Annotated in this window: 103 protein-coding genes, 1 tRNA gene, 1 pseudogene and 1 riboswitch (1 of these 106 running past the window's edge); of the genes and pseudogenes, 59 read left to right on the top strand and 46 right to left on the bottom strand. The window is 65.8% G+C overall.

What is annotated here, in order from left to right; genetic code table 11:
• Positions 1-2187 carry the 5' portion of a DUF1631 family protein gene (locus ACMUOY_RS05970; protein WP_413891786.1) on the bottom strand. The gene continues 105 nt to the left of window position 1, outside the view, so the window shows 2187 of its 2292 coding nt (coding positions 1-2187); its start codon is at positions 2185-2187; the stop codon falls past the left edge of the window.
• A 42-nt stretch (positions 2188-2229) separates the two neighbouring features.
• Positions 2230-3790, bottom strand: a pseudogene (ettA, locus tag ACMUOY_RS05965) (energy-dependent translational throttle protein EttA).
• A gap of 240 nt (positions 3791-4030) precedes the next feature.
• Here ettA and ACMUOY_RS05960 point away from each other — a divergent pair.
• Positions 4031-5752 (top strand): DEAD/DEAH box helicase, encoded by a 1722-nt coding sequence (locus ACMUOY_RS05960; protein WP_413891785.1) that lies wholly within the window; start codon positions 4031-4033, stop codon positions 5750-5752.
• The gene (locus tag ACMUOY_RS05955) at positions 5694-6323 is read left to right on the top strand and encodes a nucleoside-diphosphate sugar epimerase (protein ID WP_413891784.1); all 630 of its coding nucleotides are present in this window, start codon (positions 5694-5696) and stop codon (positions 6321-6323) included. Before ACMUOY_RS05960 ends, ACMUOY_RS05955 begins: the two co-directional genes overlap by 59 nt.
• Before the next feature lie 10 nt (positions 6324-6333).
• Here the strand turns inward: ACMUOY_RS05955 and ACMUOY_RS05950 are convergent, their stop codons facing one another.
• A complete protein-coding gene (locus tag ACMUOY_RS05950; protein WP_413891783.1) occupies positions 6334-6717 on the bottom strand; it encodes a hypothetical protein in 384 nt (127 codons plus the stop codon).
• Between the two features lie 194 nt (positions 6718-6911).
• Between ACMUOY_RS05950 and ACMUOY_RS05945 the strand changes: the two genes are divergently transcribed.
• The 4 genes from ACMUOY_RS05945 to ACMUOY_RS05930 are packed head-to-tail and all read left to right on the top strand — an operon-like array spanning position 6912 to position 10571.
• A complete protein-coding gene (locus tag ACMUOY_RS05945) occupies positions 6912-7835 on the top strand; it encodes a hypothetical protein (RefSeq protein ID WP_413891782.1) in 924 nt (307 codons plus the stop codon).
• Positions 7836-7892: 57 nt separating this feature from the next.
• Complete coding sequence (locus ACMUOY_RS05940) at positions 7893-8468, top strand: sigma-70 family RNA polymerase sigma factor (RefSeq protein ID WP_413891781.1); 576 nt, start codon at positions 7893-7895, stop codon at positions 8466-8468.
• Positions 8465-9748 carry an ankyrin repeat domain-containing protein gene (locus ACMUOY_RS05935; RefSeq protein WP_413891780.1) on the top strand — a complete coding sequence of 428 codons (1284 nt, stop codon included), beginning with the start codon at positions 8465-8467 and terminating at the stop codon, positions 9746-9748. The genes ACMUOY_RS05940 and ACMUOY_RS05935 overlap by 4 nt, the downstream gene beginning before the upstream one ends.
• A gap of 37 nt (positions 9749-9785) precedes the next feature.
• A complete protein-coding gene (locus ACMUOY_RS05930; protein ID WP_413891779.1) occupies positions 9786-10571 on the top strand; it encodes an SDR family NAD(P)-dependent oxidoreductase in 786 nt (261 codons plus the stop codon).
• Positions 10572-10586: 15 nt separating this feature from the next.
• Here the strand turns inward: ACMUOY_RS05930 and ACMUOY_RS05925 are convergent, their stop codons facing one another.
• From ACMUOY_RS05925 to ACMUOY_RS05905, 5 genes are all read right to left on the bottom strand, one after another.
• Positions 10587-11897: a hypothetical protein gene (locus tag ACMUOY_RS05925; RefSeq protein WP_413891778.1), complete on the bottom strand. Its 1311-nt coding sequence runs from the start codon at positions 11895-11897 to the stop codon at positions 10587-10589.
• A 104-nt stretch (positions 11898-12001) separates the two neighbouring features.
• A complete protein-coding gene (locus tag ACMUOY_RS05920) occupies positions 12002-12745 on the bottom strand; it encodes a tyrosine-protein phosphatase (RefSeq protein ID WP_413891777.1) in 744 nt (247 codons plus the stop codon).
• A 166-nt stretch (positions 12746-12911) separates the two neighbouring features.
• A complete protein-coding gene (locus ACMUOY_RS05915; protein ID WP_413891776.1) occupies positions 12912-14255 on the bottom strand; it encodes a sensor histidine kinase in 1344 nt (447 codons plus the stop codon).
• The gene (locus ACMUOY_RS05910; protein WP_413891775.1) at positions 14252-14953 is read right to left on the bottom strand and encodes a response regulator transcription factor; all 702 of its coding nucleotides are present in this window, start codon (positions 14951-14953) and stop codon (positions 14252-14254) included. Before ACMUOY_RS05910 ends, ACMUOY_RS05915 begins: the two co-directional genes overlap by 4 nt.
• Before the next feature lie 56 nt (positions 14954-15009).
• Positions 15010-15477 (bottom strand): Spy/CpxP family protein refolding chaperone, encoded by a 468-nt coding sequence (locus tag ACMUOY_RS05905; RefSeq protein WP_413891774.1) that lies wholly within the window; start codon positions 15475-15477, stop codon positions 15010-15012.
• Between the two features lie 161 nt (positions 15478-15638).
• On the opposite strand from ACMUOY_RS05905, the gene ACMUOY_RS05900 reads away from it, so the two are divergent.
• Both ACMUOY_RS05900 and ACMUOY_RS05895 read left to right on the top strand, forming a co-directional pair.
• On the top strand, positions 15639-16634 hold the full coding sequence (locus ACMUOY_RS05900; protein ID WP_413891773.1) for an alpha/beta hydrolase family protein: 996 nt from the start codon (positions 15639-15641) through the stop codon (positions 16632-16634).
• Between the two features lie 92 nt (positions 16635-16726).
• Positions 16727-17764, top strand: coding sequence for an alcohol dehydrogenase catalytic domain-containing protein (locus tag ACMUOY_RS05895; RefSeq protein WP_413891772.1), 1038 nt, complete (start codon positions 16727-16729; stop codon positions 17762-17764).
• A gap of 38 nt (positions 17765-17802) precedes the next feature.
• Here the strand turns inward: ACMUOY_RS05895 and ACMUOY_RS05890 are convergent, their stop codons facing one another.
• Entirely contained in the window at positions 17803-18735 is a 933-nt protein-coding gene (locus tag ACMUOY_RS05890) for a LysR family transcriptional regulator (RefSeq protein ID WP_413891771.1), read from the bottom strand.
• Between the two features lie 85 nt (positions 18736-18820).
• On the opposite strand from ACMUOY_RS05890, the gene uraD reads away from it, so the two are divergent.
• Genes uraD through ACMUOY_RS05875 form a run of 3 tightly spaced genes read left to right on the top strand, consistent with a single transcriptional unit; the run spans position 18821 to position 20783 of the window.
• Positions 18821-19417 carry a 2-oxo-4-hydroxy-4-carboxy-5-ureidoimidazoline decarboxylase gene (gene uraD / locus ACMUOY_RS05885; RefSeq protein ID WP_413891770.1) on the top strand — a complete coding sequence of 199 codons (597 nt, stop codon included), beginning with the start codon at positions 18821-18823 and terminating at the stop codon, positions 19415-19417.
• Positions 19414-20394, top strand: a complete 981-nt coding sequence (locus ACMUOY_RS05880; RefSeq protein ID WP_413891769.1) for a Bug family tripartite tricarboxylate transporter substrate binding protein — start codon at positions 19414-19416, stop codon at positions 20392-20394. The genes uraD and ACMUOY_RS05880 overlap by 4 nt, the downstream gene beginning before the upstream one ends.
• A gap of 20 nt (positions 20395-20414) precedes the next feature.
• A complete protein-coding gene (locus tag ACMUOY_RS05875; protein ID WP_413891768.1) occupies positions 20415-20783 on the top strand; it encodes a hydroxyisourate hydrolase in 369 nt (122 codons plus the stop codon).
• A gap of 3 nt (positions 20784-20786) precedes the next feature.
• Here the strand turns inward: ACMUOY_RS05875 and ACMUOY_RS05870 are convergent, their stop codons facing one another.
• Entirely contained in the window at positions 20787-21662 is an 876-nt protein-coding gene (locus ACMUOY_RS05870; RefSeq protein WP_413891767.1) for a LysR family transcriptional regulator, read from the bottom strand.
• A gap of 120 nt (positions 21663-21782) precedes the next feature.
• Here ACMUOY_RS05870 and ACMUOY_RS05865 point away from each other — a divergent pair, with 120 nt between their 5' ends.
• The gene (locus tag ACMUOY_RS05865) at positions 21783-22763 is read left to right on the top strand and encodes a TauD/TfdA family dioxygenase (protein ID WP_413891766.1); all 981 of its coding nucleotides are present in this window, start codon (positions 21783-21785) and stop codon (positions 22761-22763) included.
• A gap of 91 nt (positions 22764-22854) precedes the next feature.
• Here the strand turns inward: ACMUOY_RS05865 and ACMUOY_RS05860 are convergent, their stop codons facing one another.
• From ACMUOY_RS05860 to ACMUOY_RS05815, 10 genes are all read right to left on the bottom strand, one after another.
• Entirely contained in the window at positions 22855-23865 is a 1011-nt protein-coding gene (locus ACMUOY_RS05860; protein ID WP_413891765.1) for an aldo/keto reductase, read from the bottom strand.
• Positions 23866-23890: 25 nt separating this feature from the next.
• Positions 23891-24538: a DUF599 domain-containing protein gene (locus ACMUOY_RS05855; RefSeq protein WP_413891764.1), complete on the bottom strand. Its 648-nt coding sequence runs from the start codon at positions 24536-24538 to the stop codon at positions 23891-23893.
• A 38-nt stretch (positions 24539-24576) separates the two neighbouring features.
• Entirely contained in the window at positions 24577-25530 is a 954-nt protein-coding gene (locus tag ACMUOY_RS05850) for a Gfo/Idh/MocA family oxidoreductase (protein WP_413891763.1), read from the bottom strand.
• Between the two features lie 37 nt (positions 25531-25567).
• Positions 25568-26452 carry a class III extradiol dioxygenase subunit beta gene (locus ACMUOY_RS05845; protein WP_413891762.1) on the bottom strand — a complete coding sequence of 295 codons (885 nt, stop codon included), beginning with the start codon at positions 26450-26452 and terminating at the stop codon, positions 25568-25570.
• Between the two features lie 2 nt (positions 26453-26454).
• Complete coding sequence (ligA, locus tag ACMUOY_RS05840; protein WP_413891761.1) at positions 26455-26898, bottom strand: protocatechuate 4,5-dioxygenase subunit alpha; 444 nt, start codon at positions 26896-26898, stop codon at positions 26455-26457.
• A 2-nt stretch (positions 26899-26900) separates the two neighbouring features.
• Positions 26901-27839 (bottom strand): amidohydrolase family protein, encoded by a 939-nt coding sequence (locus ACMUOY_RS05835; protein WP_413891760.1) that lies wholly within the window; start codon positions 27837-27839, stop codon positions 26901-26903.
• Positions 27840-27863: 24 nt separating this feature from the next.
• Entirely contained in the window at positions 27864-28856 is a 993-nt protein-coding gene (locus ACMUOY_RS05830; RefSeq protein WP_413891759.1) for a Bug family tripartite tricarboxylate transporter substrate binding protein, read from the bottom strand.
• 36 nt (positions 28857-28892) lie between these two features.
• Positions 28893-29696 (bottom strand): transporter substrate-binding domain-containing protein, encoded by an 804-nt coding sequence (locus ACMUOY_RS05825; RefSeq protein ID WP_413891758.1) that lies wholly within the window; start codon positions 29694-29696, stop codon positions 28893-28895.
• Between the two features lie 34 nt (positions 29697-29730).
• The gene (gene ligK, locus ACMUOY_RS05820) at positions 29731-30414 is read right to left on the bottom strand and encodes a 4-carboxy-4-hydroxy-2-oxoadipate aldolase/oxaloacetate decarboxylase (protein WP_413891757.1); all 684 of its coding nucleotides are present in this window, start codon (positions 30412-30414) and stop codon (positions 29731-29733) included.
• 315 nt (positions 30415-30729) lie between these two features.
• Positions 30730-31758, bottom strand: a complete 1029-nt coding sequence (locus tag ACMUOY_RS05815) for an amidohydrolase family protein (protein ID WP_413891817.1) — start codon at positions 31756-31758, stop codon at positions 30730-30732.
• A gap of 145 nt (positions 31759-31903) precedes the next feature.
• On the opposite strand from ACMUOY_RS05815, the gene ACMUOY_RS05810 reads away from it, so the two are divergent.
• Together ACMUOY_RS05810 and ACMUOY_RS05805 are read left to right on the top strand one after the other, a co-directional pair.
• Positions 31904-32815, top strand: a complete 912-nt coding sequence (locus tag ACMUOY_RS05810) for a LysR substrate-binding domain-containing protein (protein WP_413891756.1) — start codon at positions 31904-31906, stop codon at positions 32813-32815.
• A 213-nt stretch (positions 32816-33028) separates the two neighbouring features.
• Positions 33029-33169 carry a hypothetical protein gene (locus ACMUOY_RS05805; RefSeq protein WP_413891755.1) on the top strand — a complete coding sequence of 47 codons (141 nt, stop codon included), beginning with the start codon at positions 33029-33031 and terminating at the stop codon, positions 33167-33169.
• A gap of 80 nt (positions 33170-33249) precedes the next feature.
• Here ACMUOY_RS05805 and ACMUOY_RS05800 read toward each other — a convergent pair whose 3' ends face one another.
• Positions 33250-34281, bottom strand: a complete 1032-nt coding sequence (locus ACMUOY_RS05800) for an IS30 family transposase (protein ID WP_413891754.1) — start codon at positions 34279-34281, stop codon at positions 33250-33252.
• A 367-nt stretch (positions 34282-34648) separates the two neighbouring features.
• On the bottom strand, positions 34649-35557 hold the full coding sequence (locus ACMUOY_RS05795; protein WP_413891753.1) for a LysR family transcriptional regulator: 909 nt from the start codon (positions 35555-35557) through the stop codon (positions 34649-34651).
• A gap of 115 nt (positions 35558-35672) precedes the next feature.
• On the opposite strand from ACMUOY_RS05795, the gene ACMUOY_RS05790 reads away from it, so the two are divergent.
• The 4 genes from ACMUOY_RS05790 (at position 35673) to ACMUOY_RS05775 (ending at position 40595) form a co-directional block, all read left to right on the top strand.
• The gene (locus ACMUOY_RS05790; RefSeq protein WP_413891752.1) at positions 35673-37532 is read left to right on the top strand and encodes an arylsulfatase; all 1860 of its coding nucleotides are present in this window, start codon (positions 35673-35675) and stop codon (positions 37530-37532) included.
• 124 nt (positions 37533-37656) lie between these two features.
• Complete coding sequence (locus tag ACMUOY_RS05785; protein WP_413891751.1) at positions 37657-38475, top strand: transporter; 819 nt, start codon at positions 37657-37659, stop codon at positions 38473-38475.
• Between the two features lie 57 nt (positions 38476-38532).
• Entirely contained in the window at positions 38533-39870 is a 1338-nt protein-coding gene (locus ACMUOY_RS05780) for a tetratricopeptide repeat protein (protein ID WP_413891750.1), read from the top strand.
• Positions 39867-40595 (top strand): alpha/beta fold hydrolase, encoded by a 729-nt coding sequence (locus ACMUOY_RS05775; protein ID WP_413891749.1) that lies wholly within the window; start codon positions 39867-39869, stop codon positions 40593-40595. The genes ACMUOY_RS05780 and ACMUOY_RS05775 overlap by 4 nt, the downstream gene beginning before the upstream one ends.
• A 131-nt stretch (positions 40596-40726) precedes the next feature.
• Here the strand turns inward: ACMUOY_RS05775 and ACMUOY_RS05770 are convergent, their stop codons facing one another.
• The 12 genes from ACMUOY_RS05770 to ACMUOY_RS05715 form a co-directional block, all read right to left on the bottom strand.
• A complete protein-coding gene (locus ACMUOY_RS05770; RefSeq protein WP_413891748.1) occupies positions 40727-43273 on the bottom strand; it encodes a carbohydrate-binding family V/XII in 2547 nt (848 codons plus the stop codon).
• Positions 43274-43364: 91 nt separating this feature from the next.
• Positions 43365-44330, bottom strand: coding sequence for an AEC family transporter (locus tag ACMUOY_RS05765; RefSeq protein ID WP_413891747.1), 966 nt, complete (start codon positions 44328-44330; stop codon positions 43365-43367).
• Positions 44331-44396: 66 nt separating this feature from the next.
• Positions 44397-45296 carry a DUF1932 domain-containing protein gene (locus ACMUOY_RS05760; protein WP_413891746.1) on the bottom strand — a complete coding sequence of 300 codons (900 nt, stop codon included), beginning with the start codon at positions 45294-45296 and terminating at the stop codon, positions 44397-44399.
• A gap of 26 nt (positions 45297-45322) precedes the next feature.
• Positions 45323-46303, bottom strand: coding sequence for a Bug family tripartite tricarboxylate transporter substrate binding protein (locus ACMUOY_RS05755; RefSeq protein ID WP_413891745.1), 981 nt, complete (start codon positions 46301-46303; stop codon positions 45323-45325).
• 16 nt (positions 46304-46319) lie between these two features.
• Complete coding sequence (locus ACMUOY_RS05750) at positions 46320-47288, bottom strand: PDR/VanB family oxidoreductase (RefSeq protein ID WP_413891744.1); 969 nt, start codon at positions 47286-47288, stop codon at positions 46320-46322.
• A gap of 9 nt (positions 47289-47297) precedes the next feature.
• Complete coding sequence (locus tag ACMUOY_RS05745; protein ID WP_413891743.1) at positions 47298-48347, bottom strand: Rieske 2Fe-2S domain-containing protein; 1050 nt, start codon at positions 48345-48347, stop codon at positions 47298-47300.
• Between the two features lie 14 nt (positions 48348-48361).
• A complete protein-coding gene (locus ACMUOY_RS05740; RefSeq protein WP_413891742.1) occupies positions 48362-49096 on the bottom strand; it encodes an ABC transporter ATP-binding protein in 735 nt (244 codons plus the stop codon).
• Positions 49089-49853 carry an ABC transporter ATP-binding protein gene (locus ACMUOY_RS05735; protein ID WP_413891741.1) on the bottom strand — a complete coding sequence of 255 codons (765 nt, stop codon included), beginning with the start codon at positions 49851-49853 and terminating at the stop codon, positions 49089-49091. The genes ACMUOY_RS05740 and ACMUOY_RS05735 overlap by 8 nt, the downstream gene beginning before the upstream one ends.
• Positions 49850-50821, bottom strand: coding sequence for a branched-chain amino acid ABC transporter permease (locus tag ACMUOY_RS05730; RefSeq protein WP_413891740.1), 972 nt, complete (start codon positions 50819-50821; stop codon positions 49850-49852). Before ACMUOY_RS05730 ends, ACMUOY_RS05735 begins: the two co-directional genes overlap by 4 nt.
• The gene (locus tag ACMUOY_RS05725; RefSeq protein ID WP_413891739.1) at positions 50822-51688 is read right to left on the bottom strand and encodes a branched-chain amino acid ABC transporter permease; all 867 of its coding nucleotides are present in this window, start codon (positions 51686-51688) and stop codon (positions 50822-50824) included. It abuts the gene before it with no gap.
• A gap of 30 nt (positions 51689-51718) precedes the next feature.
• Entirely contained in the window at positions 51719-52888 is a 1170-nt protein-coding gene (locus ACMUOY_RS05720; RefSeq protein ID WP_413891738.1) for an ABC transporter substrate-binding protein, read from the bottom strand.
• A 168-nt stretch (positions 52889-53056) separates the two neighbouring features.
• On the bottom strand, positions 53057-53818 hold the full coding sequence (locus ACMUOY_RS05715) for a GntR family transcriptional regulator (protein ID WP_413891737.1): 762 nt from the start codon (positions 53816-53818) through the stop codon (positions 53057-53059).
• 145 nt (positions 53819-53963) lie between these two features.
• On the opposite strand from ACMUOY_RS05715, the gene ACMUOY_RS05710 reads away from it, so the two are divergent.
• Positions 53964-55082 (top strand): 5-methyltetrahydropteroyltriglutamate--homocysteine S-methyltransferase, encoded by a 1119-nt coding sequence (locus ACMUOY_RS05710; protein WP_413891736.1) that lies wholly within the window; start codon positions 53964-53966, stop codon positions 55080-55082.
• Positions 55083-55124: 42 nt separating this feature from the next.
• Here the strand turns inward: ACMUOY_RS05710 and ACMUOY_RS05705 are convergent, their stop codons facing one another.
• Entirely contained in the window at positions 55125-59123 is a 3999-nt protein-coding gene (locus tag ACMUOY_RS05705; RefSeq protein ID WP_413891735.1) for a DUF748 domain-containing protein, read from the bottom strand.
• Positions 59124-59828: 705 nt separating this feature from the next.
• On the opposite strand from ACMUOY_RS05705, the gene ACMUOY_RS05700 reads away from it, so the two are divergent.
• From ACMUOY_RS05700 to tolA, 19 genes are all read left to right on the top strand, one after another.
• Entirely contained in the window at positions 59829-60647 is an 819-nt protein-coding gene (locus ACMUOY_RS05700; protein ID WP_413891734.1) for a transglycosylase SLT domain-containing protein, read from the top strand.
• 39 nt (positions 60648-60686) lie between these two features.
• A riboswitch (ZMP/ZTP riboswitch) is annotated at positions 60687-60855 on the top strand.
• Between the two features lie 37 nt (positions 60856-60892).
• Positions 60893-62137 carry a serine hydroxymethyltransferase gene (gene glyA, locus ACMUOY_RS05695; RefSeq protein ID WP_413891733.1) on the top strand — a complete coding sequence of 415 codons (1245 nt, stop codon included), beginning with the start codon at positions 60893-60895 and terminating at the stop codon, positions 62135-62137.
• Between the two features lie 99 nt (positions 62138-62236).
• Entirely contained in the window at positions 62237-62686 is a 450-nt protein-coding gene (gene nrdR / locus ACMUOY_RS05690) for a transcriptional regulator NrdR (protein WP_413891732.1), read from the top strand.
• Between the two features lie 74 nt (positions 62687-62760).
• Positions 62761-63342, top strand: a complete 582-nt coding sequence (locus ACMUOY_RS05685; RefSeq protein WP_413891731.1) for a GspH/FimT family pseudopilin — start codon at positions 62761-62763, stop codon at positions 63340-63342.
• Positions 63343-63352: 10 nt separating this feature from the next.
• Positions 63353-63904 (top strand): type IV pilus modification protein PilV, encoded by a 552-nt coding sequence (pilV, locus tag ACMUOY_RS05680; RefSeq protein ID WP_413891730.1) that lies wholly within the window; start codon positions 63353-63355, stop codon positions 63902-63904.
• The gene (locus ACMUOY_RS05675; protein ID WP_413891729.1) at positions 63901-64986 is read left to right on the top strand and encodes a PilW family protein; all 1086 of its coding nucleotides are present in this window, start codon (positions 63901-63903) and stop codon (positions 64984-64986) included. The genes pilV and ACMUOY_RS05675 overlap by 4 nt, the downstream gene beginning before the upstream one ends.
• A 2-nt stretch (positions 64987-64988) precedes the next feature.
• Positions 64989-65603, top strand: a complete 615-nt coding sequence (locus ACMUOY_RS05670) for a PilX N-terminal domain-containing pilus assembly protein (protein WP_413891728.1) — start codon at positions 64989-64991, stop codon at positions 65601-65603.
• Positions 65604-65616: 13 nt separating this feature from the next.
• Positions 65617-69159: a pilus assembly protein gene (locus ACMUOY_RS05665; protein WP_413891727.1), complete on the top strand. Its 3543-nt coding sequence runs from the start codon at positions 65617-65619 to the stop codon at positions 69157-69159.
• A gap of 96 nt (positions 69160-69255) precedes the next feature.
• Entirely contained in the window at positions 69256-69687 is a 432-nt protein-coding gene (locus ACMUOY_RS05660; protein ID WP_413891726.1) for a type IV pilin protein, read from the top strand.
• Entirely contained in the window at positions 69675-70799 is a 1125-nt protein-coding gene (gene ribD, locus ACMUOY_RS05655; protein ID WP_413891725.1) for a bifunctional diaminohydroxyphosphoribosylaminopyrimidine deaminase/5-amino-6-(5-phosphoribosylamino)uracil reductase RibD, read from the top strand. Before ACMUOY_RS05660 ends, ribD begins: the two co-directional genes overlap by 13 nt.
• A 57-nt stretch (positions 70800-70856) precedes the next feature.
• A complete protein-coding gene (locus ACMUOY_RS05650; protein ID WP_413891724.1) occupies positions 70857-71501 on the top strand; it encodes a riboflavin synthase in 645 nt (214 codons plus the stop codon).
• Complete coding sequence (gene ribBA, locus ACMUOY_RS05645) at positions 71498-72616, top strand: bifunctional 3,4-dihydroxy-2-butanone-4-phosphate synthase/GTP cyclohydrolase II (protein WP_413891723.1); 1119 nt, start codon at positions 71498-71500, stop codon at positions 72614-72616. Before ACMUOY_RS05650 ends, ribBA begins: the two co-directional genes overlap by 4 nt.
• Before the next feature lie 3 nt (positions 72617-72619).
• A complete protein-coding gene (gene ribH / locus ACMUOY_RS05640) occupies positions 72620-73084 on the top strand; it encodes a 6,7-dimethyl-8-ribityllumazine synthase (RefSeq protein ID WP_413891722.1) in 465 nt (154 codons plus the stop codon).
• Entirely contained in the window at positions 73081-73611 is a 531-nt protein-coding gene (gene nusB, locus ACMUOY_RS05635; RefSeq protein ID WP_413891721.1) for a transcription antitermination protein NusB, read from the top strand. Before ribH ends, nusB begins: the two co-directional genes overlap by 4 nt.
• On the top strand, positions 73608-74792 hold the full coding sequence (locus tag ACMUOY_RS05630) for a pyridoxal phosphate-dependent aminotransferase (protein ID WP_413891720.1): 1185 nt from the start codon (positions 73608-73610) through the stop codon (positions 74790-74792). Before nusB ends, ACMUOY_RS05630 begins: the two co-directional genes overlap by 4 nt.
• Before the next feature lie 5 nt (positions 74793-74797).
• Positions 74798-75214 carry a tol-pal system-associated acyl-CoA thioesterase gene (ybgC, locus tag ACMUOY_RS05625; protein ID WP_413891719.1) on the top strand — a complete coding sequence of 139 codons (417 nt, stop codon included), beginning with the start codon at positions 74798-74800 and terminating at the stop codon, positions 75212-75214.
• The gene (gene tolQ / locus ACMUOY_RS05620) at positions 75211-75903 is read left to right on the top strand and encodes a protein TolQ (RefSeq protein WP_413891718.1); all 693 of its coding nucleotides are present in this window, start codon (positions 75211-75213) and stop codon (positions 75901-75903) included. The genes ybgC and tolQ overlap by 4 nt, the downstream gene beginning before the upstream one ends.
• A 139-nt stretch (positions 75904-76042) precedes the next feature.
• Positions 76043-76462, top strand: a complete 420-nt coding sequence (locus ACMUOY_RS05615) for an ExbD/TolR family protein (RefSeq protein WP_413891717.1) — start codon at positions 76043-76045, stop codon at positions 76460-76462.
• Between the two features lie 24 nt (positions 76463-76486).
• Entirely contained in the window at positions 76487-77419 is a 933-nt protein-coding gene (tolA, locus tag ACMUOY_RS05610) for a cell envelope integrity protein TolA (protein ID WP_413891716.1), read from the top strand.
• Positions 77420-77495: 76 nt separating this feature from the next.
• Here tolA and dnaE read toward each other — a convergent pair whose 3' ends face one another.
• The 4 genes from dnaE to ACMUOY_RS05590 all read right to left on the bottom strand — a co-directional run bounded on the left by dnaE (position 77496) and on the right by ACMUOY_RS05590 (position 83052).
• Complete coding sequence (gene dnaE, locus ACMUOY_RS05605; protein ID WP_413891715.1) at positions 77496-80972, bottom strand: DNA polymerase III subunit alpha; 3477 nt, start codon at positions 80970-80972, stop codon at positions 77496-77498.
• 28 nt (positions 80973-81000) lie between these two features.
• Positions 81001-81696, bottom strand: coding sequence for a DUF599 domain-containing protein (locus ACMUOY_RS05600; RefSeq protein WP_413891714.1), 696 nt, complete (start codon positions 81694-81696; stop codon positions 81001-81003).
• 193 nt (positions 81697-81889) lie between these two features.
• On the bottom strand, positions 81890-82300 hold the full coding sequence (locus ACMUOY_RS05595; protein ID WP_413891713.1) for a DoxX family protein: 411 nt from the start codon (positions 82298-82300) through the stop codon (positions 81890-81892).
• A 50-nt stretch (positions 82301-82350) separates the two neighbouring features.
• Positions 82351-83052 (bottom strand): pirin family protein, encoded by a 702-nt coding sequence (locus tag ACMUOY_RS05590; RefSeq protein WP_413891712.1) that lies wholly within the window; start codon positions 83050-83052, stop codon positions 82351-82353.
• A 103-nt stretch (positions 83053-83155) separates the two neighbouring features.
• Here ACMUOY_RS05590 and ACMUOY_RS05585 point away from each other — a divergent pair, with 103 nt between their 5' ends.
• The 6 genes from ACMUOY_RS05585 to ACMUOY_RS05560 all read left to right on the top strand — a co-directional run bounded on the left by ACMUOY_RS05585 (position 83156) and on the right by ACMUOY_RS05560 (position 89291).
• A complete protein-coding gene (locus tag ACMUOY_RS05585) occupies positions 83156-84088 on the top strand; it encodes a LysR family transcriptional regulator (protein WP_413891711.1) in 933 nt (310 codons plus the stop codon).
• Between the two features lie 56 nt (positions 84089-84144).
• Entirely contained in the window at positions 84145-85197 is a 1053-nt protein-coding gene (locus ACMUOY_RS05580) for an NAD(P)/FAD-dependent oxidoreductase (RefSeq protein ID WP_413891710.1), read from the top strand.
• A 95-nt stretch (positions 85198-85292) separates the two neighbouring features.
• A complete protein-coding gene (gluQRS, locus tag ACMUOY_RS05575; protein ID WP_413891709.1) occupies positions 85293-86366 on the top strand; it encodes a tRNA glutamyl-Q(34) synthetase GluQRS in 1074 nt (357 codons plus the stop codon).
• The gene (trmB, locus tag ACMUOY_RS05570) at positions 86363-87094 is read left to right on the top strand and encodes a tRNA (guanine(46)-N(7))-methyltransferase TrmB (RefSeq protein ID WP_413891708.1); all 732 of its coding nucleotides are present in this window, start codon (positions 86363-86365) and stop codon (positions 87092-87094) included. Before gluQRS ends, trmB begins: the two co-directional genes overlap by 4 nt.
• Before the next feature lie 161 nt (positions 87095-87255).
• Positions 87256-88389, top strand: coding sequence for an ABC transporter substrate-binding protein (locus tag ACMUOY_RS05565; RefSeq protein ID WP_413891707.1), 1134 nt, complete (start codon positions 87256-87258; stop codon positions 88387-88389).
• Positions 88390-88526: 137 nt separating this feature from the next.
• Positions 88527-89291, top strand: a complete 765-nt coding sequence (locus ACMUOY_RS05560) for a pseudouridine synthase (protein WP_413891706.1) — start codon at positions 88527-88529, stop codon at positions 89289-89291.
• Between the two features lie 68 nt (positions 89292-89359).
• On the opposite strand, the gene ACMUOY_RS05555 is transcribed toward ACMUOY_RS05560, so the two are convergent.
• A complete protein-coding gene (locus tag ACMUOY_RS05555; RefSeq protein ID WP_413891705.1) occupies positions 89360-90259 on the bottom strand; it encodes a dienelactone hydrolase family protein in 900 nt (299 codons plus the stop codon).
• Positions 90260-90388: 129 nt separating this feature from the next.
• Positions 90389-93016 (bottom strand): alanine--tRNA ligase, encoded by a 2628-nt coding sequence (alaS, locus tag ACMUOY_RS05550; RefSeq protein ID WP_413891704.1) that lies wholly within the window; start codon positions 93014-93016, stop codon positions 90389-90391.
• 200 nt (positions 93017-93216) lie between these two features.
• Here alaS and ACMUOY_RS05545 point away from each other — a divergent pair, with 200 nt between their 5' ends.
• The 9 genes from ACMUOY_RS05545 (at position 93217) to ACMUOY_RS05505 (ending at position 100643) form a co-directional block, all read left to right on the top strand.
• Positions 93217-94695, top strand: coding sequence for an NAD-dependent succinate-semialdehyde dehydrogenase (locus ACMUOY_RS05545; RefSeq protein WP_413891703.1), 1479 nt, complete (start codon positions 93217-93219; stop codon positions 94693-94695).
• Positions 94696-94707: 12 nt separating this feature from the next.
• Positions 94708-94781: transfer RNA gene (locus ACMUOY_RS05540), tRNA-Gly, on the top strand.
• Positions 94782-94964: 183 nt separating this feature from the next.
• On the top strand, positions 94965-95345 hold the full coding sequence (locus ACMUOY_RS05535; RefSeq protein WP_413891702.1) for a chorismate mutase: 381 nt from the start codon (positions 94965-94967) through the stop codon (positions 95343-95345).
• A complete protein-coding gene (locus ACMUOY_RS05530; protein WP_413891701.1) occupies positions 95342-96337 on the top strand; it encodes a Bug family tripartite tricarboxylate transporter substrate binding protein in 996 nt (331 codons plus the stop codon). Before ACMUOY_RS05535 ends, ACMUOY_RS05530 begins: the two co-directional genes overlap by 4 nt.
• Positions 96338-96340: 3 nt before the next feature.
• Positions 96341-96571 (top strand): hypothetical protein, encoded by a 231-nt coding sequence (locus ACMUOY_RS05525; protein WP_413891700.1) that lies wholly within the window; start codon positions 96341-96343, stop codon positions 96569-96571.
• A 436-nt stretch (positions 96572-97007) separates the two neighbouring features.
• On the top strand, positions 97008-97583 hold the full coding sequence (locus ACMUOY_RS05520; protein ID WP_413891699.1) for a phasin family protein: 576 nt from the start codon (positions 97008-97010) through the stop codon (positions 97581-97583).
• A gap of 135 nt (positions 97584-97718) precedes the next feature.
• Positions 97719-99056, top strand: a complete 1338-nt coding sequence (locus ACMUOY_RS05515; RefSeq protein ID WP_413891698.1) for a patatin-like phospholipase family protein — start codon at positions 97719-97721, stop codon at positions 99054-99056.
• A gap of 130 nt (positions 99057-99186) precedes the next feature.
• Entirely contained in the window at positions 99187-99849 is a 663-nt protein-coding gene (locus tag ACMUOY_RS05510) for a TetR/AcrR family transcriptional regulator (RefSeq protein WP_413891697.1), read from the top strand.
• A 20-nt stretch (positions 99850-99869) separates the two neighbouring features.
• Positions 99870-100643 carry a hypothetical protein gene (locus ACMUOY_RS05505; RefSeq protein ID WP_413891696.1) on the top strand — a complete coding sequence of 258 codons (774 nt, stop codon included), beginning with the start codon at positions 99870-99872 and terminating at the stop codon, positions 100641-100643.
• A 61-nt stretch (positions 100644-100704) separates the two neighbouring features.
• On the opposite strand, the gene ACMUOY_RS05500 is transcribed toward ACMUOY_RS05505, so the two are convergent.
• Entirely contained in the window at positions 100705-101499 is a 795-nt protein-coding gene (locus ACMUOY_RS05500; protein ID WP_413891695.1) for a type III pantothenate kinase, read from the bottom strand.
• Positions 101500-101586: 87 nt separating this feature from the next.
• Here ACMUOY_RS05500 and lysM point away from each other — a divergent pair, with 87 nt between their 5' ends.
• The gene (gene lysM, locus ACMUOY_RS05495) at positions 101587-102093 is read left to right on the top strand and encodes a LysM and BON domain-containing protein (protein WP_413891694.1); all 507 of its coding nucleotides are present in this window, start codon (positions 101587-101589) and stop codon (positions 102091-102093) included.
• Between the two features lie 25 nt (positions 102094-102118).
• Positions 102119-103564, top strand: coding sequence for an amidase (locus tag ACMUOY_RS05490; protein WP_413891693.1), 1446 nt, complete (start codon positions 102119-102121; stop codon positions 103562-103564).
• On the opposite strand, the gene ACMUOY_RS05485 is transcribed toward ACMUOY_RS05490, so the two are convergent.
• Entirely contained in the window at positions 103534-104202 is a 669-nt protein-coding gene (locus ACMUOY_RS05485; protein WP_413891692.1) for a helix-turn-helix transcriptional regulator, read from the bottom strand. The two genes, ACMUOY_RS05490 and ACMUOY_RS05485, sit on opposite strands and share 31 nt — an antisense overlap.
• Positions 104203-104356: 154 nt before the next feature.
• On the opposite strand from ACMUOY_RS05485, the gene ACMUOY_RS05480 reads away from it, so the two are divergent.
• Both ACMUOY_RS05480 and ACMUOY_RS05475 read left to right on the top strand, forming a co-directional pair.
• A complete protein-coding gene (locus tag ACMUOY_RS05480) occupies positions 104357-105616 on the top strand; it encodes a sensor histidine kinase (protein WP_413891691.1) in 1260 nt (419 codons plus the stop codon).
• A complete protein-coding gene (locus ACMUOY_RS05475; protein ID WP_413891690.1) occupies positions 105613-106620 on the top strand; it encodes a response regulator in 1008 nt (335 codons plus the stop codon). Before ACMUOY_RS05480 ends, ACMUOY_RS05475 begins: the two co-directional genes overlap by 4 nt.
• On the opposite strand, the gene cqsA is transcribed toward ACMUOY_RS05475, so the two are convergent.
• The 3 genes from cqsA to ACMUOY_RS05460 form a co-directional block, all read right to left on the bottom strand.
• Positions 106611-107876 (bottom strand): alpha-hydroxyketone-type quorum-sensing autoinducer synthase, encoded by a 1266-nt coding sequence (gene cqsA, locus ACMUOY_RS05470; RefSeq protein ID WP_413891689.1) that lies wholly within the window; start codon positions 107874-107876, stop codon positions 106611-106613. The two genes, ACMUOY_RS05475 and cqsA, sit on opposite strands and share 10 nt — an antisense overlap.
• A gap of 148 nt (positions 107877-108024) precedes the next feature.
• Positions 108025-109149, bottom strand: coding sequence for an MBL fold metallo-hydrolase (locus ACMUOY_RS05465; protein ID WP_413891688.1), 1125 nt, complete (start codon positions 109147-109149; stop codon positions 108025-108027).
• A 14-nt stretch (positions 109150-109163) separates the two neighbouring features.
• On the bottom strand, positions 109164-109409 hold the full coding sequence (locus tag ACMUOY_RS05460; protein ID WP_413891687.1) for a metal-sensing transcriptional repressor: 246 nt from the start codon (positions 109407-109409) through the stop codon (positions 109164-109166).
• A gap of 168 nt (positions 109410-109577) precedes the next feature.
• On the opposite strand from ACMUOY_RS05460, the gene ACMUOY_RS05455 reads away from it, so the two are divergent.
• Both ACMUOY_RS05455 and icmF read left to right on the top strand, forming a co-directional pair.
• Positions 109578-110423 (top strand): PPK2 family polyphosphate kinase, encoded by an 846-nt coding sequence (locus tag ACMUOY_RS05455; protein ID WP_413891686.1) that lies wholly within the window; start codon positions 109578-109580, stop codon positions 110421-110423.
• 43 nt (positions 110424-110466) lie between these two features.
• Positions 110467-113584, top strand: a 3118-nt coding sequence (gene icmF, locus ACMUOY_RS05450) for a fused isobutyryl-CoA mutase/GTPase IcmF (RefSeq protein WP_413891685.1), incomplete at its 3' end; no start/stop codon positions are given.

Raw genomic sequence — 113584 nt, 5'->3', positions numbered from 1 at the left:
CACGATACGGATCATCCCGGTGGCAAGCAGGCGAGCCATCGAACGCCGGGACATCGAGTGTGCGCGCCCCCGCGTCGACGTGAACATGAACAGCGTGCGATGCGGGCTGCTCCAGGTCAGTTTGAGACGCGTCCACTCGCCGTCCAGCATCAATTCAACCCACGCCCCTTCGCTGATGGACTCGCTGGCCGATTGCGCCTCCTGCCGATCCGCGTCGGACACCTCCAGCGTGGCCGGATCCAGCGGCATGACGGCCTCGGCCTCAAGGTAGCCGGCATCGGCCGTTTCGGCCTCTCCGAGCCAAGGCGCCTCGGATGGCATGGTCTCGTCCAGAGCGGCATCCTGAACATCCTGCACGCCGGGCCCACCAGCATCCCCGTGGGCACCTTCCCCCGGAGCGTGAGCGGCCAGTTCCTGCTTCTCGCGCGCGGCTCGGGCCTCCTGCAGCACGGTTTCATGGCAGGCGATCAGCTCGTCAAAAAACTGAGAGATGCGCCGGGGCGGAAAGGCGATCAGCTGCAAGCCGGAGCGCAGCGTGGCCAGCATCGCCGGGATCATCTCGACCAGACGGACCGGATTGCGCCTTGCCTGCCAGGGCTGCACGCTCCAGATCAGTTCGTCAACCACAGCCAGATACCCCTGCGGATCCGTGCTGCCGCGCGTGCAGTTCAGCTGTGACTCCGCGACGACCTGCGCCCAAGGCCCCACCAGAAAACTGCGCACCAGAAGGGGTACGGGCTGTTCCTTCATGCGACCCAGCCATTGGTCGACCAGGCGCTGCGCGAGCAGGTTGCGTTGTTCGACATGCAGCAATGCACGAGCCGTTTCCTCGCGCAGAGCCAGTTGCGCCTTGTCGTCCTGCTGCCAGACGGACAAGAGCTTTTCCATCTCCAGAGCGAAGGCCACCGCCCGGAGTTCCGTCGACGCATTGATCGTCTGCACGGCACCATTGATCGACTCAACAAAGCGGGCATAACCCGGTTCATCTTCCGTTGTGTAAGCCAGACTGCGGTCGGTCACGCGATCGAGAAACTGGCGCGCCGGGTGGCGGTGGTCGCTGAAGAATCGCACATCGGATCTGGCGAGTTCCAGCAGTGAGCCCGACAGGCCCTGCAAGGCCGAGCGGACCTGGCCCAGCAGACGCTCGTCCTGGGTCAGGTTGTCCAGCATCATCCGGGTCACTTCCTCGCCGATCTGCTGTCCAAGTTGTCGGCCGTCCATCGGGCCGCGAAGGCTCAAGTCCACGTGCTGAGCAGCGGCATTGCCCGAAGAAGCACTCTGCTGCTTTTTGCGCAACTCCAGTCGCTGGATCATCGCCTCGACCTGCTTCATATCCTGCAGCGCGGTCAGCGAAGCCGGGATCGTGTGAAGGAAGTCGCCGCCGGGGCGACCGCTGAGGCTGGCCACGTCACCCATGTCCGCTGAAAGCAGCCGCCTCAGGCGTTCCAAAGTGATCACAGCCCGCGTGGTTTCGTTGCTCTTTTCGGTATTGCGAGTCGCCGCCGCGCCGGCCAAGGTCGGCGGCGTCGTGCCTGCGGGCTCGACCCCATGCGACAGGAGCCACTCTGTAATCTCCCGGTAGACCTGCCGCAAACCCACCCCAAGCCGGCCCGCCGCCGACGCCAGGATTTCACTGCGGATCTCGGCAATCGAGATATGTGCCGCCATGGTGTCTCGCAGCGCCTTGGCGAAAAGCTCCGGACGCAGTGGATTGATGTTGGGTTGAACGTTGATCCAGCCCATGACCGTGCTCATGAGCGCGTTCAGGCGAGGCAGCGCCTCGCCGGCGGTGAAGTCCAGCTCTTGCTGGACCCGGGCCAATTCGATGCTCTGATCCAGCTGGTGGACATCCAGCAGCTGGATGTCCTCGAACCGGACCAGAGGCCGGCTGCCGGGGTCGGACACCCCGCCGTAGGACAGGATGCGCACCTGGCCCGAGAAGGCGTTTCGCAGTGAATCGCGCTGGTCCAGCAGTTGCTGGATGACTGGCTTCAGTTCCGGCCGAAACCCGCCCCGGCCCGCCGATTTGTGCGGGTCCAGACCCGCTGCAAGGCGCAGCCCGTCCAGCACCTGGTCCATCAGGCTGGGCACCTGGGACAGCACAAGCTCCAGGCACGCAGACACCGTCACCCGGCGGTTGCCGTGGGTGTCTGCAATCCCGATCCTCCGTTTGACTCCGGGTTTCATGGCCGCAAGTATTGCAGGAAATCCGGTGCTTGCGAAAGGTTTTTACTTCAGTGCCTTGAAGCGCATGCGCTTGGGCTTGGCGCCTTCCTCGCCCAGGCGCCGTTTCTTGTCGGCCTCGTACTCCTGGTAGTTGCCATTGAAGAACACCCACTGGCTGTCGCCTTCGGCGGCCAGGATGTGCGTCGCAATGCGGTCCAGGAACCAGCGGTCATGGCTGATCACCATGATCGAGCCGGCAAATTCGAGCAGCGCATCTTCCAGCGCGCGCAGGGTTTCCACATCCAGATCGTTGGAAGGCTCATCCAGCAGCAACACGTTGCCGCCGGCGATCAGCGTTTTCGCCAGGTGCAGGCGGCCGCGCTCGCCGCCGGACAGTGTGCCGACCTTCTTCTGCTGGTCGCCGCCGTTGAAGTTGAAGCGGCCACAGTAGGCGCGGCTGGCCATCTGGAACTTGCCCACGGTCAGGATGTCGAGCCCGCCGGAGACGTCTTCCCAGACGGTCTTCTCATTCGACAGATCGTCGCGATGCTGGTCCACAAAGGCCATCTTGACGGTGGAGCCGATGATGACCTCGCCGCTGTCCGGTTTCTCCTTGCCGGCAATCAGCTTGAACAGTGTCGACTTGCCGGCCCCGTTGGGGCCGATGATGCCGACGATGGCGCCCGCCGGGACGGTGAAGGACAGGTTGTCGATCAGCACCCGGTCGCCGAACGACTTGGTCACATTGTGGAACTCGAACACCTGGTTGCCCAGGCGCTCGGCGACGGGAATGAATATTTCCTGGGTCTCGTTGCGCTTCTGGTAGTCATAGTCGCTGAGCTCTTCGAAACGCGCCAGACGCGCCTTGCTCTTGGCCTGGCGGCCCTTGGGGTTCTGTCGCACCCACTCGAGCTCCTTCTTCATCGCCTTGGTCCGCGCATCCTCGCTGCGGTTTTCCTGCTCCAGGCGCGCCTCTTTCTGCTCCAGCCAGGTGCTGTAGTTGCCCTTGTAGGGAATGCCGGAGCCCCGGTCGAGTTCGAGAATCCACTCGGCGGCGTTGTCCAGGAAGTAACGGTCGTGGGTGATGGCCACCACGGTGCCGGAAAAGCGGGCAAGAAACTGCTCCAGCCAGTCCACCGATTCGGCGTCCAGGTGGTTGGTCGGGCGGCAGGCGCAGCGCATCGGCGGCAATTTCCAGCTGGTGTTCGGAGGCGTCTCCCGCGGTGGCAATGATGGCCTCCAGCTTGGCCTGTTCGGCCGCCAGCGCTTCGAAATCGGCATCTTCCTCGGCGTAAGCCGCGTAGACCTCGTCCAGGCGCTGCTGCGCCGCCTTGACCTCTCCCATGCCACTTTCAACGGCCTCCCGCACGGTCTGGTCCGGATCCATCTTGGGCTCCTGCGGCAGGTATCCGATCTTCAGGCCCGGCATGGGGATGGCTTCGCCCTCGATCTCCTTGTCCAATCCGGCCATGATCTTGAGCAGCGTGGACTTGCCTGATCCGTTGAGACCGAGCACGCCGATCTTGGCGCCGGGGAAGAAGCTGAGGGAGATGTCCTTGAGGATCTGTCGCTTCGGCGGCACGATCTTGCCGACGCGATTCATGGTGAAAACGTATTGAGCCATAGTACGGGGAACCCTTGGGAAAGACGGCGCATGCAGCGCAAAAGCGTGGATTATCCGCGCATGCGACAATACGGCTTGTTGCAGGACCCAGTTGCCTGCAACGTCAGCATGCTGCTGGGGACGAAGAAAGCTCCTTTCGGGCTCCCGACCTTGTATTTCATCTGCCTTTGACTGGCCCGGCCGTGAACCTTCACGACGGAACAGGCCGATGCTCCATGCGCCCAGGACGGGCGCCTCCACATGAACTTTGACGATCTGAAACTGGCTCCGGCCATTCTGAAAGCCGTGCACGAGCAAGGCTACGAAATCCCCACCCCCATCCAGGCCCAGGCCATTCCGGCGGTGCTCGAAGGGCACGACCTGCTGGCCGGCGCGCAGACCGGCACCGGCAAGACCGCTGCCTTCGTGCTGCCCATGCTCGACATCCTCGGGCGCGGCGAAGCCGGCAAGAACAAGTTCGGCGGCACGGCCATTCGCGCGCTAGTACTGACCCCCACCCGCGAACTCGCCGCCCAGGTCGAGGAATCGGTGCAGGACTACGGCAAGCACGTCGCCCTGACGTCCACCGTGGTGTTCGGCGGCGTCGGCATGAACCCGCAGATCAGCAAGCTCAAACGCGGCGTCGACATTCTGGTGGCCACGCCCGGGCGACTGCTCGACCTGCAGCAACAGGGCTTTCTGGATCTTTCCAGCGTGCAGATCCTGGTGCTCGACGAGGCCGACCGCATGCTCGACATGGGCTTCATCCATGACGTGAAGAAGGTCCTGTCCCTGGTGCCGCGCGACAAGCAGAGCCTGCTGTTCTCCGCCACCTTCAGCGACGAGATCCGCGAACTCGCCTCGGGCCTGCTGAAGAACCCGCAAAGCATCCAGGTCACGCCGCGCAACACCACGGTGCAGCGCATCACCCAGATCATCCATCCGGTGGGCCGCGGCAAGAAGAAGGCGCTGCTGGCGCACATCATCCAGAAGCACAACTGGAGCCAGGTGCTGGTGTTCACCCGCACCAAGTTCGGCGCCAACAACGTGGCCGAGTTCCTGACCAAGAACGGCATCCAGGCCATGGCCCTGCACGGCAACAAGAGCCAGTCCGCGCGCACCCAGGCCCTGGCCGGCTTCAAGAGCGGCGACATCCGCGCGCTCGTGGCCACCGACATCGCGGCCCGCGGCATCGACATCGAAGACCTGCCGCATGTGGTGAACTATGAGATCCCCAACGTCAGCGAAGACTATGTGCACCGTATCGGCCGCACCGGCCGCGCCGGCGCCGACGGCCAGGCCGTCAGCCTGGTCTGCCTGGACGAGGAAGGCTTCATGATGGACATCGAACGCTTTACCAAGCAGCAGATCGCCGTCGAGCACGTCGAAGGCTTCGGGCCGGAGCCGGGTGAAAAGGCCGAACCCATTGCCATGGGCCGCCAGACCATCTGGGGCGGCGCGGGCAAGCCGCCCAGCCGCGACGTGATGCAGGCCGCGGCCAAGGCGGCGCGCACCGAAATGATGCAGCGCATGCGCGAAGGCAAGGCGGCGCCTGGTGGCCGCGGCGGCAATCCGTCGGGTGGCGGTCGATCCGGCGAGCGCCAAGGTGGCACGCCCAAGCCCGCCCACGCCCCGCATGGCCAGCGCCACGGCGGCGTGAACGCCGGTCGCGGCAACCCGGCCCAAGGCCAGCGCCCGCCGGCCGAGCGCCGCGAACGTGCGGATTTCGGCGATGAAATCCCCCGCAACGTGGACCCGCTGCGCACCAACCTGCACAATTTGCGCCATGACACGCGCAGACCCCGCCAGGACGCCTCCGGCCAACCCGACCCGATGCGAACCAGCATCGACAGCATGGCCGACCGCGGACGCGGCGGGCGCAACGGCGGCGGCCGCGGCTTCGGCGGCGGGCAGAACCGCTCTGGTGGCGGGGGCTTCGGGTCTCGTGGGTCGGGAAATCCTCCGCGCTCTTCTGGCCGATAAAGCCTATTCGGCGGTTCACTGCGTGGGCCGCCGGGCCCTGGCCCAGCGCCACCCCAAGCTTCACTCCCACGTCGTCGACTTTGCAGCCCTGCCCCGGCTGCCCAAGGTCGACGACGTTTTCATTGCGCTGGGCACCACGATCAAGGTGGCAGGCAGCCAGCAAGCCTTTCGCGCCATCGATTTTGACGCTGTGGTGGCCGTAGCCAGCGCCGCGCGGTCATCTGGCGCTACGCATCTGGGAGTGGTCAGCGCCATGGGGGCCAGCGCCCGCTCGGCCGTGTTCTACAACCGGGTCAAGGGCGAGATGGAACAGGCCGTGTCCGCCCTGGGCTACGACTCGGTCGTGATTGCCCGCCCGTCAATGCTGGCGGGCGACCGCGAGTCCCTGGATCAGCCGATCCGCTCCGGGGAGCGCATCGGCTTGGCTGTCATGGCCCTGTTTCGGCCCGTCACCCCCGCCAACCTGCGCGCGATTGCCGCCGCCGACGTGGCCACGGGCCTGATCCGCGCCGTCAAGGCGGCGGACCCTGGCACGCGCATCCTGCTGTCGGGGCAACTTCAGCAGGCCTGAGCCGCGGCCCTCAGCCCCGCACGAACAGCGTCACCAGCGGCTCCGGCCCGACCTGACGGCTCCAGTGGCCATGCACCGCCGGATCGAAGGTGGCGCCCTCGGGCAGCGTGTCGGCCGAATAGAAATGATCCCCCGGGCCGAACACCCGCGAGCTGCCGTCCTGCAGCCCGATCTCCATCTGCCCACGCAGCACGATCAGCCATTGCGGACTGCCGGTGCAATGAAAGCTGCTGCGAAAACCCACCGGGCTCTGTCGAAGCTGGTAGCCACCGGAGGCCATCAGCGGGGACAGCGCGGCCTGCGGCGTGCCCTCGCTCAGCGCCAGAGTTTCTTCGCGAAATTTCGCGCGGCCGTCGGCATCGGTGAACAACACGGTCTTGGTGAATATGGTCATGGCAGTTGGAGGGTTGGGGGCGGAACAAGGTCCCCGCGTGGATCGTCGGGCACTGGTTCTTGCCCCTGACGCCGGTTTTACCAGATCGTCAGCGCAACGATTTACAACCCGTTACCGATTTCGCTCGGCGAATTGACCCCATCCGCACCCACCGTTCGTTTCAGTCAGCACCTCAACCTTCAGAAGGAGCTTTCATGAAACCCCTCGCCTACCGCACCGCCCACCTGGCCTTGTCCGCTCTGGCTGCGCTGGCCTTTCTTGGCACCCCCCCCGCGCATGCCGTCGGTCGGCTGACCGACATCAACGTCATCGACCGCGACAGCGGCGCGACCCTGCCTGTCTACCGCCACCGGGGCGACTACTGGGTCGCCGGACGCCCCGGCGGGCGCTACGCCGTCTCCGTGCGCAACGCCAGCGGCGAGCGCGTGCTCGGCGTGATCTCGGTGGACGGCGTCAACGTCGTATCGGGGGAAACCGCCTCGTGGGAGCAGACCGGCTATGTGCTCTCGCCCTGGCAATCCTTCGACATCTCTGGTTGGCGCAAGAGCGACGCCGAAGTTGCGGCCTTCCACTTCGCCGCCTCGCAGGCCTCCTACGCAGCGCGCACCGGCCGCCCTGACCATGTCGGGGTGATCGGGGTCGCCGTGTTCCGGGAGAAGCTGCCCCCACCGCCGCCGGTCTCGGTGCCGTACCCGCCGGGCAGGGCGCTGCCCGATGCCAACGAATCGGCTGCGGCCCAGGAGCGGTCGACGCTGGCCGGATCGGCGGCCGCGGCCACGGCCAAAGCGGCCCCGGCGCCTGGCCCTGCTGCCGCCGAATCCCGGGCCGAAAGTCCGCAAGGCGCCGGCGCGCGCAGCCGTGACGAGGCCGTCGCCCGCGCGGCTCCGGCCGCGCGCCTGGGCACGGGCCATGGCGAGCGCGAGAGCTCGCGCGTCGCCCACACCACGTTCGAGCGCCGCAGCCACCGACCCGACGAGCTGATCCGCATCCGGTACGACAGCGTCGAAAACCTCGTTGCCCTGGGCGTGATCCCCGGCGCGGCGCCCCAGCGGCAAGCCAACCCCTTCCCGGACGCGCCCCTGTCGCGCTACGTGCCCGACCCGCCCGTCTACCGTTGAGGATCTTCTCGTGTGCACCCGCCCGCCCCGGCGGGCGCCGCCGGGATAATCCCGACGATGGACACGGAGGTCGCGCCCACCGACGAGATGCTCATGCAAGCCTTTGCAGCCGGTGACGCGCGCGCCTTCGAGACCCTCTACGACCGTAACCTGCCGGCGGTGTGGCGCTACGTGCTGCGCAGCGTGCACGACGCGGCGTTGGCCGACGAACTGGTGCAGGACGTGTGGTTCAGCATCGTGCGCCAGGCCCCTCACTACCAGCCCCGCGCGCGCTTTCGCACCTGGCTGTTCACACTGGCGCACCACCGCATGGTCGATCACTTCCGCACCCACCACCCCCACGCCAGCCTGGATGCCGCGACCGAGGACGGCGCCAGCCTGGCCGACACGCTGGCCGCGGACTCCGGCTTCGGCCCGCTGCGCCAGCTGCAATCACGCGAGCAGGCGCAGGCCCTGCTGGATGTGCTGGCGGCCCTGCCCGCCGTGCAGCGCGATGCCTTCCTGCTACAGGCCGAGGGCGCCCTGACCGTCGCCGACATCGCCGCCACCACTGGTGTGCCCGTCGAAACCGCCAAGAGCCGGCTGCGCTACGCCCGCGCCACGCTGCGCCAGACCCTGGAGGGCTTGCTGTGAACCGCCCCGACACCCCCCTGCCGCGCCACGAGGCCACCGATGAGCTGGTCCGGCGCTATCACGAAGCCAGCGCGCAGGACCCGGCCCGCCCGTCGCCCGCGCTGCGAGAGACCGTGCTGGCACAGGCACGCGCAGCCGCCGCGCGAAGCGCCTCGAGCACAGGCGACGCAGAATCGTCGCCCGACAAAACTCCTGAATGGATAGCAAACAATAACCCATTGACGCCGGGATCTGACCAAAAAAGCTCGAAAAGTCCGAAGCAGGCAACGAACAACGGCCGCCACGCCGCCAACGACAGCTCCTGGCGCCTGCGCGCCGTCGCCAGCGTGGCCGTGTTGGGCCTGGCGACCTTGTTGTTCCTGCAGTTCGAACGCGGCACGCCGGACGAGCGCGAACTCACTTCGGGCGGACCTGCGCTTGCGCCACCGGCCTTGCCCTCGCGACCGGGCAAGGCCGAGTCCGCCGATACCGCATCCGCACCGGCGCCCTTGCCTGAACCCGCGCCCACGTCTGTCCTTCGCAACACCCCGACGCCGATGGGCCCAGGTGCCGCAGAGCCGCAGCGCGCGCCCGCCGTGCAGGCCCGGCCCGCTGCCCCCTCCTCGCCCGGAAAAAGCGCTGTCCCGGCAACCCTGACCGGCGAAAGCGGCAACGTGGTGGCTGGGGTTTCCAAAGACGCCGGCTCGCTTGCCGACCGCGCCCCCCCCGCAACCGAGGGCACGGGCCCGACGAACCGCGCCCTGAAAGCCGCGCCGCCCGCGACGGCCCCCATCGCCGAACCGGCACCGGCCGCCGCTCCAGTTCCTGCAACGCCACCCGCCGCGTCGTTGGGAGCTGCTGCGCCGGCGCCTTCAACGGCCCCCGCCAGGGCACTGGATGCCAGCCCGGCTGAATCGCGCGCGCGCCTGGCGCCGATGCCGGCGGCCGCACAAGAGCGCGCCGTGACAACCAGCACCGCCGGTCCGGCGACAAGCCTCTCGCCCGCCAGCCAGCGGCTGCTGACCGCAGCGCTGTCCGGATCGCTGGAAGCCGCGCGCCAGGCCCTGAAGGAGGGCGCGGCGTTGAATGCGACCGACCCTGCGGGCCAGACCGCTCTGATGCTCGCCGCCCGCCGCGGCGACGAAGCCGTGGTCCGCCTGCTGCTGGCCGCCGGCGCCGACCGCGCGAAAACCGACGCCGCCGGCCGCACCGCCGCCGACCTGGCGCGTCAGCAGGGGCATGCGACCCTGGCGACGCTGCTGATTGCGCCAGAATCGGCGCTGCCGGCGCCCGTGCGCTGAACCGATACCCGCTTCACTTCATCCAGGACACTTCACCATGACCCCACCCGATTCCAGCAAGGTCCACTTCGGCCACGACGGCCGCGTCGTCATCATCACCGGCGGCGCCCAGGGCATCGGCGAGGCCTGCGCCCGCCGCTTCGCGCGCGAAGGCGCCCGCGTGGTGCTGGCCGATCTGGCCGACGCGCCGGGCCAGGCCCTGGCGGGCGAACTCGGCGGGATCTACGTGCATTGCGACGTCGGCCACAAGCCCGACGTGGACGCGCTGATCGCGCGCACCCTGGCCGCGCACGGCCGCATCGATGTGCTGGTGAACAACGCCGGCATCTTCAAGGCGGCGGATTTTCTGGACGTGACCGAGGCCGATTTCGATGCGGTGATCCGCGTCAACGTCAAGGGCTCGTTCCTCGTGGGCCAGGCCGTGGCGCGCGAGATGGTCAAGACCGGCGGCGGGAGCATCGTCAACATGAGCTCGGTCAACGGCACGCTGGCCATTCCCACCATCGCCAGCTACAACGTCAGCAAGGGCGGGATCAACCAGCTCACCCGCGTGATGGCGCTGGCGCTGGCCGACAAGGGCGTGCGCGTGAACGCCGTGGCGCCCGGCACCATCTCCACCGAGCTGGCCGCCAAGGCCGTGCTGACCAGCGACGAGGCCAAGGCAAAGATCATGATGCGCACGCCCATGAAGCGTCTGGGCGAGCCGACGGAGATCGCCGACACGGTGGCCTATCTGGCCAGCGATGCGGCCAGCTACATCACCGGCGAGATCGTTGTAGTCGATGGCGGGCGCATGACCCTGAACTACACCGTTCCGGTGTAAACGCCTGAGCCCGGCTCAGGGCATGGGCCCCAGCGGCGGCGCAGCGACGGTCTGCGGCTGCGGCCACCGGGCCAGCGGGCGCAAGGCATTGGCCAGCGCGTGGCCCCACTGCACGGCCGCCAGGTCGCCGGCCAGACGATGCGTCGGCACCAGCCAGGTGGACGTGACCACCCAGTCCAGCCCGTGGCGGGCGTATTGCACTTCGTAGGCGGCCGCCGGCAATGTTGCCCCGGCAGCCTCGGCTGCCTGCAGCACCGGCTGCAGGTCCGCGACGGCGCGCATCATGGCCGGCGTGAGCACGCGCAGGCGCAGGCACTCGGGCTGGTCGAAGGGGCTGTTGAAACGCTCCACGTAGACGCCGTCGCGCGAGGCGCACGGGTCGTCAACGTTCCAGTACGAGATGCCGAAGGCCTGCTTCTTGTTGGCGGTGAATGCCACCGCCGCCGCCAGCCGCCCCGCACCGGTCACCTCGAAGGCGCCCAGGGTCGTCAGCTCAACCCGATCGATCTTGACCGGCGCAACGCGAATGTGCCCGCCCAACACCGTGCGGCTGGACGCAGCCGTGCCAAACCAGCGACCCTGCGGCAGCACCAGCATCCGGTTGCCGATGGCCAGCGCCTGTTCTGCCAGCGCAGGCGGCAGGCGCTCAGGGAGGGCTTGCGCCGAAAGGCCAGCCGCAGTGTCCGGCGCGGGGGAGGCCGACCCCGGAACGATGTATCGAGCCAGCAGGGCATCGGCCATCTCGGCGTTGCGCGGCCGCAGCGCGGCCTCGGCAGCGCGGGCGCCGTCCAGGTCACCCTGCAAGGCGCGGATCACGCCGAGGTTGTAGATGGGCTCCCAGCCCTGGGGCGCCAACGGGGACAGTCGGACCATCGTGGCCGCTGCGGCATTCAAGTCCCACACGGCCATCTCGCACAGGCCCAGCGACAGCCCCGCGGCAAACGTCGGCTCCGGCTGCAACGGCGCCTGCGCCAGCCTGCCGTCAAAGGCCTGACGCAGGTCCGGCAGGGCTGCGGCGCAGCCCATCTGGCGCTGCAGCGCACGTCCGCGCAACTCCAGCCAGTAGAGGTCGCCCGGCTTCGCGCCGAGGTGTTGCGTGGCCATCGCGACGACGGAAGCCCAGTCCCCCCGGGCCTCCAGCTCCTGAACCCTCTTTTCATCGGACTTGGAGAGTTCCATGCCCAGCGGAATCAGCAGCATCACCAGCGGCCCCACCAGAATGGACGCCGGGATCGGCACGAAAAATGGCGCCTGCGCGCGCGCCTGCATGGGCAAGCCCAACGCCAGCGCCAGCGCGAGAGCTTTCAGGGTTCGGGGGTGTTGCATGATGCCTCCGCGTGGGGCGGGATGGCGCCCCGCTGCTGCCATCGTGAACCGAAGGTCTCCAGGTTTCATTGAGGCAGGTCAAGGCCCGAAAGGGCCCCGGCGCCTCAGCGCTGCAGATACAGCGTGCCGAGCTGGCGCAGGGCGACAGGGCTCAGGCCCAGTTCGCGCTGCAGGTAGGCGTCGACGCCGCCGTGGTCGGTATCCACGGCGTGCAGGGCGGCGTCGAGAAACTCGGCCTGCACCCGCCACAGCACCTGCATCACCTCGGGCGGAATGCCGTAGGCCGGGGCACTGTCCATGCGCAGCAGCTCGTTGGTCAGCAGGTAGTCCTGCATCACCACCGGGCGCGGCACGCCCAGCGCCAGCAGGATCAGCGCGGCGGCAAAGCCGGTGCGGTCCTTGCCGGCGGTGCAGTGGAACACCAGCGGCGCATCGCTGGCCAGCAGATGCTCGAACAAGGCGGCAAACGCGGCGGCGTTGTCGTTGACGAAGGCGCGGTAGGTCTCCTGCATCAACACCACCGTCTGCTGCGGCGTGAGCGCGCGCCCGGCCACCAGCAGGTCCTTCATGCGCTGCACCACGGTGGGCTCGATCGGCAGCGCATGCAGCGTCACACCAGGTATCTCGTACGCACCGGCAGCGCGCTCGTGCACGCCGCGAAAGTCGAAGGCCCGTGCCAGGCCCAGCCGGGCCAGCTCGGCCTGGTCATCGGGCGTCAGCGCGGCGAGATGGTCGGAACGGAACAGCGTGCGCCAGCGCACCGGCCGGCCGTCGTGGCCGATGTAACCGCCGAGGTCGCGGAAATTGCTGGCGCCGGCCAGGCTCAAAGAGCGGGAGGGAGTTGACATGGTATGTCCGGGCGATAAGAAACGATTCAAGAAGGCTGATCAGGTCCGATTGTGAACAAAATCGGCTTCATCCCAGCGCCGAAAGGTCATCTTTTGCTCCTGATTTTGAATCATTCGCACACTACCGCCGCGACCAGCCATCCAACGGGCAATCGCCGGAGAATACTCAGCCGCCCGGCAGCGTCACCACGACTTCCAGCCCAGGCAGCGCATTGCGCACGGTGAACGTGCCGCCATGCGCCTGCGCCACCAGCTTGCACAGGTACAGCCCCAAGCCCACGCCACCGGTGGCGCGCTCGCGGGCGGCATCGGGCCGGTAGAAGGGCTGGGCCAGATGGGGCAACTGGTCGTCAGGCACGCCGGGGCCGTGGTCACGCACCGTGATGCGCAGGCCACTGCCTTCGGCGCGCAGGTCAATTTCGGGCGGGTGCGGCGCGTCCACGCTGTGGCGCAACGCGTTGTCGAGCAGGTTGCGCAGCAGCAGGCGCATGCGGGTGCGGTCCAGCGCCAGCGTGGGCAGGTCGCTGGCCGCCCTCAGCTGCACGGCAGGGGCACCTTCCAGGCTGGCGACGACCTCGCCGGCCAGGGCGGCCAGGTCCACCGGCTCGCGGTGCAGCGCGGCGTGCGGGCTGGCCAGGCGCTCGCTCTCCAGCAGGTCGGTGATCAGGTCGCGCATGTCGCCCAGGTCGCGCAGCAGGGCGTCGCGCGCGGGCAGCACATCGGGGGTTTCGGGCAGCAGCTCGGTGTTCAGGCGGGCGCGGGTCAGCGGGCTGCGCAGTTCGTGGCTGATGGCCAGCAGCAAGGCGCGCTTGGCGTCGAGCATCTGGCGGATGTCGCCACCCATGGTGTTGATGGTGGCAGCCAGCTCGCCCAATTCATCGGGCCGGGCCGGGTGGCGCACGGGGATCGGTTGCGCAAAGTCGCCCGCGCCGAAGCGCAAGGCGCCTGCACGGATGTCGTCCAGCGGGCGCAGCAGGCGGCGCACGCGCAGGTAGGCCAGCCCGGTGAGCAACAGCAGCACGGCCAGCGTGGCCCAGCCGATCACGCGGGGCTGGTCTTGCCAGACCTGCACGTTGAGCGAGAAGTGGATGCGGTGGCCGTCGGCGGTGGTGCGCTCCAGCAGGCGGGGCTCTTCGCCCTTCCAGCGGTTGGCGTCGTTCCAGCGACGCTCCTGCTCCGGCGTGCTGGGGTGGCTGCGCCAGTTGACCTGCGGGCCGCTGATGCGCACGGCCACCGGCAGTCGCTGCACCAGGGCCTGGGCGCGCTCGATGCGGGGCGGGCTGCCGATCTCTGCGGCCAGCCGGTCCACGTAATCCACCACCAGCGGGCGGGCCGCGTCGCGCCAGCCGATGCTGAAGGCCTTTTGCATGCCGAACAGGAAGGTTGCGGCCATGGCCAGCGCCAGCAGCAGGAACAGCGCGACCAGGCGCACGCGCAGCGAATGCGCCAGTGCATGCCTTGCACGGCGGTGCCAACGGGCTTGGGTAAGCGTCTGCGCGGGGCTGCTCATGGCGTCTTGGGTTCAGCGACGGGTTGAGCGCGGCCTAACGCCAGCGAGTAGCCGGCGTTGCGCAAGGTCTTGATGGCGTCCAGCGGCTCCAGCTTCTTGCGGAGGCGGCTGACCACAATGTCCACCGCGCGGGTGAACAGCTCGGCCTCGTGGCCGCGCAGGTGGTTCAGGATGTCGTCGCGGCTGAAGACCTTGCCGGGCTCGCGCGCCAGCAGGTGCAGCAGGTCGAACTCGGTGCCGGTCAGCTCCAGCGGCTGGCCCAGGCGCATCACGCTGCGGGTGGCGGGGTCCACGGTGAGGCCGTCGAACTCCAGCCGGGCGGCAGCGGGTGCCGTGGCGGTGCGCCGGCGCAGCACGGTCTGCACGCGGGCGACGAGCTCGCGCGGCTCGAAGGGCTTGGGCACGTAGTCGTCGGCGCCCAGCTCCAGGCCCACCACGCGGTCCATCACCTCGCCGCGGGCGGTGAGCATGATGAGCGGGATGTCGCTGCTGCGGCGGATGGTGCGGCACAGCTCGAAGCCGTCCATCTCGGGCAGCATGACGTCGAGGATGGCGGCGTCGAACCCGCCCTGTGCCAGCCGGGCCAGACCCGCGCTGGGGCGCAGAGCCTGCTCCAGCGTCAGGTCGAAGCGCTGGAAGTAGGCTGCCAGCGGGGGGCCGAGCTGGGCGTCGTCGTCGATCAGCAGGATGCGGGGCATGGCGCGATTCTGTCATTCATGCACGTCGGTCTCGCGCTCTGCACCCGCTGCGCCAATCAGCCCCGGTTGTACCAGCGGCCACGCTTGTCCATGAACTCGCGCACCTTCTGCTGCTGGGCGGGGTTCAGGCTGTCGTAGAAGTCGGCCAGTGCGGCAATGACTTCGGGGCTCTTGCCAGTGACGGCGGCGGTTTTTTCGGTGACCAGGGCCTGGGCGCGGGTCTTGTCGAACTTGTCGCCGGCCACCAGCGCCTTGAGGTCGGCGCGCGGGTCCTTGCTGGCGCCCATCATCGCGAGGCGCTGCTCGTGCAGCTTGTCACCCAGCACGGTGAGCTTCTGCTTCTGCGCGGCGTCGAGGTCGAGCTTGCTGCTCACGCGATCGACCATCTTGCTGCGGAACTCGGCGGCCTGCTCGGGCGTCGCGTTGGCGCCGTAGCCATGGCGATGGCCGCAGGCCGTGAGGCCGCCGACGAGGAGGGAGACGCCAAACAGGCCGAACAGGGTGCGTTTGATCCAGGGTTTCATTTCAGGGTTTCCTTCTTCAAAGAAGTTGTTGAACAGGATTTGAATGGTGCCGGGCATGGCGCGCGGCGTCCTCTCGGCGCGGTATCGGTTTGTTTCGGTTTATGTCAGGGCGGGCCTGCCAGACACATTGGGTTCACAGGGGCCTGCCCATAATCCGCGCCATGAACACCCGCCGCCAATGCCTTGCCGCCCTGCTGGGTGGCGCGCTGCCAGGGCTGGGCCTGCCCGCGCTGGCCCAGACGCCGCCATCAAGCGGCCCGGTGCTGGACGAAACCTGGACCGACGCCGAGCGCCAGCGCGACGTGCCGGTGCGGCTGCGCTGGCCGGACGCGGCCCGTTTCGCCGGACCCTGGCCGGTGGTGATCTTCTCGCACGGACTGGGCGGCACGCGCGAAGGCGGCTCGGTGTGGGGCGAGGCCTGGGCAGCGGCCGGTTTCGTGGTGGTGCACTTGCAGCACCCTGGCAGCGATCTGGCGGCCGTGCGCAGCGTCACGAACACCTTCACCGACCAGCGCACGCTGCGTTCTCTGGCCGGGCCGCAGCAACTGCTGGCGCGCCTGCGCGATGTGGGCTTTGCGCTGGACGAGATCGGGCGGCGCCACGCAGCCGGACAAGGACAGTGGGGCCAGGTGTGGCCGACGCAGGCGGGCATGGCGGGCCATTCGTTTGGTGCACATACGACGATGGGCATGGCGGGGCAGCGCTACCCGGGATTCGAAGGGATCACCGAGCCGCGACTCGCCGCGTTCATCGCGTTCTCGCCCACCGCACCGGTAATGGGCGATGCGCATCGCGCCTTCGAGCGGCTGGACCGCCCGCTGCTGTCGATCACCGGCACGCGCGATGACGACGTGGTGGGCGTGGGCGCCACGCCCGAGCGGCGCATGGCCGTCTTTGCCGCGCTGCCGCCGGGAAACAAGGCGCACCTGGTGTTGCAGGACGCGGACCACATGACCTTCGCCGGCCAGACCGGGCGGGCCGCCGAGATCGTGCCGCGCGAGGCGATCACGCGGGACCTGCAGGCGGCGCACCACGGGAGGGTGGCCGCCATCAGCGCCGACTGGTGGCGTGCCACTTTGCAGGACGATGCCGCCGCGTGGGCACGTCTGGCCCAGCCGGCGGGATTGGCGAAAGACGACGTCTGGCAGCGCAAATAGCGCGTCCGGCGTGTGGCGCTGGCGACAGGCTGACCCAAGGGCGGCTCCTAGAATCGGGCAGCCACCCACCTCTTCCCTGAATTGGAGATCCCATGCAAGCCGCCGTCCTTCATGAATTCGGCCCGACCCTCAGCGTGGAAGAGGTGCCGCGCCCGGTGCCCGGCCCCGACGACGTGCTGATCGAGGTCGAGGTCTGCGGCGTCTGCCACTCGGACCTGCACGTGGCCGAGGGCGACCAGCCCGCGCTCAAGGGGGCCACCAAGGCGAACCTGATCCCCGGCCACGAGGTGGTCGGCCGCGTGGTGGAGCGCGGCGCCAACGTCACCCACCTGGCCGTGGGCGACCGGGTCGGCGTGGCCTGGAACTTCAGCACTTGCGGCACCTGCGAAGCCTGCCGCGAGGGCATGGAAAACCTGTGTCGCAAGGCCGTCATCACCGGCGTGATGGTGGACGGCGGCTATGCCGACTACATGGTCGCGCGCGCCAGCCATGCGCTGCCGATTCCCGGAAACCTCAGCTCCGAAGAAGCCGCACCCCTGTTCTGCGCCGGGCTGACGGTGTACCGCGCGCTCAAGCGCTCCGGTGTGACTGCCGGGCAGAAAGTGGCCATTTTTGGTGTCGGCGGCCTGGGCCATCTGGCCGTGCAGATCGCGCGCGCCTGGGGCGCCGAGGTGATCGCGCTGGATCTGGACCCGGCCAAGCTGGCGCTGGCGAAAGACCTGGGCGCCGTGCAAACCCTGAACGCGGGCAGCGCCGACGACATCAAGGCGCTGCGCAAGGCCGGCGGTGTGCACGTCGCGGTGGTCACGTCCGCCGCGAAAGCCGCCTACGACACCGCCCTGAAGTGCCTGCGTCCCGACGGCGTGCTGTCGGTGGTGGGCCTGCCCAGCGAGCCACTGAGCTTCCCCGCGCTGAACCTGGTGGGCATCGAGGCGCGCATCATCGCCTCGTCCGTGGGCACGCGCGACGACATGCGCGCCGTGCTTCAGATGGCCGCCGAAGGCCAGCTGCGCTGCATCACCGAAACCCGGCCGCTGGCCGAAGTGAATGCCGTGTTCGAGCGCATGCGGCGCGGCCAGATCAGCGGGCGGGTCGTGCTGCGCTGCTGCGGCGGACAGCACGCGCACTGAGGGCCAGGCGCACGGCAGCCTCGGTCCGCGGGGCCGCTTCAGCGCCCCGCCCGTCGCACGCTGGCCAAATAGGCCTCGACATGCCCGGCCAGCAGGTCGGCCACGATGCGCCCGATGCGCGGGATGGAGCGGCTCGCGCTGATGGCCACGCCGATGGTCTGGGGCTGGGCGTTCTTGTCGCTCAGCAGGATGAAGCGCACGCTGCCCTCCAGGATTTCCGGGCCGGCGTCCAGCTCGGAGGTTAGCGCGACATGGCTGCCGCTCTTGACCAGGCTCTTGACGAGTTGCAATGAATTGGTCACCAGCGGCGGGCGCGCTTCCTGCAGCAGCCAGCTGTGACGGCGCTCCAGGTAACGGCGGATCGCCAGCGCGTGGCTTTGCACCGCCAGCGGCCAGGCGGCGACCTCCTTGAACGTGACCTGCCTGGAGGCCGCCAGCGCATGGCCGGTGGCTGCCACGCAGCCCAGCGGCAGGTCGGCCGTCCAGACCAGGTGCAGTTCGCGCTGCGGCTTGAGGTTGAAGGCGATGGCCAGGTCCACGGCTCCCTCGGTCAGGCAGCGCACGGCCTCGTCGGTGCTGACGACGTCCACTTCCAGAACGATGCCGGGGTGCTCCTGCGCCACACGGTGGATGAAGCCAGGCAGAAAGCCGTTCACGTGGCTGTCCATGGCCGCAAGCCGGAGCTGGCCCTGGCTCACGCCCTGCAACTGCTTGACGTCGGACAGCGTGCGGTTGAGGTCGGTCTTCCAGCGCTGCGACAGCGCCAGCAGCAGCTCCCCGGCTGCCGTGAGCCGCATGCCGCGCGGCAGCCGCTCGAACAGCGGCACGCCCATGTCTTCCTCCAGCATGAGGATCTGGCGGTCGATGGCCGAGGCCGAGATCGACACCTCGCGGGCGGCCGCCTGCACCGACCCGAGCTGGGCCACAGCCGCCAGATAGCGCAGGGCCTTGGGATGCAGGGGGGAGTTCAAGGTGGCCATGCGTTGCCAGAAACAGGATGGAACATGCTTAATTATGCGATGGACAGCAATGCAAGCTGCTTGCACACTGCCTCCCATGACGACCGCCATCAGCCCGAATCCACTGCCGATTGCTGTGCTCCAGGCGCTGGACCACGCAGGCTTTGTGGTCCGCCTGGGCGGCGTCGTGGAGCATTCGCCCTGGGTGGTGGAGCGTGCCTGGGTGCAGGCGCCATTCACGTCGTTTTCGGCGTTGTTCGAAACGCTGTGCCAGTGCATCCACGACGCCACACGACCAGAGAAGATCGCCCTGCTTTGCGCGCACCCCGAACTGGCCGGCCGCGAAGCCGTGGCCGGCACCATGACGCCCGATTCGAGCGCCGAGCAGGCGCGCCTTGGACTGATGGCCCTGAGCCCCCAGACCATGGCACGCCTTGCCGCGCTCAACCGCGCCTACCAGGCCCGCTTTGACTTTCCCTTCATCGTGGCGCTGCGCCTGCACGACTCGCTGGCCTCCGTGCTGCAAGCCGGCGAAGAGCGCCTGCGCCATGACCCCGACACCGAATGGCCGATCGCGCTGAACCAGGTCTGCGAAGTGATGCGCGGCCGGCTGGCACGCGCCGTGCATGACGACGACTGCCCCCCTGCAACCCCGCCCTCCCCCGTTTCAACTGCCTCAAGGACCCTGCCATGACCTCTCGACGCCACCTTCTCCTGGCCACCGCCGCCGCCACGCTGCTGCCGCTGGCCGTCACCAGCGCCCATGCGCAAGCCTGGCCGCAGAAGCCCATCAAGATCATCGTGACCTTTGCGCCGGGAGGTTCGTCGGACATCGTGGCGCGGCTGCTGCAGCCCGGCCTGGCAGAAAAGCTGGGGCAACCGGTGATCGTGGACAACAAGCCCGGCGCCGGCAGCACCATCGGCGCCAATGAAGTGGCCAAGGCGCCCGCCGACGGCTACACGCTGCTGCTGTCGAACACCGCACCGATCAGCATCTCGCCCTTCATGCTCGACAAGTCGCCCTACGATCCGATCAAGAGCTTCACCCACATCGCCTACATCGGCTCCGTCCCCAACGTGTTCGTGGTGAACCCGTCGGTGCCCGCCAAGACGATGACGGAGCTGGTGGCCTGGATCAAGGCGCAGACCAAGCCGGTCAACTACGGCTCGGGCGGCGTGGGCTCCATCGGCCACATCGTCGGGGAGATGTTCAAGCAGCAATACGGGCTGAACATGGAACACGTGCCTTACAAGGGCTCTGGACCCATGCACAGCGACCTGCTGGGCGGCACCCTGCAGTTCGCGGTGGACACGCTGACGCAGAACGTGCCGTTCATCAAGGATGGCAAGCTCGTGGGCATCGCGGTGACCTCGCGCCAGCGCATGGCCATGGCCCCGAACGTGCCCACCGTAATCGAGGCCGGCTTTCCGAAGCTCGTGGCCGAGAATTTCCTGGGCATCTCCGCACCGGCTGGCGTGCCGAAGGACGTCGTGGAGAAAGTGCACAAGGCGGTCAACGAGGTCGTGGTCCGGCCCGACATTTCCAAGCGCCTGGACGACATGGGCATCGCGCCCCACAAGATGACGCAGGCCGAGTTCGCCGACTTTGTGGCCAAGCAGGTGGCCGAGTGGGGCCCCGCGGTGAAGGCTTCCGGCGCCAAATTGAACTGAGCCGGCGCGAGGCACCCACGATGAGCGGAGGTCTATCGATCCATTGCGTCGACGTGGCCTCGGGCCGTGTCGCGGCCGGGCTGCAGGTGATCGTGCGGCGGCTCGGCGCCGATGGCGAGCCGCTCAATGATGTGCTCGCGGAAGGCGTCGTCGGCGCCAACGGCCTGCTGGCGCACCCGGCGCTGATGAGCGAAGCCATCACCCCGGGGGGCTACGAGGCCAGCTTTCGGGTGGGGGATTTCTACCGGGCGCAGGGTGCTCCGGTGCCCTCACCGGCGTTTCTGGAGGTCGTGCCTTACCGCTTCCACATTGCCGAAGCCAGCCAGCATTACCACCTGCCGTTCAAATTCACGGCCTGGGGCTTTTCGCTGTTTCGCGGCGGGGCGTGAACCTCACCACCGCGCCAGAAACTGGGCCACCTGCCTGAGGGGCGAGTCGTGCCGCCAGATCGCCGTCAGCTCCGTTCGAGGTGCGCGTGCCAACGGCGCGAAGTGCAGGTCGTCGGCGCGCAGGCGACGCAGGTGCTCGGGGAACACGCACAGACCTTCACCGGCCGCGCACAGCCCCAGCGCCACACTGATCTGGTTCGCATTGACATAGGCAAAGTCGCGCCGCCCCTTGGGATCCAGGAAGGCGCGGTACCAGCGGTGCAGCCGTGGCGACCGGGACTCGTCAGGAAGGATCAGGACCTCACCGGCCAGATCACCGAGCGCCAGGGTCGCTCGCACGGCCAACGGGTGCTGTTTCTCCATCGCCACCCACTGCGCATTGCGTGACACCACGCGGCTGGCCAGTTCGTCGTCCGGCATCGGGAAATAGGTAAAGCCCATGTCCACCGTGCCATCCAGCACCTGCTGCGCCAGCGCGGTCTCGGTCATCTCCACCAGCCTGAACTGCAGGTTCGGCAGTTCCAGGCGTGCGGCCCGCACCCGTGCGGGCAGCGCATCGTAGAGCGCCCCTGACACGCAGCCCACGGTGAACGTGCCGCCTTCCTCGGTGCGCAGGTTCAGCCGCCGGCCCACCCAGTCCGCCTCGGCCACGATGCGCCGCGCGCTGCGCAGGAACTCGGCCCCTTGCTCGGTGAGGGCAACACTGTGGGTGTTCCGAGCCAGCAGCCGGGTTCCGACCTCCGCCTCGAGGCCCTGGATCATGCGGGTCAGGCGCGGTGCGGACACGTGCAGGCGGGTGGCCGCCCGAGCGAAGTTCAATTCCCCCGCGAGGCAGACGAAGGCGCGCAGCACCAGCAGGTCGAAATTCATTGCAGCCATGGTGATGCAATTATTGCAATAGCAAGATCAATTTAGCAATTCCGCCGTGGCAATTAAGTTGCTTCAATCGGGTCCCTGAGCACCCGGACCGAACCCACGTCCACTCACGAGAAAACGACCATGAGCATCATCCTGAAGCAGCCGATCACCGGGCCTGCCGCCTGGAGCGGCCCCGATCTTGAAAGCGAGACAAGCTGGTTGCGACCGCTCACCCCCGACATCATCGACGGGCTGGACAGCGCGCTGGCGGCGCTCAAGGCCAAGGGCTTGCGCTTTCCCGACTTCACCCGCGAGGACTTCCCCATCGGCCCGCTGGGCCGCCTGCTGCCCGCGCTGGCCGATGAACTGGAAAACGGCCGGGGCTTCGCAGTGCTGCGCGGCCTGCCCGTGCACCGGTACACCGACGACGAGTTGAAAGCCGTCTATTACGGCATCGGCCTGCACCTGGGCACGCCGGTGCGGCAGAACCCGCGCGGCGACCTGCTGGGCGAAGTCAGGGCCGTGGGCGACCCGACGGACAAGCGAACCCGGGTGTACGAGACCAACCTGTACCTGCCCTATCACTCCGACCCGTCGGACGTGGTGGGCCTGCTGTGCGTGCGCCGGGCGAAACAGGGTGGCCTCAGCAGCCTGGTGAGCGTGGCCCGCATCTACAACGAGATCCTGGCGCACCACCCCGAGTACCTGGGCCTGTACTACCGGATGTTCTACTTCGAGCACCTGTGCGAGCCCCAGCCGAGCCTGTCGCCGATCTTCAGCTACCACGAGGGCAAGCTCAGCTGCCGCTACCTGCGCCAGTACCTGGAGCTCGGTTGCGAGATCAAGGGCGTGCCCTTGTCACTCGTGGAGATCGAGGCGCTCGACCTGTTCGACCGGATCATGCACGACCCGGGCATCCGCCTGGCCATGATGCTGGAGCCGGGGGATCTGCAGTTCGCGAACAACTACGCGGTGCTGCACTCGCGCAACGGCTTCGAGGACCACGAGGAGGAGCCGCTGCGTCGGCGCATGCTGCGCCTGTGGCTCAAGATGCCCAACGCACGCACGCTGGCCCCCGAGTTCCCGGGCCGCAACGGATTCCCCGCGCCGCAGGCCACGTAAGCCAGCCCCGCTGCCGCCTCTGAACCTCGCTGACCGCGGCGGGCGGTGGAATCTGCGCTATGAGCCGGATTCAAACCCCAGGGCCCAGGATTCAGGCCCTCTCAAACACCTCGGTGTCCACCTCCCGGTTGGCCTGATCGCTGTAGCGGTCGCCGGACACGGTGTTCTGATTGATCAGCGCGTCCAGTCGAGCAAGTACCTCGGGCGACAGGCGAACGTTCGCCGCGCCCAGGTCGTCCAGCAGGTGCTCGACGTTGGTCGTGCCGGGGATCGGCAGAATGTCGTCGCCCTGGTGCAGCAGCCAGGCGATGGCCAGTTGCGAGGGCGTGCAGCCGACCTCGGACGCAATGGCGTTGAACGGTGGCAGTAGCGCCTGGTTTCGGGCGTAGTTGGCCGGCGTGAAACGTGGCATGGTGCGGCGGATGTCCTTGGCGTCAAAGGCGTTCACGTCGAGCGGCCCGCACAGGAAACCGCGCGCCACCGGACTGAAGGCGACGAAACTCACGCCCAGCTCGCGGCAGGCCTGCAGCACCGCGATTTCGGGGTTGCGCGTCCACAGCGAGTACTCGGTCTGCAGCGCGGCAATCGGGTGCACCTCGTGCGCGCGGCGCAGCGTGGCGGCGGACACTTCCGACAGGCCGATCGCGCGGATCTTGCCCGCGCGCACCAGGTCCGCCAGCGCGCCCACGCTGTCTTCGATCGGCACTTGCTTGTCCCAACGATGCAGGTAATACAGGTCGATCACATCGGTGCGCAGGCGCTTCAGGGCCGCCTCGCAGGTGGTCTTGAGCGTGTCCGGGCGCCCGTCGATCACCCGCACCAGCTTGCCGTCGCCCGCCACGTCCACGCCCTGCATGCCGCATTTGCTGGCCAGCGTGAACTTGGCGCGGTGTGGGCCCAGCACCTTGCCCACCATCGTTTCGCTCGCACCGAAACCGTACAGTGCCGCGGTGTCGAAGTGCGAAACGCCAGCATCCAGCGCGGCCAGCAGCAGCCGCTCGGCCTGGGCCTCGGACACGGGTGCGCCATAGGCGTGGCAGATGTTCATGCAGCCCAGGCCGATGGCACTGACGGTAAAGGGGCCGAGCTGTCTTGATGGCATGGTGCGCTCCGGTTGGGTCTGCCGCTCACTCGACATCGAGCAGGGCCGGCTGATCAAAAAAATGCAGCGCCACCAGCAACAAGACCGTCACCACGGGCATGGCAGCAGGGTGGACGATGCCCGCAACCAGCGGCGCCGCCATGAGGAACAGGCGCAGACCCCAGCTGTACAAAAGGCCCGCCCGGTGAACGTGGGTGACAGCCGCCGGCGTGAACGTCACGCGCTCCGGGCTCGACACCGGCATCGACATGATGAAGCTTGCATGCCCATAGTGGCGCATTGCCATGGCAGAACAGACGTAAGAGGCAAACAGGGTCATGACCAGCATCGCCTGCAAGACCGCGTGGAGCTGTTCATCCAGCGCGCCCAACGTGAACTTTCCGGCCAACGAACCGCCGGCCAGGGTGACCGAACCCATCACGGCCAATGCAGCCGTCGAAGCTGAAATGGTGGCCGACATCAGGGTGTTGCGCAGCGCCTGAACAGCGACCACCTCGAACCCTGGTTGCGATGACATGGCTGTGACCCATTTCATGCGCAATCGCACATTGGCGTAACGGGCGGTTCGCTCGGGGTGGTGTCTTCCGATCCAGTACAGCCTGCCTTCATAGGCCACCAGCAGCAACAGACTGAAAGCCGCGAGGGACCAGGCGAGCAATGAATTCATCAGCATGGGCCGATGATAAGCGGCACTCTCCATCCCTTCCGGGTTCAGGCTGCCTCGAGCTGCTGCTCCAGATCGTGCAGCACGCGGTAGCAGTCCAGCACCTGGTGCACGCTGCTGTTGGGCTCTCGGCCTTCGCGGATGGCGGCGAAGAATTCGCGGTCCTGCAGCTCGATGCCGTTCATGGACACGTCCACCTGGGAGACGTCAATCTTCTCGTCCTTGCCGTTGAACAGATCGTCGTAGCGCGCGATGTAGGTGGCGGTGTCGCCGATGTAGCGGAAGAACGTTCCCAGCGGGCCGTCGTTGTTGAAGCTCAGGCTCAAGGTGCAGATCGCACCGTTGGCGGCCTTGAGCTGGATGCTCATGTCCATGGCGATGCCCAGCACGGGGTGGATCGGGCCCTGGATGGCGTTGGCCTTCACGATGGGGCTGCCACATTGGTAGGCGAACAGGTCCACGGTGTGGGCGGCGTGGTGCCACAGCAGGTGGTCGGTCCAGCTGCGCGGCTGGCCCAGCGCATTCATGTTGGTTCGGCGGAAGAAGTAGGTCTGCACATCCATCTGCTGGATATTGAACTCACCCGCCTTGATCTTCTTGTGCACGTACTGGTGGCTGGGGTTGAAGCGGCGGGTGTGGCCCACCATGGCCACCTTGCCGGTCTGCTTCTGCAGCGCGGCCACGGCCTGGCCGTCTTTGTACATATCACACAGCGGGATTTCCACCTGCACGTGCTTGCCCGCTTCGAGGCAGGCAATGGACTGGCTGGCGTGCATCTGCGTGGGCGTGCACAGGATCACGGCGTCCAGATCTGGAATAGCCAGGCTGTCGGCCAGGTCAGTGGTGACGTGGGGAATGCCGTATTTCGCGGCGACTTCAAGGGTCTTGTCCAGTTCGCGGCTGATCAGCGAGATCACTTCGACATCGGGAATGTTCTTGATGCCGTCCAGGTGCTTGATGCCGAAGGCGCCGGCACCGGCGAGAGCGACTTTGATGGTCATGGAGAGTTCCTTAAGCGTTTTGGCGAAATTCAGCGACTCAAGCCGCCGAATTTTCGAGAATCAGGTGACCCACGGCGGTGTTCGACGCGGGCACATGGTAGAAGCGGTGGCGCACCTTGGGCGCCGGGCCCTGCACCTTGCCATCGACCACGTCGGACATGGCGCCGCGGGCGATCAGCCACATCACGAGTTCGATGCCTTCACTGCCAGCTTCGCGCACGTAGTCGATGTGCGGCGTGGCGGCACAGGCCACCGGGTCGGCAATCATCTGGTCGAGCCAGGCGTTGTCCCACTCGCGGTTGATCAGGCCTGCGCGCGCGCCCTGGAGCTGGTGGCTCATGCCACCGGTGCCCCAGATGTGCACGTTGAGGTTGTCGTCATAGCTCTCCACCGCCTTGCGGATGGCCTGGCCGAGCATGAAGCAGCGACGGCCGGACGGCACCGGGTACTGCACCACATTGACCGCGAACGGAATCACCGGGCAGGGCCAGGCGTCCTTCTTGGGGTCCAGCTCGCCACACATCAGCGACAGCGGCACGGTGAGGCCGTGGTCCACATCCATCTTGTTGACGATGGTGAGGTCGAAATCCTGCTGGATGACCGACTGGGCGATGTGCGAAGCAAGCTCCGGATGGCCGATGACGGTGGGCACCGGCCGCGGACCCCAGCCCTCGTCGGCGGGCTGGTACGCGGCCGCCGTGCCGATGGCGAAGGTGGGAATCATCTCCAGGCTGAAGGCGGTGGCGTGGTCGTTGTAGACCAGGAACACGACGTCGGGCTTGTTGTCCTTCATCCACTGCTTGGAGAATTCGTAGCCCTTGAAGACCGGCTGCCAGTAGGCTTCCTGGGTCTTGCCCAGGTCCAGGGCCGCGCCGATGGCGGGCACGTGCGAGGTGTAGACGGATGCGGTGATGCGGGCCATGGTCAGGCTCCCTTCTTCTGGCCCGCCGCCCCTTGCGGCTGGCGATGGGGTTGTGCGTCGCCGTCCTCGCCGAGGTAGCGGTTGCCTTCGACGCTGCGGCCGCCGGCCACCATCATGGCGCGGTACTCGTCCTCGGTCATGCCCGTCATGGAGCCCGCCATCTGCTGGAAGCTCTTGCCGTCGGTGGCGCCGATCTTGGCCAGGAAGTAGATGTTGCCGCCGGTGCGCATGCACCAGTTGAGGTCGCGCGCGAGCACGGCCTGCTTCTGCTCGTCGGTCATCGGCCACTCATCCAGATAGGCGCGCTCGTCGGCCTTGAAGCGCTCGCGGTTCGCGGCCTTCATCAGGCTCATGCAGAACTGGTTGAGCCAGTAGCCTTTGCGGCTCTGCTCGGCGTCGAAGATGATCGTCCCAGGGACGTCCTGGTAAGGTTTATCAAGTGCCATGGTCAGCCTTTCACTTCTTCGGGCCAGTAGAGACGCATCGGGTTGTCCACCAGCAGCTTGCGTTGCAGCTCGGCCGTGGGCGCAATGTGCGGAATGAAGTCCACCAGCAGGCCATCGTCGGGCATGTGGTCCTTCAGGTTGGGATGCGGCCAGTCGGTGCCCCAGAGCACGCGGTCGGGGAACTGCTCGACGATGCGTTTCGCGAACGGGATCACGTCGGTGTAGGCATTCTGCTGGCCGTCCAGCGCCTTGGGGCCGGTGACCGACAGGCGCTCGGGACAGCTCACCTTGCTCCAGACGTTGGTGTGCTCGCGCATGAACTTCTCGAACAACGCGAACTGCGGACCGTCCACGGGCAATGAGACATCCGGTCGGCCCATGTGGTCCACCACCACGGTGGCGGGCAGCGCGGTGAAGAAGTCCCACAGCTCAGGCAGGTCGACCGCCTCGAAATAGATCACCACGTGCCAGCCGAGCTTGGCGATGCGAGCGGCGATCTCCATCAGCTCGTCCTTGGGCGTGAAGTCGACCAGGCGCTTGACGAAGTTGAAACGCACGCCGCGCACGCCAGCGGCGTGCAGTTGCTGCAGTTCCTCGTCGGTGACCGAGCGCTTCACCGTGGCCACGCCACGCGCCTTGCCACCGCTGGAGCGACAGGCATCGACCATGGCGCGGTTGTCGGCGCCGTGGCAGGTAGCCTGCACGATGACGTTGCGCGCGAAACCCAGGTGGTCGCGCAGCGCGAACAGCTGCGCCTTGCTGGCGTCGCAGGGCGTGTACTTGCGCTCGGGCGCGTAGGGAAACTCGGCACCCGGGCCGAAGACGTGGCAGTGGGCGTCCACGCTGCCAGCGGGCAGTTTGAAGGTGGGTCTGGAGGGACCGGTGTACCAGTCGAGCCAGCCGGTTGTCTTGGTGAAATCACCGCTTACAGGTTTGGACATGGGTCAGTTAAAAGTTGAAGGGATTCAATCGGGCTTGATATTGGCCTCACGCACCAATTTCTCGTAGCGCACGCGCTCGGCGCGGATCAGCGCGGCGAACTGCTCAGTGGTGCCAGGCAGCACCTCGCCGCCGGCATTGGCCAGGCGCGCACGCACCTCGGGGTTTTGCAGGGCTTTTTCGACCTCGGCATGCAGGCGCTCCACCACCGCCTTGGGTGTGGCCGCAGGCGCAATGAAGCCGTACCACACCGAAGCCTCAAAGCCTGGAAAACCGGACTCCGCAATGGTCGGCACGTCCGGGTAGATGGACGAGCGGTTGGGACTCAGCACCGCGATCACGCGCAGCTTGCCGGACTTGACGTGCGGCAGCACTTCCAGCGCGTTCACCGCCACCAGCGGAATCTGTCCGCCGATCGCGTCGGTGATCGCCTGGCTGCCGCCCTTGTAGGGAATGTGTTGCAGGTCAACGCCGGCCGCGCGCGTGAAGAACTCCATGGCCATGTGCGGGGTGGCACCATTGCCCGGCGACCCGTACGCGATGGTGTTCGGCTTGCCCTTGGCGGCCTGGATCAACTGGGCCACGCTGGTGTAAGGCGACGCGGCATTCGCCGCGATGACCACCGGCACGCGCCCGACCAGCGCCACCGGGGCCACGTCTTTTTCGGGGTCGAACGGCGCCGGCTTGTACAAGGCCGGGTTGGCCGCGATGGAGTTGGCCGTCAGCATCAGCGTGTAGCCATCGGGCGGCGCGTCGATCAGCGCCTTCATCGCAATGTTGGTGCCAGCGCCGGGCTTGTTTTCCACCACGATTGGCTGCCCCAGGCTGGCCTGCATCACCTGGCCGACGCTGCGGGCAATCAGGTCGACCGCGCCGCCGGCCGTGAAGCCGACCAGCACCTTGACGGGCTTGGCCGGGTAAACCTGTGACAAGGCCTGAAGGGGAAGGACGGCCGCAAGGGTCGCCATCACACAGGCAAGGCCGAGCCGGCGGCTGGACAGGAAATGGACGTTCTTCATGCTGATGTCTCCTGAGGGGTTGGGACGCGCGGGAACTCAATCGGGGCGGGCCGTGCCACGCAGGCCGGCCCGGGTGATGATGGCTTGCAGCTGACCGCTGGCCTGCACGCCCTGCGCGAACTGGCCGACGAAGGGCAACGCGGTCTCACGTCCTTTCGGAATGGCGATGGCCAGGTTCTCCAGACCCCACCGGCCGTCGAGCACGCGGAAACCGGGCAGATCGTCGGCCATTTCGAACAGGATGCCCTTGTTGGTCGCAAAGGCGTCCAGCTTGCGCTGCCTGAGCAACTCCTGGCCCAGCTTGATCGAGGCGACGGGCACCACGACAGCCTGCTTGAAGGTTCGCGTCAGCACGCCTTGGGAACTGCTGCCCTCGGTGACGCCCACGCGGTGTGCGGCCCGGTCCACGTCGGCCACGGTGGCGATCACCGATCCGGGCGGCACCAGATTGCCGAGCTCCAGTTGGATCAGGGGCGATGTGAACGCCATGTCTTTGGCGCGAGCCTCGGTGGCATTGGTAAAGGTGAAATCCACCGCGCCCACCTTCAGCGCGTCGAGCACCAGCGCCAGCCGGCCGAACTCGACCACCTGCACCGGCACACCGAGCCGACTGCCCAACGCCTGGCCCAGCTCCATCGCCACGCCGGCTCTCTCACCCGTCTTCGGATTGACCACCAGCGAGGTGGGGCTGCCCGGGTACACCCCCACGCGCAGGGTGCCGGTGGGTGCCAGGACCCGGGCGACCGCGGGGTCCACCGCGGGCGCCGTCGCCGCGCAACCGGCGACCAGCAGCGGCAAGCCGATGGCCGCTGCAATCAGGACTCTGCGAAGAAGGTTCATGGTCGGCTCGCTGATGGGCTCGCGGCAGCGGAGTTCAGTCGATGTACTTCAGTCCCGCGGCCGCCAGCGGCTCGCGCATCTTGTACATGTCCAGGCCCAGCACGCCCGAGGCCAGCTTGGCGCGCTTTTCGCCTTCGAAGCTCTCGCGCTTGATCGCGGCCTCCAGCGTCTGCACCGCACGCGCGGCGGGCACGCAGACCACGCCGTCGTCGTCGGCCACGATCACGTCGCCGGGCGTGACCAGCATGCCGGCGCACACGATGGGGATGTTCACCGACCCCAGTGTCGCTTTGATCGTGCCCTTGCTGCTGATCGCCTTGCTCCAGACCGGGAAGTTCATTTCCTTCAGCGTCTTCACGTCGCGCACACCCGCGTCAATGATGAGGGCGCGGGCGCCGCGCGCCTGGAAGCTGGTGGCCAGCAGGTCGCCGAAGTAGCCGTCGGTGCATTCGGCAGTGACGGCGGCGACCACGACGTCGCCGGGCCGGATCTGCTCGGCCGCGACATGCATCATCCAGTTGTCACCCGGCTGCAGCAGCACCGTGACCGCCGTGCCGGAGACCTGCACGCCGGTCTGGATGGGGCGCATGTAGGGCTTGAGCAGGCCGACACGGCCCATGGCTTCGTGCACCGTGGCCGAGCCCAGCGCGGCCAGGCCGTCTGCGGCTGCGCGGTCTGCACGCTGGATGTTTCTGTAGACAACGCCTAGTTCGTACATGTTCACGTCTCCAAAATTTCGTTACCTGAATCCGCGACAAAGCCGGGCCGAATCCCTCCGCTCATGTCCCCCGCCCGCGAGCGGGCTCCTCCTTGACTTCGCTGCGGGACTCACCCCGACTCTGCCGCTCGCCAACGCGGAGATCTCCCTCATTTCAGTTCGACCCGCCCGCCCCAGGATCGGGGTGGCCGGGCGTTTTGCGAAGGTCAAGGAGGAGCCCGCCATGCGGGCGGGGGACACGCAGCAAAACGCCCGGCCACCCTGATCCCACCCTCGATCCAATGTTCGATCCCACCCCCCACCTGAAGCCCCCAATCACCGCCCCTTGGCCTTCAACCGCGCATCCAGCCGAGAAAACACGCGGCGCGTGTTGGCTTCATAGATCTGGTGCTTGTCCTCGGCGCTGAGGAGGGTCGAGGCCTCGATGTAGCGCTTGGTGTCGTCGTAGTAGTGGCCCGTGGTCGGGTCGATGCCGCGCACTGCGCCGATCATCTCGCTGGCGAACAGCACGTTCTTCACGGGAATCACCGTGTTCAGCAGGTCGATACCCGGCTGGTGGTAGACGCAGGTGTCGAAGAAGATGTTGTTCAGCACATGCTCGGTGAGCAGCGGTTTCTTCATCTCCTGCGCCAGGCCACGGAAGCGACCCCAGTGGTAAGGCACGGCACCGCCGCCATGCGGGATCAGGAACTTCAGCGTCGGGAAATCCTTGAACAGATCGCCCTGCACGCACTGCATGAAGGCGGTGGTGTCGGCGTTCAGGTAGTGCGCGCCCGTGGTGTGAAAGCAGGCGTTGCACGAGGTGCTGACGTGAATCATCGCCGGCAGGTCGTATTCGACCATCTTCTCGTAGATCGGGTACCAGTGGCGGTCGGTCAGTGGCGGGCTGTTCCAGTGGCCACCCGACGGATCCGGGTTCAGGTTGATGCCGACCGCGCCGTATTCCTTGACGCACTTCTCCAGCTCGGGGATGCAGGAGGCCGGATCCACGCCCGGGCTTTGCGGCAACATGGCCACGGGCACGAAGTGGTCCGGGAACAGCTGGCTCACGCGGAAGCACAGCTCGTTGCAGATCGCCGCCCAGGTGCTGGAGACGTTGAAGTCGCCGATGTGGTGCGCCATGAAGCTGGCGCGCGGCGAAAACAGCGTGAGGTCGCTGCCACGCTCCTTCATCAGGCGCAGCTGGTTGGTCTCGATCGATTCGCGCAGTTCGTCGTCACTGATCTTCAGGTCAGCGGCTCTGGGCATCAGGGCCGGGTCCTGAATGCCGGCGATCTGCTGGTTGCGCCAGGTTTCCAGCGCCTTGGGCGCGGTGGTGTAGTGGCCGTGGCAATCGATGATCAACGAGGTTTTCATGGGCGTTCTGCAGGCTGAGGCTGATGAAGGGCGATTGTGGCCAGTCCACCCCGGCACATCCAGCCAAGGCCACCTCTACCAGCTAGAGCAAACGAGCATATCAATCCCCATGCTATGCGAATAAACTGCAGGCATGGACCTCAAGCAGCTTGAATACTTCGTGCGTGTGGCCGAACTGGGCAGCTTCACCCGGGCCTCGATTGCACTGGACATCGCACAGCCCGCGCTCAGCCGCCAGGTGCGGCTGCTCGAAGTCGAACTGCGCCAGAACCTGCTGGTGCGCAACGGCCGCGGCGCAGCGCCCACCGAGGCCGGCAAGCTGCTGCTGGAGCATGCCCGCGGCATCCTGCATCAGGTGGAACGGGCCCGGGAAGAGCTGGGCCGGGTGCGCGGCGCGCTCGCCGGGCGCGTCGCCATCGGCCTGCCGCCCAGCCTGGCGCGGGTGCTGACCGTGCCGCTGACGCGCGCCTTCCGCCAGCAGATGCCCGACGCGCAACTGTCGATCAGCGAAGGCCTCTCGGTGACCATGCAGGAATGGCTGGTCAACGGCCGGCTCGACATTGCCGTGCTGTACAACGCCCAGCCCGCCACCGGCATCGAGGCCACGCCCCTGGTCGACGAGGACCTGATGCTGGTGCAACCCCGCCCACCCGGCCTGCCCGAAGACCCGCCGCCGCCGCCCATCACGCTCCAAGAGGTGGCCCGGCTGCCGCTGGTCATCCCCAGCCGGCCGAACGCCATCCGCATGCACGTGGAAGCGGAGATGGCCGCCATCGGCTGCCGCCCGACGATTGCGCTGGAGATCGACGGCGTCGCCGCCATCCTGGACCTGGTGGCCGACGGCGCCGGCCACGCCATCCTGTCGCGCAACGCGGTGGCCAGCTCGGTCAAGCCTTCGGCCTTTGCCGTGCGCGCCATCGGCCAGCCGCCGCTGCGCACCCGGCTGTCGCTGGCCACCAGTTCGGCGCGACCGGCCACGCTGACCCAGCAGGCCACGATGGAGCTGGTGCGCGCCACGACGCAGGCGCGACTTTCGATGGCCTAGGGCGCCAGGAGCCACTTGGCCTTCGAGGCTTTGCTCAACGCCGCCACGCCTCCGCGCCGCCATCCTGGCGTGCAATGGGGGATTGCAGCAGTTACCGCCGCCCTGGTCTTTCCAGACCCCCGCCGAAGAAGCTGTCGGCTGCGCCCTGGATCAACCGCGGCCCGACCACCACGCGGCGGCCCTCGCGGGCCCACCTGGACGGAGCTGACCGTAATGGCCAACCTCTCCCCCTACCCGAGCGGCAAGATACTCCGCGAACCGGGGCGGCAAGGACTTCTCAAGCTGGGCGACCGCAGCGTGACGCTGCTGCTACCGGCGGCGCTGCTCACCGGCTTGGGCGCCCCGGTTTTCTGAGTCCGGAAAGTCCTTTTTTTGTAGCACCCAAGGACCTATCCACCCTGGGCGGTCTCTAATCCAAGTGCAACATTAGGAGCTTACTGGATGGCGATGGGGTCGTTGGCGAGTTTGTCCAGGTAAGCGCGGTAGACCTCGATGGGGGAGGCCCATCCGAGGGTCTTGCGAGGCCGGTTGTTGATCTCGTCGGCAATGGCATCAAGCTGCTGCTGGCTATAGCCGGACAGATCCGTGCCCTTGGGCAAGTACTGGCGCACCAGGCCATTGGTGTTTTCGTTGGTGCCGCGCTGCCAGGGGCTGTGCGGATCGCAGAAGTACACGGCAATGCCCGTGCGCTCGCTGAGTTGGCGGTGGTGAGCCATCTCCTTGCCGCGGTCATAGGTCAGCGTCTGGCGCATAGGCTGTGCGATGCTCAGCAGCTTGTCGCTGAAGGCCTGCAGCACATGCGCGGCCGTAGCTGGCTGCGGATGGGGCAGCTTGACCAGCATCAGCAGCCGGCTGCTGCGCTCCACCAGCGAGCCCACGGCGCTGAGGTTGGCCGCACCCTTGATCAGGTCGCCCTCCCAGTGACCGGGAAACTGACGCTCGTTGACCTGGGGTGGTCGTACATGGATGCTCAGCAGGTCGGCAATCTCGCCTCGGCGGTCCGTCCCCCGTGAGCGTGGCCAGCGTTTGGCTCGCGCCATGCGCAGGCAGGCAATGAGCTCGCGGCGCAGCTCCCCCTTGGGCTGGGCATAGATGCAGGTGTAGATGGTTTCGTGGGACACGCGCTGGCTCTGGTCTTTGCCGTGTACTGTAGACAGGTGGCCGGCAATCTGCTGGGGTGACCAGCGCCTGCGCAGCAGCCCGCACACCGTCTTGAACAAGCCAGACTCAGGTGCCAGCTTGGGCGCTGGGCGACTGTACCGGCGCCTGCGCTGGTAGCGCTGATGGGCAAACTTGCAGTTGTAGGGGGCTGCCGGCGCGTTGCGCCGGCTCTCCCGACTGATCGTGGAGGGTGAGCGTCCCAGCGCGCGGGCAATGGAGCGCACGCTCATGCCCTGCTGCAGTCCCAACGCGATGGTGCTGCGCTCTTCATAGCTCAGGTGTTCGTATTTTCGATGTTCCTTCATGCAATACCTCCGGTTCGTAGATGGGGTGTTGCACTTGGGATTTGAGAGGGCCCTGGGATACGACCAATTTTTCTTGAAACTCTCCCGGAAGGCCCTGTTTCCAGCACCGCGAGCGGAATGCCCGCCACGCTGCGGAAGGCGCTGTGGCCATGCCCGGCACACCCGAGGCCTTCGGCCAGCTCATGGCAGGCGAAATCACGCGCTGGAAGCCGGTAATCACCTCCGGGCGGGTGAAGGCGGACTGAAACCGGGTTCAAGAGCCAAATTCTGAACGTTTTTGGCGCCATCCCAGCGTGGAATGGTCACTGGATGCTACTGATTTTGAAGTGATCGGCACCAACGCCTGCCGCCTCGGTCGGCCCCCGCTTCAGGCGCTGGCGCCACCCTCGCCGCCCAGCCGCTTCGCCAGCTCGATCGCCCGCTGCGCCGACGGCGACAAGGTGCGCCCCCCGAGCCAGATCGCATGCACATCGGCCATGGGCAGCTGGGGCGTGGTTGTCGGTAGCCGGCACAAGGCCTGGGTGTGGGCGTCCCCGACCACGCAGGGCAGCAGGGCCAGCACATCGGTGCGCGTCGCCAGGTGCACCAGCGTGCCGAGGTCGTCACACTCCACCACCAGCGGGAAATCGGCGCAGTCCCTGAACCCATAGAGCACCGCCACCCCTTCCAGCAAGGCCGGCGAAATGGTGATGGTCGCCACGCCAAAACGGCGCATTGCGACGGCGTCAACCTGGGCGGCATCCGCCAGCGGATGGTCACCACGCGCATACAACGCGGCGACCTGCTTGCCCAGCGGGACCCGCTCGTAGCGGGCCTGGGGCGGCACGAGGCGCGGGTCGCCGAGGCAGAAATCAATCTGTTGCGCATCCAGCTGGGCCAGCAGCGTCGGCAGGTTGCCCAGGTGCACCCGCGTCACCAGCCCGGGGTTCTGCTGGCGCAACTGGCACAGCAGCTCGGGCACGATCACCGCCGCCGGGATCGGCGCGGCACCGAAAACGATCTCACCGGCATCGCCGAGCCGGACCAGCTCGATATCGCGCTGCAGGTTGCGCGCGTCCAGCACCAAGGTGCGGGCCCGGCGCAACACCACCTCGCCGGCCGGTGTCAGGCTGGCGCCCTTCGCCCCCCGGTCAAACAGCTTGAGGCCCATGCGCTGCTCCAGTGCCTGGATGCTTCGACTGAAGGCCGCCTGGCTGAGGTGCACACGTTCCGCAGCGACGGCGAAGCGGCCCTCTTCGGCCAGCGCAATGAAGTGGGTCAACCGCCGGATGTCCATGTCCTGCTCCCGATCAAATGCTTAAAACGCAATGAATGACATTGCATTTTGCGATGGACGCATCGCTCTGGACATTTCACACTCGCCCGATTCCCAAGAAAAGCGAGACAAACCCATGACACCGCCACCCATCCCACTCAACCGCTGGTGCACCGCACGGCGCCTGGCCACTCTGCTGACCCTGGCTTTCACGGCCAGCATGGCCCTCGCCGCACAGGCGCCTGCGGTGGCCCCCACCGCGGCGGCCAAGGGAAAGCAACGCCCGAACATCGTGTTCATCCTGCTCGACGACGCCGGCTTCAGCGACTTCGGCGCCTACGGCAGCGAGATCAGCACCCCCAACATCGACCGGATCGCCACGTCCGGCGTGCGCTTCACCAATTTCCACACCGCATCCACCTGTGAATCGTCCCGCGCCATGCTGCACAGCGGGGTGGACCACCACCGTGCCGGCGCCGGCACGCTGACGGCGGTCATGGCCGACAACCAGAAAGGCCGACCCGGCTACGAGGGTTTTCTGAGCGACAGCGCCCACAGCCTCGGGCGGCTGATGAAAGACGGTGGCTATGCCACCTACTTCACGGGCAAATGGAACCTGGGCCTCGGCCTGGAGCGTTCGCCCGGCGCGCGCGGCTGGGACCGCTCCCTCTCCCTCGAACAGACCGGCGCCGACAATTACGAGGCCCGCGTCTACGCCCCGCTGAACCTGGAGGCCGTCTGGTGGGAAGACGGCCAGCGCGCCCAGTTGCCGAAGGACTTCTTCTCGAACCGCCACTACGTCGACAAGATGATCCGCTTCATCGAGGACGGCAAACCCGGCGGCAAACCCTTCTTCGGCATCGTCGCCTTCCAGGCGGTGCATTCGCCGCTGCAGGCGCCGGACGTGGACATCGGCAAGTACAGGGCCCGCTATGAAGCGGGCTGGGCCGTGATCCGCTCGCAGCGCTACCAGCGCCAGGTGGAGATGGGCCTGATGCCCGCAGGCCTGAAACTGCCCAAAGCCATGCTGGGACGGGACTGGGCCAGCTTGAGCGAGCCCGAGCAGCGCCTCTACGCAAAGAAGATGGCCGTGTTTGCCGGCATGCTCGACAACGCCGACCAGCACATCGGGCGGCTGCGCGACTACCTCCAGCGCAGCGGCCAGCTCGACAACACGGTGTTCATTGTGATGTCCGACAACGGCGCCGATGCCTATGAGCTGAACAAGCTCAACCTGCCATTCCGGCTCTGGTACCAGGCCAACTTTGCGCTGGGCATCGACGACCTGGGCCGCCCCGGCAGCTACGTGCACTACGGCCAGGACTGGGCCGAGGTGTCGAACACGCCGTTCCCCCTGTTCAAGGGCACCTCGGGCGAGGGCGGCATGCGGGTGCCCTTCATCGTGAGCTTCCCCGGTCGCATTCCCGGCGGCGGCGTCGCACGAGAGTTCGCGTACGTGACCGACTTCCTGCCCACGGTGCTGGATATCGCCGGCATCCCCCTGCCGGGCGACGAGTACCAGGGCAAAAGGCTGCACCGCCCCACTGGCCGCAGCATGCTGCCCATGCTCGAGGGCAAGGAAGCGGTGGTGCATCCACCCACCGACACCATCGGCTTTGAGGGCACCGGTGCCGAAGCCCTGTACAAGGGCGACTACAAGATCGCGCGCAACGCCACGTTCGGCGATGGCCATTGGCACCTGTACAACCTGCGACTGGACCCTCTGGAATCGACCGACTTGGTCGCCCGCCAGCCGGAAATATTCAAGGCGCTTCGGGCCGAATACGACGTTTACCTGAAAAACAACGGGGTTGTGCTGCCGCATGAAGGCTATGACCCGTTGCGTCAGCTGCTGAAGAACAACTGGCCGGTGCTGGTGCGCCAGATGGCGGCCGTGCTGGCTGGCGCGGTGGCGCTTGTAGGCGCGCTGCTGATTGGCGCGATCTACGGCATCCGGTTCTGGCGCCGACGGACTCGCCTGCACCGGCCAGCCTGATCGCAGCCCCCCGGCACGCACACTTTGTTCTCTTGCGCCCGGTGGGTATTGGTCTTTCGCCGGGGCCTGAAATTCGTCGATAATTCCTCGACAGACCTTCGCCATCCACAGAGAGGAAGCCCGCATGAACCATCCGATCAAGTTTTTCTCCCTGACTGCGGTGGCGGTTGCTGCCGCCCTGCTGACCGCCACCGCCGCCCACGCCGAGATGAGCGCCGAGGAACTGGCCAAGCTGGCCCAGAACCCGGTGGGCAACCTGATCAGCCTGCCGTTCCAGAACAACACCAACCTGAACTACGGGCCCGAGAAGGGCACGCAGAACGTCCTGAACATCCAGCCGGTGATCCCGGTGGAAGTCAATTCGGAGTGGAACGTCATCACCCGCACCATCGTGCCGATCATCTCGCAGCCGGCGATGTTCCCCGGCGACGGCCGCACCAACGGCATCGGTGACGTGGTGTTCACGGCCTTCCTCTCGCCGGCCGTGCCCAAGGGCCTGATCTGGGGCGTCGGCCCCGTGGTGCAACTGCCCACAGACAGCAACGGCCTGGGCAACAAGAACTGGGGCCTGGGCGCCTCCTTTGTGGTCCTGAAGCTGGAAAAAGGCGACCCCTGGGTCTATGGCGCGCTGGTCAACAACGTCTGGTCGCTCACCAGCGACCAGCGAGGGGGCGGCTACAACAACGGCCTGATCCAGCCCTTCGTCAACTACAACTTTCCCAGCGGCCTGTACCTGACCAGCTCGCCCATCGTCACGGTGAACTGGAATGCCGCCAGCGGCCAGCAATGGACCGTGCCCATCGGCGGCGGCGTGGGCAAGATCTTCCATTTTGGCAAGCTGCCGGTGAACGCCATGATCGCGGCCTACTACAACGTCGTCAAACCCGACTACGGACCCAACTGGCAGGTCCGCGCGCAAGTGCAGCTCATGTTCCCGAAGTAAGACCGGGGCGGCCACGCCGCGGGTTAGGATGTTGCTTCACCCACCGGACACCCGACCATGCATGCCTCCCGCCACGACCTTCTTGGTAACCCCGTCACGCTGGCCGATGCCGCCAGCCTCGGCCCGCTGAACGATTTCGTCGAAGGCTTCATCGCCTGCGAGGCGCGCGTGGTCAATGTCTTGCAGGTGGCCGACACCGACCCCAGCCCGCTGGTGCAGGCCTGCTGCGCCGCGCTGCACATGTTTGCCGAATCGGGCGATGCGCAGGGTAACGCCCAGCCTTTCATCGAGGCCGCGCGCCGCTCCACGATGAAGATCACGCCACGCGAGCAGCGATTCGTCGAAGCCGTGGCGGCCTGGGTCCACGGCGACCTGCCGCGCGCGATCGCGCTGCACGAGGAGCAGGCGCGCGAGCACCCGCGCGACCTGGCCTCGCTCAAGCTCGGGCAGTACCACCTGTTCAACCTCGGCCACTCGCCCGGCATGCTGCGCATCGTCCAGCCGGCCCTGCACGCAGCCGCCGAGGTGCCCTACCTGCACGGGATGGCAGCTTTCGCCTGGGAGCAAAACCACCTGCTGGAGCAGGCGGAAGCGGCAGCGCGCCGTGCGCTGGCGATCCGGCCCAAGGAGCCCTGGGCCCAGCATGCGCTGGCGCACGTGATGATCACGCAGGGGCGTATCACCGAGGGACGCGACTTCATGGCCGCGGTGAGCGGGCAATGGACGGACCTGAACTCGTTCATGGTCACGCACAACTGGTGGCACCTGGCGCTGTTCGAGCTGGAACTGGACCACGCCGCCGCCGTGCTGGACCTCTACGACCGCCAGGTCTGGGGCGTGGTCAAGGCCTACTCGCAGGACCAGATCGGCGCGGTGTCGCTGCTGGCGCGCCTGGAGATCGCCGGTGTGGACGTGGGCGATCGCTGGCAGGACGTGGCGGACCACCTGGAGCAGCGCGGGGACGACCATGTGCAGCCCTTCCTGGACTTGCAATACCTCTATGGCCTGGGCCGCGCCGGCCGTGCCACTGCCGGCCCGCGCTTGGCCCGTCTGGAAGCCTTTGCAGCCCGGGCGCCCGACTGGTCACGCACAGCGTGGCAGCAGGTCGCGGTGCCCGCGGCGCGCGGGCTGCTGGCGCATGCAAGCGGCGACTGGCAGGGCGCGGTCGCCGGCCTGGGCCAGGCGCTGCCGCAGTTGCAGACGATTGGCGGCAGCCATGCGCAGCGTGACCTGTTCGAGCAACTGCACCTGGATGCGTTGATGCGCGCCGGCCGCTGGAGCAGCGCCCAGCACCTGATGCAGCCACGCGCCAACGCCTGCCCGCAGTCGCTGCGGCTGAAGCGCCAGCTGCGGCCGGTGTACGCGGCGCTGGGCCTGCCGGAGGTTTCGCCATGAGCGCATCCACGGAGCGAGGGAGCCACAGACCCACCGTCGTCCTGATCCCCGGCCTGGCGGCGGATGCCCGCATGTGGGGCCACCAGCTGGCTGGGCTGGGCCCGCTCGCGCCCACGGCCGTGGCCACTGCGCACCAGCCCTGCGGCACCATCACCGCGATGGCGCAGGCGGTGCTGGAGCAGTTCGACGGCGAGCTGGTGCTGTGCGGCGCCTCCATGGGCGGTATGGTCGCGATGGAGGCCACACGGCTCGCGCCCTCGCGGGTGAGCGGCCTCGCCTTGCTGGGCACGGTGGCGCATCCCGAGACGCCCGAGATGCACCAGCTGCGCAGCGATGCGATCGTGCTGTTCGAGCAGGGTCGCTCGGAAGAAATCATCCGCGCCAACGTGCCGCTGGCCTTCCACCCCGACCACGCCACTGATCCGGTGCTGACGGGCCAGTACCTGACGATGGTGCTGGAGGCTGGCCCCGAGACGCTGATCCGCCACAACCGTGCCGTGATGGCCCGCCCGGACGCCCGCGCGCACCTGGGGCAAATCCCCTGCCCGACTCTGGTGCTGTGCGGCGAGGCTGACCAGCTGACCCCGCCGGAGCATTCGCGGGCAATTGCTGCCGCCATCCCGGGCGCGCGGCTGGCGCTGGTGCCGGGGGCCGGGCACATGCTGACGATGGAACAGCCCCAGCGCGTCAACTGCCTGCTGCGGGAGTGGATGGCGGCCTTGTAGGCCCGCCCAGCCGCCCCGGAGGCCGCGCCGTGCATCCCGGGCGCGTCTTCCACCCGGTTTTCAAGCTTTATTGGGCTGATCCCAGCGTGGAATGGTCCTGTCCTGCTATGAAAACAGGATGAACCCAGGTCTCAGCGACGGAATCCGCCACCGCCCCGGAACCCGCCTCCACCGAAGCCTCCGCCACCGAAACGGCCGCCAAAGCCACCGCCCCCACCGAAGCGGTCGCCGCCGAAGCCGCCACCGCCTCCAAAACCACCACCCCCGCGGTCCCCTCCGAACAGGCCACCGCCACCGAACAGACCGCCGGAGCGTGCAGCCGAGTCGCCCGCACTGCGCGCCTGCGACTCGCGGTCCGCCCAGGAGGTGTCGCCGGATGCCGAGCCCCATCCGCCGGACGAATGCTGCTGCCAGCCGCCGCTGCCATCGTTGCGCATGACGTTGCCATTGCTGTCGGCGAACATGTTGTTGCTCGACGGGCGGCCGTTGGTCCAGGTGTTGGTCTCACCAGTGCGGGCGTTGTAGGTGGTGGTGGACGAGGCATGGGCTGCGCCCTGCGGGCCGGCGGTGGTGGCTGAGGTGCGGTCGATCGAGCTGCCGCCGGCACCGGTGTACGAGGCGCTGGAGCCATACGATCGCTGGCCGGTGTAGGTGTTGTAGTTGCCAGCCCGCGCCACGTTGCCGGAGCCGCCGTCCGGGCCGTTGACCGTGCGGTCGTAGCCGCGCGTGGCATTGCCGGTCCAGGCGTTGTACTGGCGGCCGGCGGCATAGCTGCCGGTGGTGCCGGTGCGCGCATTGGCATACACCCCGCTGGCCGTGCTGCCGGCCACGCCGCCGCCGGCGTACCAGGAGCGGGTGCCCGAGTAGGCGGTATTGCCCCAATGGCCGTAGACGTTGGCGCTGGCCGAGGCACAGCAACCGTAGCCGCCCCAGTAGCCCGGGTGGTAATAGGCGCCGCCCCAGTACGCGCCGCCCCAGCCCCAGAACGCCGCCGTGGCCAGCCCCGCCGCAAAGCCGAAGGTGAAGCCCACGTAGGGGTTGTAGACCGGTGCGGCCGCCAGGCCGTAGGTGTAGGGCGCGGGATACCAGACCGAGCCGATCCACGGGTTGTAGGTGTAGCCGGTGCCGTAGACGATGGTGCCGTCGCTCGACACCACCGTGCCCATATAGCCTGGCGTGTAGCCGGTGTAGACATACTGGGGCGTGGCCTCGTAGATGCGCACATAGGTCACGTAGTAGATCGGCGACGAGGGCGGGATGGTGTAGATCGCATCCGGCACCGATGCGGCCACCGTCCAGGGCCCGGTGATGCCCGGCGCGGTGAACCAGACGCCGGCCTGCACCGCGTACATCTGGCCTCCGGGCACCTGGATCAGCGGGGCCGAAGCATTGGTCACGTAGGACAGCGCCGTGCCCGGCACGGGCGCCCATTGCGGCGCCCCGTCAAGCGCGGGCGTGAACGTCGGCCCGTTGACCCGCTTGACCGTGGCCGTCTGCGGGATGGAGTTCTCGATCACCGCCTCCTGGGCCTGCGGCGTGCCGGCCACGGTCGGCAGGACCACGGCGGCGCGCGAGCTGGGCGGAATGCGGGCAAAGTCGGCCGGCAGCGCATTGGCGGCCACATAGGTCCAGGGGCCGCCCAGTCCCGGCGCGGTGAACCAGCGCCCGGCCATCAGCACGTAGTAGCCGCTGTTGGCCGTGTTGACGAAGACATCCGAGGTGGTGTTGGCTGCCCAGAGCAGTTGCGTGCCGTTGATGGGCACGAAGTCCGGCTGGCCGTTGAAGATGATCAGTTCGCTGGGCACCTGGCTGATCATGATGGAAGGCACGCCGTTGGCCAGCGAAGGCCTGGGCTTGGCGTCCGGACTGCCCTTGAGCATGTCCACCGCGCCCGTCTTGGCCACGCTTTGCGCCGTCGCCGCCAGGCCGGCCGGCAGTGTACTGGTCTGCAACCACGGCCCCTGCAGCGAAGCGGCGCTCAGCCAACCGTCATAGACAGGCAGGTAGAGCGCATTGCCAGGCCCGCCTTGCAGGATCAGCGCCTTGGTGTTGATGATGCGCTGGAAGCCGCTGTTGCCGACCGGCTTGAACACCGGGGTGCCATCGATCGGCACCAGGATCGCGGGGGAATTGCTCACCAGCACCTGCGGCGGGCTGTTCTGCACCGCCACCGTCCGCGGCTGGATGCCATTGAGCGCCAGCGACGCCTTCAGCCGGTCCAGCGAGATGGTGCGCACCGTGCTGGCCACCGAGGCCTGCAGATCGGCCGAGAGGGACGCGCCCTTGTCAGGCAAGGTGGGGAACAGGCTGCTGTTGATCTGCAGGTTCTCGAACACCACGCTGCGGTTGATCCGGTCCACCTGGGTGCGCGCGGTGGCAAACATTACGCCGAAGGTCTCCTGCTTGCCGCCCTTGGGCATGAAAGCCAGCGCCGAGCGGAACGTGATCTGGTTGCCCTGCCACTGGCTGACCTGCGGCTGGTACATCAGCACCGTGCCGCTGGCCAGGTTCACCTGGCGCGGCCAGGGATCTGCCGGCAGGGGTGTGGCGTCAGACGGCGCCGGCGTCGCGGCCGTGGCCGGATTGGGGGCGGGGTTCTGGGTCTGCGATTGTGCAGTAATGGCAGCCAGTGCTGCAGCCAGGACCGCCAGTTGGAAGGGATGGCGCAAAGGAGTCATGACGAGGTTCCCTGATGAAGCGAAAAATGACGCAAAGATTCTTGCACAGTCACCTGCGCGCGAAAACCGCCTGGATCAAGCAAGTCGCACCCTACCCGCCCCAGCCCGGCACCTGCTGAAACACCCAGAGCAGCGCGCTGATCGTGAAGAAGGAAGCCGCCGTCGTGCCCAGCAGGGCGGCCGCGGCCAGGCCGTCGTGGCCATGCTTCTGCGCCAGGATGGGGTAGATCCCGAACATCGGGCTGGCGGCCGTCAGCACCACGCCGATGCGCAGCTTCGGGTCCATCGGTACCATGCCGAGAGCCTCGCACAGCAGCAGCGCGCCCAGCATCGCCGCCGGGTGCACCAGCAATTTGCCGATGGCGATCTGCGCCACGGGCCGGCGCAACCCCGCGATGTGCAGGCCCGCCAGCGAGCCACCGATCACGAACAGCGACAGTGCCGCGCTGGCCTGCGCGAACATCGTCACGGTGCGCGCCAGCGGCGAGGGCATCTGCCACTGCAGCGCCGACACCACAAAGCCCGCCAGCAGGCCCAGCACCATGGGGTTGCGCGCCAGGTTCAGCAGCGACTGGCGCAGCACGGTGTGCCAGCGTCCGCCACTGCCCGTGCTGCTTTCGGCCAGCGCCAGCAGCAGAGGGATCAGCAACAGGTTCTCCACGATCATGTTCAGGCCCAGCATCACGCCGGCCACCGGCCCGATCACCAGCAGCGCGATCGGAAACCCCACAAAGCCGCTGTTCGGGCACGACATGCCCATGGCCCAGAAGACGCTGGTGGTCCGGTCCTGGCGCGCACCCCGGCGCGCCCACAGCAGGCCCAGCCCCATCGCCGCCAGCGAACCCAGCGCATAGACCAGCAGGTAGCGCCCGTTCAGGATGTCGGCCAGCTTGCGCTGCGCCAGCGCGTTGAACAGCAGCGCTGGCAGCGCCAGGTTGATGACGAACTGGCCCAGCACGCGCATGTCGGCGCGGGCGAACAGGCCGCGGCGGGTGAGGATGTAGCCCAGCGCGATGGTGAGGTAGATGGGGCCGGTGATGGCCAGGATGTCGAGCATGTCGTCTAGAAGGTGACCGGCCAGCGCGGCGCCGGATGCGGACCGGGAATCAGGGGGTGAAGCTTCTCACGGTTTGCCCGCCGCCAGCAACGCGTCGGCATAGGCCTGCCAGGGTGCACCCTTCGGCACGCCGGCCAACACACCCGCCTTGGCCTGGTCTGCCACCCACTGCTGCTTCTCTGCGATGGCGGCGGCCATGAAGGGCTCGAAACCGGCCTCGCGCACCGTGTGCGCCGACTCGCGCATTTCTTCCGCGCGACGCTGGCCGTGCTGCGCCACGCGGCTGAAAAAATAGGCGCCCTGCGCGCTCCAGTCGATGCCGGGGAAGGTCTCCTGCAGCGTGGGCAGCACATGGTCTTCCACGCCATAAGCCCGCGCGGTGCTGTAACTTTCGATGACCAGAGCTTCCAGTCCCTTGATCATCACGCTGCGGCACATCTTGATGGCGCTGGCCACGCCAATCCGGTCGCTGACGACTTTCGCATCCATGCCCCAGTCGGTCAGCGCCCGCGCGAGCGCGTTTGCGCGGACACCGCCCAGCAGCATCGGCACCTTGATACCGTAAGGCGGCACCGAGGTCATGACGCCGGCCTCCACGTAGTGGCCGCCGGCGGCTTCGATCAAGGTGGCAGCCTGCTGCTTGGTGCCCGGTGAGGCCGAGTTCAGGTCCAGGAAGATCGTGCCGGGGCGGATGAAGGCCGCCGCCTCCTGCGCCACCGCCAGCGTGGCGGACGCGGTGACGGCCGAGAGAATCAGTTCGCTGTCTACGCACAGGGCCTGCATGCACGAATGCGCATCGATCCCGGCCTGCGCGGCGTGCGCCCGCTCCGTCGCCTGCGTCGCGGCCTGGGCGAACTTGAGATCCCAGGCGCCAACGCCGGTGACGCCCGGCTGTTTCAGCAGTCCGGCGCAGAAAATCTTGCCGACTTCGCCATAGCCGATCAGGCCAATGCGTTCGAGTTTCATGGCGTTTTCCTGTCGAGAGTGCATCGCTACTGGCGCGGTATCTTCGCACGCACGATCACCTCACCCCAGCGCCGGATATCGTTGTTCAACAGGGCTGCCGCCTGCTCCGGCGTGCCGGGGTGCGGGTCGAGGTTCAGCTCCTCGAGGCGCTTGCTGACGGCCGGATCGTTCAATGCGGCAACCACCTCCCTGTTCAGCCGTGCGACCACGTCCTTCGGCGTGCCCGCCGGAACGGCCAGGCCGTTCCAGGAGGCGGCCGCGAAGCCGCTCACCCCGGCCTCCTTCGCCGTCGGCACCTCAGGCAGCACGCGCGAGCGTTTGTCGCCGGTGATGGCCAGCGGCACCAGTGCCTTGGCGCGGATCTGCGCCAGCAAGGGGCCCAGGATGTCGAGCCCGGCGTCGATCTGCCCGCCGCGCAGGGCGTTGATCACCGCGGGGGTGCCGTTGAACGGCACGATCTGCACATCGATGCCGGCTGCCGCCTTGAACAGTTCGGCAGCGAGGTGTTGTGTGGTGCCGATGTTGGGCGTGCCGATGGTGAGCTTGCCAGGGTTGGCCTTGGCAAACGCCACCCATTCGCCCAGCGTTCTGAAGCGGCCGCCGTCGGGGCCGACAATGACGAGGTCAAAGGTCGCCAGCGGCGCAACGGGGATGAAGTCGCGCACCGTGTCGAAGGGCAGCGCCTTGAACAGCGCCGCGCTCACGGCCGTGCCGCTGGAGATCAGCAGCAGGGTGTGGCCATCCGGGACGGCCTTCGCCACCGTCTCGCCGGCCACCACGCCGCCGGCGCCGGGCCGGTTCTCGATCACCACAGGCTGGCCCAGCGTCTCGCTGAGTTTCTGGCCCACCGTGCGCGCGGTCAGGTCCGCGGCACCGCCCGGGGCATTGGGCACCACCAGGCGGATCGGCTTCGATGGAAATGCAGACTGGGCCGCTGCCGCCTGCGACAGGGCAAACCCCGCCACCACGGACAGAGTGTTCAGGAGAACGCGACGTCGGGACGACATGCGGGGTGCCCTGGCGTCAGAGATCGAGCACCAGCCTGGGTGTCTTCGATCGCGAACAGCAGGGCAGGAACTGGTCATTCGCGGCCTGCTCATCCGGGGTCAGGTAGAGGTCGCGGTGATCCGGCACACCTTCGATCACTCGGGTCAGGCAGGTGCCACAGACGCCCTGCTCGCAGGAAAACGGCACGTCGACGCCGGCTTCGGCCAGGGCCGATATCACTGTCTGGCCAGCGGGCACGCGCACGATCCTGCCGGAGCTCGCGAGTTGCACATCGAAGGCCACATCGGCACCGGATGCCGCCACCTCGCCGGCGAAGTACTCCGTGTGCAATCGGGCTTCGGGCCAGCTGCTGGCCCGCGCGGCTTTCAGCACCGCGTCCATGAAGCCTTTCGGCCCGCACACGTACAGGTGCACCCCGCTGGCAGGCGCGGCAAGCAGCGCCTCGATGTCGAGCTTCTGCCCGGCGTTGCCATCGTCAAAGTGGAAGTGCACCCGGGACGCGAAGGCGGCGTCGGCGATGCGCTGGCGGAACGCCGTGCGCTCCGGCGCGCGTGTGCAGTAGTGCATCTCGAACTCGGCACCGGTATTGGCGAGACGCTCGGCCATGCACAGGATCGGCGTTACGCCGATGCCCCCGGCCAGCAACAGGTGGCGACGCGCGTCATGGGCGAGCGGAAAGTGGTTCTTCGGGAGGCTGATCTGCAGCAACTGACCCTCCACGACCTCCTCGTGCATCGCCCGGGAGCCGCCACGCGACGCCGGATCGCGCAACACGGCGATCAGATAACGGTGGCTCTCCGTCGGGTCATTGCAAAGGGAGTAGGGACGCGTGAGCCCGCCTGGAAGATGCACATCCACGTGCGAGCCCGCCGAGAACGCGGGCAAGGGGCTTGCGTCGGCAGAGACCAGTTCGAAGGTGCAGATATCCAGCGCTTCGACGCGCTTGCGCGCCACGCGGACCGACAGCGTTGATGCGTTGCTCATGGGCCGCCCTCACGCCGCCGGCTCGGCGCTGGCCGAGCGCTCCGCCGCCACCAGGCGATCGAGGATCTTGCGCGACTGCACACCGCCGGTATCGATGTTGAGCATCAGCAGGGCACGCTGCGGGTACGCCAGCAGGTTCTTCTGCTGCAGCTCCAGTATCTGCAGGTCTTCGCTGAAGATCTTTCCCTGCCCATCGCGAATGCTGGCCGTCAGCGCCTTGTCGGTGGGATTGAACTTGCGCGCCATGCCCCAGAAATAATGGATCGAGGTCTCGGTCTCCGGCGTGATGAAGTCCACCACGACGCTGTAGGCCTTCTTGTCGTTCGGCGCGTCGTAGCCGCCGTGACCCTGAAGCGCCACGCCGACCTCGATCATCACCTGGCTGGGCGGCGTGAAACGGCAGATCTGCCATCGATCCACGGGCCCATCGTCCGGCAGGCTGTTGGCACGCAGGCCCATCTTCCAGAACGGCGGCGGCAGGATCCCGCTCATGAAACGGCTGGTGGTCACGGTGTTGCCGTCCACCGTGGTCTTGCACGGGGTTTCGTCGATTTCCTTCTGGCCGATGCTGGTGGCATGGACGTAGGTTTCATGCGTCAGGTCCATCAGGTTGTCGATCATCAGCCGGTAATCGCACTGGATGTGGAACAGGCCGCCGCCAAAAGCCCAGGCGGGGTTGTCGTACCACTCCATGTGCGGGATGTCGTCGGCGTTCGCCAGGGTCGTGTCACCGGGCCAGACCCAGATGAACCCATAGCGTTCCTCGACCGGGAAGCTCTTGATCGGGGGAAAGCCGCGCACGCGTTGGCCGGGCATGGAGACCGTCTTGCCGTCGCAGCCCATGGCCAGACCGTGGTAGCCGCAGACCAGTTTGCCCTCCTGCACATACCCGAGGGAGAGCGGCGCGCCCCGGTGCGGACAGAAATCCTCGACGGCGGCCACCTTGTTGGCTTCGCCGCGGTAGAAGGCGATGCGCTCGCCGCAGATGGTGCGGCCCAGCGGCTTCTCGTCGATCTCGTTGGGGGTACAGCCGACGTACCAGGCATTCTTCGGAAACATGATCGTCCTTTGGTTCAAGCGTGGGCCCCGGAAACGCCGAGCAGGCGGTCAAGCAATTCAGGTTGTTCGAGCAAGGGTGCCGCCGCGCCGCGGTGCACCACATTGCCGTGATCGAGCACCACCGCGCGGTGGCTGATGGCCAGGATGGCCTGCGGGTGTTGCTCCACGACGATGGCCGAGAGGCCTTCATCGCGCGTGATGCGTGCAATGGCGCGCAGCAGTTCCTCGACGATGATGGGCGCCAGGCCTTCGAGCGGCTCGTCCAGCAGCAACAGCCGCGGGTTGAGCACGAGCGCTCGGCCGACAGCCAGCATCTGCTGCTCGCCCCCGGACAGCTGGGTGCCCAGGTTGGTCTTGCGCTCGGCCAGGCGCGGGAACATTTCATAGACGCGCTCGGGTGTCCAGGGGTGCGACGCATGGCCCGCGCGGATGGGCCGCGCGACGGCGGCCAGGTTCTCGTGCACCGTCAGCGACTTGAAGATGTTGCGCTCCTGCGGCACCCAGCCGATGCCCGCAGCCGCGCGCTCGTGCGACGCCAGCCGGTTCAGCATGATGCCGCCGAGCAGGATGGTGCCGCCGTGCTGGTGCGTGGCGCCCGCCAGGGTGTCCATCAGGGTGGTCTTGCCCGTGCCATTGCGGCCCAGCAGCGCCAGGGTCTCGCCCTCGGCCAGCGAAAAGCTCACGTCCTGCAGCACCACGGCCTCGCCATAGCCCGCGCTCAGGCTCTCAACCTGCAGCAGATCAGACATGGCTCGCCGCCTCTCCGTGGCCGAGATACACCGCCTTGACCTGGGGGTCGTCGGCGATCTGGTCCGGCGTGCCCTCGGTCAGCACCGCGCCGTTCACCAGCACCGTGATGCGCCGGGCAAAGTCGAACACCAGGTCCATGTCGTGCTCGATCAGCAGCACCGACACATCCTGCGGCAAGGCCGCAACGGTGTGCAGCAGCTCCTCCCGCTCGCCGGCGGGAACACCGGCCACGGGCTCGTCGAGCAGCAGCACGCGCGGCTCACAGGCCAGGGCGATGCCGATCTCCAGCAGCCGGCGCTTGCCGTAGGCCAGGTGCTCGGTTCGCTGGTGCATCACGTCCGTGAGATGAAACTGCTCCAGCAGCTGTGCACATCGTTCGGCCACGGCCCGATCGTGCCCCAGGGCCTGCCACCAGCGAGCGCCGGCTCCGCGGTGCTGGGACACCACCATGGCCAGCGTCTCCAAGGGTGTCATGGCATTGAAAAGCTGGTTGATCTGAAACGTGCGCACCAGGCCCCGGCGCACGCGCTGATGGGGCGCCAACCGCGTGATCTCCTGCCCCTCCAGCGTGATCCGGCCCTCGGTGGGATCCAGCACGCCGGTCATCAGGTTGATCAGGGTGGTCTTGCCGGCGCCATTGGGGCCGATCAGCGCATGGCGCGCGCCGCGCGTGACATTCAGACTGACATGGTCGGTGGCCGTGATGCCGCCGAAGCGCTTGACCAGGCCTTGTGTCTTCAGGACGATGTCGTTCACGACTGCCCCTTGTCGCGCCCGAACCAGGTCCAGGGCCGCAGCAGCCGCTCGCGGCCCACCATGACCAGCACCACCAGGAACAGGCCAATCCAGAAGGTCCAGTACTGGGGAGTGATGCCCGAGATCACGTCGTGCATCAGCTTGAACACCACGGCCCCCGCGATGCCCCCATACAGCCAGCCCACGCCGCCAATCACGAGGATCAGCATCAGATCCGCCGACCGCTCCAGGGCGAACACGTCGAGCGAGGCAAAGCCGGTGGTCTGCGCCAGCAAGGCACCGGCCGCACCGGCCACGCCGGCAGCGACGGTGTAGGCCACCGCCAGCCGCGCGGACACCGGAATGCCGATGGCCATCGCGCGCAGCCGGTTGTCGCGCACGGCCATCAGTGTGGCGCCAAATGGCGAATGCACCAGGCGCCGCGCCAGTAGGAAGAGCACCAGCAGCACGGTGAGCGAGTACCAGGCCGCCGTCTGGCCCATCAGGTCGAATTCAAAGCGGCCCAGCAGGGGTCCCATGGTCACCCCCTGCAAGCCGTCAGAACCACCGGTCAGCCAGTCCACCTTGTTGGCCAGTTCCAGCAACAGAAGGGCCATGCCCAGCGTGACCATGAGACGGGTCAGATCCGTCCCGCGCATGATGGTGAATGAACAGACCGCGCCCAGCGCCGTCGCTGCCATGATGCCGACCGCCAGGCCCACAAGGGGATCGGGCATCACATGCTTCGCAAACAGCGCCGCCGAATAGGCTCCGAAACCGAGAAAAGCCGCGTGGCCCAGCGAGACGATGCCGGTGTAGCCCAGGATGAGGTCCAGGGACAGTGCGAACAGTGCGACGATCGCAATCTCGTTGATGATGAGCGCGTGCTGGGCCACGACAAAGGGCGAGGCAAAGGCCATGAGCCAGACCACCGGCTCCCACGCTTTCCAGCGCGAAGCCTCCAGCAGGGACGTGCGAACGGAATTCATCTATTTGCCTCCCTGTCGCACAAACAGGCCCTGCGGGCGCCAGATGAGGATGGCGATCATCAGCGCATAGACGATGAACGCGCCCAGCTTGGGAATGAAGTACTTGCCCGCCACATCGGCAATGCCCAGCAGCAAGGCTGCCAGCAAGGGCCCGGTGATGGACGAGGTGCCGCCCACGGCAACGACGATCAGGAAATACACCATGAACTTCAGCGGAAAGGTCGGATCAAGCCCCAGCACCTCCGCACCCAGGGCGCCGCCCAGACCGGCCAGCCCCGAGCCCACCGCGAAGGTGGCCGCGAACACCACATTGACGTTGATGCCCAGGCCCGCCGCCACCCGCGGGTCGTCCACGCTGGCGCGCAGGCGGCTGCCGAAGCGGGTTCTCGACAGGATGAACTGAAGGCCGATCGTGAGGGCCGCACACACGGCAATGATGAACAGGCGGTAGTGCCCCATGCCGAGGGCCCCGTCGAAGAGTTCGGTGCGCCCGCGCAGCCACTCGGGCAGTTGCATGATCTGCTGCTGCGATCCCATGAAGTAATCCGCGGTCGCCACGGCCATGAAAGCCAGTCCGATCGAGAACAGCACCTGGTCCAGGTGCGGTTTGCGGTACATCGTGCGGTACAGCGTGCGCTCCAGCACCATGCCCAGCAGCGCGGCACCGCCGAAGGCAAGGGGCAGACACGCCATGAACGGCACGCCATGGCGCTGCATGAGCACCACGGTGATGTAACCACCCACCATGGCAAAGGCGCCGTGCGCGAGATTGATGAAATTCATCAACCCCATCGTCACGGACAGGCCCACCGCCAGTATGAACAGCAGCATGCCGTAGGCAATGCCGTCAAAAAGAATCGTCAACATCAGAGGAGATCCGGCACGCCGGGACCCGGACTATTTCGTCTTGCCAGGATCCTTTACATCCTTGATCGTGGCGAACTCCTGGTTGAAGAGCTGACCGCCCACCTTCTCCACCTTGCGGATGTAAATGTTGTGCACCACGTCACGGGTCTGCGCATCGATGAACATCGGCCCGCGTGGGCTCTCAAAAATCTGGCCCTTCATCGCTTCCAGCAGGGCGTCACCCGAGCCACCCTTGGTCGCCTTGGCGGCCTCATAGATCACGCGCATGCCGTCGTAGCCGCCCACCGCCATGAAGTTGGGGCGCAAGCCGTTGTTCGCCTTCTCGAACGCCTCGACGAACTTCTTGTTCAGCGGCGAGTTGTGCGACGCCGAATAGTGATGCGACGTCACCACCCCCAGCGCCACGTCGCCCATGCTGTTGAGAATGTCATCGTCGGTCACGTCGCCGGTGCCAATGAGCTTGATGCCGGCCTTGTCCATGCCGCGCTCCGCGAACTGCTTCATCAGTGCGGCGCCGGCGCCCGAAGGCACGAAGACAAACATGGCGTCAGGCTTGAGGTCACGCACCTTCTGCAGGAAGGGCGCAAAGTCCGGATTGCGCATCGGCACCCGCAGCGTCTCGATCACCTGGCCCCCGTTGAACAGGAAGCGATCCTTGAAGTATTTCTCGGCGTCGATGCCGGGGCCGTAGTCGGACACCAGCGTCACGACCTTCTTGATGCCATTCTTGGGCGCCCAGTCGGCAATGCCCACCGCGGCCTGCGGCAGCGTGAAGCTGGTGCGCACGATATAGGGCGACGCCTGCGTGATGCTGGACGTGGCTGCCGCCATCACCACCAGCGGGGTCTTGGACTGGGTGGCGATCGGCGCGGTGGCCAGCGCCAGGGGCGTGAGGCCAAAACCGGCCAGCACATTGACCTTGTCGTTGACCACCAGTTCCTGGGCGATGCGCTTGGTCACGTCCGGCGCGCTGGTGTCGTCCTTGACGATCAGTTCCACCTTCTTGCCGGCAACGGTGTCGCCGTTCTGCGCCATGTACAGGCGCGCGGCCGCCTCGATCTGCTTGCCCGTGGAGGCAAACGGGCCCGTCATCGGCAAGATCAGGCCGATCTTGAACTTGTTGTCCTGGGCGCTTGCCAGCGTGGCCGCCAGCGACAGGGCCGCAAGGGCGGTCGACCTGAGAAAAATCCTCTTTTGCATGTCGTGTCTCCTGAAGGAATCAATAATCAAACCGTCCGCCCGGCCAGTGGCGAACACTCACCAGCCCCGAGGTGCAACTGTCACCGCATTGCACAGCCATCGCAAGACGAGCCGCCGACTCCCAGATATACCAATCCTGCATAGCTGACGGCTCAATCAACAAAAAGGTCAATTGCGCCGACGGATCAGGCGCACTCCGGGCATGGTGTCCAGCCCCGGCATGCGCACGGCTTCGCGCAGGTTGCGTTGGGCAATGCGGGAGTGTTCGCGCATGATGGCCTCGGCACGGGCACCTTCGCGACGTTCGATCGCATCGAGCACCTGCCAATGCTGGTCCTGGGCCACGACGAGCATGTCGCGCGCCTGCGGCGAATTGGCCTGTACGACCACGAAAGCCGAGGGCGACGCAAACGGCAGGCTGGCCAGGCGCTCCATCTCGCGCGTCAACACGGCGCTGCCGGACAACTCGCCAAGAAGCGCGTGAAAGCGCTCGTTCAGGACCACGTAGCTGGAAAAGGCGTGGTCGTCCAACGCGGCTGCTCGAAGCAGCTCGTCGATCTGGCGAAGACATTCGCTGCCCTCGCCCAGCACCACCGGTGCCGCTCCGCGTTCCGCCGCAACGCGCGCCAGCAGCCCCTCCACGGTGCCCCGCAGCTCGATCGCATCGGACACTTCCCGCTCGGAAAAGGTACGCACCGCGTACCCCCCGTTGGGCAACGCCTCCAGCAGCCCTTCCTGCTCCAGCCGCATGAGCGCGGCCCGGATCGGCGTGCGCGAGACACCAAGCTTTTCAACGAGGGTCAGCTCGGCAATCCGCGCACCGCCTGGCAGTTCGCCGGCGAGGATCATCTCGCGCAGCCGCAACTGTGACTTGACAGACTGCGAGCCGCCTTCTTCTGCCAGGTCAATCACGGGAGCGCCGGTATTCATGAATACGCAGTGTATACATAAATTGACTCAATCAAGGTATTTTATCCAATCATCAGGGTAAATACCGACTTTGTGTATACATTGAATGCCAGGCCATATGCCTTACCATCCGTCTTCGCAAGACCCAACGATCAGGAGACACCCCATGACCATCCCCCATCTTCCCGCCCGCTACGACCACGTCGGCAGCTTCCTGCGTCCCCAATACCTGCTCGAGGCGCGCGAGAAAAAGGCCACGGGCCAGATCACGGCCGAGCAGCTGCGCTCGGTGGAAGACAAGGCCATCACCGAGATCGTGAAGTTTCAGGAAGACGTGGGGCTGAAGAGCATCACGGACGGCGAATTCCGGCGCACCTACTTCCACATTGACTTCCTTGAGCAACTCGGCGGCGTGAAGACCGACATCCCGGTCACCGTGCGCAAGCCCGACGGCACCGAGGAGCTGGCCCCACCGGTGATCCGTGTCATTGACAAGGTGCGCCATGCCAAGGACATCCAGCTGGCGGATTTCCAGTACCTCAAGAGCCAGGTCTCGGCGGGACGCACCCCCAAGGTGTCGATTCCGTCCCCCACCATGCTGCACTTCCGCGGCGGACGCGCCGGCATCAGCAAGGAGGCCTACCCCGAGCTCGATCCGGCCTTCTACGACGACGTGGCGCGCGCCTATGGCGACGAGCTGCGCAGCCTGGCCGCCGCGGGCTGCACCTACGTGCAGATGGACGACACCAACCTGGCCTATCTGTGCGACGAAAAGATGCGCGAAGCGGCCCGCCAGCGCGGGGACGACCCCAACGAACTGCCGCACCGCTACGCCCAGTTCGTCAACAAGGTGGTGGCGCAGAAGCCGGCCGGCATGACCCTGGCCATGCACCTGTGCCGCGGCAACTTCAAGAGCACGCACGCGGCTGCGGGCAACTACGAACCCGTGGCCGAGGCGCTGCTCAAGGAAATGGACATCGACGCCTACTTTCTGGAGTACGACGACGACCGCAGCGGCGACTTCCGCCCCTTGCGCTTCCTGCCCAAAGGCAAGATGGTCGTATTGGGCCTGGTGACCACGAAGTTCGGCACGCTGGAGAGCAAGGACGACCTCAAGCGCCGCATCGCCGAGGCCGCCCAGTACGCGCCGCTGGACCAGCTGGGCCTGTCACCGCAATGCGGCTTCAGCAGCACCGTGCACGGCAACAACATCGCGGTCGAAGCCCAGCGCGCCAAGCTGCGGCTGGTGATCGAAACGGCGCAGGAAGTCTGGGGCGACGCCTGAGCATGGCACGCGGGCCGCACGGCGCGGCCCGAGAAGTCCCCGCTATTTGATCGTCAGCGCCAGTTCGGCGCGTGGCGTCCAGGCAGCCTCCGTCGGGCCGGAGGCGGAGGCTGCGGCACCCGCAGTCGAGGGCGCTTTGTCAGCCGTGGTTTTGGGCGCACCCAGGAACAGCCGCTCCAGCGGCAGCTGGCGCGTAGCCAGGTAGTCCCGCACCGCCACGCCGCGCTGCAGGGCCAGTTCGCGCATGGACTCTTCCGTGACGGGGATGTCCGCCAGCAGCAGCGCCTCCATCTCCGGCACCGGAATGTCCTTGGCCAGGCCCACCAGGTTGCGCGGTTTGGTGATGTCGGCGCGCCGGTAGACGGCCTTCAGCAGTTCCGGGTACTGGGCCGGGCTCACCGTCACCGTCGCGGTGCCGCCTCCCTGGGCGCGCCGCTGCTCGGCCACCACCAGGGCTTGCAGGCGCTCACGCTTGTAGCCCTCACGTTCGACATCGAGGCGGGCCATGCCGGTCACGGTCATGATCAGCACCGGTCGATCGGCCAGCACCTTGGCCACCCGGTCCAGGCCGGCGGTGGCCTGCGCGCTGAGCGCGGCGCTGCCGGGCGCGAAGGGCACCGTGCCCAGCTCCTCGCCACCGCTGCCCCCGAAGGCGCTGGCCAGCAAGGTGAACGGCGCGGTGATGGCTTTGGTGATCAGGTTGACGATGACCTTCAGGATCACCGAGCCCAGGCTGAACTGCGGGTCGTTCAGCGAGCCCGAGATCGGCAGGTTGATGTCGATCACGCCATTGCGGTCAGCCAGCAGCGCCACCGCCAGCTTGACCGGCAGACTGGCCGTCGAGCCTTCCACCTTCTCGCCGAAGGACAGCTGGTTGAGCACGATGTTGTTGCTGGCCGTCAGCTGCCCGTCGGGTTGCACCCGGTAGCTCACATCCATGCTGAGCTTGCCGCGCTCGATGCCATGGCCGGTGTACTTGACCGAGTACGGCGTCAGCGGCGCCAGCTCCAGATCGCGCACCTTGCCCTGGATGTCCAGCGCCAGCGGCTTGGCCAGCGGGTTGAGCTTTCCCAGGATGTCAAGCGAGGCAGTAGCCCCGACGCGTCCGCGCAAGTCCAGGTCCGCCAGCTGGGGGGATCCGGTGGGCGACACGCTGGAAAAAGCGCTGAGCTTGCCATTGAGCTCGCTCAGATCGGCCGAGTAATTGGGCTTGATGAAGCGGTCGGAGAAGTACACCCGTCCGTTCACCAGGTTGATCGGGCCGACATTGATGACCGGCGCCGGGCCTGCGGGCGCGGCAGCGGCCTGCGGGGGGCTTGTCGCACCAGATTTTGACTCATTTTGGCCAGATCCCATCGTCGATGGGTCTTTGTTTGCTATCTTTTTAGGATCATTTTCAGGGCCGGAGGCCGCCGCCTGCGCCGGCGTTGGGGGCGCCGTGGCGCCGCCCTGGGCCTTGACCAGGTCCTGCAGGTTGAGGCGGCCTTCCTCATTGAGGATCACCCGCGCGTAGAAGTCGCTGAGCACCGTCTCCCGCACGTCAACCCGGGCCGGTGAACCCGGCGCCAGCGTGACGTCCAGGCCGCGCAGGTTCAACGCCTTCCAGGCCAGCAGTTCCTCGTCGCCGGTCGTACCGGCGCGCGTGGGAGTGCCAGACCCGGTTGGGGCACCAGGGCGGGCACCCGCTGCGGCCGTGCCGGCCACACTGTTGGCACGCAAGGACTCGACGGCCGAGTCCCCACTGAGGCGCAGTTGGGGGCCGGCCTCCAGCGCGGCAAACTGCACCGATCCCTTGAAGCTGGCGTCGGCGCGCAGCAGTTCGATATTGAGCAGGTCGCCGAAATAGGGTTCGAGGGCATGCACCGGCAGGTTCACCACGTCCACCGCACCTTGCGCGCGCATCGGGTTCAGGCCGACGGTGCCGCGGTAGCTCAGACGCCCCGGCTCGGTGCGGCCCGCGCCGACGCGCGCCACCACCTCCAGCGACGCCGGTTTCTTGCCGTCCAGCGCGAAGTTCTTCAGTGCCACCCGCAATCCCGAGACCTCGAACGCAGCCGGCCGCGCGTGGGCCGCGTCGTTCCAGCCCAGCGTGCCGCCCTGGAGAAGGAAATCGTTGACGGCCACTTTCCAAGGATTGGTCGCCGGTGTCGCCCCGACCGATGAGGCGCTGAAGGGGCTTGAAGCCACCGCCACCGGCGCCGCAGCTGCGGCCTGGGCCTGGCCCTGGGGCGCGTTCGCTGTCGGCGCGCCGCCCTTCAGCCACAGCTCGACCATCCAGCGCCCACCGCTGTCGCGTTCGATCTTCGCCTTCGGGTTGGTCACGACCAGCTTGCCCAGCACGACGCTCTGCGCCACCGGGTCGATCTGCGCATCCTGCAGCTCAATCGCCTGGACGGAAGCCAGCGCCGCCTTGCCCTGGTTCAGCGCCAGCTTGTCCAGGTTCAGCCTGTCCACCCTGAGTTTCAGTTCATAGCGGCTGCCCTTTTCCTTCTGGATGGCGGGCAGGTTGGCTCCCAGCGTCCAGTTCACGCCGACGGCGGCGTTCAAGGTGCCCGCCAGCGTGGGCTCCAGAAACTGGGCCACATAGGGTGCGGCCAGCGACAGCGGCAAGGCGCTGACGGTGGCCGTCATGCTGGCCGCGGTGTCGAGTGCAGATCCGCTGAACGTCAGGCCCGCTGCCGTTGTCGTGCCAGCGCCCGGTGACGTCGAGCCCGGGCCTTTGCCCGCCTCGATTGCCGCGCTGCCCCGAAAGGGAATCGCCTGCACGCCGGGCACCCCGAACGGCAGGGCGATGCCCGTGGCATCCAGGCTCAGGTCGCGCAGGCCCAGCCGGGCCGACGGGCCCTTGCCCACCGCGGTCGTGTCGTCGATCCAGTCCACCTGGCCGCCGCGAACCGCCACCGAGGCCACATCGACCTTCCAGGCATCCGAAGGCGAAGACGAGGCTTCCTTTTCCTTCTTTTCCAGCGCCAGACGGTCTTTATCCGCTATCTTTTTTGGTGATTGTTTCGCCTCCCCGGCGGGTGGCGCGCTCAAGTCCAGGTTCAAGCGGCCGTCGCGCGCCCGGTGTACGGTCAGCAGCGGCTGGTTCAGCTCGACAGACGAAAGCTTCACCGCGCGCGCCAGCGGGCGCACGTCCGCCAGGCCCAACTGGAGACGATCGAAGGCCAGCAAGTCTTCATCCTTGCCATCCGCCAGCTTCACCCGGCTGATCTGGACCGCGCCGCTCAGGCGCACCGCCGGTGCCGGGTTCTGCTCGAACGCCAGCTTGACGTCCATGTCCAGCACGGCCGACTTCAGGTGCACGGGCAGGCTGGGAGGGAGGTAGCCCAGATAGGGGCTCAGGTCCAGTGCCTGCAGCTTCAGGCTGGCGTCGGTCTTGCGGGTCTGCGCGAAGGGCGTGGTCCGCGCGGAGGAATCGAACGCACTGCCGTTGAGCCTGAAGGCCAGCAACGGATCGGTGAAGACCTCGCGCCGGGAGCCCAGATTGCTCAGGAAAGGCACACCCAGCCGCAGGTCGCGCACGGTGTGCGTCTTGCCCACCGCGTTGTCGATGAAATCGAACGAGCCGCCGTTCAGCGCCAGGTTGTACAGCGCGAACTGTGCCGGCTCGCCGGGCGGCTGGTCCGGTGGCGGCGTGAGCTTCGTGATGATGTCGTCAACGTCATAGCGGCCACCCCCCAGGTGGGTGAGCCGGGCCACGGGCTCGTCCACGGTGATCGCGTCCACCACCGGCGCCATCCGCACCAGGGACTGCAGTTCACCATCCATATATATACGCTTGATGCGCACCTGGTCCGCCTTGCCGTCGGCCGTGGCAACGGCCAGGTCGGACAGGGTGAGCTCCATCGTCCAAGGCTTGAAGTCCACCGCCCCCAACGTCACCGTGCGCCCGACCTTCTCGCTGGCGATCTTCTGGGCCTGGTGCCTGAGCAGCGGCGGCACCGCCAGCCAGCCGAGCGCCCAGAGCGTCAGCACCCCGGCAACGGCCCACCCGGCGCGGCGCGCCCATTTGTGACTCTTGATTGTCTGCAGGTTCATGGGCGGATTTCCGTGCCGGCGTCAAAAACGCAATGGTGCCACGGTTGCCAGCGCCTGGGCTTGGGCCTGCATCAAACCGCAAGCTGAAAATGAGAAAGCCCGGGCGGCCGGCGCAGGGCCGACCGCCCGGGCTTGACGGCGGACGAACGTCCCTGCCGTCGGCTTTGGCAACGGGAAGCGGGATGTTCCACGTTGCGCAGGAGGCAAGGGATTGCCTCCGGAGATCGCCGGGGTTGCCACCGAGTCTGCGAATCGCAGTCAAGCGGTTTCCATCGGCGGGAATGCTCGATTTCACTCAAGCAGGTTCAGTGTAATCCCGCGGGGCGGTCGCCATCCAATACAGCTTGCCAATGATGTTCAGGCCAACGATTGCTTGTTGCAACTCGCTGCGCACATTCTTCCGTTTGGCCACCACCTTCGGCCGGAATCCGAGAAAAAAGCGCCACTTTTTATACCAAAATTAATCTAACACATCTATTTTTAAGTCTTGACCTGATATTAATACGCCACCTAGAATCCGCCTGTCCCCCAAAACCTAGGGACAACCCGAACCCGCTGCCGTCCCATCGGCCAGGTCAGTTCCGCTCAAAACCGTCTCCCCGAGACCCTGCTGAATTGATTGCGTACCAATCCAAACGAGTAGCCTGCCGTGTGATGCTGCCTGTAGCAGAGCCCGTCAGAGCCAAAGCGTAGAAAGGAAGTGCTATGACAGCGTTAAGAAGTGCCGCCCAAGGCTTGCGAACTTTTGCAAGTGACATCGCCGAAGGCTTTTTTGAAATCACGCACAACAGCTTCGCCCTTGTCGGCCTGGCCGTCGTGTTTGCCGTGGTGACCCTGACCGCCCGGCCCGACCTGCGTCAGGCTGGCGAGGAGCAGCTCGTCAGCTGGCTCCAGGCCCGCAAGGCCGCCGTGCTCGGCATGGAGCCCGAACTTGAAGCGGTGGATCGCGCCACCGCAACCAACCCCAAGGATCTGCCCCGGGAACAGGCTGCCGTGGCCTACTGGCTCAGCAAAAAGTACCGGGTGGCACCGGAGCCCTTGAGTGCGCTGGTGGTCGAGGCCTATGAAGTAGGCCAGCGTGCCAGACTCGACCCGACCCTGATCCTGGCCATCATGGCTGTCGAGTCCAGCTTCAACCCGTTCGCCCAGAGCGCCGTCGGCGCCCAAGGGCTGATGCAGGTCATGACCCATATCCACTCGGACAAGTACGAGAACTTCGGCGGCAAGCTGGCTGCTTTCGATCCGGTGACCAACCTTCGGGTTGGCGTGAAGGTGCTGCAGGAATGCATTGCCCGTGCCGGTTCGGTCGAAGGGGGCCTGAAGCTGTACGTCGGCGCCGGCAACAACGAGGGTGACGGCGGCTACGCTGGCAAGGTGATGGGCGAGCATGCCCGCCTGGCGCAGGTCGCCAAAGGCCGTGCCGTGCCGACCAGCCCACCCGCCAACGCTTCGATCGTCCCCACCGTTGGATCGATGAAGCAGCCTTCCGGCGAGGAAAAAGTGGCCGCCTACGTCGGCCTGTGATCCGTGCCCGGGGCCGGCGCGTCCGGCTCGGCTACACTTGACCCCGTGCGCAACTGGCGATAGGCGCGGCGTCCCCTGCGGATGAGCCGTGCCGACGTGGACCCCCGTCTGGCCCTGCCAGAGGACAACCACTGGGAAGCGCACCGCCCGCAACAGCTCTTTCAGGGCTGCTTGGCCGGGTGATCAGCCGTTCGCCTGGGCAGCCCTTGTCACCGCACAAGGTTCACCCGTCTTGAAGGACTGCCATGTACGACCGCAACATTCTGATTGAACAAACCGACCCCGAGCTTTTCAATGCCATCCAGCTTGAGAACGCGCGTCAGGAACACCACATCGAGCTGATCGCCAGCGAAAACTACGCCTCGCCCGCCGTCATGGCCGCGCAGGGCACGCAGCTGACCAACAAATACGCCGAGGGCTACCCCGGCAAGCGCTATTACGGCGGCTGCGAGTACGTGGACATCGCCGAGCAACTCGCCATCGACCGCGTCAAACAGATCTTCGGTGCCGATTGCGCCAACGTGCAGCCCCACTGCGGAGCCTCGGCCAACGAGGCGGTCTTCCTGGCCTTCCTGAAGCCCGGCGACACCATCATGGGCATGAGCCTGGCCGAAGGCGGCCATCTGACCCACGGCATGCCCCTGAACATGAGCGGCAAGTGGTTCAACGTCGTCAGCTATGGGCTGGACGCCCAGGAGGCCATCGACTACGAGGCGATGGAGCGCAAGGCGCATGAGACCAAGCCCAAGCTCATCATCGCCGGCGCCTCGGCCTACAGCCTGCGGATCGATTTCGAGCGCTTTGCCAAGGTGGCCAAGGATGTTGGCGCCATCTTCATGGTGGACATGGCGCACTACGCCGGCCTGATCGCCGCCGGCGTCTACCCGAACCCCGTCCCGCATGCCGACGTGGTGACCTCCACCACCCACAAGAGCCTGCGCGGCCCCCGCGGCGGCATCATCCTGATGAAGGCCCAGCATGAAAAGGCCATCAACAGCGCCATCTTCCCCGGCCTGCAGGGTGGCCCTCTGATGCATGTGATCGCCGCCAAGGCGGTGGCCTTCAAGGAAGCGCTGGAACCGTCCTTCAAGGCGTACCAGCAGCAAGTTGTGAAGAACGCCCAGGTGGTGGCCGAGACGTTGACCCAGCGCGGGCTGCGCATCGTCAGCGGCCGCACCGAAAGCCATGTCATGCTGGTCGACCTGCGGGCCAAAGGCATCACGGGCAAGGAAGCCGAGGCCGTGCTGGGCAGCGCGCACATGACCATCAACAAGAACGCGATTCCCAACGACCCGGAAAAGCCCATGGTCACCAGCGGCGTGCGCATCGGCACCCCGGCCATGACCACCCGCGGCTTCAAGGACGAGGAAGCCCGCCTGACGGCCAACCTGATCGCCGACGTGCTCGACAACCCGCGCGATGCGGCCAATATCGAGGCGGTGCGCGCCAAGGTGAACGCGCTCACCAGCCGCTTCCCGGTCTACCGCTGAGCCCAGAACGATGCGCAGGAACTCACATATTCATAGCTGCCTGCGACCGCTCTGCGCTGGGATGATGGCAAAAAGGCCAGAAAATCGGGGTCAAACGCCATGAAATGCCCGTTTTGTGGCCACCTCGAGACCCAGGTCGTCGAGACCCGGATTGCCGAAGATGGGGATTTCATCCGCCGTCGCCGGCAGTGTGGCGCCTGCGAAAAGCGCTTCACGACCTATGAGCGGCCCGATGTCAGCTTCCCGGCCATCGCCAAGAAGGATGGCCGGCGCATCGACTACGAGCGCGCCAAGCTGCTGGCGTCCTTCAACCTGGCCCTGCGCAAACGCCCGGTCAGCACGGACCAGATCGACAGCGCCATCGAGCGCATCGAGGAAAAGCTGTTGAATCTGGGCCTGCGCGAAGTCCCTTCCAGCCGCATCGGCGAACTGGTCATGCGCGAGCTCAAGAAGCTCGACAAGGTGGCCTACATCCGCTTCGCCAGCGTCTACCGCAGTTTTGAAGACATCGACGACTTCAAGACGCTGGTGGACGAGGTCCGGCGCTGACCGCTGAAACCAACAGTGCTGCCGTTCGTCGGAAACGGCCTGGGGCGCGCTGCCAGCTCGTGCATACTTCAACGATGAGAAGCAGTAGGGGTGTAACCGCTATTGAACTGGCAACGGTGATTGCCATTCTTGCCATCCTGTCGGCGCTGGCCGGCCCCTCCTTTGTCAACCTCATCCGCTCGAACAATGTGTCAAGCGTGGTCAATACCTTTATGTCCGACATGCGCTTTGCGCGCAGCGAAGCGATCCGTCGTGGCGGCGCTGTGATCATGTGCCGGAGCAACGTACCTGAGGCCGCCTCGCCAACTTGCGGAACAGGTTCTGGTCCGAATGGCAATGGATGGGTCAGCGGGTGGCTGGTCTTTGAAGACCGAGATAACAGCAATTCATATAACAGCGGTGACCAGTTGCTGCGGATTCAGCCAGCGATTACTACCGTGGATAGCTTTCTTGAAAGCGGCGGCAGTTCGTCAACCAAGTTCGAGTTCACAGCAAACGGGCGGATGAAGAATCTGAGTTCAGCAACCCAGCTGCAGGTCGGGAGCAATTTCTCCATGACGAATGCCCAACAAAGAACTCTGTGCGTCAGTCCGTCCGGGCGTGTCCGCGTCGTGGGGGATGGCACCACGAGTTGTTCAACGGCAACAGACCGCTAATCGCAAGCCTATGTCGTCCGTAAACTACTTCAGACGAAATCGCGGATCCACGCTGATTGAAGCGCTCGTCGCCATCCTTATCCTGTCCTTTGGCCTGCTTGCACTCGGGGGGTTCCTGACCTATGCGGTCCAGCTGCCCAAGCTCTCGGGCAACCGCTCGGTGGCCGTCGTGGCAGCCAATGACCTGGTCGAACGCATGCGTGCAAACTCGTCCGGCTCGCTGAGTTACGTGACGAGCACGTTCTCTGCCACCTCTACGGTGCCCAGCAGCATGCCATCGGGTAGCACCTGCAGCTTCCCCAATTGCACAGCCACCTCGCTGGCAACCATGGACGTCGCCACGGTGGACTTCCAGGTTAAACGGCAGCTGCCCAACGGCGGCATCACCGTTACCATTCCGAACAACGCCGCCCCCACAATCGGCAACGTCTGGGTCATCTGGCAGGAGCCTGGGAATCTGGGCACTTTCAGTACGGGCGGAAGCGACAACTGCCCCTCTGCAGTGGCCAGCCTCGGCCTTTCGCCGGCTCCGCGCTGCGTCTACGCCCCGTTCCGCTTATGACAATAGGCCGCCTCTCCGGCCGGCAGGCTGGTTTCTCCCTGGTCGAACTGATGGTTTCTTTGGCCATCGGCCTCGTCATCAGCATTGCGGTGATCACGGCCTACCTTTCGGCAGCCGGGGCGGCCCGTGTAGCCGAAGCTACCGGGCGCATGAACGAGGATGCCCAAGCTGCCCTCACCATCATGACCCAGCAATTGCGCATGGCAGGGGTCAACCCAGCGCAACCCAACCGCAACACCACGACCTTGCACAACCTCCTGAGCAACCCCTACATCATCCGGGGCTGCGACACCACGTTTTCGAACGTTACCTCAGCCACGACCACCGCTGCGCTAACCTGCCCCAACGGCGCCAGTCCTTCGTCGATCTCGATCGGCTACGAGGCCGACCGCTACAACACGGTGCCGACCAATGCAGGCGTCCCGACGGACTGCCTTGGAAACGGGCTGACCGGCGTGTCGCGAACGGTCACCACCTCGCTCAACGTTGTGACCACTACGACTGTGTATGAGGCAGAAAACCGCTTCTTCATCGGCACATCGACCTACATCACGAGTCCAAGCCTGTATTGCAAAGGCAATGCCGCCTCGACGAACCCGCAGCCCCTCGTCGAGAACATTGAGAACATGCGGATCACGTACGGCGTCTCCAACCCCGGGCAGCCCCGTAGTTTCGGCGACAACAGTCCGGGCGTGGCGGCCAAGTTCGTGCTCGGCTACATGACGGCCGCCGAGTTGATCGGCAGCACGGCCGCGCTCAACGGGAGCCTGACCTTCAGTCAGCCATCCATGTGGACGCCGACATGGACTGTCGCGTTCCCGACCACCAGCACTTTTTCCCTGAGCGACCTGGTTTCGGGCACCGGTTTCGCCTTCCAGAACGGAGTATCGACGGGCGCCATGATCTGGAAGGCTTGGGACGCCGTGCAGGCGGTACGGGTCTGTGTGCTCGTGCGTAGCGAGAACGCGGCAGTATTCGATAGCCCGGCGCAATATCTCGATTGTTCGGGCAACCTGGTCACACCAACTGATCGGCGGATGCGACGAGCGTACACCACAACAGTACTCCTGCGAAACCAATAGTCATGATCGTCAATCGCCAATCCTTCAAGACACTGCCTGTGCGTTCGCGCCAGGCAGGCGTGGTGCTGATGGTGGCCATGATCATGCTGATCATCATCTCGCTGCTTGCCGCCATTACCGTGCGCAACGCGACGTCCAGCGAAGGCATCAACGCCAACCTGCGCCAGACTCAACTGGCGACCCAGGCCGCAGAAACGGCCTTGCGCTATTGCGAAGATGCCGCCATCAACCTGGTCAACGAAGGCACCGGCACCTTTGCCTTCACCTCGCCTTCTGGCTCGGCGATCTCAGCCCTGGCGCTTGCCAACGTCGCGGCTTCACCGGCCTTGGGCGCCACGTCCACGGCTGTGGTCACGACGAACTGGGACACCACCACCGACAACGGCCAGCTGATCCTGCCGATTTCAACCGTCAACCTGTCCGGTGTCACCACGACGTTCGCACGTCCTCCGGAATGCATGATCCAGCGCGCCATGCCCGACGTGGCCCAGTCCTATCTCAGCGTTCTCACCATCACGTCGCGGGGCTTCGGTCCTGAAGTCCCTGCCGCCGACAACTCGCGCACCCGCCCCATCGGCAGCGAAGTCTGGTTGCAGTCCACCCTGGAACTTCAATAGAGGAGTCAGCGCCATGTTCGGGCCTATCCACCTGTACAAACTCTTTCGAAAGGGCCTGTTGGCCCTGCTGGTCGCCGCCGCGACGCTGGTTGCGCATGCCCAGATCGCCCAGACCCCGCTGCTGACCCAGAGCGGTCGAGTGGAACCGAACCTGATGTTGATTTTTGATGACTCAGGCTCGATGGACAACACCTACATCTACCAGTATGGTGCGGTCGACGGGAGTGGCAACGGCTTGCTGGGGCCGTCGGGCGGCACGAGCATCGCCCAGTATTCGCCGGACGTGAACCGCCTGTACTACGACCCACGGATCAAATACAAGCGGCGCATCAATGCCGATGGCACCTACAAAGTGGCAGGCACCCTGCCGACTTCATCGTTCCCGGTGTATTTCTACCGCAATTCTTCTGGCAACAACGTACCTTGGCCGGGCGGCAGCGACGGCGCCACCGCGTCAAGCTACTTTGGCACCAGCACCAATCCGGCCTACACCCCTGCCACCGGTCTGCTGGCCGTCGGAGCCACCGCGGGGCTGTCCTACCCCAACAGGGTGTCGACGACGGGCGTCTACTCATTCCCCAAGTTCGCGGCGCGCGACGATTGCTCCGGCGCTGCCTGCACCCTGACCGAGGAACGCCAGAACTACGCCAACTGGAAGCTTTACCACTCCAACCGCAGTGACCTCGCGAAGACCGGTTTGGGCCTGGCCTTCCAGCCGCAGGGCGCCACGTTCCGGATCGGCTGGGCCAAGATGAACGCCGATCTCGATGACAACAGCCAGGTCGGCTCCGGCGTGGGTTTGTTCACCGATGCCCGCAAGAGTGCCTTTTTCACCTGGCTCTACGGGGTCGGCGCCAGCGGCAGCACGCCCGGGCGAAAAGCCCTGGACCGTGTGGGCCAGTATTACCAGCGCGCAGACAACTCAGGCCCGTGGTCCACCAATCCGACCACCGCCACCACTGCCATCACGTCGGCCGCCGCCGCCGACTCGACCCACGTCTCCTGCCGCCGTTCGTACGCCCTGCACATGACGGACGGCTACTACAACGACAGTTTCACGCTCACCAGCGTGGACAGCGCCGACAGTTCGACCATCACGGGCACGTACACGGTGGGCGGGACTGTGGCCAACCGGAGCTACAAATACACCGGCACAGTGGCCGACATGAACACCCGCATGTACCGCAGCACCACGGCAAACACCATGGCCGATATCGCGATGAAGTACTGGGTGACCGACCTTCGCACCGATCTGCAGAACCGGGTCACACCGGTGCCCGCGACGTCGATTTCCGAGGGCAACCCCTCGTTCTGGCAAAACATGGGCACCTATGCCATTGGCCTCGGCATCTACGGAACGTTGGCGCAAACCACGACGACGATTGCTCAGCTCAAGTCCGGAACGACCACCTGGCCCGCCCCGACCACCAACAACCCCAGCGCCGTGGACGACATGTGGCATGCCGCCATCAACGGGCGCGGCCAGATGGTGAGCGCCAAGAATGCCGACGATCTGACCGAAGCCATTGAAGACATGCTGGAGGAGATCAACCGGGTCACGTCCACCCAGTCCGGCGTGGCTGCGTCAACCCTCAGCCTGAACACTGGCACGCGCAAATACACGCCCAACTACACCACCGGGGCCTGGATCGGTAACGTGGTGGCCTCCAATCTGGATCCTGCATCGGGCGCAGAGACCAGCGTCGCCTGGCAGGTGGTCGGCTCTGTCACGGTGGGAACGACCACCACCAACTACAACGGCATACCTGCGCATGGGTCGCGCAAGATCATCGCCTGGAATGGCACCAGCTATGGCGAGTTCAACGCGTCCAACAGCTACGTCATGGCCGGGTCTCCCACGGGTGTCTACGGCGCAAGCACCAACCTGATCAACTACCTGCGCGGCGACCAGTCCAATGAAAATCCTGCGGGTGCGCGTTACCGGCCACGCGAAGCCCTGCTCGGCGACATCGTGAACTCGACGCCTGTGTACATCGGCGGCGCCGCCACCGCAACGATTGCCATCGACGCCGGTGTTCTGGACATGGACTATGAAAAACTGCCCACCGGTACCGACGGCCGTACAACCTACCGGACTTACATCAACACCAAGGCGGCGCGCACCGAAGGCGTTCTGTTCGTGGGCGCCAACGATGGCATGTTGCACGGATTCCGTGACACCACCGGCGCTGAGGTGTTTGCCTTTGTCCCCAAGGCGGTCATGCCCAACATGCATCAGCTGGCCCAGAGAACCTATGCCCACCGGTACTTCGTCGACGGACCGAACGTCGAGGCTGACGCGTGCCTGGGCTCATTCCCCTGCACCTGGACCAATCTGCTGATCGGTACGGCAGGTGCTGGCGCCAAGACGGTCTTTGCGTTAGATGTGACCACACCGATGGCCATGACCACAACCAGCGCAAAATGGGAAATCGACCCCTCCACCAGTGGCTTTGCCACCCTCGGGCATGTGCTGAGTGACGTGCAGACCGGATACACCAAGAGCGGCCAGTGGGTCGCCGTCTTCGGCAATGGCTATGAAAGCGCCGGCGGGCAGGCGGTTCTTTACATCGTCAACCTGAACACGGGCGCCCTGATCAAGAGCATCGTGGTGGACAATACCGGCAGCAATGGCCTGGGCGGGGTGCGTCTGGTGCGCGACGCCAACAAGGTGATCGTCGGCGCCTACGCCGGCGACCTCAAGGGCAAGATGTGGAAGTTTGATCTTTCCAGCAACTCGGCTTCCAGCTGGAGTGTTGGTCTGTCGAGTTCGCCGCTGTGGACCGGGCCAGCCACTCAGCCCATCACCCAGGCACCCGCCCTGGTGACCCATCCCCTCGGCGGATATGTGGTGGCGTTCGGAACCGGCAAACTCTACCAGACCACCGATGTGAGCACGACCACCACGCAGGCCATGTATGGCATATGGGACAGCGTGCCTTTCGGTACCACGACCACCCCCTCTGGCGTGGCGCTGAACAGCACGTCCACCTTGGTGTTGCAGACCATTTCGAACGTTATCACGGCCACGCAAGTCATCACCGCGTCCAACCTCTCGACATCCACGATCACCGTCAACTACTATTCCGTATCCCGCAACCCGGTCGACTGGACGACCAAGCGGGGCTGGTACATCCAATGGCCCAACAGCGGACAGCGTGTCATCTATCCACCGGAAACCCTGCTAGGGAGGATTGTCGCGGTGGACACCATGACGCCGATATCGGCGGTTGCGGATGACCCCTGCCTGCAGACCAACCGGGGCAGGGCATGGAACTACGTGATCGAAGCCTTGACAGGGCGAGGGCCGTCCACCAATGTGTTTGACACCAATGGGAACCAGGCGGTCGAACTGACCGACCTTGCCGTCAGCGGTTACGAGAACACTGCCGACGGGCGAACCCGGTATCTCCGGAACACCACCCGGTCGACAGGACTGAACACGGTCTTCACGCCACTCAGCACACAGCAATTACCAGAAACATGGATTTCCTGCTCCACGCTGGGAACCTGTGCCTTTGTCAATCGCACATGGCGACAGTTGTATCTGCGCTGAAGTAAGAAATAGCATTCCTTTCAGGGAAAACCAAGGACATTCATGGACGCCAGAAGATCCCCCGCCCGCATAGCGGGGTTCACACTTGTCGAGCTAATGATCGTTGTCGCCGTTGTCGGCGTCTTGACAGCAATTGCGCTGCCTTCGTATACGTCTTATGTTGCCCGCGCCCGGCGGGCCGATGCGCGGGCCCAACTGCTTCAGGTCGCGCAGTTCATGCAACGGTTCTATGCGGCCAATGACCGTTTTGACCAGGATCGCGCGGGCACCAGCGTCCTTTCGGTCATGCCAACCAATCTGAAAAAGTCACCGGCCGACAGCACCACCGCGATGTACCAGCTCAACAGCGCCATCACGTCGGCAGGAAGCTATACCATCACCGTCACCGTGTCAGCCTACACCCTGACCATGGCCCCTATTTCCGGCACCGGCATGGCCAATGATGGTTGCGGCGCGTTCCGGGTGAACTCGCTGGGTGTACGAACCATCACGGGTACCGGCAAGACGCGAGACGAATGCTGGAAGTGAGTCACTGCCGCCCTATTGAGACGGCGTTGCAACTCGCAGAGAAGGGTATTTTCCTTACAGCCCCCAACCCGCGGGTCGGCTGTGTCCTGACCACAGCGGAAGGACGGGTCATCGGCGAGGGTCACACCCAGCAGGCTGGAGGCCCCCATGCGGAGATCATGGCGCTGCGCGACGCGCAGGCGCGTCGTGAATCCATCCAGGGTACAACGGCCTGGGTCACGCTGGAGCCCTGCTCCCACCATGGGCGCACCGGTCCCTGTTGCGACGCCTTGATCGCCGCGGGCGTCAGCAAGGTCGTAGCATCCATTGCCGATCCCAATCCGCTCGTGTCCGGCCAGGGTTTTGAGCGCCTGCGGGCCGCCGGCATCGAGGTCGAGGTCGGCCCTGGCGCACACGAATCGCGGGAACTCAACATCGGTTTTTTCAGCCGCATGGTGCGGCAGGTCCCCTGGGTGCGGATGAAGCTGGCTGCCTCACTCGATGGAAGGACCGCGCTGGACAACGGCGTCAGCCAGTGGATCACTTCGGAGCCTGCGCGCGCCGACGGCCACGCCTGGCGGGCCCGCGCCTGCGCCGTGCTGACCGGCATCGGAACCGTGCTGGATGATGACCCGCGCCTGGACGTGCGCCTGATGGACACGTCCCGCCAGCCGCACCTGGCCGTGGTGGACAGCCGGCTCGAAACACCGCACGACGCCCGCCTGTTCGAGGCGCAGCGCCGTGTCTTCATCTATGCGGCCATCGACCACCCCGAGCGCCGCGCCGCGCTGCAAGCGCGGGGCGCCACCGTGATCCTGTTGCCAGCGGTCCTGGCGGGCACACCCGGCAAAGTGGACCTGGCGGCCATGCTGCGCGATCTGGCGCGCCGTGAAGTCAACGAATTGCATGTTGAAGCGGGGTCCCGACTGAACGGTGCTTTTCTTGCCCAAGGCCTGGTGGACGAGTGCGTCGTCTACCTTGCGCCCAAGTTCATCGGAAAGGGCCAAGGCATGGCCAGTTTCGGGCCACTCACGGACCTGGCACAAGCCGTCCCGCTGTCCTTTTCCTCTGCAGAAATGATGGGACCTGACCTCCGCGTCATCGCGCGTATCGCCGGGCGGGACCGGTTCTAGCCGGGTTTTTCACTGCGCCGGTCTTCGATCCGGTCCAATCCCTGCGAAAATGTCCCCATGTTCACCGGAATCATCACCGGCGTGGGGCGCATCGCCGCCGTCCACGACCTGGGAAGCTCTTTAGACCACGGCAAGCGCCTCACCATCGAGGCGCCCGGCGGATACCTCGACGACGTGGCCCTCGGTGACAGCATCGCACTCAATGGCGCCTGCATGACGGTCACGACCCTGGTGCCCGAGCAGCACCGCTTCACCATCGACATTTCAGCCGAATCACTGGACAAGACGGCCGGCCTGGCCCGACCGGGCCCGGTCAACCTGGAGAAAGCGCTGCGCGCGAGCGACCGTCTGGGCGGGCACATCGTGTCCGGTCATGTCGACGGCGTCGGCCGCGTCACCCGTTTCGAGCAGGTCGGCGAAAGCTGGCATCTGGCTGTGCTGGCCCCGACATCGCTCGCGAAGTACCTTGCCTACAAGGGCTCGATCACGGTCAACGGCGTCAGCCTCACCGTCAACCGTGTCCAGGACGGGCCGCAAGGCTGCGAAATCAGCATCAACCTGATCCCCCATACGGTCGAGAATACCGCGCTGGGCGCACTGCATGTCGATGCGCCCGTCAATCTGGAGATCGACCTGATCGCCCGCTATGTGGAACGCATGCTGGGCCCCGAACTGTCCGTCACCCGCAAGGAAACTGCATGAGCCAACCGTCCCCCGTCGCCATCTCCCCGGTGGAAGACATCATTGCCGAGATGCGCGCCGGGCGCATGGTCATCCTGGTCGACGAAGAAGATCGCGAGAACGAAGGCGACCTGGTGCTGGCGGCTGACCATGTCACGCCCGAGGCCATCAACTTCATGGCGCGTTTCGGCCGCGGACTGATCTGCCTGACGCTGACGCGCGAGCGCTGCGAACACCTGCGCCTGCCACCGATGGCTGCGCGCAACGGCACCTTCTACAGCACCGCGTTCACCGTATCCATCGAAGCCGCCGAAGGCGTCACCACCGGCATTTCCGCCGCAGACCGCGCCCGCACGGTCCAGGCCGCCGTCGCACGCAATGCCCAACCCGCGGACCTGGTGCAGCCCGGCCATGTCTTTCCGCTGCAGGCCGTGGATGGCGGCGTGCTGATTCGCGCAGGCCACACCGAAGCGGGATGCGACCTGGCCGCCATGGCCGGCTGCTCCCCGAGCGCCGTGATCTGCGAGATCATGAAGGACGACGGCACCATGGCCCGACTGCCCGATCTTCAGCTTTTCGCCGCCGAGCACGGCCTGAAGATCGGCACCATCGCCGACCTGATCCACCACCGCAGCCGCAACGAATCGCTGGTGGAAAAGATCGGTGAACGCCCGCTGCAGACCGCTTACGGCGCGTTCACCGCGCATGCATTTCGCGACAAGACCAGCCAGTCGGTGCATCTTGCGCTGGTCAAGGGACGCTGGGATGCGGGCGACACCGTGCCGGTGCGCGTGCACGAGCCGCTCTCCGTGCTCGACGCGCTGGAGATCAGGCGCTCCATGCATTCCTGGGGCCTGGACACCAGCCTGCACTACCTCGACAGCCAGGGCAAAGGCGTGGCCGTTCTGCTCAACTGCGGCGAGAGCCCGGAGCGCCTTCTTGAACAGTTTGAAGGGACGGCTCGCGCCGCCCAGGCCCCCGAGCGCGGCCGCATGGACCTGCGGACCTACGGCATTGGGGCGCAGATCCTGCGCGAATGCGGGGTGCACAAGATGCGCCTCATGGGCAACCCCCGGCGCATGCCCAGCATGACCGGCTATGGCCTCGAAATCACCGGTTACATCCCGAAGGAATAAGACATGTTTGGTGCAGAAAAAGGAAAAGCCGACCGCATGGACGGCACGAAGCTGAAGATCGGCATCGTGCAGGCCCGCTTCAATGAAAGCATCACCGACGCCCTGGCCCAGTCCTGCCTGGCCGAACTGGAGGCGCTGGGGGTCAGCAGCAAGCACATCGACCATGTGCGCGTGCCGGGTGCGCTGGAGGTGCCGGTGGCCTTGCAGGCCCTGGCCGAAAAGGATGAATACGACGCACTGATTGCGCTGGGCTGCATCATTCGCGGCGAGACCTACCACTTCGAACTGGTCGCGAACGAATCTGGCGCGGGTGTCAGCCGCATTGCGCTGGACTACCAGTTGCCGGTGGCCAACGCCATCCTCACAACGGAAAACCTGGAGCAGGCCGTCGCGCGCCAGACCGACAAGGGCCGCGACGCGGCCCGCGTGGCGGTGGAGATGGCCAATTTGCTGGACCAGCTGCCATGAGCGATGCCCCCAGCAGCGCCGCGAAACGGCCCCCGCGCCAGACGGGCACGACCGGCGCCGGCGTGCGCAAGTCCGCCTCCAAGTCGGTTCGCAGCCGCTCGCGCGAGTTCGCCCTTCAGGGGCTCTACCAGCACTTGGTGGGCGGCAACGCGGCCAGCGACATCGACCTCTTCACCCGCGATCTGGCGGGCTTTCACAAGGCCGATGCAGCCCACTACGACGCCTTGTTGCATGGCTGCATCGAACAGGCGACGGACCTGGACGCCCTGATCCTGCCCTTGCTGGATCGCAAGATGGCCGAGATCTCGCCCATCGAGCACGGCATCATGTGGATTGGCGCGTACGAATTCCTGCATTGCCCCGACGTGCCCTGGCGGGTGACCCTCAACGAATGCATCGAACTGGCCAAGGAGTTTGGCGGCACTGACGGGCACAAGTATGTCAACGCGGTGCTCAATGGCCTGGCCCCGAAACTGCGCGCTGCCGAGGTCGAGGCCGACCGGCTGGCCGGCAAAGCCCGCCCATGAAGATATCGAGCCGCGCCGGACGCATCGAACCGTTCTACGTGATGGAGGTCGCCAAGGCGGCCTCGGCCATGGCGCGCGAGTTGGCCCATACCGACGCGCCGATGATCTTCCTGAACATCGGCGAGCCCGATTTCACCGCGCCACCGCGGGTACAGGAGGCTGCCGTCAGGTCGATTCACGATGGCGCAACCCAGTACACCCAGGCCACCGGACTGTTGACGCTGCGCGAGCGCATCAGCGGCTGGTATGCCACGCGCTTTGGCGTGGACATTCCTGCCAGTCGCATCGTGGTGACAGCCGGGGCCTCTGCCGCACTGCAGTTGGCTTGCCTGGCCCTGATCGACGCTGGCGATGAAATCCTCATGCCCGATCCGAGCTACCCCTGCAACCGCCATTTCGTCAGCGCCGCCGAGGGCGCCGCGGTCCTGATTCCCACCACCGCTGCCGAGCGCTTCCAGCTCAGCGCCGACAAGGTGGCGGCGGCCTGGGGCCCGAAGACCCGTGGCGTGCTGCTGGCCTCGCCGTCGAACCCGACCGGCACCTCGATCCATCCGGCCGAGCTGCGCCGCATCCACGAAGTGGTGCAACTCCACGGCGGCATCACGCTGATCGACGAGATCTATCTCGGTTTGAGTTATGACGACACCTTCGGGCACAGCGCGCTGGCGATCGACGACCAGGTCATCAGCATCAACAGCTTCTCCAAGTACTTCAACATGACCGGCTGGCGACTGGGCTGGATGGTGGTGCCCGAGACGCTGGTGCCCGTCGTTGAACGGTTGGCGCAGAACCTGTTCATTTGCCCCAGTACCGTGGCACAGCACGCCGCGCTGGCCTGCTTCGAGCCCGAGAGCATCGCCGAGTACGAACGCAGGCGGGCCGAGTTCAAGGCGCGGCGCGACTTCTTCATTCCGGCACTCAACGGCATGGGATTGAACGTGCCGGTGATGCCGGATGGCGCGTTCTACGCCTGGGCCGACTGCAGCCAGGCCTGCCGGACGCTGGGCGTGCAGGACAGCTGGGCATTCGCCTTCGAATTGATGAAGCGCGCCCACGTGGCCGTGACGCCCGGGCGCGACTTCGGCACGGCCGAGACGGCGCACCTCGTGCGCTTTTCCACCGCCAGTTCCATGGCCCAACTGCAGACCGCCGTGCAACGCCTGCGGGCTCTGCTGGCCTGATAGCGATGGCCTTCGCCTTGCCCATACGCATCTACTGGGAAGACACCGACGCCGGCGGCATCGTGTTTTACGCCAACTACCTGAAGTTCTTCGAGCGCGCCCGCACCGAATGGCTGCGCTCGCTGGGCATCGGCCAGCAAGCCCTGAGGGAGGCTACCGGGGGCATCTTCGTGGTCAGCGAAACCACGGTGAAATACCATCGACCGGCCCGTCTCGACGACGAGCTGATCGTCACCGCCCGGCTGCAGGAGGCGGGCCGCGCCTCCATCACCATCGCGCAGGAGGCGCTTTCGAAATCTGAACCGCTGGCTGATGGCAGCGCCCGCCTGCTGTGCGAAGGCATGATCCGCATAGGCTGGGTCGACGCTGCCACACTCAAGCCGGCCCGTATCCCGCCCCACGTCCTGGAAGCCATGAAATGAATACCAATCTCTCCATCCTGCACCTGGTGCTCAACGCGAGTTTCGTGGTGCAGCTCGTCATGCTGCTGCTGGTGGCCGTTTCGGTGGCCAGCTGGGCGGCGATCTTTCGCAAGCTGTTTGCCCTCAAACGCGTGAAGGCGCTCAACGAGACCTTCGAGCGCGAGTTCTGGTCGGGCACGAGCCTGAACGATCTCTACGCTTCGGCGGCGCAGAACGCCAAGACCGCCGGACCCATGGAGCGCATCTTCGCCAGCGGCATGCGGGAGTACCAGAAGCTGCGCGAGCGCCACATCCAGGATACCGGCACCCTGCTGGACGGCGCGCGCCGGGCCATGCGCGCCAGCTACCAGCGCGAACTCGACGTGGTGGAATCCAACCTGTCGTTCCTGGCTTCGGTGGGTTCGGTTTCTCCCTACGTGGGCCTGTTCGGTACGGTCTGGGGCATCATGCATGCCTTCACCGGCCTGGCCAGCCTGCAGCAGGTGACGCTGGCCACCGTGGCACCTGGTATCGCCGAGGCCCTGGTGGCCACCGCCATCGGCCTGTTTGCGGCCATCCCTGCGGTGGTGGCCTACAACCGCTTCGCGCACGACATCGACCGCGTGGCCAACAAGCTGGAGACCTTCATCGAGGAGTTCTCCAACATCCTGCAGCGCAACCTGGGCGCCCAGTCGGCGTCGGGCCGCTGACATGGCCCCCACGCTTGCCACTGCGTGTGCTGCGCTGCCCCCCGAAGGGGCTGGCCTTGCTTGGGGCGGCCCGGCGCCGCGGCCGGTAGCCTCAGCCTCCAGAATTGTTCATCCCGATTGCAGTGAAGGAGCCTGAGTCATGCCTTCCGTAGTGTCCCGAGGGAAAGGGCGCCGCACCATCAACGAAATCAACATGGTGCCGTTCATCGACGTCATGCTGGTGCTGCTGATCATCTTCATGGTCACGGCGCCGCTGATCGCACCGAGCATGATCGACCTGCCGAGTGTGGGCAAGGCGGCCAAGCAGCCCGACCAGATCGTGCAGATCGTCATCGGCAAGGACGAGTCGCTTGAACTCAAGACCGGCGACAAGGCCCGCAAGCTCACGCAGCGCGAAGTGGCCGCTGCCGTCAAGGCCCTGCAGAGCGGCCAGACCAACACCGCTGTGGTCATCAGCGCCGACCGCAGTGTGAAATACGAAACCGTGGTCAAGGTCATGGACACTCTGCAGCGCGCCGGCATCCAGCGCGTGGGCCTGTCCGTGCAACTGGCGCCGTGAGGCCCTGAACCCACAACATCCGCCATGCACGCCGCCAGCGCCGATTGGACCGAGTTCGCCCCGCCCCAGCCACCCGCGCAGTTGCGCGCGCTGGTGTTGGCGGTGCTGGCCCACGTGCTGCTGCTCGGTGCGCTGGGCTGGGGCGTGACCTGGCGGCACCAGGCCGACCGGACCCTGACCGTCGAGGCCGAGTTGTGGTCCGCCGTCCCGCAACAGGCCGCCCCCCGGCTTCAGGAGCCGCCGCCCCCGACCCCGCAGCCCCAGCCGGCGCCCCGCCCCGCGCCGCCCCCGCCCCCACCGCCCCCTGACGCCGTACAGCGCGACGCCGAGATTGCATTGGCCCGCCAGAAGAAGGAAGCCGAGGCGCTGGCCGCCCGGCAGAAGCTCGAACAGGAGCAGAAGCGGCGGCAGAAGCTGGAGGCGGAGAAAAAAGACACGCTGCAACGCGAGCAGGAGAAAAAACGCCTGGCCCAGGAAAAGGCGGAGCAGGAGCGCCAGAAAAAAGCCGCCGAGGAGCGCAAAGCGCGGGATCAGAAACTCGCCCAGGAGGCCAAGAACAAGGAAGAAATGGCACGCAGCAAGAAAGAGGAGGAGGCGCGCCGAAAGGAGAACATTGAGCGGGTGAAAGCCTTGGCCGGCGCGACCGGCAGCGAGACCGCCACCGGCAATGCGCAGCGTTCCGCGGGCCCTTCCGCCAGCTACGCCGGCAAGGTGGCCGCCAAGGTCAAGCCCAACATCGTCTTCCCCGACGAGATTGCCGGCAACCCCATGGCCGACGTCGAGGTGCGGGCTGCGCCCGATGGCACCATCCAGGGCGCCAGGCTCCTCAAGTCCAGTGGCGTCAAGGCCTGGGACGAAGCGGTGCTCAAGGCCATCGCCAAAACCGAGAAACTGCCCCAGGATGCCGACGGCCGGGTGCCGTCGATGCTCATCATCGGCTTTCGGCCGAAAGACTGATCCGACTTCAATGCTATTATTTCAATAGCTAATAGTATCCATTTCGCGCCGGGACCAGACCGAAAAAGCTTGAAAATCAGTCGTAAACGATGACGGCCTGCCCTTGTGCGGCCTGCGCCGACCAGCTGGCCAGCGCGGCATCGCTGGGAAAGAAGCGGGCCTCGTCGCCGAGCTGAAGTTCCGCCCGCGCGCGCACCGTGGCGTGCTGGCGCTCCACGCTCAGGCGCACCGGCAGTCCGCGCAGCAGTTCACCCTGTTCGGTCATTTCGCGGCGCGCCGGGAACTCCTTCACCAGTCGGGAAATATCGGGTGCAGCGCCATTCACCGCCACCCGCAGGTACTTGCCGAAGCGGCAGCGGGCCGCGGGCAGGTCCCAGACCTGATTGACCGTCAGTTGAAGGCCGCCCGAAAAACGATCCGGCTGCAGCTTGCCCATGACAATGATGAGTTCGTCGTCCTTGAAGAGGCTGCGGTTCGCGTTGATCAGTGCCTCGTCGGCCCGGGCGTCGATGACGCCGGACTTGTCGTCGATCTTGAACAGCGCCAGCTTGCCGCGCTGGCCGTTGATGACACGAAAATCCGTCACGATGCCGGCCAGCAGCTGGGGCTCGCGCGAGTCCTTCAGCTCCTCCAGCGGGCGGCGCACGAACTGCCGCACCTCGCGCGCCACCTCGTCGAACAGGTGGCCCGACAGGTAGAAGCCGATCGCGGTCTTCTCCAGCGTCAGCCGCTCCTTGACGCCCCAAGGGGTGGCGTCGACCAGCTCCGGTTCCTGCGTGCTGGAGCCGTGGTCATCGTCACCGCCCAGGTCGAACAACCCGCCCTGATGCACGTTGGCCGCCGCCGCATTGGCGAAGTCGAAGGCGCGGTCGATGCTGGCCACCAGCGCAGCGCGGTTGAGCTGCAACGAATCGAAGGCGCCCGCCTTGATCAGCGCCTCCACGGTGCGCTTGTTCAGCCGCGTGCGGTCGACCCGCACGCAGAAGTCGAACAGGCTCTTGAATGCGCCGCCCTCGTCTCGGGCCTTCACGATCGCCTCGATTGCCTGCTGCCCTGTGCCCTTGACGGCACCCAGCCCGTAGCGGATCACGGTGTCCGACACCGGCTCGAAGCGATAGCTTCCCCGGTTCACGTCTGGCGCATCAAACGTCAGGCCGAACTTGAGGGCGTCCTCGAAGAGCACCTTGAGCTTGTCGGTGTCGTCCATCTCCACCGTCATGTTGGCGCAAAAGAACTCGGCCGTGTAGTGCACCTTGAGCCAGCCGGTGTGATAGGCCAGCAGCGAGTAGGCCGCGGCGTGCGACTTGTTGAAGCCATAGCCCGCGAACTTCTCCATCAGGTCGAAGACCTCGTCGGCCTTCTCTTGCGGGATGTTGTGCGTCGCGAGCGCTCCTGCGCGGAACTTCTCGCGGTGCTCAGCCATTTCCTCGGCTTTTTTCTTGCCCATGGCGCGGCGCAACAGGTCGGCGCCGCCCAGCGAATAGCCCCCCAGGATCTGCGCCGTCTGCATCACCTGCTCCTGGTAGACCATGATGCCGTAGGTTTCGGACAGCATGTCGGCCACGGCCGGGTGCGGGTATTCCACGGGCTCGCGGCCGTGCTTGCGTGCCACGAAGCTGGGGATCAGGTCCATCGGGCCGGGGCGGTACAGGGCGTTCAGCGCGATCAGGTCTTCCAGCCGGGTCGGCTTGGCGTCGCGCAGCATGCCCTGCATGCCGCGGCTTTCAAACTGGAACACGGCTTCGGTGCGCCCGTCGGCAAAGAGGCGATAGGTCTCGGCATCGTCGAGTGCAATGTTCTCGAAGGCGAACTGTTCCTGGCCCTTGTGGCGACGCACGATAAGCTCGCGGGCGATTTCCAGGATGGTCAGGGTTGCGAGACCCAGGAAGTCGAACTTCACCAGGCCGATCGCCTCGACATCGTCCTTGTCGTACTGGCTCACCGCCGAATCGCTGCCGGGCTGCTGGTAGAGCGGGCAGAAATCGGTGAGCTTGCCCGGCGCGATCAGCACGCCGCCCGCGTGCATCCCGACGTTGCGGGTCATGCCTTCGAGCTTCTGCGCCAACGCCAGCAGCGTCTTGACCTCGTCCTCCTTCTCCAGCCGCTCGGCCAGAACCGGCTCGGCCTTGATGGCGCCGTCAATCGTGATGTGCTGGCCTGGCTTGTTCGGAATCAGCTTGCTGATGCCGTCGCAGAAGGTGTAGCTCATGTCCAGGACCCGGCCCACGTCGCGAATCGCCGCGCGCGCGGCCATAGTGCCGAAGGTGACGATCTGGCTCACCGCATCCTTGCCGTACTTGTCCTTGACGTAGTCGATCACCAGGTTGCGGTTGGCCTGGCAGAAGTCGATGTCGAAGTCGGGCATGGACACCCGCTCCGGATTCAGGAAACGCTCGAACAGCAGGTTGTACTCAAGCGGGTCAAGGTCGGTGATTTTCAGCGCGTAGGCCACCAGCGAACCAGCCCCCGAACCCCGACCTGGGCCGACCGGGCAGCCGTTGTTCTTGGCCCAGTTGATGAAGTCACCCACGATCAGGAAATAGCCGGGAAAACCCATCTTCAGGATGGTGGCGATCTCGAAGTCCAGCCGCTCCTGGTAGCGCGGCCGTTGCTGCTCACGCCGCGCCTCATCCGGATAGAGGTGGCGCAGCCGCTCCTCCAGCCCCTCCTGCGACGCCACGCGGAAGTAGGCCTCGATCGGCATGCCGCCGGGTGTGGGGTAGTCGGGCAACTGCGGCTTGCCCAGCACCAATGACAGGTTGCAACGCCGGGCAATTTCCACGCTGTTGGCCAATGCGGAGGGCACATCGGCAAAGATCGCCTGCATCTCGGCCGTGCTCTTGAAATACTGCTCGGGCGTGAAGCGGCGAACACGCCGCGGATTGCCCAGGATTTCGCCTTCGGAGATGCAGACCCGGGCCTCGTGCGCTTCGTAGTCGTCGCGGGTGGTGAACTGCACCGGATGGGTGGCCACCACGGGCAGGTTCAGCCGAGCCGCGAGTTGCACCGCGCCGGCCACCTGCACCGGATCGTCCGCGCGCCCGGCGCGCTGCAGCTCCAGGTAGAACCGGTGCGGAAAGATCGAGGCCAGTTGCAGCGCCAGGTCCGTGGCCCGCGCGGCGTCGCCCTGAACCAGGGCCTGGCCCACCGGCCCGGCCTGCGCACCCGACAGCAGGATCAGGCCTTCGGACAGTTCCTTCAGCCATTCCAGCTTGACCACCGCCTGCGCCTTCACCACGTTGCGCGTCCAGGCCCTTGCCAGCAGTTCCGACAGGTTCAGGTACCCCTGGTTCCCTTGGACCAGCAGGATCACCCGCGAGAGCACGCCAGGGTCTTTGCCCAGGCCTTCCATCACGATCTCGGCGCCGATCAGCGGCTTGACCCCCTTGCCACGCGCCTCCTTGTAGAACTTGATCGCGCCGAAAAGGTTACCCAGGTCCGTGATGGCCAACGCGGGCTGGCCATCGGCCGCAGCGGCGCGGACGATCTCGTCGATGCGGTTGGTGCCGTCGACGACGGAGAATTCGGTGTGCAGGCGCAGGTGGACAAACATGCGACCGATTGTAGGAGCCGGCTCGCGCTCACTCCCGCAGGATCGTCAGCACCTCCGAGCGGAACTCGCGGCCGTAGAGGATGGCCACCACCAGCACGGTCGCACCCAACATCGCCAGTGGCGAGAAGATCCAGGCCATGGCGGCAAACGAAAAATAGTAGGCGCGCAAGCCGTCGTTGAAGGTTTCCGCCGCCGCCCCCACCAGGGCGCCGGCCCGGTCAGCGTAGGACTTGGCGTCAAAGCGGCCCGAAGCGAAGTCCTCCGCCGGCGGCATGGAGCCGATGACCAGCGCGACGAAGGTGTACTGGCGCATCGACCAGGAAAACCGGAAGAACGCGTACACAAAGATCCCCACCAGCACGAGGATCTTGAACTCGAACACGAGGATGGGCGTGGGCTGGGCGAACGGGATTTCGCGCACCAGTTCGGCGGCCTTGTCGGTGGTGCCCAGCAAGGCAAACAGGCCGCCGATGATGATGATCGAAGTCGACGAGAAGAACGACGGCGTGTGCGACAGATTCTGCACGATCACGCCGTCGAGCATGCGCGGGTCGCGCGCGGTGGCCTGCAGCATCCAGAAGCCGCGGTAGCGGTTCGTGGTGGCGATCAGCGAGCGCTGGCGGATGCCCCAGAACCTCGCAAACCAGGCGTAGCCGATCCACAGGGCAAAGAACGCCGCCAGCGCCAGCCAGTCCACCAGGGGCAACAGCGAGAGGACTTTCATCGCAGCCCCCAGGGCGCCGCCCGCGAACCGGCCAGCCGCGCGCCGCGGCCCATGCCGATCAAGGGCACGCACCGGGTGATCTTTAACCGGGCCGACAACATGGAGGGCATTGTAGGAGTCGGCCTGGGCAGAACCTGATCGCAGCGTCTGGACAGCACCTGGTCATCGGAGCCGGCTTCGGACCTGGCGAGCGTCAGCCCTGGCGCTTTGCGTCCACGCTCCAGCCACCGGCGCCATGGGCTGCCAGCACGAGCAGGCCGCCGACCACCGCGATATTCTTGAAGAACATCAGTTGCTGAACCATCTGCATCTCGGGCGGCACCGCCCAGTAGGCGTGGAAGATGACCGTGGCTGCCAGCGTGAACACGGCCAGCACCAATGCCGCCGCGCGGGTGCCGAAGCCGGCGATCAAGGCCAGGCCGCCCAGCACTTCAACCCCGATCGCGATCAGCGCGCCCACAGTGGGCAGCGGCAGCCCCTTGGAAGCGATGTAGCCCACGGTTCCGGCGAAGCCGCCGATCTTGGTCAGGCCCGCGGGAAGAAACAGCAGGGCCAGCAGCAGGCGGCCGGCGAGGGACAAGGGATTTTGAAGCGCGTTGGACATGGAGATTCCTTTGAATGGGTTGAAGTGGAAAAAGAAACGAAACGAATCCGTCAGGGAGCCAGGTCGAACACGAGAACTTCGGCCTGCCGGCCTTCGCTCAGGGTGATCCGGCTTTCGGCAGACAAAAGGGCCGCATCGCCGGTGTCCAGCGCCTGGCCGTTGACTGCGACGCTGCCGCGGGCCACGAACACATAGGCCTTGCGCGCCGGGTCGATGGGCAGGACGGCCGCCTCCGTGCCGTCGAAAAGGCCGGCGTAGATCCGCGCGTCGGCGTGAATCGTCACCGAGCCGGCGGCGCCATCCTTTGATGCCACGAGCCGCAGTGCGCCACGCTTGTCGGCCTCGGGAATCGTCTTCTGCTCGTAGCTCGGCGGGATGCTGCGCACGTCGGGCTCAATCCAGATCTGCAGGAAATGTGTGGTCTGCCCCGCGGCATGGTTGAACTCGCTGTGCATCACGCCGCGCCCGGCGCTCATGCGCTGAACATCGCCAGGCGGGATGCCCTTGACGTTGCCCATGCTGTCCTTGTGCGCCAGGTTGCCCTCCAGCACGTAGCTGATGATCTCCATGTCGCGATGGCCGTGCGTACCGAAGCCGGTGCCGGGCGCGATGCGGTCTTCGTTGATGACGCGCAGGTTGCCCCAGCCCATGTGGGCAGGGTCGACATACTCGGCAAAAGAGAAGCTGTGATACGACTGGAGCCAGCCGTGATCGGCATGGCCTCGTGCCTGGGATTTGCGAAGGGTCAGCATGGTGTGCTCCTGTGAAGACTTGACTGTAGGGACGAACGGCCCGCCACCGTTGCAGGCAGATTGATGACATCATTCATATAATTTGAATTGAATAGACCCCATCATGCAAACAGCCCGTGATGCCTTGACCCCCGACGCTCTGGCCATGCTGCAGACGATCGCCGACACCGGCAGTTTCGCGGCCGCCGCGCGGGCGTTGAATCTGGTGCCCAGTGCGCTGACCTATCGCGTGCGCCAGATCGAGGACGCTCTGGACGTGCTGCTGTTCGACCGCAGCTCACGCCAGGCGCGCATGACCGAGGCCGGCGCGGAGCTGCTGCGCGAGGGCGGCCGACTGCTGCAAGACATCGACGCAGTGGCCAACCGCGTCAAGCGCGTGGCCACCGGCTGGGAACCGCAGCTGACCGTCGCCGCCGACGGCCTGATGGCGCGTCCGGTGCTGATGGAGCTGGCCTGCGCCTTCTTCCAGCTGGAGCCCCCCACGCGCTTGCGCATCCGCGACGAAACGCTCTCCGGCACGCTGCAGGCGCTGACCTCGGGGCAGGCCGACCTGGCACTGGGCGTGAGTCCGGGCCCGGGCACCGCGGCAGGCCTGCACAGCCAGCCCATGGGCAGCGTGGGCTTTGTCTTCGCGGTGGCGCCCCACCACCCACTGGCCGCGGGTGACGGCGTGCTCGATGACGACGATCTGCGCAGTCACCGTGCCGTGGCCGTCGCCGATTCAGTGCAGCGCGGCAGTGGCGTCACGGTCAGCCTGCTAGGCGGGCAGGACGTGTTCACGGTGCCCACCATGCAGGCCAAGCTCGACGCGCAGCTTCGCGGGCTGGGCGGGGGCTTCCTGCCCGAACCCATGGCGCGGCCTTACATTGAAACCGGCCGGCTCGTGGTGCGCCGCGTGGCGCGTGCCCCGCTGGTGGCCCATCCGCGCTATGTATGGCGCTCCGGCGACCGACCCGGGCGGGCGCTGCAGTGGTGGCTCGACCAACTGCAAAGCCCGGTCACCCGGCGGGCGCTGCTGGAGCAGCACCACCATTGAAAGCGGGTAGAGTGCGCACTATCCGCAGCCCGTCAACACAACGAAAAGAGACCGCCATGCCACAAGCACCCCGAGGCCCCCGACATTTCGCCGTGATCGGCGCTGGCATGGCCGGCATCGCCTGTGCGCGCACCTTGGTGCAGGCTGGCCACAGCGTCACCGTGTTCGAGAAGACCGTCTCTCCCGGCGGGCGCATGGCCACGCGCAGTTCGCCTTTTGGCAGCTTCGACCACGGCGCACAGTACTTCACCGTGCGCGATGCGCGCTTCGCCCGGGCCCTGGAAACCGTGCCCGGTCTGTGCAAGCCCTGGAGCGCCAATGCCATCCGCGTGCTCGATGCGCACGGCCGCGTGACCGAGGCGCCATTGCCCGCGCGGGAGTCGCATTGGGTGGCCGTGCCGGGCATGAGCGATCTGGTCACGCAATGGGCGCAGCCACTGGCGGCGGCCTGCCAGCTCGAACTGAAGACCCGCGTGACCCGCATCGAGCGCGATGCGTTGGACCCTGCCGGCTGGCAGCTGCGCACCGAGGCCGGGGAAGCGCGGCACGTGTATGGCGGCTTTGATGGCGTCATGCTGGCGCTGCCCGCGCCGCAGGCGGCCGACCTGCTGGCCACGTCCGGCCTGTCACCGAAAGGCCTGCGCAAGCTCGCCAGCGTGGACATCGCACCCTGCTGGACGCTGATGCTGGCGTTTCCGAACGCGATGCAGCCCGATCTGGTCACGCTGGGCCCGCAATGGAATGCCGCGCGCAGCACGCACCACCGCGTGGCCTGGCTGGCCCGCGAGTCGTCCAAGCCCGGGCGCACGCCCACGGAACGCTGGACCGTGCAGGCCAGCGCCGAGTGGTCCCGCGAGCACCTGCAGGACGACCCCGCCCGCATCGAGGCCAAGATGCTGAAGGCGTTCACCGAGGTGACCGGCATCTACGCCGCGCCTGCCCATACGGCCGTGCACCGCTGGCGCCATGCGCGCACCGTCAAGCCGCTGGGACAGACGCACCTCTGGGATGCCCACACCGGCATCGGCGCCTGTGGCGACTGGTGCATCGGCCACCGCGTGGAAGACGCCTTTTTGTCGGGGCTGGAGCTGGCGCTGGCCGCCGGCTGACAGCGGGGAGCGTGGGAGCCACCGAGCCGCCGCCGGGCCGCCCCAAGGCGGCGAGCGCCCCCTCGGGAGGCAGCGAACCACGCGCAGCGGGGAGCGTGGGGGCTCTTCCTTACCGGGGCCGTTTTGCCCCCTCTCCCACCGGACCACTGCACGCCGGCTCTCTGGTTGCCGCGCTGGCGAGCTGGCTGGATGCGCGCGCCCACGGCGGACAATGGCTGGTGCGGATCGAGGATGTGGACACGCCGCGCTGCGTGGCCGGCGCCGACCAGACCATCCTGGCCCAGCTGACCGCCTGCGGGCTGGTCCCGGATGAGCCGGTGGTCTGGCAGTCACGGCGGGGGGCTTTGTACCAGCAGGCGCTGGACCGGCTGGTGGCGCAAGGCCTTGCCTACCCCTGCGCCTGCTCGCGCAGTGACATCGAAGCCGAATGGGCCCGCCGCGGCGTCGTGCGGGGCCGCCACGGCGAGCTGGTGTATCCCGGTACCTGCCGCAACGGGCTGCACGGGCGCACCGCACGCGCATGGCGGCTGCGAACCGGTTATTTCGAACAAAATCAGCCTTTACCCAGCGTCGATTGGTCTTCATCAGCTATTCAATCCATAGCACCCGTTTCGACCGATGACCCTTTCGCGCCCGAACCCACGGACCCGGTGATCCGCTGGGTGGACCGCCGCCTCGGGCCCTGCCATCAGGACGTCGCAGCCGAGGTCGGTGATTTCGTCCTCAAACGCGCAGACGGGCTGTGGGCCTACCAGCTGGCCGTGGTGGTGGACGACGCCGACCAAGGCATCACCGATGTCGTGCGCGGCGAAGACCTGGCCGACAACACGCCACGGCAGATCCTGCTGCAGCGCGCGCTCGGCCTGTCCACCCCGCGCTACCTGCACACGCCGCTGGTGCTCGGGCCCAACGGGGAGAAACTCTCCAAGCAGAATGGCGCAGCGGCGCTGGACACTGGCGATCCGCTGACGGCGCTCAATGCCGCCGCCGCCGCGCTGTGCCTACAGCAGGCGAGCGGCCCGCTGGCTACCGCACTCGCGTTCTGGGCCGATGAATGGGGCAGGGTCTGGAGGGCGCCACACGCCGCCACCGCCGCGTCCGTGCGCTCCGGGGCAACACCTACAATCCGCACCCCGTCCCCCGACCCGCCGAGAAACACACCGCCATGACCGATCCCCGCCACGACTTGTCCCGACCGGGGCCCGCCAAAGGCACCCACCTGCGCCAGATCAAGAGCTATGTGCTGCGCGCCGGACGCATGGGACCGGGGCAGGAGCGCGCGCTCGAAGCGCTCGGCCCGCGCTTCGTGTTGCCGTACGACCCGACCCTGCGCTTCGATCCGATGGCCGCCTTCGGCCGGGACGCTCCGCTGATCCTGGAAATCGGTTTCGGCATGGGTGACGCCACCGCCCATATCGCCGGCCTGCGGCCCGGCGACAACTTCCTGTGCTGCGAGGTGCATGAGCCCGGCGTCGGCGCCCTGCTCAAGCGCATCGGCGAACAGCAGCTGACGAACATCCGCATCCTGGCGCACGATGCGGTCGAGGTGCTGGACCATATGCTGACCGAGGCCACACTGGACGGCGTACACATCTTTTTTCCCGACCCCTGGCACAAGAAGAAGCACCACAAGCGCCGCCTGATCCAGCCGCCCCTCGTCGCCAGGCTGGCCACGCGCCTCAAACCCGGAGGCTACCTGCACTGTGCCACCGACTGGCAGCCCTACGCCGAGCAGATGCTGGCCGTGCTGGGGGCCGAGCCGATGCTGGCGAACACAGCCGATGCGTCGCTGGGCGGCTATGCCCCCAAGCCCGCTTACCGGCCGTTGACAAAGTTCGAGAACCGCGGTCTCAAGCTTGGCCACGGGGTCTGGGACCTGGTGTTCCAGCGCCGCTGAAACCATCGGCGCGACGCCACATCGCCCGGCGCTCGCCATGCGCTGCATGCATGGCCTGATAGCAGATCGGCCATCCCAACGCGTTGCCGGACCGCCGGGTCTCGGGTATCGTCGCACATCTTCCCAACAGGACGTTTCGGCGTCAGAAAGCAGCCATGTTGATGCCGCGACGCAGAACCCTCCTTCAGGCCGGCGTGGCGCTGACCGTGACTTCCGCTGGCGTCTCCTGGGGCCAGGCTCCTGCGGGGCGCAAGATCATCCTTGGTCAGTCGGTGCCGTTGACCGGCGCTGCCAGCGAGATCGGCCTGGCCTTCGCGGCCGGCGCCAAGCTGTACGTGGACGCCTTCAACGGACGCAAGAATGGGCCAGGCTGGACGTTGGAGCTTCGCCAGCTCGATGATGGCTACGATGCCACCCGGGCCGCGGCCAATGCGCGCAAGCTGCTCGCAGACGGCGCTGATGTCCTGTTCGGGTTTGTCGGCACGGCCAGCGCCGAGGCCGGCGCCGCGGTGGCGCGCTCGGAGAACGCGATCTTCTTCGCCCCGTTCGCCGCTTCCGATACCTTGCGTGAAGCAACGAGCAACCATGTCTTCCACGTGCGCCCTGGCATGACGGACGAGGCCTTCAAGATGGTGCGCCATTGCGCCACGCTGGGCCAGAGCCGCATCGCGGTCGTGGCCGAGGACGATCCCATGGGTCGCGCGGGCCTGGCGGCCGTCAACCTGGCCATCGCCGAGCTCAAGTTGCCCCCGCTGGTGGCTTCCGCGTTTGTTCCGGTCAACAGCGACAAGGTCGATGCGGCCGTGGCGTCCGTCATCAAGGCGCAACCCCAGGCCGTCATTCAGGTCTCGTTGTTCAACACCACGGCCGCCTTCATTCGCAAGATGCGCAAGGCCAGCTACGGCGGCACCTTCATGAATTTCTCGGCGGTCGGCATCGACCCGCTGTTCACCGCCTTGGGCAATGAAATCGGCGGCGTGGTGGTCTCGCAGGTCGTGCCCTCACCGCGCAGCACCACCACGCCCATCGTCAGGGAGTACCTGGCGGTCCTTGAAAGCACCGACCAGACGCCGTCCTACGAGAGCCTTGAGGGCTTCATCGCTGCCAAGACGCTGGCCGAAGCCGTACGCCGGACGGGCAAGACGTTTGACAAGGCCCGCCTGCAGTCGGCCATGGCCACGATGACCGATTACGACGTCGGCGGCTTTCGCATCAACCTGCGTGCCGGCACGCGGGATTCGACGCGGGCCATCGACCTCGTCACGATCCGCCCCGACGGCAAGGTGGTCCGCTGATTCCGTCCCGCGACGGCGTCGGCGCCAGCCGTGTCGCCGTACCTCCAGGCCCCTGGGTCACTCTGCTGGATTTCCTGGCCGAGCGCCTGCCAGGCGTCCCCCGGGAAACCTGGGCGCAACGCCTGGCCACCGGCCACGTGTTCGATGACGCCGGACAGCCTGTTGCGGTCGATGCGCCCATTCGCACCGGACAAGTTCTGCACTACTACCGCGACATCGCGGACGAGGCTGTGATCCCGTTCGATGAAACCATCCTGTTTCAGGACGATTGGCTGGTGGTGGCCGACAAACCGCACTTCCTGCCGGTCACGCCGACCGGAGGCTATGTGCAGCAAACCCTGCTGGTGCGCCTGAAGCGCCGCTTGGGCATCGAGCACCTGGCGCCGATCCATCGCATCGACCGTGAAACCGCGGGCCTGACGCTGTTCGCCGTCCAGCCCGCCACGCGCGACGCCTACCATGCGCTGTTTCGCCAACGCGCCGTCACCAAGACCTATGAGGCGATCGCGGCCAGCCCCGGCGTGCAGCCGTTTCCGCGCGTCCATCGCAGCCGCATCGTGGAAGATTCGTCCGCCTTTTTCCGCATGGTCGAGACGCCCGGCGAGGCCAACAGTGAAACACGCATCGAGGTGCTCGAAGTTCGTGGCACCCACGCGCGCTATGGCCTGCAACCGCTGACCGGGCGCCGCCACCAGTTGCGCGTCAGCATGGATGCGCTGGGGCTGCCGATCATCGGCGACCAGTTTTACCCTACCGTGCGGCGCGGCCCGCGCGAGCCAGAAGACTTCAGCCGACCCTTGCAGTTGCTGGCACGCACCATCGCCTTCACCGATCCGGTCACCGGCCAGGCGCGCGCCTTCGAAAGCCGGCGTTCGCTGCAGTGGCCCGAGCCCGACGCCTGAATGCGGGCCCCGTGATTCACTCTCCCATTGGCAGGACCCGCCGGCAGGCGGCCTGATTCAACCGGATCTCAGCGGGTAAAGGCCTGCTGCAGGGCTTGAATCAGGATCTGGCGCGACTGCTCCCGCGCTTGGGCATCTGCCCCCACATGCACGCCCTGACCGGGGTTGACGCCATTGGGCACATCGCGACGCAGGGTCAGCGCGGCCTTGCCGTCGAAGCCATGATGGGCGCCTTCAAAAGCCTCCACCCGCACCGCATACCCGCTTTTTTCGCTGGCCAGCACCTGACAGGGCGTGGATGGCGTCCAGTCGTCGGCCAGCCCGACCAGCAGCAAGGTGTCTGACACGGGGCGGTAGCCGCGGCGCCCCTCCGTTTCACAGCCGGGGTAGAAGGCCGCGGCATAGCGCGGTCGCGTCCGGCTTCTTGCCACCTCGGAATGATTGAGGTTGGTGGCGGACAGCACCGTGCTGCCGCCATTGGACCAGCCAAGCAAGGCCAGCCGGCTGGCATCCACGCCGGGTTGTGCCGCAAGCCACTCGAGCGCCCCCAGAGCATCACGGCGCCGCTGGATCTGGGTGACCTTGCGGGTGCCTTCGCGCTGGGTGCACAGCTCGGTTTCGCCACGCGGCGACAGCGAATCGACGGCGATCGCATCCCAGCCCTGGGCGTTCAACAGGGCCGCATAGTCGCGATACCGTTCGGCGGGCTCGCCGTTTCGGTTCAACATGCCCCTGCAGCCGTGCAGCATCACGACCACCGGCGCCGGGGCGCGGCTTGGCGCCCCCTCGGCGGGCGCACGGAACCACCAGGCCGGCAACATGATCGCCAGCCCGTCGGGCGCATCCAGGCTGGGAAATTCCACGCGCTGCGGCCCGGATGACGCGGCATCGTGCGCAGGGGCCCGCGCACCGGCTCCTGTCGTCAAGAACAAGGTCAAAAGGGCACAGGCCCAGCGTCGAATGGTCATGAAACGCTATCAAAACGAAAGCAAATCAAAGGCAGGGCATGCCGCACCTTCATCTGCAAGCGGGGGCGACAGAAAACCTCGCTGGCCGCGCGCAACCGGCACATCGGGTGCCAGGCGGGCCGCTGCGCTTCAGACCCGCTCGCCGACCCACGCCTGCACCGAGGCCAGGGCGCTGGCCAGCTTGCTGGGCTCGGTGCCGCCGGCCATGGCCAGGTCCGGCTTGCCGCCGCCCTTGCCACCGACCTGCTGCGCCACAAAGTTGACCAGTTCGCCCGCCTTGACCTTGCCCAGGGTATCGGCCGTCACGCCGGCGGCCAGCTGCACCTTGTCGCCGTCCACCGCGGCCAGCACGATGGCGGCGGTCTTGAGCTTGTCCTTGAGCTTGTCCATCGTCTCGCGCAGGGCCTTGGCGTCCGCGCCTTCCAGCCGCGCCGCCAGCACCTTGACGCCGCGGATGTCCACCGCCCTGTTCACCAGCTCGTCGCCCTGGCTGGAGGCCAGCTTGCCCTTCAGGGCCGTCAGCTCCTTCTCCAGCTCGCGCGCCTGCTCCAGCATGGCGCTGATACGCGCCGGCACCTCGCCCGGGGTCACGCGCAGGGTGCCCGCCACGCCGCCGAGAGTGGCCTCCATGCCCTGCACATAGGCCAGCGCGTTCAGGCCGGTGACCGCCTCGATGCGGCGCACGCCGGCGGCCACGCCACCTTCGGCAATGATGGTGAAAAAGCCGATGTCGCCGGTGCGCTGCACATGGGTGCCCCCGCAAAGCTCACGGCTGGTTCCGATGTCGAGCACGCGCACGGTCTCGCCGTATTTCTCGCCGAACAGCATCATGGCGCCGGTCTTCTGCGCCGACTCGATGTCCATCACGCGCGCCTGGGTCGGCACGTTCATCACGATTTCGGCGTTGACGCGCAGCTCGATCTCGCGGATCTGGACGTCGGTGAGCGGCGCGTTGTGCGTGAAGTCGAAACGGGTGCGCTCGGCATTGACCAGCGAGCCCTTCTGCTGCACATGGCCGCCCAGCACTTCGCGCAGCGCCTTGTGCATCAGGTGGGTGACCGAGTGGTTTCGCACGGTCGCACCGCGCACCAGGGTGTTGACCCGGGCGGCCACATGGTCGCCCACGCTCAGCGTGCCCTCGGCAAGCGTGCCGTGGTGGCCGAACACGTCGGACTTGATCTTCTGTGTATCGGCCACCTCGAAACGCGCCGACCCGCTGACCAGTTCGCCCTCGTCGCCCACCTGGCCGCCGCTTTCGGCGTAGAACGGCGTGGTGTCGAGCACGACGACCCCGTTCTGCCCGGCTTTCAGCTCGGCCACGCTGACGCCGTCTAGGTACAGGGCGACGATCTTGGCGGCCCGTTCTTCCAGGTGCTCATAGCCGGTGAAGGTGTTGCCGGGCCCGGTGTACTCCAACGCCTTGTCCATCTTGAACTTGCCGGCCGCGCGTCCCTTGGCCTTTTGCTGCTCCATGGCGGCGGCAAAGCCGGCACCGTCCACCTCGACACCATGTTCGCGACAAACGTCTGCCGACAGATCAAGCGGGAAGCCGTAGGTGTCGTGCAGCTTGAAGGCCACGTCGCCAGGCAAGACCTTGGTGCCACCGGCCAGCGCCTCGTCCAGGATCTGCATGCCGGTGGCCAGGGTTTCGAAGAAACGCTCTTCCTCGACCCGCAACACCTCGGTGATGCGGGCCTCCTGCGCGGCAAGGTTGGGGTAGGCCGCGCCCATGAGCTGCACCAGGTCTTTCACCAGCTTGTGGAAAAACGGCGACTTCTTGCCCAGCTTGTAGCCATGGCGGATGGCGCGGCGCACGATGCGGCGCTGCACGTAGCCCCGGCCTTCGTTGGAGGGAATCACGCCGTCGCTGACGAGGAACGCGGTGGCGCGGATGTGGTCGGCAATCACCTTGAGCGACGGGTTGCTCAGGTCGGCGACGCCAGTTTCCCGGGCAGCCGCCTTGATCAGCACGTCGAACAGGTCGATCTCGTAGTTGCTGTGCACGTGCTGCAGGATGGCGGCCAGGCGCTCCAGGCCCATGCCGGTGTCCACGCAGGGCGCGGGCAATGGCGTGACCGAGCCGTCTTCCTTCATGTCGAACTGCATGAACACGTTGTTCCAGATCTCGATGAAGCGGTCGCCATCTTCGTCGGGGCTTCCAGGCGGGCCGCCGGGAATGTGGTCGCCGTGGTCATAGAAGATTTCACTGCACGGGCCGCAGGGGCCGGTGTCGGCCATCATCCAGAAGTTGTCGGACTTGTAGCGCCCGCCCTTGTTGTCACCGATGCGGATCACACGCTCAGGCGGCAGGCCGATCTCCTTGGTCCAGATGTCGTAGGCCTCGTCGTCCTCTTCATACACCGTGGCCAGCAGGCGCTCGGCGGGGAGCTTGTAGACCACGGTCAGCAGTTCCCAGGCCCACTTGAGCGATTCGCGCTTGAAGTAGTCGCCGAAGCTCCAGTTACCCAGCATCTCGAAGAACGTATGGTGGCGCGCGGTGTAACCCACGTTCTCCAGGTCGTTGTGCTTGCCGCCGGCGCGCAGGCAGGCCTGTACCGAGGCGGCGCGCACATACGAGCGCTTGTCAGTGCCCAGGAACACGTCCTTGAACTGCACCATGCCCGAGTTGGTGAACATCAGCGTCGGGTCGTTGCCCGGCACCAGCGGGCTCGACGCCACGACCGTGTGGCCCTTGGAGGCAAAGAAGTCGAGGAAGCTCTTGCGGATATCAGCGACGGAGAAAGTGGGAGTGCTCATTGTTTTGGGTGGTTTGCCGTGCCGGCCAGCGAGCGCGAACCGCACGTAAAGGCTTGATCTGCTTGAACATTCGATTATAGGTTTGGGGCTCACGGCGTGACTGACACGGAATTGCCAAAGCGCTATGCTCTGCGGCTGGAATAATTGCTTAACAGGTTAAATAAATCGCCGGCAACGGCCGCGCCACAAGGAGACGAACCATGGACATGAAGACTTCCCCCCTGGCCCTGCTGAAGGACCCCACCCTGCTCAAGACCGATGGCCTCATCAACGGCCAGTGGGTGTCTGGCGCCAGCCGCTTCGAGGTGCTGGACCCGGCCACCGGCCTGAAGCTGGCCGACGTGGCCAACCTGGGCCCCGCCGATGCGCAGGCCGCCATCGGGGCCGCGAACGCGGCCTGGCCCGCGTGGCGTGGCAAGACGGCCAAGGAGCGCAGCAACATCCTTCGCAAATGGTTCGACCTGCTGATGGCCAACCAGGACGACCTCGGCCGGCTGATGACGGCCGAGCAGGGCAAGCCCCTGCTCGAGGCCAAAGGCGAAGTGGCTTATGGCGCCAGCTTCGTCGAATGGTTTGCCGAAGAAGCCAAGCGCGTCAACGGGGAGACCTTGCCGCCGTTCGATCCCACGCGACGCCTGATGGTGCTGCGCCAGCCGATCGGCGTGTGCGCGGCGATCACCCCCTGGAACTTCCCGCTGGCGATGATCACCCGCAAGGTGGCCCCGGCTCTGGCGGCCGGTTGCCCGGTCATCATCAAACCCGCCGAACTGACGCCGCTGACGGCGCTGGCGGCGGCCGAACTGGCCATCCGCGCCGGCATTCCGGCCGGGGTGATCAACCTGCTGAGCGCCGACAGTGACCACTCGATCGCGATCGGCAAGGTGCTGTGCGAAAGCAGCGTGGTGCGCCACCTCTCCTTCACCGGCTCTACCGAAGTCGGCCGCATCCTGATGGCCCAGAGCGCCCCCACCGTCAAGAAGCTGTCGCTGGAACTGGGCGGCAACGCGCCGTTCATCGTGTTTGACGACGCTGACATCGACAGCGCAGTCGAAGGGGCTTTCGCGAGCAAATACCGCAATGCCGGCCAGACCTGCGTCTGCTCGAACCGGCTCTACGTGCAGGACGGCGTCTACGATGAATTTGTCGAGAAATTCGCTGCCAAGGTCAAGACGGCGAAGGTCGGCAACGGCTTCGAGGACGGGGTCAACCAGGGCCCGCTGATCGAGGAAGCCGCGCTGGAGAAAGTGGAGCGTCATGTGAAGGATGCGGTGGCCAGGGGCGCTCGCGTGCTGGTCGGCGGCAAGCGCCTGTCCGGCCAGTTCTTCGAGCCGACGGTCGTGGCCGACGCCACGGCGGACATGCTGTGCGCCCGCGAGGAAACGTTTGGCCCGTTCGCCCCGGTGTTCAAGTTCACCACCGAGCAGGAGGCCGTCGACGCGGCCAACGCCACCGAATTCGGCCTGGCCAGTTACTTCTACAGCCGCGACGTCGGCCGGATCTTCCGTGTCAGCGAAGCGCTGGAATACGGCATGGTCGGCATCAACGTCGGCATCCTGGCCACGGAGCACGTGCCCTTCGGTGGCGTCAAGCAGTCCGGCCTGGGCCGCGAAGGCTCGCACCACGGCATCGACGACTACGTGGAGCTCAAGTACCTCTGCCTGGGCGACATCCTCAAGTAAACTAACGGCTTCGCGGGTGTAGTTCAATGGTAGAACGGCAGCTTCCCAAGCTTCATACGCGGGTTCGATTCCCGTCTCCCGCTCCACACGGATCTTCTGCAAGCCAGGCCTGCTGATCGACCTCAGCACGGGTGTGCTGGCCTCCCTGCCTGGCAAGCCGACTCGTAACGTTGTGCCAACCCGGTCGGGCCCGGACGGGTTTGTGCCAATGGCTGCACGTCGGCGTTTTGCTAAGCTCGTGCCATCCTTCTGCCCACCCGCCCAAGCCCATGTCGACTTCCCAGGAACCTGCAACCGACGTTGGTCCGGTGCGCCGCTTCGTGACGCCTGGCTACACGCCAAAAGCAACCACCCTGGGGCAGCTGCGCCAACGAATCGATTCACTCGACGAGCAGATCGTTGCGCTTCTCGCTGAGCGGGCCTTGTGCGTGCGCGACGCGACACGCTTCAAGCGCGACGCCTTCCAGGTCGCTGCCCCCGAGCGCCAGGCCGCCGTGTTTTCGCGCGTGCGCGAACTGGCCACGCGCCATGAAGCCGATTTCCCGGGTCTGCCCGACCTCGTCGAGGCCACCTACCGCACGCTGGTCGGTGGTTTCATCGCCGGTGAAGGGCGCTTTTTCCATGAAACCGAACTGATTCCATCGCCATGAACCACCGTTACCGCCCCACCGTGTCCACCTGGCTGAAGCGCCTGGCCGCACTGGCCCTGTCGCTTGCTGGCACTGCTGCCCTGGCCCAGGCGGCTTGGCCGAGCAAGCCGATCAAGCTCGTCGTGCCTTACGGCGCCGGCTCGTCTCCGGACGTGATTGCACGCATCATGGGCGAGAAGCTGGCAACGCGACTGGGCCAGCCGGTCATCGTCGAGAACCGCGTCGGTGGTGGCGGCAACAACGGCACAGGCTCGGTCGCCAAGTCTCCCGGCGACGGCTACACCTACGTGATCAGCACCAACGGCCCGCTGGTCTACAACACCGTCCTGTACAAGAAGCTGCCGTACGACCCCTTCACCGAACTGCGGCCGGTCGTCCTCGCCGGCGGACAAGCGAACGTCTGCACGGTTCGTGCCGATTCCGGCATCAACTCGTTGCAGGAACTTGTCGCGGCAATGAAGAAGAACCCGGGCAAGTTCAACTTCTCGTCCACAGGCGTCGGCAGCCTGTCGCAACTGGGCGTCGAGTTGCTCAAGGTGAAGACCGACACCTATGCCGTGCACATTCCTTACGCCTCGTCGCCGCTGGCCGTGCTGGCCATTCTGCAAGGCGATGTGCAATTTGCCTGCGTTCCGGCAGTGGCCGTGCTCCCGCAGGTCAAGGCTGGCAAGCTGCGCACGCTCGCGGTGTCGACTGCGCAACGAAGCCAGTTGACCCCGGACATTCCCACGATGAAGGAAGCCGGCCTTCCCGAGATCGAAAACCTGGCCTGGATGGCCGTGATGGCGCCGGCCAGCACGCCCACCGACATCGTGCAGCGCATGAACCGCGAAATCAATGCCGTTCTGGCCATGCCCGAGGTCCGCGAAAAGCTGCACGCCCAGTACATGGAGCCGATCGGCGGGACACCGGAAGCGCTGCAGAACTTCATGCAGCAGGAACTCCGGGTCATGACCCCGATCATCAAGCGCACCGGCATCACCATCGAGTGAGTGATGATCGGCGTCCAGGTCATCCGGCGCCCAGCCGGTGACGAGGAGATCGAGCGGGCGCTGGCGCAACTGGACCAACGTGCCTGCATCTACTTCGGATGCGATGCCGGCGTCGCAAGGAGTATGCCTTGGACTGGCATCTCGTCCCGTCCCGGTTCCTGCGCCCGGTCCTTGAAAGCGATGGACTTGCTGCGCCAATACATCTCGGCTCAACGAAAAAACGACTACCCTTGACCCCGGACTTCCGCTGTTGATTGGTACGGTGGCAGGTCATCACCACCTTCGGACGTTGAGCATCGCACCGTATGGCTCCCTGATGGCGCGACGTTCGAAGTCTGGCCAGGAGCGTCGCAGCAAAAAGAACTTCGTCCAGCGCCAAATGCTTGGCATTCCCGATGAATACATCCCTCGTGGCAGCCCAATCCAGCACGCGCAGGGTCACGCGTCAAAATCGATCACGACCTTGCGCTTCCATCCGGGCGTCGCTCACCCAATCGCCCTCGGACATCGCACGTATAGCGACTCGGAGAAAACCTGGGTCTTCGTTGGTGACACAACAAGTTTAGGAGTTCATCCCTAACCAAATAGCGATTGGCAGACTATATTTCTAGCGTCTTTTGGATGGTAGAAGTCTTTTTGATGGTTGGTATTCTTTATGCTGGAGGCCTTGATGGTCAAGAAACTGCAAAAAACAAGCGCTGCGAAAAAATCCCCGGCTCAACTTCCCGGCGCGGTCAAAGATTCGGCGCAACAAATCTGGCTGGCCGGACTGGCCGCCTTCACCAAAGCCCAGAATGAGGGTGGCAAGGTGTTCGAGACTCTGGCCAAGGAAGGCCTCTCGATCCAGCGCAAGACACAGGCTGCGGCTGAAGAAAAGATCACTGAAGCGACCAGCAAGATGGCCAACATGGCGACCGGCATCACGTCCAAGGCCACCGGCCAATGGGACAAGCTGGAGAACATCTTCGAGGAACGCGTGGCCAAGGCCTTGAACAAGCTGGGCGTGCCTTCGTCCAAGGACGTCGACGCCTTGATTGCCCGCATCGACGAACTCAACAAGAACGTGCAGCAGCTGTCAGCCAAGGCGGCCGCTTCCGCCAAATCGGGTGCTCCCAAGACGGCTGCGGCAAAGCCGGCCCGCAAGAGCGCACCCAAGTCCGCCAAGAGCGCCGCCAAGCCCGCGACCAAGCGCGCAGCGACGCGAAAGGCAACTGCGCCCGTCAAGACGGAAGCGGCTGGGGCATAAGGTGCAAAGGATGATCCCGGTTGGCCTTCGGGCCGCATGACAGCGAGAAAAGGGGCGACGGGTTCGCCCCTTTTGTTTTTCTGACCTGCTGCAGCGCAGCAAATATTCCGGCCTTGCCCATCTACACTGAATGACATGAGCACGAAAAAACCGCGTTCCCTTCGCCTTGTCACCCCACCCGCGAACGAACGGGCGTTGCCTCCATCGCGCGCCGCAGCGCCGCAGCCCAAGCGAGGCGCCCACAAACCTCGGGTCGCCTTGGCACTGGCAGGTGGTGGGCCGTTGGGTGCCATCTATGAAATCGGCGCCCTCTGCGCGCTGGATGAATCCCTTGAAGGCATTGATCTGACCCAACTGGACCATTACGTGGGGGTGTCAGCTGGTGGTTTTCTGGCCGCTGCCCTTGCCAACGGCATGACGCCGCGAGAACTGTGCGACGGATTCATTGAAAACAGCGACGAGAGCGCCGAGGTATTCGATCCGTCCTGGCTGACCGTCCCCGCCTGGGGCGAGTTCGCCCGACGGTCCATCATGATGCCGGGACTTGTCGCGGCCGCCCTGTGGCGACTGCTGGTAGAACGGCGGTCCTTGATCAGTGCACTGGAAAAGCTGGGGCCTGGACTGCCCACCGGCGTGTTTGCCAATGACGATGTGGACCGGCGCCTGGCCGCCCTTTTCGCCCGCGCCGGCCGCACCAACGATTTCCGCCAGCTCAAGACCCAGCTGACCTTGGTCGCCACGAACTTGGACAGTGGGGAGGCCGCGCCGTTTGGCCGGCCGGGCTGGGACCACGTCCCGATTTCCAAGGCGGTTCAGGCGAGTTCGGCGCTGCCGGGCTTGTTTCCACCCGTGGAGATCGACGCGCACTATTACGTGGATGGCGCCCTCAAGAAGACCATGCATGCCTCGGTGGCGCTGGACGAGGGCATGGACCTGATGCTGTGCATGAATCCGCTGGTGCCTTTCGACGCCACGCTGCCCGAGATCACCCAGGTGATGCAGCGCGGCTTGCCGCCTGAAAAGCGACGCATTCCGCGCATCGTGGACGGCGGCCTCCCGGCGGTACTCAGCCAGACTTTCCGCTCCATCATTCACTCTCGGATGGAGCTCGGCATCAAGGGATACGAACGCGCCTATCCGGACACCGACATCCTCCTGTTCGAGCCTGACCACCGTGATCCGGAGCTGTACCTGGCCAATACGTTCAGCTATGCCCAGCGTCGTCACCTGGCCGAGCACGCCTATCAGCAGACCCGGGCAATGTTGCGTTCGCGGCGCGCCGCCTTCTCGGCCCGCCTCGCCCGCCACGGCATCACCCTGAACAACGATGTGCTGGATGATCCCAAACGGCGCCTGGTCGTACCAACGAAACCGCGCAGCCGGATCGGTCAGGCCATCGTTTCCTTGCAGGAGACGATGGAGGACCTGGGCGATATGGTCACGCCAAAAGCACGACGCCACGGCGCCGCCTGAAGCCGGGTGGCGTTCGCCCTGAGAGCCATTCGGCGTCATGGCCGCGCCAGGGTGTGCGGAGGGAAGCGGCGTGCGGCCAGGTGATCTGGCGATTGGGGTAGAGTCGGCACAATATCGGAGGAAGACATCCATGGCGAAAAAAGCGCCACGCCGCACCGCGGAACGCATTCTGGAGGTGACGCTGGAGTTGTTCAACCGCTTCGGCGAACCGAACGTATCGACCACGCTGATTTCGGCCGAACTGAACATCAGCCCGGGCAATCTCTACTACCACTATCCGGCCAAGGATGAGCTGATCAACAGCCTGTTCGACCGCTACGAGCGCTCGCTCAGCGAACTGCTCAACGCCAGCGACAACGTGCGCGATGTCGAGGATGCGTGGTTCTTCATGCACACGCTTTTCGAACTGATCTGGCAGTACCGCTTCCTGTACCGCGACCTCAACGACCTGCTCAGCAAGAACCGCCGCCTCGAGACGCATTTCCAGTGGGTTCTGAAGAACAAGACCCGCGCGGTCAAAGCCTTGCTTGATGGCATGAGCCGCGCCGGCTCCATTGACATCGACTCTCGCGAAGTGGAGGCCACGGCCACCAGCATGGTGGTTGTGCTGACCTACTGGCTGAGCTATGAATACGTGCGAGACCCGCGCCGCGCACTGGAGCCCGAGCATGCGCAACTGGCCCTGATGCGCGGCGCCCACCATGTGCTCAATCTGTTGATGCCCTACCTGGAGCTGGGCCAGCGCCAGCACCTGATGACCCTGGTGACGGCCTACGACTCCAGCGATTCCTGAACGGCATCCGCCGTCGCATCATGCTGTCGTGGACCCCCTTTCCATTCATCGGCGCCTATGTCTATGACACGGGTTGCGTCGCGCAGCACTGGAAGCGGTTGCATGCGGGCGACGCGGAGCCGATGCCGGGTGACGATGCGGTGCTTCAAGCGTGGGCGCATTTCCACAACGGTTTTTTTCAAAGCGCCTTGGAGTCCGGCCTGGATCTGGGCCCCGCAGGTGTCACCGTAGCCAACAAGGCGTGCTGCGTTTACGCCAACTACCTTGAGCCCTCGGAGAAAAGCCGGCTCGACCTGTTTCTGGAGACGGCGGAGCGCGCGCGGATGCAGGCCACGATTGAACCGCTCAATCCCGCCGCATGGTACTGGCAAGCCTACGCCCTGGGGCGCTACAGCCAGGGCATCAGCGTCGCGAAGGCGTTGGCCGAAGGCCTGGGGCAGCGCATTCGCGCAGCGCTGGAAGAGACCCTCCGGTTGCAGCCCTTGCACGCCGACGCCCATGTGGCGCTCGGTGCCTTTCATGCCGAGGTCATCGACAAGGTCGGTCCGCTGATCGGACGCATGACCTATGGCGCCCGCAAGGATGTGGGTCTGGCGATGTACCGAAAGGCACTGGTGCTGAACCCCGATTCGGCCATGGCCAGGCTCGAGTACGCGCGCGGACTGGTCATGCTCGAAGGCAACCCGGACAGCCCCGAGGCCACCCGCCTGTACGAACAGGCAGCCGCCATTGAACCGATGGATGCCAAGGAAAGACTGGACCGGGACCTGGCGCAGGCTGAACTCGGAGATTAGCGACTATTCCAGGCAATTCCCATCGTCAAACGGTCATTTTTTGCTTCAATAAATATAGCAATCACCGGCCGGGTTGCGGACGGCCCGATGATGAGCCGTAACGCTCCTGGGCGATCACCAGCAGGCCGTCGAAGATCAGGCTCTCCACCAGTTCGAACTCCACCGAGAGGGAGGGCGCCATCTTCCAGCCGGCGCCACCGGTCATGAAACAGGCCGGTTCAACACCGCAGTGCTGCCGGACATTGCGAACCATGCACTCCACCGCACCGGCGATGGCATAGGTGCCCCCGCTGGTGAGCGCATCACTGGTGTTGGTCGGGAATGCGCGCACCTCACCCGTCGGCACGTGCAAGCCGGCCGTGCCGGACTCCAGCGCCCGCAGCATGATGCCGTGGCCAGGCAGGATCAGGCCGCCCAAGAAATGACCGTGTGCGTCGATGGCCTCGACCGTGACAGCGGTCCCCACCATGACCACAACCATGGGCCTTGGCGTGCCGCGGGCGCGCATCCGGTGGTTCGCTCCGATCATGGCCACCCAGCGGTCCGGACCCAGTCGAGAAGGATGGTCGTAGCCGTTGACCAGACCCGCTTCGGCGGTACTGGAAACAACCCAGTTCGCCGACACGTCCCAGATCTCCATCTGTTCCTGCACCCGGCGCTTGACCGCGTCACCTGCGACGATGCAGCCCAGCATGAGGTCCGGCGGCCGCAAAGCGGCCCATTCGCCCTCGGCCAGCTTCTCGATGTTCTCCAGGAATTCAACCCCCTGCGCCAACACCTGCGCGCCCGGTTCGGGCGCATCGTAAAGCGCCCACTTGAGCCGGGTGTTGCCCACATCGATTGCCATCAAGGTCATGCGCCGCATTATTGCGGGTTTCGCAAGACCGCCGGATGCGGGAACGGTTAAAGTGGCCGCTTCATCACTCGCACAGGGGCACTCATCATGGGCATGTTCAGTTTTATCAAGGAAGCCGGCGAAAAGCTGTTCGGGCACAAAGAAGTTGAAAAAGCCGCAGAAGCAGCGGCCGGTGACCCGGCGACTCAAGCGACGCTGGACGAACTCAACACCAAGGCGGCCCATGCAATTCGCGATTACATCGAAACCCAGAACCTGGGTGTTTCGGGTTTGTATGTCTCGTTTGATGGCGCCAGCGGCAAAGTGACGGTGCAGGGTGAGGCGCCAACGCAGGAAGCCAGCGAAAAGGTCACGCTGTGCTGCGGCAATGTCGGCGGCGTGACGGAAGTGGAAAACCTGATGTCCGTCGCCGAACCTGCAGACGAGGCCCGCTACCACGATGTTGTTCGTGGCGACACGCTTTCGGCCATTGCCAAGACCTACTATGGCAATGCCAACAGATACCCTGTGATCTTCGAGGCCAACAAGCCGATGCTCAGCCATCCCGACAAGATCTATCCTGGGCAGAAGCTGCGCATTCCGCCGCTAGCCTGAAACGCTGCCTGACGCCGGTGCCGGCATGGACATCACCGACCTTTCTGCCAGCGCGCTCTCGGTTGCGATTCACGAACGTCGGATCTCGTGCCGGGAGGTGATGCAGGCTTACCTGGAGCGCACCCAGTGGGTCAACCCGCGCTTCAATGCGATCGTCAACCTCCAGAACCCGGCAGACCTGTTGCAGCAGGCGGACGATCGCGACGTGATGCTGGCCCGCGGCGAATCGATGGGATGGATGCACGGCATGCCGCAGGCCATCAAGGATCTGTCCAATACCGCGGGTGTGCGCACCACGCTCGGCTCGCCCCTGATGCGTGATTTCGTCCCTGCCACCGACAGTCTGATGGTGCGGCGGATGAAGGCGGCCGGCTGCATCGTGATCGGCAAGACGAACGTGCCCGAATTCGGCCTGGGTTCACACACCTTCAACACGGTGTTCGGACCCACACGCAATGCGTTCGATCCCGCCTTGTCAGCGGGTGGCAGCAGCGGCGGCGCCGCTGTGGCTCTGGCCCAGCGACTGCTTCCGGTGGCGGATGGATCGGACTTCATGGGCAGTTTGCGCAACCCCGCCGCCTGGAACAACGTGTTCGGGCTGCGGCCTTCCCAGGGCCGAGTGCCCATGCTCCCGGCCCAGGACGTCTGGATCTCCCAGTTGGGCACCGAGGGGCCCATGGCGCGCAACGTGCAGGATCTTGCGCAACTGCTGGCGATTCAGGCCGGCTTCGACCCACAAGCGCCTCTTTCAATTGCAGACGATGGCCAGCGGTTCCTCGGATCCCTGCACATGGAAGCCACGAACGTGGCTCGCGCACGCATCGGCTGGCTGGGCGACCTCGGCGGCCATCTTCCGATGGAGGCGGGCATCCTCGAAGTCTGTGAACAGGCGCTGCAACGGCTGGCGGGTCTGGGTTGCCGGGTGGAGCCCGCAGCCTTGGGCATGGAGCCATCGCGTATCTGGGAGGGCTGGCTGGTCTGGCGCAAGCTGCTGGTTGCGTCGCGCATCGCGCCCTTCCTGCTGAAAGCGGACAACCGCCGGCACATCAAGCCGGAAGCGCTGTGGGAACATGATCAGGCGCAGGGCGTCACCGGTGCCCAGTTCATGTCGGCCAGCACGACGCGGACGGCGTTCTACCTGCGGATGCTCGCACTATTCGAGGGGTACGACTACCTGGCACTGCCCGTGGCACAGGTCTGGCCGTTTGATGTTGATGCGCGCTGGCCGCAGCAGATCAATGGCGTTCCCATGGACACCTACCACCGGTGGATGGAGGTCGTGATCTATGCCACCTTCGCGGGTCTGCCCTGCATCAGTGTTCCGGCGGGATTCAACGCAGACGGACTGCCGATGGGTCTGCAGCTCATCGGCCGGCCGCAGGCCGATTTCGCTTTACTGCAGCTGGCCCACGCCTATGAACAGGTCGCGCAGGACGTGCTTCAGAGAGCGCCGATCCAGCAGGCGCGTTGAACCGCCGCAAGCTTGTTGTCGACCTTGAGCTTGGCCATGGCGTTGGCCAGGTGGTAGTTGACGGTGCGCTCGCTGCAGGCCATGCGCTCGGCACTCTGGCGCGCGGTCAGCCCGCCGAATGCCAGCGCCAGGCATTCGCGCTCGCGGGGACTGAGGACCCCGCGTGCCTCGACCAGCGTGCGCCGCAGCAGGGGCCACAGGTTCAACACGGACCAGGCCAGCGAGGCCGCATCGGCGCGGTCATGGTATTCACGCGGACTGAACATGAAACATTCGAAGGCCCGCCCCGCAGGCAAGGGAAACTCGACCCGGACCACACTCTGGTAACCGTGTCCGAGCCACAAGCGCCGCCATCGGCTGTGTGTTTCATAGGCAGACTTGGCTATGTGCTGCCACGCGACGAGCGGCGCATCGGAGTCCCGCCACGGCGCACCGAAGTCGGCACTTTCGGCCAAAGCGCGGGCGCCTTCGATCAGGCGCGGCGGATGCAATGCCAGAACCAGCCGCTGGTTGGCATCGGCAAAAGGATCGGGCCCCAGAACCACGACCGCTTCGACAGAAAATTCGCCCAGCGCACGGAGCCAGTCACTGAGCATGGCGTCGAGAGTGACACTGTCAAAGTTAACAGGGGGGTGCATGGGCACGGGGAGGTAAAGCCGTGACAATAACATCGAACTCCCGCCTGAAGCGCCCGATGCACTGCTCTCCGACTTTGCGATTCCGCCCATGAACTCCCAAGCGTTCAGGGAATGGCTGCTGCACCACGCGACTGCCCGCCAGCTGCGTGAAGAGGTGCTGAACGCCCCTTTGGAGTCGATCCTCCATCCGTCTGTCTTGCGTCTGAAGTACCTTGGCGCCTTCTCGCTGATCGGGCATCCGCTGTTTTACTGGATCTGGAGCGCATGGCTGCCACAACCCTATGAGAATCTCTGGACTCGCTGCGCCATCAGCGTGATGGGCGGCCTGCTGATGCTGGACTGGTTTGCCAGCGAGCCGTCGCTGGCGCGGACCCAGAATTTCTTCAACGTGGTCTGTTTCATCCAGCTGCCTCTGTTCTTCAGTTGGATGTACGTGATGAACGACCGCAATGCCGTTTGGATCGCCAGCCTGTCTGCCGTTGTCCTGATCTACTTTCATCTCACCGACTGGCGTATCGCAGCGGCGGGATCGATTGCCGGTTTCATGCTGGGAACGGCTCTGGCCGACGGCATGACGCGGTCTGCCACCCTGCAACCGACCACCCATCTGGTGGTGCTTGCCTTCGGCTGGTTTGCGGGTCTCATGCTGGGCATCTCAGGTGCCAACCTGAGAAGGGAGCGACTGAACCACTCGCTCGCCACGATCGGGATCATGGCGCACGAAATGCGCACGCCGCTTTCAACCGCCGGATTGATTGCCGACGCGCTACTGATGGAGGCACGGCGGTCGCCTGAAGGCAACCGCGCCGGCAAACTGGAAAAGCTGGGCCAGCGCCTGAACGCGCTGACGCGGTCGATGAATCACCACATCGACATGCAGATTGCCAACGCACGGCTGCTGCAACTTGCCCAGTACAGTGACCGAATCTCTGCGGGCGAGCTGATTTCGGATGTGGTCGCCGCGTATCCGTACCGCTCCACCCGTGAGTCGGATTGCGTCGAAGTGATCATCCACCGCGACTTCAATTTCCGGGGTTCGCGCGTGCAGTTTTCCGGTGTGCTGGACAATCTGATCCAGAATGCGCTGCACTCGCTGCAGGCATCGGGATCCTTTCCCAAACCCGGCGATCTGCGCATCGAAGTGGGTAGCCGCGGCACAGAGGGGCGGATCACGGTTTCGGACCGGGGCATTGGCATCGACGCTGCACTGTTGCAGAGGATCTTTGAACCGTTTTTCTCGTCCGACCACGGCACGGGTCATGGCCTGGGCCTGGCATTCTGCCGACGTGTGATCGTGGCGGCAAAGGGAAGCATCCGCGTCAAGTCCGAGCCCGCCAAGGGCGCCGTGTTCACGATCACGCTACCTGTGGAGGCATCTGCAAGCCACAACCCTGACAGGGGGGATCCGGAATGATTTTTCCCATTTACCGTCGCCCGGGCGGCGTCGTTTTCCTGGATGACGATCCGGCCTACCTGGAGATGCTGGCCGAGGTCATGCCGGAGCACTGGCCCATCCGGCTATTCACCCGGCCTGCGGACTGCATTGCTTATCTGCAGCAGGAACCGGCTGAACGGGAAGCCGACACCTGGCGGCAGATGGATATCCTCGACAAATGGCGCAGCGGACAGGGTCTGATACCCCAGATCCTGCGGTATTGGCGGGAGGCGGCAACCTGGCGCTTCGGACTCGCCCAGGTCTGCGTGGTGGACTACTCGATGCCGGCCATGAATGGGCTGCAGGTACTCGAGGAACTGGGCGATTGGCCGGGTGCGCGCGTCTTGCTGACGGGTCGCGCCGACGAGCAGATTGCGGTTCAGGCCTTCAATGCGTCCCTGATCGAGCAGTACGTGCCAAAGCAGGCCAGCGAAATCACCCGACGCCTGGCCCAATCGATTCAACGCCTGCTCGACGATCCTTTGGGCCGGCAGGCACAGGGCTGGCGCGCGACCCTTTCGAGGGAACAGATGGCGATGATCTCGAACCCGCAAATCGGGCGGCAGCTCCAGGCACTGGCTGAAGCGCACCGCTGGATTGAACACGTGGTGATCGGTGATCCGTTCGGCGTTCTGGCGCTGGACGACAGCGGGCAGGCCTTCTGGCTTCAACTCGAGCACGCAAGTCGGTTGGAGGAACTCGTGGAGATGGCGGCATCGGTGGGACTCAGTGGTGCGGAGATTCAGGCCATCCGGGACGGGCAACACCTGTTCGATGGTGAATTCCACCTCGCCATCGGTTCGGACCGACCCGGACTGCTGCCGGCCATGGCCTTGGGCGAGCGCATGCTGGCCACGGTTTCAAAGGTTCCCGAGACGCTGGGTCCGGGGCCGGAGCGGGCCTATGCCCGCTTTCTGCGCGACCAGGTGTCGCGTGAACTCGATGACGAGACCCCGCTGATGGGGGCCTTCAGTCAGGCTTGACTGTCGTCGATTGTCCCTCCCCCACGAGAGCGTCTGGCGATCGGCCACTCCCACGGTTTGACCAGAGGCGCTATTTCGGCGGCCACCGCCTCGACATGACCCAACTCAGCCGCGGCCAAGCCGGCATGCAGCGTCAGGCGAACCATGGTCCGGTTGCGACTGGTTGCCGGCGCGCAGAAGACAGAACCGAACACACCACGCTCTTCCAGGCGGTCACGCAGGACCATGGTGGCCGGCTCCGTACCCGCTTCGAGAGCGATGATCTGCTCGGAACCCTGATGGATCGGATAACCCAGGTTGGACAGTGCAGTCCTTAGGTGCCCTGTGCTGGCTCGCAAGTTTGCGCGGGCCGCATCGCTGCGTTGAATCACGATGAGCGTTGCGGCCAGTCCTGCGATTTCGTGCGGCAACAGGCACGAACTGAACATGTTGGGGTAGCTGGTGCTCAGCACGTAATTCCGGATCTCGGCCGGCAGGGTCATGAACCCTGCGCGCCCGGCAAACGCCTTGGCCAGGCTGGCGGTGATGAAGTGCACACGGTGGCTCAACCCCAACGCCACGCACAGGCCAGCGCCCGCGGGTCCATGCGTTCCGAGCGAATGCGACTCGTCCACCAGAATCATGCAGCCGGCGCGCTCGGCCACTTCCACCATGCTCTCCAGGGGACAAACCGCACCCGTCGTGCTGTAAACCGAATCCACGACGACCACGCCCGGCCCGTGCCGCGCGACAAGCCTCTCCAGATGCTGCGGATCGTTGTGACGAAACGGATGCGAAGCTGCGCCAGCCCGTCGGGCGCCTTCCCACAGAGACGTGTGCGCGAGCGTATCGAGGTACACCGGGGTCTGGGGATCGGCAATGGCCTGCAGCAGGCCCAGGTTGGCGCTGTAGCCCGACTGGCAGATCAGGCCATCCTCTTTCCCAATCCAGCGCGCCAGTGATTTTTCCAGTGAGCGCGCAGGATGGGAGTCAAGCAGAAAGACGCTGGATTGGATGACGAACTCGCCATCACAGCGCAAGGCGTCGGTCTGGGCTCGGACGATGTCCGGGTGCCCGGTGAGATTGAGGTAGTCGTTGCCATCGAGGCGCACCGCGTCAGAACCGGGCGTGCGTCCGTGCAGCAGCGAGCGCCCTTGCCAGAGCGTGTCCCACCGGCTGGTGAACTCGCGGTGAACCCGCCGCGCCAGGTGATCGCTGATAGGGGCTGCCGAAACCGGTGCGGAAACGGTGACGGCCGGTCGGTCGAGAACTTCCATAACTTGCTCCATGTGGGTGATGCAAGTCATTGAATGCGCGCCAAGACTTTTTCGGGTCTTGACCCCTGTCAGAATTGACAGGGGTCAGGCTCCCCTGTGCGCGCGCTCGCGCATTGCGTCGCGACGAATGCGGTCGAAAGTACGCCCGCTACCCCTGGCGCCAGGGCAGCTTGTGATAACGCCAGCCACCCTTGTGGCCGCGTTGGGCATGCTCATCCGGGTCGCCCTCGAAGCCCTCGAGAATGTTGTAAGCCTCAACGCCCAGTTCAGCCGCGCGCCGCGCGGCGGCCACCGAACGCACACCACTGCGGCACAGGAGCACCAGCTTTCGCCCAGCGGCAGCGGCGGACCGGATGCCCTCGTCGAACGCCGGGTTCATCGCCATGCCCGGCCATTGTTTCCAAGCCAATGCCAACGCGCCGGGCACAAATCCGACCCATTCGCGTTCGGCATCGGTGCGCACATCCACCAGCACCGCCTCGCCGGCCTGCACCCATTGCCAGGCCAGTTGCACCGAAACGTCGCCCGCATAGCCGGCTGCGGGGCGCGGCTGGAACAGGGCTCCGCCACCGGCATCGTGGCGCAGACCCGACATGAGATTGGCCGGCACGGCCTCATCCATCCTGCGGGGTCTGGGCAGGTGCAGCGCATCCATGATGGCAACAAATTCCTCCAGCGACTTGCCCGCCACGCGCACGTTGGTTTTCTTTTCCACACCGATGGTCGACTGCGTGCGGCCGTTGTAATCGTGCCCCGGCCAGACCACGGTGTCGTCCGGCAGAGCGAACAGCACCTGGGTCAGGCTGTGGTACAGCGCCTGCGCACTGCCGGACTGGAAGTCCGCGCGGCCGCAGCCGTTGATCAGCAGGGTGTCGCCGGTAAACACGTGCAGGCCGCTTCCTGATGACCAGAGATAGCTCATGCTGCCTGCCGTGTGGCCCGGCGTGAGCAGGGCACGGATCTTCTGGCCACCAAATTCAAGCTCGTCACCATCGCGCAGTTGCACCGCTGCCGTGGTGATGCCGCAACCGTCCGGCGCGGCGGTTCGCGCACCAGTGTGCTCAGCCAGCAGACCGGCGCTGGTGATGTGATCGGCGTGCGCATGGGTCTCCACGGTCCACAGCAGATTGAGACCATACTGGCGCAAGGCGGCCAGGTCGCGTTCAATCTGGTCATCGACGGGATCGATGATCAGCGCATCGCGGGTGCGTTCATCAAACAGCACATAGGTATAGGTGCTGGAGGCGGAGTCGAACAACTGGATGGGGTTCATGGTGCAAAAGGAATTCAGGCGAACTTGGTGAGCATCTCGGCGACATGTTCAGCCGACTGGTCGCCCTGCTCGATCATGCAGCCCACCATGGAGAAAAAGGACTTGTCCAGCGCCTTGCGCGCCGCGGCCATCTGCTGGGCGATCTTCTCGCAATCGGCATCGCCGTCGATCAGCTTCTGCAATCCCCGCAGTTGCCCCTCGATCCGGGCCAGTCGGGCGCACAAGGCCCGTTTCTTGTCGGCGTCAACGATTCTGCTCATGGTATTGGGTCGTGGGTGGTTTGTCGTCTGCTTTCAAGTCGGATGATAGCTTCAGGCGCCCGGCGTTGCCTTCACGATCATCCATCGGCTGCGCACGGCCTGTCAGTGACAGGCAAGCGATGTGCGGTTAATATTGACGTTTACGTAAACGTCAACCAAGGAGCGACCATGGCGCATGCCTCCCGCACCGGCAAAGGCTTGCTGGACCCCTGGCAGCCCCCTGTCGAGGGTGACGGGCAACCCTTCTCCCTTGCCGCCATCGATCCAGGTGCCAAGCCATTCGCGAAAGGGGACAAGGCGGCCGACAGAATCGCCGTGGATGAGCTTGCCCATGAACTGGATGCCCTGCAGGATCTGTTCCGGGCGGACCGCCGCTACAAGCTGCTGGTGGTTTTGCAAGGCACCGATACATCGGGGAAAGACGGCACCATCCGCGACGTATTCGGACGCATGAGCGCCCTGGGTGTGCACACCATCGGCTGGAAGGCGCCCAACGAGCCCGAGTTGGCCCATGACTACCTGTGGCGCATCCACCAGCAGGTGCCGGGCGCGGGTGACGTGATGCTGTTCAACCGCAGCCACTACGAAGATGTGCTGGTCCCGGTGGTTCGAGGCTGGATTACGCCTGCCCAGACCCGTCAGCGCTTTGCCCACATCAACGACTTCGAGCGGATGCTCAGCGAAACCGGCACCGTGGTCCTGAAGTTCATGCTGCACATCAGCTTTGAAGAACAAGGCCGGCGCCTGCAGGAGCGCGTGGACGACCCGACGAAACACTGGAAGTTCAGCATGGGCGACCTCGACGCCCGCAAACAATGGGCAAAGTACCAGGAGGCTTACGAAGCCCTTCTGGGTGCCACCAGCTCCCCGTGGGCCCCTTGGACCGTTGTGCCCTCGGATTCCAAGACCCACCGCAACCTGATGATTGCCACCCTGGTCCGCGACACCCTGAAGTCGCTGGACCTGCGCTACCCACCCAGCGATCCGGCCCTGAAGGGCCTGCGGATCGACTGATACCGCCCCCGATTCCAACAACACCCGAGACGAAAGCCCCGCCATGACCGACCTGTCCGCCGAATTCAAGGCCCTCGCCAACTACCGACCCACGCACAAGGTGCGCTTTGTCACCGCCGCCAGCCTGTTCGACGGCCATGATGCGGCCATCAACATCATGCGCCGCATCCTGCAGGGCATGGGCGCCGAAGTTATCCACCTGGGACACAACCGCTCGGTGGACGAAGTGGTGACGGCCGCGCTGCAGGAAGACGTGCAGGGCATCGCCATCAGCTCCTACCAGGGCGGGCATGTCGAATACTTCAAGTACATGGTGGACCTGTTGAAAAGCCGCGGCGGCGCGCACATCCAGGTCTTTGGCGGCGGCGGCGGCGTGATTGTCCCACCGGAAATCCGCGAATTGCAGGCTTACGGCGTCAGCCGGATCTACAGCCCCGAAGACGGCCAGCGCATGGGCCTGGCCGGCATGATCGGCGAGATGGTGATGCGCTGCGACCAAGACATCACCGCTTACGCGCCCACTCAGCTGGATGCCATCCAGGGTCACGGCGAAATGGCCTGGCGCGCGCTGGCGCAACTGATCACAGCACTTGAAAATGAGAAGGCCGATGCGCCACTGATGGCGGCGGTCAAGAAATCGGCTGCGGCCCGCAAGGTGCCGGTGCTGGGCATTACCGGCACCGGTGGTGCGGGCAAATCATCCCTTACCGACGAACTGATCCGCCGCCTGCGGCTGGACCAGAACGACACCCCGCGCGTGGCGGTGATTTCGATCGACCCGTCGCGGCGCAAGAGCGGTGGCGCCCTGCTGGGGGACCGCATCCGCATGAACGCGATCAACCCGTGGCAAAAGGGGCCGCGCGTCTTCATGCGCAGCCTGGCGACGCGGGACTTCGGAAGTGAGATCAGCAAGGCGCTGCCCGACGTGGTGGCGGCCTGCAAGGCGGCCGGCTTCGATCTGGTCATCGTGGAGACCTCGGGCATCGGCCAGGGCGATGCCGCCATCGTGCCGCATGTGGACGTGCCGATGTACGTGATGACGCCAGAGTTTGGCGCCGCCAGCCAGCTGGAAAAGATCGACATGCTCGATTTCGCCGAGTTCGTCGCCATCAACAAGTTCGACCGCAAGGGCGCCTCGGACGCTCTGCGCGATGTGGCCAAGCAGGTGCAGCGCAACAAGGAAGCCTGGACCACGCCCGCGGAGCAGATGCCGGTGTTCGGCACCATGGCCGCGCGCTTCAACGATGACGGCGTGACCGCGCTGTACCAGGCGCTCAAGGTCCGCCTGGCAGAGCTCGGCCTGAAGCTGGCCGAGGGAGCCCTGCCGCTGGTTCAGGTCCGCCACAGTACCAACCAGACGCCGGTGGTACCTGCCGCCCGCACCCGTTATCTCGCCGAAATCACCGATACGGTGCGCGGTTACAAGAAGAAAGCCCGCACGCAGGCGCGCCTGGCTCGCGAGATCCAGCAGCTGCGTGCCGCAGCCGCCATGCTCGAAGTTGGAAAGCCGGGCAAGGCGCGCGCAGCCGAAGCCGCCATCGATCTGGCGGTGCAGCGCGAGGAAGCGCAGGACCCCTCTGCTCGCAAACTGCTGGCCCAGTGGCCCGAGATGCAGAAGGCCTATGCCGGCGATGAGTACGTGGTAAAGATCCGTGACAAGGAAATCCGCACCGCCCTGACCACGAAGAGCCTATCGGGCACCACCATCCGCAAGGTGGCCCTGCCGCAGTACGAGGATCACGGCGAAATCCTCAAATGGCTGATGCTCGACAACGTGCCCGGCAGCTACCCCTACACCGCCGGCACCTTCGCCTTCAAGCGCGAGAACGAGGATCCAACCCGCATGTTCGCCGGTGAGGGCGACCCGTTCCGCACCAACCGCCGCTTCAAGCTGGTGAGCCAGGGCATGGATGCCAAGCGCCTGTCCACCGCGTTCGACTCGGTGACGCTGTACGGCAACGACCCGGACCTGCGCCCAGACATCTACGGCAAGATCGGCAATTCGGGCGTGAACGTGGCCACGCTGGACGACATGAAGGTTCTCTACGGGGGGTTTGACCTCTGCAACCCCACCACCAGCGTCTCCATGACCATCAATGGTCCGGCACCCAGCATCCTGGCCATGTTCATGAACACGGCCATCGACCAGAACATCGACAAGTTCAAGGCCGACAACGGCCGCGAGCCCACCGACACCGAGACCGCCAAGATCCGCGAATGGGTGCTGGCCAACGTGCGTGGCACAGTGCAAGCCGACATCCTGAAAGAAGACCAGGGACAGAACACCTGCATCTTCTCCACCGAGTTCAGCCTGAAGGTCATGGGCGACATCGCCAGCTACTTCGTGCACCACAACGTGCGCAATTTCTACAGCGTGTCGATCAGCGGCTATCACATTGCCGAAGCGGGCGCCAACCCGATCAGCCAGCTGGCCTTCACGCTGTCCAACGGCTTCACCTTTGTCGAGGCCTACCTGGCGCGCGGCATGCACATCGACGATTTCGCGCCCAACCTGAGCTTTTTCTTCAGCAACGGGATGGACCCCGAGTACACCGTCATGGGCCGCGTCGCCCGCCGCATCTGGGCGGTGGCCATGAAAGAGAAGTACGGTGCGAACGAGCGCAGCCAGAAGCTCAAGTACCACATCCAGACCAGCGGCCGCAGTCTGCACGCGCAGGAGATCCAGTTCAACGACATCCGCACCACGCTGCAGGCGCTGATCGCGATCTACGACAACTGCAACAGCCTGCACACCAACGCCTTCGACGAAGCGATCACCACACCGACCGAAGACTCGGTGCGCCGCGCGATGGCCATCCAGCTCATCATCAACCGCGAATGGGGGCTGGCGAAGAACGAAAACCCCAACCAGGGCGCCTTCATCATCGAAGAGCTGACCGAACTGGTGGAAGAAGCTGTTCTGAGCGAGTTCGAACGCATTGCCGAGCGTGGCGGCGTGCTGGGCGCCATGGAGACGGGCTACCAGCGCGGCAAGATCCAGGACGAGTCGATGCACTACGAAATGCTCAAGCACACCGGCGAGCTGCCGATCATCGGTGTCAACACCTTCCGCAACCCCCGTGGCGACGCCGTGCACGACACGCTCGAGCTGGCCCGCAGCACCGAGGAGGAGAAGCAGAGCCAGCTGCAGCGGCTTGCGG

Origin of the sequence: Candidatus Skiveiella danica (assembly GCF_022705245.1) — a bacterium.
Classification (GTDB): domain Bacteria; phylum Pseudomonadota; class Gammaproteobacteria; order Burkholderiales; family Burkholderiaceae_C; genus Skiveiella; species Skiveiella danica.
Note: the sequence above shows the minus strand (reverse complement) of the source record. Positions and strands in the feature narration are given on the sequence as shown.

Coding starts and splice junctions, on each gene's coding strand:
- ACMUOY_RS05960 (WP_413891785.1), top strand. CDS start 4,031: ATGAACTTTGACGATCTGAAACTGGCTCCGGCCATTCTGAAAGCCGTG.
- ACMUOY_RS05950 (WP_413891783.1), bottom strand. CDS start 6,717: ATGACCATATTCACCAAGACCGTGTTGTTCACCGATGCCGACGGCCGC.
- ACMUOY_RS05945 (WP_413891782.1), top strand. CDS start 6,912: ATGAAACCCCTCGCCTACCGCACCGCCCACCTGGCCTTGTCCGCTCTG.
- ACMUOY_RS05940 (WP_413891781.1), top strand. CDS start 7,893: ATGGACACGGAGGTCGCGCCCACCGACGAGATGCTCATGCAAGCCTTT.
- ACMUOY_RS05930 (WP_413891779.1), top strand. CDS start 9,786: ATGACCCCACCCGATTCCAGCAAGGTCCACTTCGGCCACGACGGCCGC.
- ACMUOY_RS05925 (WP_413891778.1), bottom strand. CDS start 11,897: ATGCAACACCCCCGAACCCTGAAAGCTCTCGCGCTGGCGCTGGCGTTG.
- ACMUOY_RS05920 (WP_413891777.1), bottom strand. CDS start 12,745: ATGTCAACTCCCTCCCGCTCTTTGAGCCTGGCCGGCGCCAGCAATTTC.
- ACMUOY_RS05915 (WP_413891776.1), bottom strand. CDS start 14,255: ATGAGCAGCCCCGCGCAGACGCTTACCCAAGCCCGTTGGCACCGCCGT.
- ACMUOY_RS05910 (WP_413891775.1), bottom strand. CDS start 14,953: ATGCCCCGCATCCTGCTGATCGACGACGACGCCCAGCTCGGCCCCCCG.
- ACMUOY_RS05905 (WP_413891774.1), bottom strand. CDS start 15,477: ATGAAACCCTGGATCAAACGCACCCTGTTCGGCCTGTTTGGCGTCTCC.
- ACMUOY_RS05900 (WP_413891773.1), top strand. CDS start 15,639: ATGAACACCCGCCGCCAATGCCTTGCCGCCCTGCTGGGTGGCGCGCTG.
- ACMUOY_RS05895 (WP_413891772.1), top strand. CDS start 16,727: ATGCAAGCCGCCGTCCTTCATGAATTCGGCCCGACCCTCAGCGTGGAA.
- uraD (WP_413891770.1), top strand. CDS start 18,821: ATGACGACCGCCATCAGCCCGAATCCACTGCCGATTGCTGTGCTCCAG.
- ACMUOY_RS05880 (WP_413891769.1), top strand. CDS start 19,414: ATGACCTCTCGACGCCACCTTCTCCTGGCCACCGCCGCCGCCACGCTG.
- ACMUOY_RS05875 (WP_413891768.1), top strand. CDS start 20,415: ATGAGCGGAGGTCTATCGATCCATTGCGTCGACGTGGCCTCGGGCCGT.
- ACMUOY_RS05870 (WP_413891767.1), bottom strand. CDS start 21,662: ATGGCTGCAATGAATTTCGACCTGCTGGTGCTGCGCGCCTTCGTCTGC.
- ACMUOY_RS05865 (WP_413891766.1), top strand. CDS start 21,783: ATGAGCATCATCCTGAAGCAGCCGATCACCGGGCCTGCCGCCTGGAGC.
- ACMUOY_RS05860 (WP_413891765.1), bottom strand. CDS start 23,865: ATGCCATCAAGACAGCTCGGCCCCTTTACCGTCAGTGCCATCGGCCTG.
- ACMUOY_RS05855 (WP_413891764.1), bottom strand. CDS start 24,538: ATGCTGATGAATTCATTGCTCGCCTGGTCCCTCGCGGCTTTCAGTCTG.
- ACMUOY_RS05850 (WP_413891763.1), bottom strand. CDS start 25,530: ATGACCATCAAAGTCGCTCTCGCCGGTGCCGGCGCCTTCGGCATCAAG.
- ACMUOY_RS05845 (WP_413891762.1), bottom strand. CDS start 26,452: ATGGCCCGCATCACCGCATCCGTCTACACCTCGCACGTGCCCGCCATC.
- ligA (WP_413891761.1), bottom strand. CDS start 26,898: ATGGCACTTGATAAACCTTACCAGGACGTCCCTGGGACGATCATCTTC.
- ACMUOY_RS05835 (WP_413891760.1), bottom strand. CDS start 27,839: ATGTCCAAACCTGTAAGCGGTGATTTCACCAAGACAACCGGCTGGCTC.
- ACMUOY_RS05830 (WP_413891759.1), bottom strand. CDS start 28,856: ATGAAGAACGTCCATTTCCTGTCCAGCCGCCGGCTCGGCCTTGCCTGT.
- ACMUOY_RS05825 (WP_413891758.1), bottom strand. CDS start 29,696: ATGAACCTTCTTCGCAGAGTCCTGATTGCAGCGGCCATCGGCTTGCCG.
- ligK (WP_413891757.1), bottom strand. CDS start 30,414: ATGTACGAACTAGGCGTTGTCTACAGAAACATCCAGCGTGCAGACCGC.
- ACMUOY_RS05810 (WP_413891756.1), top strand. CDS start 31,904: ATGGACCTCAAGCAGCTTGAATACTTCGTGCGTGTGGCCGAACTGGGC.
- ACMUOY_RS05805 (WP_413891755.1), top strand. CDS start 33,029: ATGGCCAACCTCTCCCCCTACCCGAGCGGCAAGATACTCCGCGAACCG.
- ACMUOY_RS05800 (WP_413891754.1), bottom strand. CDS start 34,281: ATGAAGGAACATCGAAAATACGAACACCTGAGCTATGAAGAGCGCAGC.
- ACMUOY_RS05795 (WP_413891753.1), bottom strand. CDS start 35,557: ATGGACATCCGGCGGTTGACCCACTTCATTGCGCTGGCCGAAGAGGGC.
- ACMUOY_RS05790 (WP_413891752.1), top strand. CDS start 35,673: ATGACACCGCCACCCATCCCACTCAACCGCTGGTGCACCGCACGGCGC.
- ACMUOY_RS05785 (WP_413891751.1), top strand. CDS start 37,657: ATGAACCATCCGATCAAGTTTTTCTCCCTGACTGCGGTGGCGGTTGCT.
- ACMUOY_RS05780 (WP_413891750.1), top strand. CDS start 38,533: ATGCATGCCTCCCGCCACGACCTTCTTGGTAACCCCGTCACGCTGGCC.
- ACMUOY_RS05775 (WP_413891749.1), top strand. CDS start 39,867: ATGAGCGCATCCACGGAGCGAGGGAGCCACAGACCCACCGTCGTCCTG.
- ACMUOY_RS05770 (WP_413891748.1), bottom strand. CDS start 43,273: ATGACTCCTTTGCGCCATCCCTTCCAACTGGCGGTCCTGGCTGCAGCA.
- ACMUOY_RS05765 (WP_413891747.1), bottom strand. CDS start 44,330: ATGCTCGACATCCTGGCCATCACCGGCCCCATCTACCTCACCATCGCG.
- ACMUOY_RS05760 (WP_413891746.1), bottom strand. CDS start 45,296: ATGAAACTCGAACGCATTGGCCTGATCGGCTATGGCGAAGTCGGCAAG.
- ACMUOY_RS05755 (WP_413891745.1), bottom strand. CDS start 46,303: ATGTCGTCCCGACGTCGCGTTCTCCTGAACACTCTGTCCGTGGTGGCG.
- ACMUOY_RS05750 (WP_413891744.1), bottom strand. CDS start 47,288: ATGAGCAACGCATCAACGCTGTCGGTCCGCGTGGCGCGCAAGCGCGTC.
- ACMUOY_RS05745 (WP_413891743.1), bottom strand. CDS start 48,347: ATGTTTCCGAAGAATGCCTGGTACGTCGGCTGTACCCCCAACGAGATC.
- ACMUOY_RS05740 (WP_413891742.1), bottom strand. CDS start 49,096: ATGTCTGATCTGCTGCAGGTTGAGAGCCTGAGCGCGGGCTATGGCGAG.
- ACMUOY_RS05730 (WP_413891740.1), bottom strand. CDS start 50,821: ATGAATTCCGTTCGCACGTCCCTGCTGGAGGCTTCGCGCTGGAAAGCG.
- ACMUOY_RS05725 (WP_413891739.1), bottom strand. CDS start 51,688: ATGTTGACGATTCTTTTTGACGGCATTGCCTACGGCATGCTGCTGTTC.
- ACMUOY_RS05720 (WP_413891738.1), bottom strand. CDS start 52,888: ATGCAAAAGAGGATTTTTCTCAGGTCGACCGCCCTTGCGGCCCTGTCG.
- ACMUOY_RS05715 (WP_413891737.1), bottom strand. CDS start 53,818: ATGAATACCGGCGCTCCCGTGATTGACCTGGCAGAAGAAGGCGGCTCG.
- ACMUOY_RS05710 (WP_413891736.1), top strand. CDS start 53,964: ATGACCATCCCCCATCTTCCCGCCCGCTACGACCACGTCGGCAGCTTC.
- ACMUOY_RS05705 (WP_413891735.1), bottom strand. CDS start 59,123: ATGAACCTGCAGACAATCAAGAGTCACAAATGGGCGCGCCGCGCCGGG.
- ACMUOY_RS05700 (WP_413891734.1), top strand. CDS start 59,829: ATGACAGCGTTAAGAAGTGCCGCCCAAGGCTTGCGAACTTTTGCAAGT.
- glyA (WP_413891733.1), top strand. CDS start 60,893: ATGTACGACCGCAACATTCTGATTGAACAAACCGACCCCGAGCTTTTC.
- nrdR (WP_413891732.1), top strand. CDS start 62,237: ATGAAATGCCCGTTTTGTGGCCACCTCGAGACCCAGGTCGTCGAGACC.
- ACMUOY_RS05685 (WP_413891731.1), top strand. CDS start 62,761: ATGAGAAGCAGTAGGGGTGTAACCGCTATTGAACTGGCAACGGTGATT.
- pilV (WP_413891730.1), top strand. CDS start 63,353: ATGTCGTCCGTAAACTACTTCAGACGAAATCGCGGATCCACGCTGATT.
- ACMUOY_RS05675 (WP_413891729.1), top strand. CDS start 63,901: ATGACAATAGGCCGCCTCTCCGGCCGGCAGGCTGGTTTCTCCCTGGTC.
- ACMUOY_RS05670 (WP_413891728.1), top strand. CDS start 64,989: ATGATCGTCAATCGCCAATCCTTCAAGACACTGCCTGTGCGTTCGCGC.
- ACMUOY_RS05665 (WP_413891727.1), top strand. CDS start 65,617: ATGTTCGGGCCTATCCACCTGTACAAACTCTTTCGAAAGGGCCTGTTG.
- ACMUOY_RS05660 (WP_413891726.1), top strand. CDS start 69,256: ATGATCGTTGTCGCCGTTGTCGGCGTCTTGACAGCAATTGCGCTGCCT.
- ribD (WP_413891725.1), top strand. CDS start 69,675: ATGCTGGAAGTGAGTCACTGCCGCCCTATTGAGACGGCGTTGCAACTC.
- ACMUOY_RS05650 (WP_413891724.1), top strand. CDS start 70,857: ATGTTCACCGGAATCATCACCGGCGTGGGGCGCATCGCCGCCGTCCAC.
- ribBA (WP_413891723.1), top strand. CDS start 71,498: ATGAGCCAACCGTCCCCCGTCGCCATCTCCCCGGTGGAAGACATCATT.
- ribH (WP_413891722.1), top strand. CDS start 72,620: ATGTTTGGTGCAGAAAAAGGAAAAGCCGACCGCATGGACGGCACGAAG.
- nusB (WP_413891721.1), top strand. CDS start 73,081: ATGAGCGATGCCCCCAGCAGCGCCGCGAAACGGCCCCCGCGCCAGACG.
- ACMUOY_RS05630 (WP_413891720.1), top strand. CDS start 73,608: ATGAAGATATCGAGCCGCGCCGGACGCATCGAACCGTTCTACGTGATG.
- ybgC (WP_413891719.1), top strand. CDS start 74,798: ATGGCCTTCGCCTTGCCCATACGCATCTACTGGGAAGACACCGACGCC.
- tolQ (WP_413891718.1), top strand. CDS start 75,211: ATGAATACCAATCTCTCCATCCTGCACCTGGTGCTCAACGCGAGTTTC.
- ACMUOY_RS05615 (WP_413891717.1), top strand. CDS start 76,043: ATGCCTTCCGTAGTGTCCCGAGGGAAAGGGCGCCGCACCATCAACGAA.
- tolA (WP_413891716.1), top strand. CDS start 76,487: ATGCACGCCGCCAGCGCCGATTGGACCGAGTTCGCCCCGCCCCAGCCA.
- dnaE (WP_413891715.1), bottom strand. CDS start 80,972: ATGTTTGTCCACCTGCGCCTGCACACCGAATTCTCCGTCGTCGACGGC.
- ACMUOY_RS05600 (WP_413891714.1), bottom strand. CDS start 81,696: ATGAAAGTCCTCTCGCTGTTGCCCCTGGTGGACTGGCTGGCGCTGGCG.
- ACMUOY_RS05595 (WP_413891713.1), bottom strand. CDS start 82,300: ATGTCCAACGCGCTTCAAAATCCCTTGTCCCTCGCCGGCCGCCTGCTG.
- ACMUOY_RS05590 (WP_413891712.1), bottom strand. CDS start 83,052: ATGCTGACCCTTCGCAAATCCCAGGCACGAGGCCATGCCGATCACGGC.
- ACMUOY_RS05585 (WP_413891711.1), top strand. CDS start 83,156: ATGCAAACAGCCCGTGATGCCTTGACCCCCGACGCTCTGGCCATGCTG.
- ACMUOY_RS05580 (WP_413891710.1), top strand. CDS start 84,145: ATGCCACAAGCACCCCGAGGCCCCCGACATTTCGCCGTGATCGGCGCT.
- trmB (WP_413891708.1), top strand. CDS start 86,363: ATGACCGATCCCCGCCACGACTTGTCCCGACCGGGGCCCGCCAAAGGC.
- ACMUOY_RS05565 (WP_413891707.1), top strand. CDS start 87,256: ATGCCGCGACGCAGAACCCTCCTTCAGGCCGGCGTGGCGCTGACCGTG.
- ACMUOY_RS05555 (WP_413891705.1), bottom strand. CDS start 90,259: ATGACCATTCGACGCTGGGCCTGTGCCCTTTTGACCTTGTTCTTGACG.
- alaS (WP_413891704.1), bottom strand. CDS start 93,016: ATGAGCACTCCCACTTTCTCCGTCGCTGATATCCGCAAGAGCTTCCTC.
- ACMUOY_RS05545 (WP_413891703.1), top strand. CDS start 93,217: ATGGACATGAAGACTTCCCCCCTGGCCCTGCTGAAGGACCCCACCCTG.
- ACMUOY_RS05535 (WP_413891702.1), top strand. CDS start 94,965: ATGTCGACTTCCCAGGAACCTGCAACCGACGTTGGTCCGGTGCGCCGC.
- ACMUOY_RS05530 (WP_413891701.1), top strand. CDS start 95,342: ATGAACCACCGTTACCGCCCCACCGTGTCCACCTGGCTGAAGCGCCTG.
- ACMUOY_RS05525 (WP_413891700.1), top strand. CDS start 96,341: ATGATCGGCGTCCAGGTCATCCGGCGCCCAGCCGGTGACGAGGAGATC.
- ACMUOY_RS05520 (WP_413891699.1), top strand. CDS start 97,008: ATGGTCAAGAAACTGCAAAAAACAAGCGCTGCGAAAAAATCCCCGGCT.
- ACMUOY_RS05515 (WP_413891698.1), top strand. CDS start 97,719: ATGAGCACGAAAAAACCGCGTTCCCTTCGCCTTGTCACCCCACCCGCG.
- ACMUOY_RS05510 (WP_413891697.1), top strand. CDS start 99,187: ATGGCGAAAAAAGCGCCACGCCGCACCGCGGAACGCATTCTGGAGGTG.
- ACMUOY_RS05505 (WP_413891696.1), top strand. CDS start 99,870: ATGCTGTCGTGGACCCCCTTTCCATTCATCGGCGCCTATGTCTATGAC.
- ACMUOY_RS05500 (WP_413891695.1), bottom strand. CDS start 101,499: ATGACCTTGATGGCAATCGATGTGGGCAACACCCGGCTCAAGTGGGCG.
- lysM (WP_413891694.1), top strand. CDS start 101,587: ATGGGCATGTTCAGTTTTATCAAGGAAGCCGGCGAAAAGCTGTTCGGG.
- ACMUOY_RS05490 (WP_413891693.1), top strand. CDS start 102,119: ATGGACATCACCGACCTTTCTGCCAGCGCGCTCTCGGTTGCGATTCAC.
- ACMUOY_RS05485 (WP_413891692.1), bottom strand. CDS start 104,202: ATGCACCCCCCTGTTAACTTTGACAGTGTCACTCTCGACGCCATGCTC.
- ACMUOY_RS05475 (WP_413891690.1), top strand. CDS start 105,613: ATGATTTTTCCCATTTACCGTCGCCCGGGCGGCGTCGTTTTCCTGGAT.
- cqsA (WP_413891689.1), bottom strand. CDS start 107,876: ATGGAAGTTCTCGACCGACCGGCCGTCACCGTTTCCGCACCGGTTTCG.
- ACMUOY_RS05465 (WP_413891688.1), bottom strand. CDS start 109,149: ATGAACCCCATCCAGTTGTTCGACTCCGCCTCCAGCACCTATACCTAT.
- ACMUOY_RS05460 (WP_413891687.1), bottom strand. CDS start 109,409: ATGAGCAGAATCGTTGACGCCGACAAGAAACGGGCCTTGTGCGCCCGA.
- ACMUOY_RS05455 (WP_413891686.1), top strand. CDS start 109,578: ATGGCGCATGCCTCCCGCACCGGCAAAGGCTTGCTGGACCCCTGGCAG.